At 62.5% G+C, this 114,609-nt stretch carries 101 protein-coding genes and 1 tRNA gene (2 of these 102 running past the window's edge); 56 read left to right on the forward strand and 46 right to left on the reverse strand.

Translation table 11 applies throughout. From position 1 onward, the window contains the following. A protein-coding gene (locus tag GTP23_RS01315; RefSeq protein WP_161033540.1) for a putative bifunctional diguanylate cyclase/phosphodiesterase crosses the window boundary here: on the forward strand, nt 1-1,055 show its 3' end. Its footprint begins 1,135 nt before the window's first position; 1,055 of the gene's 2,190 nt are visible here — the last part of the coding sequence; the start codon falls outside the window, past its left edge; it ends in the stop codon at nt 1,053-1,055. On the opposite strand, the gene thiL is transcribed toward GTP23_RS01315, so the two are convergent. Beyond that, nucleotides 1,045-2,013 carry a thiamine-phosphate kinase gene (gene thiL, locus GTP23_RS01320; protein WP_161033541.1) on the reverse strand — a complete coding sequence of 323 codons (969 nt, stop codon included), beginning with the start codon at nt 2,011-2,013 and terminating at the stop codon, nt 1,045-1,047. The two genes, GTP23_RS01315 and thiL, sit on opposite strands and share 11 nt — an antisense overlap. A gap of 307 nt (nt 2,014-2,320) precedes the next feature. On the opposite strand from thiL, the gene GTP23_RS01325 reads away from it, so the two are divergent. The 10 genes from GTP23_RS01325 (at nt 2,321) to GTP23_RS01370 (ending at nt 14,561) form a co-directional block, all read left to right on the forward strand. Beyond that, entirely contained in the window at nt 2,321-4,639 is a 2,319-nt protein-coding gene (locus tag GTP23_RS01325) for an NADP-dependent malic enzyme (protein WP_161033542.1), read from the forward strand. Between the two features lie 203 nt (nt 4,640-4,842). Beyond that, a complete protein-coding gene (gmd, locus tag GTP23_RS01330) occupies nt 4,843-5,886 on the forward strand; it encodes a GDP-mannose 4,6-dehydratase (RefSeq protein WP_161033543.1) in 1,044 nt (347 codons plus the stop codon). Between the two features lie 10 nt (nt 5,887-5,896). After that, nucleotides 5,897-6,799 (forward strand): GDP-mannose 4,6-dehydratase, encoded by a 903-nt coding sequence (locus tag GTP23_RS01335; RefSeq protein ID WP_161033544.1) that lies wholly within the window; start codon nt 5,897-5,899, stop codon nt 6,797-6,799. Then, entirely contained in the window at nt 6,796-7,971 is a 1,176-nt protein-coding gene (locus GTP23_RS01340) for a glycosyltransferase family 4 protein (RefSeq protein WP_161033545.1), read from the forward strand. The genes GTP23_RS01335 and GTP23_RS01340 overlap by 4 nt, the downstream gene beginning before the upstream one ends. Before the next feature lie 6 nt (nt 7,972-7,977). Next, nucleotides 7,978-9,099, forward strand: coding sequence for a glycosyltransferase family 4 protein (locus GTP23_RS01345; RefSeq protein ID WP_161033546.1), 1,122 nt, complete (start codon nt 7,978-7,980; stop codon nt 9,097-9,099). 66 nt (nt 9,100-9,165) lie between these two features. After that, entirely contained in the window at nt 9,166-9,867 is a 702-nt protein-coding gene (locus GTP23_RS01350; protein ID WP_161033547.1) for a winged helix-turn-helix domain-containing protein, read from the forward strand. Beyond that, entirely contained in the window at nt 9,860-11,233 is a 1,374-nt protein-coding gene (locus tag GTP23_RS01355; protein WP_161033548.1) for a sensor histidine kinase, read from the forward strand. Before GTP23_RS01350 ends, GTP23_RS01355 begins: the two co-directional genes overlap by 8 nt. A 96-nt stretch (nt 11,234-11,329) precedes the next feature. After that, nucleotides 11,330-12,595, forward strand: a complete 1,266-nt coding sequence (locus tag GTP23_RS01360) for an efflux RND transporter periplasmic adaptor subunit (RefSeq protein ID WP_161033549.1) — start codon at nt 11,330-11,332, stop codon at nt 12,593-12,595. Further along, nucleotides 12,592-13,332, forward strand: a complete 741-nt coding sequence (locus GTP23_RS01365; protein WP_161033550.1) for an ABC transporter ATP-binding protein — start codon at nt 12,592-12,594, stop codon at nt 13,330-13,332. Before GTP23_RS01360 ends, GTP23_RS01365 begins: the two co-directional genes overlap by 4 nt. Before the next feature lie 5 nt (nt 13,333-13,337). After that, nucleotides 13,338-14,561, forward strand: a complete 1,224-nt coding sequence (locus GTP23_RS01370; RefSeq protein ID WP_229255882.1) for an ABC transporter permease — start codon at nt 13,338-13,340, stop codon at nt 14,559-14,561. A 30-nt stretch (nt 14,562-14,591) separates the two neighbouring features. Here GTP23_RS01370 and GTP23_RS01375 read toward each other — a convergent pair whose 3' ends face one another. From GTP23_RS01375 to GTP23_RS01390, 4 genes are all read right to left on the reverse strand, one after another. After that, nucleotides 14,592-15,026: a hypothetical protein gene (locus GTP23_RS01375; RefSeq protein WP_161033551.1), complete on the reverse strand. Its 435-nt coding sequence runs from the start codon at nt 15,024-15,026 to the stop codon at nt 14,592-14,594. Nucleotides 15,027-15,163: 137 nt separating this feature from the next. Further along, the gene (locus GTP23_RS01380) at nt 15,164-15,592 is read right to left on the reverse strand and encodes a YeeE/YedE family protein (RefSeq protein WP_161033552.1); all 429 of its coding nucleotides are present in this window, start codon (nt 15,590-15,592) and stop codon (nt 15,164-15,166) included. Between the two features lies 1 nt (nt 15,593). After that, the gene (locus GTP23_RS01385; RefSeq protein ID WP_161033553.1) at nt 15,594-16,028 is read right to left on the reverse strand and encodes a YeeE/YedE family protein; all 435 of its coding nucleotides are present in this window, start codon (nt 16,026-16,028) and stop codon (nt 15,594-15,596) included. 3 nt (nt 16,029-16,031) lie between these two features. Then, a complete protein-coding gene (locus GTP23_RS01390) occupies nt 16,032-16,325 on the reverse strand; it encodes an ArsR/SmtB family transcription factor (protein ID WP_161034575.1) in 294 nt (97 codons plus the stop codon). 136 nt (nt 16,326-16,461) lie between these two features. Between GTP23_RS01390 and GTP23_RS01395 the strand changes: the two genes are divergently transcribed. After that, a complete protein-coding gene (locus tag GTP23_RS01395; protein WP_161033554.1) occupies nt 16,462-17,025 on the forward strand; it encodes a cytochrome b in 564 nt (187 codons plus the stop codon). Between the two features lie 60 nt (nt 17,026-17,085). Here the strand turns inward: GTP23_RS01395 and GTP23_RS01400 are convergent. After that, a tRNA-Leu gene (locus GTP23_RS01400) sits at nt 17,086-17,170 on the reverse strand. A 256-nt stretch (nt 17,171-17,426) separates the two neighbouring features. On the opposite strand from GTP23_RS01400, the gene GTP23_RS01405 reads away from it, so the two are divergent. Then, complete coding sequence (locus GTP23_RS01405; RefSeq protein WP_161033555.1) at nt 17,427-17,798, forward strand: gel scht; 372 nt, start codon at nt 17,427-17,429, stop codon at nt 17,796-17,798. 48 nt (nt 17,799-17,846) lie between these two features. On the opposite strand, the gene GTP23_RS01410 is transcribed toward GTP23_RS01405, so the two are convergent. The 6 genes from GTP23_RS01410 to hutC all read right to left on the reverse strand — a co-directional run bounded on the left by GTP23_RS01410 (nt 17,847) and on the right by hutC (nt 24,491). Next, entirely contained in the window at nt 17,847-19,571 is a 1,725-nt protein-coding gene (locus GTP23_RS01410; protein WP_161033556.1) for an ArnT family glycosyltransferase, read from the reverse strand. Between the two features lie 103 nt (nt 19,572-19,674). Then, nucleotides 19,675-19,944: a type B 50S ribosomal protein L31 gene (locus GTP23_RS01415; RefSeq protein WP_161033557.1), complete on the reverse strand. Its 270-nt coding sequence runs from the start codon at nt 19,942-19,944 to the stop codon at nt 19,675-19,677. Between the two features lie 185 nt (nt 19,945-20,129). Further along, the gene (gene rho, locus GTP23_RS01420; protein ID WP_155432799.1) at nt 20,130-21,392 is read right to left on the reverse strand and encodes a transcription termination factor Rho; all 1,263 of its coding nucleotides are present in this window, start codon (nt 21,390-21,392) and stop codon (nt 20,130-20,132) included. Between the two features lie 128 nt (nt 21,393-21,520). Further along, nucleotides 21,521-21,847 carry a thioredoxin TrxA gene (trxA, locus tag GTP23_RS01425; RefSeq protein WP_154375897.1) on the reverse strand — a complete coding sequence of 109 codons (327 nt, stop codon included), beginning with the start codon at nt 21,845-21,847 and terminating at the stop codon, nt 21,521-21,523. Between the two features lie 226 nt (nt 21,848-22,073). Continuing rightward, complete coding sequence (locus GTP23_RS01430) at nt 22,074-23,762, reverse strand: ABC transporter substrate-binding protein (protein ID WP_229255883.1); 1,689 nt, start codon at nt 23,760-23,762, stop codon at nt 22,074-22,076. 6 nt (nt 23,763-23,768) lie between these two features. Then, complete coding sequence (hutC, locus tag GTP23_RS01435; RefSeq protein WP_161033558.1) at nt 23,769-24,491, reverse strand: histidine utilization transcriptional repressor HutC; 723 nt, start codon at nt 24,489-24,491, stop codon at nt 23,769-23,771. Nucleotides 24,492-24,676: 185 nt separating this feature from the next. Between hutC and ada the strand changes: the two genes are divergently transcribed. Both ada and GTP23_RS01445 read left to right on the forward strand, forming a co-directional pair. Then, nucleotides 24,677-25,753 carry a bifunctional DNA-binding transcriptional regulator/O6-methylguanine-DNA methyltransferase Ada gene (ada, locus tag GTP23_RS01440; protein ID WP_161033559.1) on the forward strand — a complete coding sequence of 359 codons (1,077 nt, stop codon included), beginning with the start codon at nt 24,677-24,679 and terminating at the stop codon, nt 25,751-25,753. Nucleotides 25,754-25,923: 170 nt separating this feature from the next. Beyond that, complete coding sequence (locus tag GTP23_RS01445; RefSeq protein ID WP_371866852.1) at nt 25,924-26,643, forward strand: 2OG-Fe(II) oxygenase; 720 nt, start codon at nt 25,924-25,926, stop codon at nt 26,641-26,643. Here the strand turns inward: GTP23_RS01445 and msbA are convergent. Continuing rightward, the gene (gene msbA, locus GTP23_RS01450; protein ID WP_161033560.1) at nt 26,628-28,454 is read right to left on the reverse strand and encodes a lipid A export permease/ATP-binding protein MsbA; all 1,827 of its coding nucleotides are present in this window, start codon (nt 28,452-28,454) and stop codon (nt 26,628-26,630) included. The two genes, GTP23_RS01445 and msbA, sit on opposite strands and share 16 nt — an antisense overlap. A 107-nt stretch (nt 28,455-28,561) precedes the next feature. Here msbA and GTP23_RS01455 point away from each other — a divergent pair, with 107 nt between their 5' ends. The 8 genes from GTP23_RS01455 (at nt 28,562) to GTP23_RS01490 (ending at nt 40,503) form a co-directional block, all read left to right on the forward strand. Then, nucleotides 28,562-30,283 (forward strand): amidohydrolase, encoded by a 1,722-nt coding sequence (locus GTP23_RS01455; protein ID WP_161033561.1) that lies wholly within the window; start codon nt 28,562-28,564, stop codon nt 30,281-30,283. Nucleotides 30,284-30,459: 176 nt separating this feature from the next. Next, nucleotides 30,460-32,163 carry a urocanate hydratase gene (hutU, locus tag GTP23_RS01460; protein WP_161033562.1) on the forward strand — a complete coding sequence of 568 codons (1,704 nt, stop codon included), beginning with the start codon at nt 30,460-30,462 and terminating at the stop codon, nt 32,161-32,163. A 20-nt stretch (nt 32,164-32,183) separates the two neighbouring features. Beyond that, nucleotides 32,184-33,737, forward strand: coding sequence for a histidine ammonia-lyase (gene hutH / locus GTP23_RS01465; protein ID WP_161033563.1), 1,554 nt, complete (start codon nt 32,184-32,186; stop codon nt 33,735-33,737). 13 nt (nt 33,738-33,750) lie between these two features. Continuing rightward, complete coding sequence (gene hutG, locus GTP23_RS01470) at nt 33,751-34,539, forward strand: N-formylglutamate deformylase (RefSeq protein WP_161033564.1); 789 nt, start codon at nt 33,751-33,753, stop codon at nt 34,537-34,539. Then, complete coding sequence (locus GTP23_RS01475) at nt 34,536-35,942, forward strand: formimidoylglutamate deiminase (protein WP_229255884.1); 1,407 nt, start codon at nt 34,536-34,538, stop codon at nt 35,940-35,942. The genes hutG and GTP23_RS01475 overlap by 4 nt, the downstream gene beginning before the upstream one ends. Further along, a complete protein-coding gene (locus tag GTP23_RS01480) occupies nt 35,939-36,514 on the forward strand; it encodes a HutD/Ves family protein (protein ID WP_161033565.1) in 576 nt (191 codons plus the stop codon). Before GTP23_RS01475 ends, GTP23_RS01480 begins: the two co-directional genes overlap by 4 nt. Before the next feature lie 12 nt (nt 36,515-36,526). Continuing rightward, entirely contained in the window at nt 36,527-37,750 is a 1,224-nt protein-coding gene (gene hutI / locus GTP23_RS01485; protein ID WP_161033566.1) for an imidazolonepropionase, read from the forward strand. A gap of 83 nt (nt 37,751-37,833) precedes the next feature. Next, nucleotides 37,834-40,503: a zinc-dependent metalloprotease gene (locus GTP23_RS01490; protein ID WP_161033567.1), complete on the forward strand. Its 2,670-nt coding sequence runs from the start codon at nt 37,834-37,836 to the stop codon at nt 40,501-40,503. Between the two features lie 16 nt (nt 40,504-40,519). On the opposite strand, the gene GTP23_RS22530 is transcribed toward GTP23_RS01490, so the two are convergent. The 3 genes from GTP23_RS22530 to GTP23_RS01500 all read right to left on the reverse strand — a co-directional run bounded on the left by GTP23_RS22530 (nt 40,520) and on the right by GTP23_RS01500 (nt 42,172). Next, nucleotides 40,520-40,696: a hypothetical protein gene (locus GTP23_RS22530; protein WP_202411886.1), complete on the reverse strand. Its 177-nt coding sequence runs from the start codon at nt 40,694-40,696 to the stop codon at nt 40,520-40,522. 66 nt (nt 40,697-40,762) lie between these two features. Then, nucleotides 40,763-41,254 carry a GNAT family N-acetyltransferase gene (locus GTP23_RS01495; protein ID WP_161033568.1) on the reverse strand — a complete coding sequence of 164 codons (492 nt, stop codon included), beginning with the start codon at nt 41,252-41,254 and terminating at the stop codon, nt 40,763-40,765. A gap of 3 nt (nt 41,255-41,257) precedes the next feature. Beyond that, nucleotides 41,258-42,172 carry a DMT family transporter gene (locus tag GTP23_RS01500; RefSeq protein WP_161033569.1) on the reverse strand — a complete coding sequence of 305 codons (915 nt, stop codon included), beginning with the start codon at nt 42,170-42,172 and terminating at the stop codon, nt 41,258-41,260. A gap of 167 nt (nt 42,173-42,339) precedes the next feature. On the opposite strand from GTP23_RS01500, the gene GTP23_RS22535 reads away from it, so the two are divergent. Beyond that, nucleotides 42,340-42,477: a hypothetical protein gene (locus tag GTP23_RS22535; protein ID WP_196308676.1), complete on the forward strand. Its 138-nt coding sequence runs from the start codon at nt 42,340-42,342 to the stop codon at nt 42,475-42,477. On the opposite strand, the gene GTP23_RS01505 is transcribed toward GTP23_RS22535, so the two are convergent. After that, on the reverse strand, nt 42,474-42,911 hold the full coding sequence (locus GTP23_RS01505; RefSeq protein ID WP_161033570.1) for an Mpo1 family 2-hydroxy fatty acid dioxygenase: 438 nt from the start codon (nt 42,909-42,911) through the stop codon (nt 42,474-42,476). The genes GTP23_RS22535 and GTP23_RS01505 overlap by 4 nt on opposite strands. A gap of 144 nt (nt 42,912-43,055) precedes the next feature. Between GTP23_RS01505 and GTP23_RS01510 the strand changes: the two genes are divergently transcribed. Continuing rightward, a complete protein-coding gene (locus GTP23_RS01510; RefSeq protein ID WP_161033571.1) occupies nt 43,056-43,553 on the forward strand; it encodes a DNA-deoxyinosine glycosylase in 498 nt (165 codons plus the stop codon). Between the two features lie 119 nt (nt 43,554-43,672). Here GTP23_RS01510 and GTP23_RS01515 read toward each other — a convergent pair whose 3' ends face one another. From GTP23_RS01515 to GTP23_RS01545, 7 genes are all read right to left on the reverse strand, one after another. After that, nucleotides 43,673-44,404, reverse strand: coding sequence for a GNAT family N-acetyltransferase (locus GTP23_RS01515; protein WP_229255885.1), 732 nt, complete (start codon nt 44,402-44,404; stop codon nt 43,673-43,675). After that, nucleotides 44,370-46,967 (reverse strand): quinoprotein amine dehydrogenase, encoded by a 2,598-nt coding sequence (locus tag GTP23_RS01520; protein WP_229255886.1) that lies wholly within the window; start codon nt 46,965-46,967, stop codon nt 44,370-44,372. Before GTP23_RS01520 ends, GTP23_RS01515 begins: the two co-directional genes overlap by 35 nt. A gap of 125 nt (nt 46,968-47,092) precedes the next feature. Beyond that, nucleotides 47,093-48,280 carry a tetratricopeptide repeat protein gene (locus GTP23_RS01525; RefSeq protein WP_161033572.1) on the reverse strand — a complete coding sequence of 396 codons (1,188 nt, stop codon included), beginning with the start codon at nt 48,278-48,280 and terminating at the stop codon, nt 47,093-47,095. A gap of 110 nt (nt 48,281-48,390) precedes the next feature. Beyond that, nucleotides 48,391-49,617, reverse strand: coding sequence for a DUF2863 family protein (locus GTP23_RS01530; RefSeq protein WP_161033573.1), 1,227 nt, complete (start codon nt 49,615-49,617; stop codon nt 48,391-48,393). Between the two features lie 3 nt (nt 49,618-49,620). After that, complete coding sequence (locus GTP23_RS01535; protein ID WP_161033574.1) at nt 49,621-50,487, reverse strand: HDOD domain-containing protein; 867 nt, start codon at nt 50,485-50,487, stop codon at nt 49,621-49,623. A 187-nt stretch (nt 50,488-50,674) separates the two neighbouring features. After that, on the reverse strand, nt 50,675-52,336 hold the full coding sequence (locus tag GTP23_RS01540; RefSeq protein WP_161033575.1) for a methyl-accepting chemotaxis protein: 1,662 nt from the start codon (nt 52,334-52,336) through the stop codon (nt 50,675-50,677). Nucleotides 52,337-52,350: 14 nt separating this feature from the next. Next, entirely contained in the window at nt 52,351-52,806 is a 456-nt protein-coding gene (locus GTP23_RS01545; RefSeq protein WP_161033576.1) for a cache domain-containing protein, read from the reverse strand. Nucleotides 52,807-53,067: 261 nt separating this feature from the next. Here GTP23_RS01545 and GTP23_RS01550 point away from each other — a divergent pair, with 261 nt between their 5' ends. The 4 genes from GTP23_RS01550 to GTP23_RS01565 are packed head-to-tail and all read left to right on the forward strand — an operon-like array spanning nt 53,068 to nt 57,576. Continuing rightward, nucleotides 53,068-54,558, forward strand: a complete 1,491-nt coding sequence (locus GTP23_RS01550; protein WP_202411888.1) for a KamA family radical SAM protein — start codon at nt 53,068-53,070, stop codon at nt 54,556-54,558. A gap of 8 nt (nt 54,559-54,566) precedes the next feature. Beyond that, complete coding sequence (locus tag GTP23_RS01555; RefSeq protein ID WP_161033577.1) at nt 54,567-55,811, forward strand: MFS transporter; 1,245 nt, start codon at nt 54,567-54,569, stop codon at nt 55,809-55,811. Beyond that, nucleotides 55,808-56,686: a 2OG-Fe(II) oxygenase gene (locus GTP23_RS01560; RefSeq protein ID WP_229255887.1), complete on the forward strand. Its 879-nt coding sequence runs from the start codon at nt 55,808-55,810 to the stop codon at nt 56,684-56,686. The genes GTP23_RS01555 and GTP23_RS01560 overlap by 4 nt, the downstream gene beginning before the upstream one ends. 38 nt (nt 56,687-56,724) lie before the next feature. Then, on the forward strand, nt 56,725-57,576 hold the full coding sequence (locus GTP23_RS01565; RefSeq protein WP_161033578.1) for a fumarylacetoacetate hydrolase family protein: 852 nt from the start codon (nt 56,725-56,727) through the stop codon (nt 57,574-57,576). Here GTP23_RS01565 and GTP23_RS01570 read toward each other — a convergent pair. After that, nucleotides 57,573-58,916: an aspartate aminotransferase family protein gene (locus GTP23_RS01570; RefSeq protein WP_161033579.1), complete on the reverse strand. Its 1,344-nt coding sequence runs from the start codon at nt 58,914-58,916 to the stop codon at nt 57,573-57,575. The genes GTP23_RS01565 and GTP23_RS01570 overlap by 4 nt on opposite strands. A gap of 114 nt (nt 58,917-59,030) precedes the next feature. Between GTP23_RS01570 and GTP23_RS01575 the strand changes: the two genes are divergently transcribed. After that, nucleotides 59,031-59,582, forward strand: a complete 552-nt coding sequence (locus GTP23_RS01575; protein ID WP_161034582.1) for a carboxymuconolactone decarboxylase family protein — start codon at nt 59,031-59,033, stop codon at nt 59,580-59,582. 25 nt (nt 59,583-59,607) lie between these two features. On the opposite strand, the gene GTP23_RS01580 is transcribed toward GTP23_RS01575, so the two are convergent. Genes GTP23_RS01580 through yjgA form a run of 3 tightly spaced genes read right to left on the reverse strand, consistent with a single transcriptional unit; the run spans nt 59,608 to nt 61,504 of the window. Continuing rightward, nucleotides 59,608-60,279 carry an alpha/beta hydrolase gene (locus GTP23_RS01580; protein ID WP_155432828.1) on the reverse strand — a complete coding sequence of 224 codons (672 nt, stop codon included), beginning with the start codon at nt 60,277-60,279 and terminating at the stop codon, nt 59,608-59,610. A 9-nt stretch (nt 60,280-60,288) separates the two neighbouring features. Then, nucleotides 60,289-60,909: a molybdopterin adenylyltransferase gene (gene mog, locus GTP23_RS01585; RefSeq protein ID WP_161033580.1), complete on the reverse strand. Its 621-nt coding sequence runs from the start codon at nt 60,907-60,909 to the stop codon at nt 60,289-60,291. Then, nucleotides 60,899-61,504, reverse strand: coding sequence for a ribosome biogenesis factor YjgA (yjgA, locus tag GTP23_RS01590; RefSeq protein WP_155432830.1), 606 nt, complete (start codon nt 61,502-61,504; stop codon nt 60,899-60,901). The genes mog and yjgA overlap by 11 nt, the downstream gene beginning before the upstream one ends. A 94-nt stretch (nt 61,505-61,598) precedes the next feature. On the opposite strand from yjgA, the gene pmbA reads away from it, so the two are divergent. Continuing rightward, on the forward strand, nt 61,599-62,951 hold the full coding sequence (gene pmbA, locus GTP23_RS01595) for a metalloprotease PmbA (RefSeq protein ID WP_161033581.1): 1,353 nt from the start codon (nt 61,599-61,601) through the stop codon (nt 62,949-62,951). A 245-nt stretch (nt 62,952-63,196) separates the two neighbouring features. On the opposite strand, the gene GTP23_RS01600 is transcribed toward pmbA, so the two are convergent. Beyond that, on the reverse strand, nt 63,197-63,406 hold the full coding sequence (locus GTP23_RS01600) for a hypothetical protein (protein ID WP_161033582.1): 210 nt from the start codon (nt 63,404-63,406) through the stop codon (nt 63,197-63,199). A 145-nt stretch (nt 63,407-63,551) separates the two neighbouring features. After that, entirely contained in the window at nt 63,552-64,682 is a 1,131-nt protein-coding gene (locus tag GTP23_RS01605; RefSeq protein WP_155432832.1) for a M14 family metallopeptidase, read from the reverse strand. Nucleotides 64,683-64,836: 154 nt separating this feature from the next. On the opposite strand from GTP23_RS01605, the gene GTP23_RS01610 reads away from it, so the two are divergent. Further along, nucleotides 64,837-65,922 carry a TRAP transporter substrate-binding protein gene (locus GTP23_RS01610; RefSeq protein WP_161033583.1) on the forward strand — a complete coding sequence of 362 codons (1,086 nt, stop codon included), beginning with the start codon at nt 64,837-64,839 and terminating at the stop codon, nt 65,920-65,922. 81 nt (nt 65,923-66,003) lie between these two features. On the opposite strand, the gene paaX is transcribed toward GTP23_RS01610, so the two are convergent. Then, nucleotides 66,004-66,924 carry a phenylacetic acid degradation operon negative regulatory protein PaaX gene (gene paaX / locus GTP23_RS01615; RefSeq protein ID WP_161033584.1) on the reverse strand — a complete coding sequence of 307 codons (921 nt, stop codon included), beginning with the start codon at nt 66,922-66,924 and terminating at the stop codon, nt 66,004-66,006. Between the two features lie 192 nt (nt 66,925-67,116). On the opposite strand from paaX, the gene paaA reads away from it, so the two are divergent. The 11 genes from paaA to paaZ all read left to right on the forward strand — a co-directional run bounded on the left by paaA (nt 67,117) and on the right by paaZ (nt 77,758). Continuing rightward, the gene (gene paaA, locus GTP23_RS01620; RefSeq protein ID WP_155432835.1) at nt 67,117-68,091 is read left to right on the forward strand and encodes a 1,2-phenylacetyl-CoA epoxidase subunit PaaA; all 975 of its coding nucleotides are present in this window, start codon (nt 67,117-67,119) and stop codon (nt 68,089-68,091) included. A 71-nt stretch (nt 68,092-68,162) separates the two neighbouring features. Beyond that, nucleotides 68,163-68,447 (forward strand): 1,2-phenylacetyl-CoA epoxidase subunit PaaB, encoded by a 285-nt coding sequence (gene paaB / locus GTP23_RS01625; protein ID WP_155432836.1) that lies wholly within the window; start codon nt 68,163-68,165, stop codon nt 68,445-68,447. A 12-nt stretch (nt 68,448-68,459) separates the two neighbouring features. After that, entirely contained in the window at nt 68,460-69,218 is a 759-nt protein-coding gene (paaC, locus tag GTP23_RS01630) for a 1,2-phenylacetyl-CoA epoxidase subunit PaaC (RefSeq protein ID WP_161033585.1), read from the forward strand. Between the two features lie 10 nt (nt 69,219-69,228). Then, the gene (gene paaD, locus GTP23_RS01635) at nt 69,229-69,804 is read left to right on the forward strand and encodes a 1,2-phenylacetyl-CoA epoxidase subunit PaaD (RefSeq protein WP_308494781.1); all 576 of its coding nucleotides are present in this window, start codon (nt 69,229-69,231) and stop codon (nt 69,802-69,804) included. A 13-nt stretch (nt 69,805-69,817) separates the two neighbouring features. Further along, the gene (gene paaE / locus GTP23_RS01640) at nt 69,818-70,888 is read left to right on the forward strand and encodes a 1,2-phenylacetyl-CoA epoxidase subunit PaaE (protein WP_161033586.1); all 1,071 of its coding nucleotides are present in this window, start codon (nt 69,818-69,820) and stop codon (nt 70,886-70,888) included. 28 nt (nt 70,889-70,916) lie between these two features. After that, complete coding sequence (paaG, locus tag GTP23_RS01645; RefSeq protein WP_161033587.1) at nt 70,917-71,708, forward strand: 2-(1,2-epoxy-1,2-dihydrophenyl)acetyl-CoA isomerase PaaG; 792 nt, start codon at nt 70,917-70,919, stop codon at nt 71,706-71,708. A 2-nt stretch (nt 71,709-71,710) separates the two neighbouring features. Further along, nucleotides 71,711-73,294: a 3-hydroxyacyl-CoA dehydrogenase PaaH gene (gene paaH, locus GTP23_RS01650; protein WP_161033588.1), complete on the forward strand. Its 1,584-nt coding sequence runs from the start codon at nt 71,711-71,713 to the stop codon at nt 73,292-73,294. Beyond that, nucleotides 73,287-73,742 (forward strand): hydroxyphenylacetyl-CoA thioesterase PaaI, encoded by a 456-nt coding sequence (paaI, locus tag GTP23_RS01655; RefSeq protein WP_161033589.1) that lies wholly within the window; start codon nt 73,287-73,289, stop codon nt 73,740-73,742. The genes paaH and paaI overlap by 8 nt, the downstream gene beginning before the upstream one ends. Before the next feature lie 106 nt (nt 73,743-73,848). Beyond that, the gene (gene pcaF / locus GTP23_RS01660; protein ID WP_161033590.1) at nt 73,849-75,063 is read left to right on the forward strand and encodes a 3-oxoadipyl-CoA thiolase; all 1,215 of its coding nucleotides are present in this window, start codon (nt 73,849-73,851) and stop codon (nt 75,061-75,063) included. A gap of 16 nt (nt 75,064-75,079) precedes the next feature. Continuing rightward, complete coding sequence (gene paaY / locus GTP23_RS01665; RefSeq protein ID WP_161033591.1) at nt 75,080-75,691, forward strand: phenylacetic acid degradation protein PaaY; 612 nt, start codon at nt 75,080-75,082, stop codon at nt 75,689-75,691. Nucleotides 75,692-75,706: 15 nt separating this feature from the next. Then, nucleotides 75,707-77,758 (forward strand): phenylacetic acid degradation bifunctional protein PaaZ, encoded by a 2,052-nt coding sequence (paaZ, locus tag GTP23_RS01670; protein ID WP_161033592.1) that lies wholly within the window; start codon nt 75,707-75,709, stop codon nt 77,756-77,758. A 62-nt stretch (nt 77,759-77,820) separates the two neighbouring features. On the opposite strand, the gene GTP23_RS01675 is transcribed toward paaZ, so the two are convergent. The 7 genes from GTP23_RS01675 to GTP23_RS01705 form a co-directional block, all read right to left on the reverse strand. Beyond that, a complete protein-coding gene (locus GTP23_RS01675) occupies nt 77,821-79,050 on the reverse strand; it encodes a M24 family metallopeptidase (RefSeq protein ID WP_155432844.1) in 1,230 nt (409 codons plus the stop codon). Nucleotides 79,051-79,226: 176 nt separating this feature from the next. Beyond that, the gene (locus tag GTP23_RS01680) at nt 79,227-81,479 is read right to left on the reverse strand and encodes a M4 family metallopeptidase (RefSeq protein ID WP_161033593.1); all 2,253 of its coding nucleotides are present in this window, start codon (nt 81,477-81,479) and stop codon (nt 79,227-79,229) included. Between the two features lie 206 nt (nt 81,480-81,685). Next, nucleotides 81,686-83,332: a TRAP transporter large permease gene (locus GTP23_RS01685; RefSeq protein WP_161033594.1), complete on the reverse strand. Its 1,647-nt coding sequence runs from the start codon at nt 83,330-83,332 to the stop codon at nt 81,686-81,688. A 36-nt stretch (nt 83,333-83,368) separates the two neighbouring features. Then, complete coding sequence (locus tag GTP23_RS01690; RefSeq protein ID WP_161034584.1) at nt 83,369-83,941, reverse strand: TRAP transporter small permease subunit; 573 nt, start codon at nt 83,939-83,941, stop codon at nt 83,369-83,371. 129 nt (nt 83,942-84,070) lie between these two features. Continuing rightward, on the reverse strand, nt 84,071-85,468 hold the full coding sequence (gene argH, locus GTP23_RS01695; RefSeq protein ID WP_161033595.1) for an argininosuccinate lyase: 1,398 nt from the start codon (nt 85,466-85,468) through the stop codon (nt 84,071-84,073). A gap of 141 nt (nt 85,469-85,609) precedes the next feature. Next, nucleotides 85,610-87,034: a YfcC family protein gene (locus GTP23_RS01700; protein ID WP_161033596.1), complete on the reverse strand. Its 1,425-nt coding sequence runs from the start codon at nt 87,032-87,034 to the stop codon at nt 85,610-85,612. A 12-nt stretch (nt 87,035-87,046) separates the two neighbouring features. Then, the gene (locus GTP23_RS01705) at nt 87,047-88,186 is read right to left on the reverse strand and encodes a succinylglutamate desuccinylase/aspartoacylase family protein (protein ID WP_161033597.1); all 1,140 of its coding nucleotides are present in this window, start codon (nt 88,184-88,186) and stop codon (nt 87,047-87,049) included. A 171-nt stretch (nt 88,187-88,357) separates the two neighbouring features. Here GTP23_RS01705 and GTP23_RS01710 point away from each other — a divergent pair, with 171 nt between their 5' ends. The 4 genes from GTP23_RS01710 (at nt 88,358) to GTP23_RS01725 (ending at nt 95,423) form a co-directional block, all read left to right on the forward strand. Continuing rightward, nucleotides 88,358-91,111 carry a TonB-dependent receptor gene (locus tag GTP23_RS01710; RefSeq protein WP_161033598.1) on the forward strand — a complete coding sequence of 918 codons (2,754 nt, stop codon included), beginning with the start codon at nt 88,358-88,360 and terminating at the stop codon, nt 91,109-91,111. Nucleotides 91,112-91,217: 106 nt separating this feature from the next. Next, nucleotides 91,218-92,552 carry a cyanophycinase gene (locus GTP23_RS01715; RefSeq protein WP_161033599.1) on the forward strand — a complete coding sequence of 445 codons (1,335 nt, stop codon included), beginning with the start codon at nt 91,218-91,220 and terminating at the stop codon, nt 92,550-92,552. A gap of 74 nt (nt 92,553-92,626) precedes the next feature. Beyond that, nucleotides 92,627-93,859, forward strand: a complete 1,233-nt coding sequence (locus tag GTP23_RS01720) for a cyanophycinase (RefSeq protein ID WP_229255888.1) — start codon at nt 92,627-92,629, stop codon at nt 93,857-93,859. Nucleotides 93,860-93,932: 73 nt separating this feature from the next. Further along, nucleotides 93,933-95,423, forward strand: coding sequence for an IgA Peptidase M64 (locus tag GTP23_RS01725; RefSeq protein ID WP_161033600.1), 1,491 nt, complete (start codon nt 93,933-93,935; stop codon nt 95,421-95,423). Between the two features lie 49 nt (nt 95,424-95,472). On the opposite strand, the gene GTP23_RS01730 is transcribed toward GTP23_RS01725, so the two are convergent. The 5 genes from GTP23_RS01730 to GTP23_RS01750 form a co-directional block, all read right to left on the reverse strand. Next, entirely contained in the window at nt 95,473-95,745 is a 273-nt protein-coding gene (locus tag GTP23_RS01730) for a hypothetical protein (RefSeq protein ID WP_161033601.1), read from the reverse strand. A gap of 24 nt (nt 95,746-95,769) precedes the next feature. Beyond that, complete coding sequence (locus tag GTP23_RS01735; protein WP_161033602.1) at nt 95,770-95,970, reverse strand: hypothetical protein; 201 nt, start codon at nt 95,968-95,970, stop codon at nt 95,770-95,772. 97 nt (nt 95,971-96,067) lie between these two features. Continuing rightward, entirely contained in the window at nt 96,068-96,640 is a 573-nt protein-coding gene (locus GTP23_RS01740; RefSeq protein WP_161033603.1) for a hydrogenase expression/formation protein, read from the reverse strand. Between the two features lie 214 nt (nt 96,641-96,854). Beyond that, nucleotides 96,855-99,488 (reverse strand): DNA topoisomerase IV subunit A, encoded by a 2,634-nt coding sequence (gene parC / locus GTP23_RS01745; RefSeq protein WP_229255889.1) that lies wholly within the window; start codon nt 99,486-99,488, stop codon nt 96,855-96,857. Between the two features lie 12 nt (nt 99,489-99,500). Next, complete coding sequence (locus tag GTP23_RS01750; RefSeq protein ID WP_161033604.1) at nt 99,501-101,498, reverse strand: DNA topoisomerase IV subunit B; 1,998 nt, start codon at nt 101,496-101,498, stop codon at nt 99,501-99,503. Between the two features lie 214 nt (nt 101,499-101,712). Between GTP23_RS01750 and GTP23_RS01755 the strand changes: the two genes are divergently transcribed. Together GTP23_RS01755 and GTP23_RS01760 are read left to right on the forward strand one after the other, a co-directional pair. Continuing rightward, nucleotides 101,713-102,039 (forward strand): hypothetical protein, encoded by a 327-nt coding sequence (locus GTP23_RS01755; protein ID WP_161033605.1) that lies wholly within the window; start codon nt 101,713-101,715, stop codon nt 102,037-102,039. Then, complete coding sequence (locus GTP23_RS01760) at nt 102,036-102,692, forward strand: ParA family partition ATPase (protein WP_161033606.1); 657 nt, start codon at nt 102,036-102,038, stop codon at nt 102,690-102,692. The genes GTP23_RS01755 and GTP23_RS01760 overlap by 4 nt, the downstream gene beginning before the upstream one ends. A gap of 35 nt (nt 102,693-102,727) precedes the next feature. On the opposite strand, the gene GTP23_RS01765 is transcribed toward GTP23_RS01760, so the two are convergent. After that, complete coding sequence (locus tag GTP23_RS01765; RefSeq protein WP_161033607.1) at nt 102,728-103,288, reverse strand: hypothetical protein; 561 nt, start codon at nt 103,286-103,288, stop codon at nt 102,728-102,730. A gap of 366 nt (nt 103,289-103,654) precedes the next feature. Between GTP23_RS01765 and GTP23_RS01770 the strand changes: the two genes are divergently transcribed. The 7 genes from GTP23_RS01770 to kdpE all read left to right on the forward strand — a co-directional run bounded on the left by GTP23_RS01770 (nt 103,655) and on the right by kdpE (nt 112,895). After that, complete coding sequence (locus tag GTP23_RS01770) at nt 103,655-104,416, forward strand: TorF family putative porin (protein WP_161033608.1); 762 nt, start codon at nt 103,655-103,657, stop codon at nt 104,414-104,416. A 219-nt stretch (nt 104,417-104,635) separates the two neighbouring features. Further along, nucleotides 104,636-104,725: a potassium-transporting ATPase subunit F gene (locus GTP23_RS01775; protein WP_161033609.1), complete on the forward strand. Its 90-nt coding sequence runs from the start codon at nt 104,636-104,638 to the stop codon at nt 104,723-104,725. Nucleotide 104,726: 1 nt separating this feature from the next. After that, nucleotides 104,727-106,544: a potassium-transporting ATPase subunit KdpA gene (gene kdpA / locus GTP23_RS01780; protein WP_161033610.1), complete on the forward strand. Its 1,818-nt coding sequence runs from the start codon at nt 104,727-104,729 to the stop codon at nt 106,542-106,544. Nucleotides 106,545-106,586: 42 nt separating this feature from the next. Further along, complete coding sequence (gene kdpB, locus GTP23_RS01785) at nt 106,587-108,698, forward strand: potassium-transporting ATPase subunit KdpB (protein WP_161034587.1); 2,112 nt, start codon at nt 106,587-106,589, stop codon at nt 108,696-108,698. A gap of 12 nt (nt 108,699-108,710) precedes the next feature. Continuing rightward, nucleotides 108,711-109,361, forward strand: a complete 651-nt coding sequence (kdpC, locus tag GTP23_RS01790) for a potassium-transporting ATPase subunit KdpC (RefSeq protein WP_161033611.1) — start codon at nt 108,711-108,713, stop codon at nt 109,359-109,361. A gap of 23 nt (nt 109,362-109,384) precedes the next feature. Further along, nucleotides 109,385-112,189: a DUF4118 domain-containing protein gene (locus tag GTP23_RS01795; protein ID WP_161033612.1), complete on the forward strand. Its 2,805-nt coding sequence runs from the start codon at nt 109,385-109,387 to the stop codon at nt 112,187-112,189. A gap of 4 nt (nt 112,190-112,193) precedes the next feature. Then, nucleotides 112,194-112,895 carry a two-component system response regulator KdpE gene (kdpE, locus tag GTP23_RS01800; protein WP_161033613.1) on the forward strand — a complete coding sequence of 234 codons (702 nt, stop codon included), beginning with the start codon at nt 112,194-112,196 and terminating at the stop codon, nt 112,893-112,895. 13 nt (nt 112,896-112,908) lie between these two features. On the opposite strand, the gene GTP23_RS01805 is transcribed toward kdpE, so the two are convergent. Then, a complete protein-coding gene (locus GTP23_RS01805) occupies nt 112,909-113,754 on the reverse strand; it encodes a GNAT family N-acetyltransferase (protein ID WP_161033614.1) in 846 nt (281 codons plus the stop codon). A gap of 235 nt (nt 113,755-113,989) precedes the next feature. Further along, nucleotides 113,990-114,609 carry the 3' portion of a vWA domain-containing protein gene (locus GTP23_RS01810; protein WP_161033615.1) on the reverse strand. The gene runs 550 nt beyond the window's last position, so the window shows 620 of its 1,170 coding nt (coding positions 551-1,170); the start codon falls outside the window, past its right edge — the gene reads right to left on this strand; its stop codon occupies nt 113,990-113,992.

The raw sequence follows: 114,609 nt of genomic DNA on the forward strand, positions 1-114,609 counted from the left end.
TGCACGATGTACGCGCCGCCCTGCGCCGTCCGTTCGAACTGGAAGGGCACCGCGCCGAGCTCAGTGCCAGCATAGGCATCGCCATGTATCCCGACGATGCCACCGATGCGCAGGCGCTGGTGCAGTTTGCCGACATCGCCATGGAGCGGGCGCGCCAGTCAGGCCGCGATGGTTTCCGTTTTTATACGGCCGGCATGAATGCGCAGGTGGCGGCGCGGCTGGATCTGGAAGTGGCTTTGCGCCGGGCGCTGGAACAGGAACAGCTGCTGCTGTACTACCAGCCCAAGGTGCAGCTCGATACGGGCGCACTGGCGGGGGCGGAAGCGCTGCTGCGCTGGCAGCGCCCCGACTACGGACTGGTCTATCCGGCCGAATTTGTCTCGGTGCTGGAAGATACGGGGCTGATCGTGCGTGTGGGCGCATGGATCATCGATGCCGCCTGCCGCCAGATCGGCCTGTGGCTGCGCAATGGGGTGGGGCCAGTGCGGGTGGCCGTGAATGTGGCCAGCCGCCAGTTTGTCGAATGCGATCTGGCGCAGATCGTACAGACGGCCCTGCAGCGCCATGGCGTGCCGCCCGAACTGCTGGAACTGGAACTGACGGAAACGGCGCTGATGTCGAATTCCGAACGCACCATAGGCGTGCTGGCCCAGCTCAAGGCCATGGGCCTGAAAGTGGCGATCGACGATTTCGGTACCGGCTATTCCTCGCTGGCCTATCTGCAGCGCTTCCCCATCGACAAGCTGAAAATCGATATCGCTTTCGTGCGCGACATCACCACCAATCCCAACGATGCGGCCATCGCCCGCGCCATCATCAATATGGCGCACAGCCTCAAGCTGCGGGTGATCGCGGAAGGGGTAGAAACGGACGACCAGCTCGACTATCTGCGCCACAGCGATTGCGACGAGATACAGGGCTTCCTGTTCAGTCAGCCTTTAACGGCGGCCGATATGGCCACGCTGGTCAGCTCGGGGCGGGGGCTGGTGGCCGCCATCGCGGCAGACGAGCGGGCTGCCGAACCGGATAGCCCGCAGCAGCCGCTTACGACGTGAAGTGATCGAAGCCTTGCAGCTGCAGCGCTAGTGCCGCACCGCCGGCATCGGTCAGGCGCAGGCCACTGGCTGCATCGATGCTGCCCACGTGGGTGACCGGCGTGGCCACACTGGCCGCGGCCGCCAGTATCGCGCTGCGGGCGCTGACGGGAGCCGTAAAGCACAGCTCGTAATCATCGCCACCGGCGGCGGTGTAGGCACGGCGCAAGGCCGTGTCGCGCGTGGCCAGCACGGCACCGGCCGGCAGCGCATCGACATTCAGGGTGGCGCCCACGCCCGACTGTTTGAGAATGTGGCCCAGATCGCCCACCAGCCCATCCGAAATATCGATGGCGGCATGGGCGATGCCTTGCCGGGCCAGCAGCATGCCCAGCTCCACCCGTGGCACGGGCAGATGCATGCGCACGGCCGCCGCCTGCAGGCTGGCCGGGTCCAGTGCCACTTCGTGGCGGTAGCCGGCCAGTGCCAGTCGGGCGTCGCCCAGCGTGCCGGAGATCCAGATATCGTCGCCAGCCTGTGCCGCGCTACGGCGCAGTGCCTGCCCCGGCGCTACTTCGCCGAATACGGTGATGCAGATGTTGAGCGGGCCCTTGGTGGTGTCGCCGCCTATCAGTTCGATGTTGAAGGCATCGGCCAGCGCGAACAGGCCGCGCGAAAAGCCGTCCAGCCAGTCACGCTCGGCGGCGGGCAGGGCCAGCGCCAGTGTGAAGCCGACCGGGCGCGCACCCATGGCCGCCAGATCGGACAGATTCACGGCCAGACTCTTGTGGCCCAGCCGGTAGGGGTCTTCGCCAGCAAAGAAGTGGCGGCCTTCCACCAGCATGTCGGACGAGATCGCCATCTGCATGGCAGGGCTGGGGGTGAGCAGGGCGCAGTCATCGCCTATGCCTAGGGTGGCACGCTGGGGGTGGCGGGGACGCTGGAAGTATTGCTGGATGAGGTCGAATTCGGAGAGCATGGCATATTGTACGCCCGCGCTGCCGGGGCTTTACGCTAGGTAGCGCTAACCTGGCGGGCGTATTGCATATTTCTATTAAATTTCATCGCCTGATATGAAATTATGATCATTGCTGAAAAGTGCACATGTTGAAGCGAACTAAGGATTAATCCCGCTAAAAGCGTCAAAAATTCGGTCTTGCTGTGTTCCACATATCAATAATGCTGATAACCGTCATAGCTGTTGGTGAAAATACCTACTTAATTGAAAGAATTGGTCTGTTAGAATCAATGGCTTTCCGACAGTACAAACAGGAAGGCAGCACAGCATGGATTCGTCCTCCGAGAAAAAAGAAGAGCTCCGTCAGCAATTGCGTCTGGCCGCGCTCGAGTATCACGAGATTCCAACGCCAGGCAAGATCAGCGTTACGCCCACCAAGCAACTGACTAACCAGCGCGATCTGGCGCTGGCCTATTCGCCCGGCGTGGCGGCACCTTGCGAAGAAATCGTGGTCGATCCGGCCAATTCCTACAAATACACGGCACGCGGCAATCTGGTGGCCGTGATCACCAACGGTACTGCCGTGTTGGGTCTGGGCAATATCGGCCCGCTGGCCGCCAAGCCTGTGATGGAAGGCAAGGGCGTACTGTTCAAGAAGTTCGCCGGCATCGACGTGTTCGATATCGAAATCAGCGAATCTGATCCGGACAAGCTGGTGGACATCATCGCTTCGCTGGAACCGACCTTCGGCGGCGTGAATCTGGAAGACATCAAGGCACCCGAGTGCTTCTACATCGAACGCCAGCTGCGCGAGCGCATGAAGATTCCGGTCTTCCATGATGACCAGCACGGTACCGCCATCATCGTCGGTGCGGCCATTCTGAACGGCATCCAGTACGTCGGCAAAGATATCAAGAACTGTAAACTGGTGGTGTCCGGTGCCGGTGCGGCAGCGCTGGCCTGTCTGGACCTGATCGTCGATCTGGGCTTCCCGCTGGAAAACATCTTCGTTACCGATCTGGCCGGCGTGGTCTACAAAGGCCGTACCGAGCTGATGGATCCGGACAAGGAACGCTTCGCCCGCGAAACTTCGGCGCGCAGCCTCGGCGAAGTAATCCATGACGCCGACATCTTCCTCGGCCTGTCCGCCGGCGGCGTCCTGAAACAGGACATGGTTCGTGCCATGGCTGCCAAGCCGCTGATTCTGGCGCTGGCCAATCCGAATCCGGAAATCCTGCCGGAAGACGTGCGCGCCGTGCGCGACGACGCCGTGATCTGCACCGGCCGTTCGGACTACCCGAATCAGGTCAACAACGTGCTGTGCTTCCCTTACATCTTCCGTGGTGCGCTCGATTGCGGCGCCACCACCATCACGCGCGAAATGGAAATCGCCGTGGTGCACGCGATTGCCGAACTGGCGCACGCCGAGCAGTCGGACATTGTTGCCACCACCTATGGCGTGAGCAATCTGTCCTTCGGTCCGGAATACCTGATTCCTATGCCTTTCGATCCGCGTCTGCTGATCAAGATCGCTCCGGCCGTAGCCAAGGCGGCAGAAGATTCGGGCGTGGCCACCCGTCCTATCAAGGACCTGCAGGCCTATGCCGACAGCCTGCAGCAGTTCGTCTACCGCAGCGGTACTTTCATGAAGCCGCTGTTCCAGCTGGCCAAGAAGACGCCGAGCGATCTGAAACGCATCGTCTACGCCGAAGGCGAAGAAGAGCGCGTGCTGCGCGCGGTACAGGTGGTGGTCGATGAAAAGCTGGCCCGTCCGATTCTGGTCGGTCGTCCGGCCGTGCTGGAAACGCGCATTGCCAAGTTCGGCCTGCGCCTCAAGCAGGGCATCGATTACGATGTGATCAACCCCGACCACGACGAGCGCTATCGCGATTACTGGCAGTCGTATTACGAACTGACGGCACGCAAGGGCGTGACGCAGGAATACGCCAAGCTGGAAATGCGCCGCCGTCATACCCTGATCGGGTCCATGATGATCAAGAAGGGCGATGCCGACGGCCTGATCTGCGGTACCTTCGGCACTACCCAGCTGCATCTGCACTACATCGATCAGGTGCTGGGCAAGCGCGAAGGCGCTTGCGTGTATGCGGCCATGAATGTGCTGATCATGCCGGAGCGCCAGCTGGCCATGGTGGACACCCACGTCAACGAGAATCCGAACGCCAAGGAACTGGCCGCGATTACCGTGATGGCGGCCGACGAAATGCGCCGCTTCGGCCTGTCGCCACGGGCCGCCCTGCTGTCGCACTCCAACTTCGGTTCGTCCAATAGCGAATCGGCGCAGAAGATGCGCGCCGCCCTGCAACTGGTCAAGGAACTCGATCCGGCGCTGGAAGTGGATGGCGAAATGCACGGCGACACGGCACTCGATTCCAAGCTGCGCAATGCCATCATGCCGCACTCGGAACTCAAGGGTGACGCCAATCTGCTGGTGATGCCTAACATCGATGCGGCCAATATCGCCTACAACCTGGTGAAAACGGCGGCCGGCAACGGTATCGCCATCGGTCCTATCCTGCTCGGTTGCGCCAAACCGGTGCACATCCTGACCCCGTCGGCCACGGTGCGCCGTATCGTCAATATGACGGCGCTGTGCGTGGTGGATGCGGTAGCCCAGCGCAAGGCCTGAACGCTGGCGATAGTTGTGCCGAGGTAAACAATCAGGCCGGCTCGGTGACGAGCCGGCCTTTTTGCTTTTCTATTACTTATTTGATGTGCCGCAAGTAACAAGTTGTAAGTAATGTAATGACATATTTGGTGAGAAGTGCACCGGAAGTGGTCTGTTACAATAGTCGGCTATACAGCCTCAGATGATTTGGATTTCGATTCACCATGGATAAAAGAAAAACAGCCCTGATTACGGGCATTACCGGTCAGGACGGTGCTTATCTGGCCCAATTGCTGCTGGAAAAGGGTTATCAGGTCTACGGTACTTATCGCCGCACCAGTTCCGTCAATTTCTGGCGTATCGAAGAACTGGGCATTCAGTCGCATCCGCATCTGTCGCTGGTCGAATATGATCTGACTGACCTCGGCTCCTCCATCCGTCTGCTGCAGAACACGGCACCGGATGAGATCTACAATCTGGCCGCCCAGAGTTTTGTCGGCGTGTCGTTCGAGCAGCCCGTCACCACGGCGGAAATCACCGGCGTCGGCCCCGTCAATCTGCTGGAAGCCATCCGCATCGTCAATCCGAAAATCCGCTTCTATCAGGCCTCGACTTCGGAAATGTTCGGCAAGGTACAAGCCGTGCCGCAGAAAGAAGATACCCCGTTCTACCCGCGCAGCCCGTATGGTGTGGCCAAGCTGTATGCCCACTGGATGACGGTGAACTACCGCGAGTCCTACGGCATCTTCGGCAGCTCGGGCATATTGTTCAACCACGAATCGCCGCTGCGCGGGCGCGAATTCGTCACCCGCAAGATTACCGACTCGGTCGCCAAAATCCATCTGGGCCAGCTCGACGTGCTGGAACTGGGCAATCTCGACGCCAAGCGCGACTGGGGCTATGCCAAGGAATACGTGGAAGGTATGTGGCGCATCCTGCAGGCTGACCATGCGGATACCTATGTGCTGGCGACCAACCGCACGGAAACCGTACGCGACTTCGTCAGCATGGCATTCAAGGCCATCGACGTGGCACTGGAGTGGAGCGGTGCGGCCGATCACGAAATCGGCACCTGCAAGAAGACCGGCAAAGTGCTGGTACGCGTCAATCCGAAATTCTACCGTCCGGCCGAAGTGGAACTGCTGATCGGCGATCCGGCCAAGGCCCACAAGGAACTGGGCTGGAAACCGGAAACCACGCTGGAACAGCTGTGCCAGATGATGGTCGAGGCCGACCTGCGCCGCAACCGCGCCGGCTTCTCGTTCTAAGGATAGCACCATGACGATGGAAGGCGCCGGCAAGCGCGCCCTGATTACCGGGCTGTCCGGCTTTACCGGGCACTACGTCGCTGAAGAACTGCGCGCTGCCGGCTATCAGGTTTACGGCACGGTCACGCCGGGACGTGTTGCCGCCGAAAACGAGTTTTCTGTCGATCTGAATGACCGCGCTGCGCTGGCGCAGGTGGTGCAGCAGGTGCAGCCCGACGTGGTGGTGCATCTGGCAGCGATTGCTTTCGTGGCCCATGGCGATGTGGAGCAGATCTACCGCGTCAACGTCATGGGGACGCGCAATCTGCTGGAAGCACTGGCCGCCCAGCCGCAGCGGCCGTCGGCCGTGCTGCTGGCTTCCAGCGCGAATATCTACGGTAATACGGAAGTCGGCGTGATCGATGAATCCGTGCCCGCCGCACCGGCCAATGATTACGCCGTCAGCAAGCTGTCGATGGAATACATGGCGCGGCTGTGGCAGGACAAGCTGCCGCTGATCTTTGTGCGTCCGTTCAACTACACTGGGGTAGGCCAGCAGGAGAACTTCCTGCTGCCGAAAATCGTCGGCCACTTCCGCCGTCAGGCCAGCGAAATCGAACTGGGCAACCTGCACGTGTGGCGCGACTTTTCCGATGTGCGCATGGTGGCGCGCAGCTACCGCCGTCTGCTGGCGGCAGCGCCCGTGGGCCAGACTTTCAATGTCTGCTCGGGGCAGGGCTGGTCGCTGGGCGAGGTGCTGGACATGATGGGCGAGATCGCCGGCTACCAGATCAATGTGCGGGTCAACCCCGCTTTCGTGCGTGCCAATGAAGTGGTGCGGCTGGTGGGCGACAATGCCCGTCTGAGCGCGGCCATAGGCGCGCTGGAGCCGGTGCCGCTGGCCGATACCCTGCGCTGGATGTACACGGCGTGAATAATGAACTCACACCGGCTGGCCTGCGCGTCGGGCTGTCCATCACCACGGTAGAGCCGGCACTGACGGGCGGCCGTCAGGACGGGCTGGGCGTGTATAGCCGCGCCCTGCTGCAGCATCTGCCGGCGGCCGGGGTGGAAGTGCTGCCCTTTTCGTTTGCGCCACCGGGCGACAAGCCGCGCCTGAAGGTAGGCCGCGCCCTGCCGCTGTCCTTCCCGCTGGCCACGCTGGGCGATCTGCTGCTGCCGGCTTCCGTGCATCTGAGCACGCAGGCGGCGCTGGGCCGTGGCGCCGCACCGCTTGATATCTTCCACGCTACCGACTACCGCGTCGTGCGCATGGATTGCCCTGTGGTGGCGACCCTGCATGATGCGCTGCCGATTTCCCATCCCGAGTGGTGCAGTGCCAGGCAGCGCAAGCTGAAGAACTGGCTGCAGATCAAGGCGGCACGCAAGGCGCAGCATGTGATTACCGGCTCGCAGTTCTCTATCCGCGAACTGGTGGAATGCTTCGGCGTGGATGAACAGCGCATCAGCGTGGTGCCCCATGGGGTGCGTGCCGAGTGGTTTGACGCGCCTGCCGCCGAGGCTTGTGCCACCACGCTGCAGCAGTATGGTCTGCGTGCCGGCTACTTCCTGACGGTGGGTACGCTGCAGCCGCGCAAAAACGTGGACCGGCTGCTGGACGCCTATCTGGCCTTGCCGCCCGTGCTGCGTTCGGCGCGCCAGCTGGTAATCGTCGGTGCGCCGGGCTGGCGCAGCGAAGAACTGGTGGCGCAGATCAGGGCGGCGCAGCAGCGCGGCGAAAACGTGGTGTGGCTAGACCGGCTGACCGACGATGGCCAGCTGCAGCAGCTCTACGCCAGCGCCGGCGCATTTATTTTTCCGTCGCTGCACGAAGGCTTCGGCCTGCCCCTGCTGGAGGCGTTTGCCAGCGGCGTGCCGGTGGCCTGTTCCGGCACCACCTCGCTGCCGGAAGTGGCGCAGGGTGCCGCGCTCGAATTCGATCCGCTCTCCGTGGGCGAGATCGGCAATGCCATGACCACGCTGGTGCGCGATGAAGCGACCCGCAAGCGCTGCATCGCTGCCGGCCGCCGGCGTGCGCTGGAGCTGACCTGGGATGTGGCGGCACGCCGCACGGTCGCCGTGTATCAGCAAGTACTTAACCGATAATCTGCCATGCGCGTACTGCATTTTTACAAGACCTACTACCCTGACACCTGGGGTGGCATCGAGCAGGTGATCCGCCAGCTCTGCGTAGGCACGGGCCGCCTTGGCATCCACAACGAAGTGCTGACGCTGACCCGCGATAGCGGCCCGCGCCAGATGGAAATCGAAGGCCATACGGTGCACCGCATGCCGCTGGCGTTCGAGATTGCCTCGACCGGTTTCTCGTTTGCGGCGATCCGCCAGCTGGCGCGACTGGCGCGCGAAGCCGATGTGATCCATTACCACTTCCCGTGGCCCTTCATGGATCTGGCCCACTTCATGGCGCGCATCAAGAAGCCCAGTCTGGTGACCTACCATTCGGACATCGTCAGGCAGAAAAATCTGCTGCGCGTGTACGGTCCGCTGAAGCGCCAGTTCCTGCGCGACGTGGATGTCATCGTCGCCACCTCGCCCAATTACATGGCTTCTTCGCCGGTGCTGAAGCGCTTCCGGCACAAGACCCGCACCATTACCTACGGGCTGGATAAGAGCATCTATCCGCGTCCGTCGGAAAGCGTCAGGCAGCAATGGCGCGCCCGCTGCGGCGAGCGCTTCTTCCTGTTCGTCGGCGTGCTGCGCTACTACAAAGGCCTGCACATCCTGCTCGACGCGATGGCCAACCTCGATTATCCGGTGGTGATCGTGGGTGCCGGTCCGATCGAACAGGAGCTCAAGCAGCACGCCGAGCGGCTGGGTCTGACCCACGTGCTGTTCGTCGGCGCGCTGGAAGAGGAAGACAAGGTGGCGCTGCTGGAACTGAGCTACGCCATGGTCTTCCCGTCGCACCTGCGTTCGGAAGCATTCGGCATCTCGCTGCTGGAAGGTGCCATGTACGGCAAGCCCATGATCTCCAGCGAGATCGGCACGGGCACCACCTATATCAACATCGATAACGAGACGGGGCTGGTAGTGCCGCCCGACGATGCGCAGGCGCTGGGCGCCGCCATGCGCACCCTGTGGGAAAATCCGGAGCTGGCGGCCGAAATGGGCCGGCGTGCCGAAGCGCGCTACTGGGAACTGTTCACCGCCGAGACCATGGCGCGCAACTACGCCGCGCTGTACCGCGAACTGGCTGGCCAGCCGGCCGACTGAGCGCGGGTCGCCGGCGCGTTGCCGGCGGGGTAAAATAGCCTCACCCCAGAATAGCCGGAGAGTCGCGTGCGCTGCCTAGTCATCGAAGACGAGATCGACACCTCGAATTACATCTGCAAAGGCCTGCGCGATGCGGGCCATAGCGCCAGCGCCTGCGCCAGCGGTGCCGAAGCCAAGGCGCTGGCGCTGGGCAGCGAATGGGACATCGTCATCCTCGACCGCATGCTGCCCGGTGTGCGCGATGGCCTGTCCATCGTCGAGCAGATGCGCGCGCAGGGCAAGACCACCCCTGTCATCGTGGTCAGTGCGCTCAACTCCATCGAGGCGCGCGTGGGCGGCCTGCGCGGCGGTGCCGACGACTATCTCTCCAAACCGTTTGCCTTTTCCGAACTGCTGGCGCGGGTGGAAGCGCTGCAGCGGCGTAGCGCGCCCGGTGCCGATAGCGCGCAGTTGCAGGTGGCCGACCTCAAGCTCGATCTGCGTACCCTGCGCGTCACGCGCGGTAACAAGGTGATCGCCCTGCAGCCGCGCGAATACCGTCTGCTGGAATACCTGATGCGCAATGTGGGGCAGGTGGTGACCCGCACCATGCTGCTGGAGTCCGTGTGGGATTATCACTTCGATCCGCAGACCAATGTGATCGATGTGCAGATTAGCCGGCTGCGCGCCAAAGTCGACAAGGATTTTCCCGTGATGCTGATCCATACCCTGCGCGGGGTGGGTTACCGCATGGGCGACGGGCCGGACGCAGGTAGCCCCCTTGAGTAGGCTGCGCACCTCGATAGCCATCAAGCTGGTGCTCGGTTATGGCTTGCTGGGCACAGCGTCGATTGCGCTGGTGTCGGGGGTGTTCTATCGCGGCACGGTGGGCGTGCTGGAGCGCGAAAATGATAGCCGGCTGATCGCCCAGTCGGATCGCGTGATGGCACGCGCCACGGGAAGGCCGCACAAGGTGCTGCTGGCCGAAGTGCGGCGCCAGCTGGACGACGGCATCGATAGTGACCGCGAAATTTTCGAGCTGGTGGCGGCCGATGGCCATGGCGAAGTGGGTAATCTGACCAGCTGGCCGGCACTCTCGCCGGAGCGCGAAGACGACAACCAGCAGATCGTAACCTCGGTGGTGATACGCGCCGGCCTGCCGACCCGCGCGCGGCTGGTGATGCGCCCGCTCAAGCAGGGTGGCATGCTGATCGTGGGGCGCGATCTGGCCGAACAGGAAGCCGTGCGTACGGTGATCTGGCATGCCGTGCTGGCCGGTGCGGCCGTCTCGCTGCTGCTGACGGTGGGCGGTGCGCTGCTATTCCGCAGCATGACGGAACGGCGGCTGGGAGCGATTCGCCGCACGGCCGCACAGATCGAAGCGGGTGACCTGAGTTCGCGCATACCGGTAGCGGGCGACGATGAATTTGCCCTGCTGGGCAGCGATATCAACCGTATGCTGGACCGCATCGAACGGCTGATGGATGGTATCCGTCATGTGTCCAACGCGATTGCGCACGACCTGCGCACGCCACTGGGGCGCATCCGCAGCAAGCTCGATGAAGCGCTACGCCATGAACCCAGCGTGCCGCGCCTGACGGGTGCCGCGCACGATGCAATCGAACATATCGATGACCTGATCCGGCTGTTTGAACGTCTGCTGCAGATTGCAGAAGCGGAATCGGGTGTGCGTACCCGCTTGTTCGAGCGGCTGGCGCTGGCGCAGATCGCACGTGACATGGGCGAGATGTACGAAGCCAGTGCCGAGGACCGTGGCGTGATGCTGACGCTGGAACTGGACGATAGCGTGCAGGTCGATGGCGACCGCAATCTGCTGGCCAGTGCCGTGGCCAGCCTGCTCGATAACGCCATCAAGTATGCCGGTGCAGGGGCCGAGGTACGCCTCGGCGTGCAGCAGTATCAGGGCCGCGCTGCCATCGTGGTGGCCGATACGGGGCCCGGCATTCCGGCCGCGGAACTGGGCAAGGTGACGCAGCGTTTCTACCGCGTGGACGCCAGCCGCCACCTGCCCGGCAATGGTCTGGGGCTGGCCATCGTCTCGGCCACGGCGCTGTCGCATGGCGGTGAGCTGCAGCTGGAAGATGGTGCGCCGGGGCTGGTGGCGCGCATCCTGCTGCCGCTGGCGGCAGCATGACGGCCATTCTGGCTGATTGCATTTATGGCAAAATTCATGAATACTCTCCCTGTTGATCCGCATATCGACGGATCTCGCTCAGGGATAAATGCAACGATGGCTTTTCTGACCAAGAAAAAGATCGTGCTGGCCGTTGGCCTGCTGATCGTGGCCGGCGCAACGTCGGCCTGGTATGCCCGCTCCAAACCTGCTGTTGTCGAGGCGCCCCGCTTCCGCACTGCGCCTGTCGACCGTGGCACCATCACCCAGACCGTGACGGCCACCGGCACCATCAATCCGGTGGCGCTGATTAATATCGGCTCGCAGGTATCGGGCACGGTAAGTGAACTGAAGGCGGATTTCAACGACCACGTGAAAAAAGGCCAGGTGCTGCTGAAACTGGACCCGACCATTTTCAACGCCGTGATCGCCCAGAGCGAAGCGCAGCTGGCGTCGGCACGGGCCAATCTGCGGCTGGCACAGGCCACCTTCCAGCGCAACCAGACACTGGTAGCGCAGAGCTTCATGTCCTCGCTGACGCTGGACCAGTCGCGCCGCGAAGTCGATGTGGCGCAGGCCAATGTGCAGCTGGCGCAGGCCCAGCTGGCACGAGCGCAGGCTGACCTGAATAACTCGGTGATCCGTTCGCCCATCGATGGCGTGATCATCAAGCGTACCGTCGATCTGGGCCAGACGGTGGCCGCTTCGTTCACCACGCCGACCCTGTTCCAGATCGCACGCGACCTGACCAAGATGCAGATCGACACCAGCGTCTCCGAAGCCGATGTGGGCGCGCTGAAAGAGGGCCAGCAGGCCCGCTTCGTGGTGGACGCCTATCCGGACAAGGAATTCGATGCGCGCATGCGCCAGTTCCGTCTGGCCGCCAACGTAGTGCAGAACGTCGTGACCTACAACGTGGTGCTGGACGTGGACAACAATGAAGAGCTGCTCAAGCCCGGCATGACGGCGCAGGTACGGCTGCTGGTGGGCAACCGCCAGCAGGTGCTGCGCATACCGACGGCGGCGCTGCGCTTCCGCCTGAGCGACGAGGAAATCGAAAAGCAGAAGCAGAAGGCCAAGGCGCTGGCCAGTGCCTCGGCTAGTGCCAGTGCTTCGGCCAGCGCTACAGCTTCGGCTTCTGCGGCGGCCGGCAAGGCTGGCGAGAGCGTGGCAGCGCAGGAAGATGATGCGGCCTTCCGCAGCAAGGGCGAACTCTCGCGCACCTTCAAGATCTACACGCTGGACGACAAGAACCAGCCGGTGGCGAAAGATATCCGTATCGGCCTGTCCAATTTCCGCTATACCGAAGTAGTGGGCGGTGAACTCAAGCAGGGCGATAAGGTGGTTACCCGCGCCATCAACGAGAAATCGGGTGAGCTGTGACAGCGCCGCTGCTGATCGACATCCGTCAGGTCACCAAGAGCTACCACTCGGGCAACGTTGAAACGCAGGTGCTGTTCGGGATAGATCTGGCCGTGCCGCGCGGCGATTTCGTCGCCGTGATGGGGCAGTCCGGTTCCGGTAAATCGACGCTGATGAATATTTTCGGCTGCCTCGATCAGGCCAGCGGCGGCAGCTATTGCCTCGATGGCGTGGATACGCTGACGCTGTCGCGTGCCGAACTGGCCACCATCCGCAACCGTACCATCGGTTTCGTGTTCCAGAGTTTTAATCTGATCAAGCGCATGAGCGTGGCGGAGAATGTGGCGCTGCCGCTGATCTATGCCGGCGTATCGCGCTCCAAAGCCCACGCCAAGGCGCTGCTGGAACTGGAGCGGGTGGGGCTGAAGGATTACGCCAAACGTACGCCCAACCAGCTATCGGGCGGCCAGCAGCAGCGCGTGGCGATTGCCCGCGCGCTGGTGGGCGATCCGCCGCTGATACTGGCAGACGAGCCGACCGGCAACCTCGATACCCAGACCAGCATAGACATCATGCGCTCGTTCCAGCAGCTGAATGAACAGCGTGGCATCACCATCCTGCTGGTGACGCACGAACCGGACATCGCCGCCTACGCCAAGCGCCTGATGCGCCTCAAGGACGGCCGCGTGCTGTACGACGGGCCGGCCGCGGAAGGCCTGCGCCAGCTGGCAGCCAGCCACGAAGCCATAACGGTATAAATCATATGAATCCTTTACAGATCGTGGTGGAAGCTTTCCGCTCCATGATGGCCAACCGGCTGCGCACGCTGCTGACCATGCTGGGCATCATCATCGGGATTACCTCGGTGGTGCTGCTGCTGGCCGTGGGCGACAGCATGAAGCGTTTCATCGCCAAGGAGCTGGAGCAGCTGGGCACGAATATGCTGTTCATCTCGCCCGGTGGCGACCGCGCCCAGCAGCAGCGCATGCGCACCGGTGCCGCGCCGGCGCTGACCATGGCCGATGCGGCGGCGCTCAACGAGCTGCCATCGCTGGCCGGTGCGGCGCCCGTGCTGCAGGGCGGCTTTAATCTGGCGGTGGGCAACGAGAGTGCTTCCAAGACCGTGCACGGGGTCTCCACCGCCATGTTCAAGATCCGCGGCTGGAAAATCGATCAGGGCAATGTGTTCAGCGATGCCGATGTGCGTGCTGCGGCGCGCATGGTGGTGATAGGTCACAAGATCGCCGACCAGTTCTTCTACAAGACCGACCCGCTGGGCAAATACATTCGCATCGAGAATGTCTCGTTCCAGGTAGTGGGGGTGCTGTATGGCGAAGGCAAGCAGGTCGATGGCGGCGATCTGGCCGACTATGTGCTGGTGCCGATTACGGCGGCGGCAGCCAATCTGGTGCGCCTGCCTTTCCCCGGCAATGTGCACTACGTGGTGGCGCAGGGTAAATCGGGCGGCAACCTGCAGGATGCCATCCAGGATATCAACGAGACGCTGCGCGACCGCCACCACATCAAGTACGAGCAGCCGGATGACTTCCGCATCGATAATCTGGCGTCGTTTGCCGAGACGGCGCAGAAGATCAGTACCGGTCTGGCTGCGCTGCTGGGCCTGATCGGCGCCATTTCGCTGATCGTGGGCGGCATAGGCATCATGAACATCATGCTAGTCTCGGTGACGGAGCGCACGCGCGAGATCGGCATCCGCATGGCTATCGGCGCCAAGCCGCGCGACGTGCTGTGGCAGTTCCTGACCGAGGCCGTGGTGATCTGTCTGGTCGGTGGCCTGTTCGGCATCGTGCTGGCCAGCGGGGCGGCAGCAGCCATCACGGCGACCGGCAAGTTCGATGTCTTCATTACCCTGCAGGCAGTGGTGGTGGCCTGCGGCTTTTCCAGTCTGGTGGGGGTGTTCTTCGGCTTCTATCCGGCGCGCCGCGCTTCGCGTCTGCTGCCGGTGGATTGTCTGCGCTACGAATAGTGCCAGCGCCGCCTTGCGCGCCGGGCGGCGTCAGAAATCGAACTTGTTGCTGCGGCCTTCCTGCGGTTTCGGGGCGGCTTGCGCCTGCTTGTCGCGCAGCGCCTGCTCGCGCCGCTGCAGTGCTTCCAGTTTGCGCTGGGCCTGGCGGGCATTGAAATCGATCACGCGCTGCTGGGCGGAGCGGCCCACTTTGCTGTTATGCAGGATGGTGATTTTCTGCTGCATGGCGGCAGCCCACAGCACAAAGACCAGTACCAGTGCCAGCAGGTAGACGGTTTGCCACAGGCCGTAGTTCTGCTGGATGAAGGGGAACAGCGGGCGGGCATCTTCCAGCCAGCCCTGGCCCAGCATGCCGAAGAAACCGGCCAGTACGCCCCATGCGGCGGTCTTGGCAATGAGCCAGCGACTGGCTGTTACCCGTTCATCCCAGTAGGTTAAGGAATCAGTAGACGTGTCACGCGGCATGGCTGTAAATCAAACTTGTGCAAAACAAAAAGATAGTACGAATTATGACATATTTTCCTTCGAGGAAACTATTTTGCCACTAGTTTGCTGCACAAAAGCCTGATGCCGGGACGCTGCAGAGCGCTGGCGGGCAGCGCTTAGCGGGCCGCTGGCTGGCGCCAGCGTTCGACCAGTTCGAATACCGCCATGCCGGCCACCATGGCCGCCACAAAGCCGGCCGCCTTGGGATAGCCGGCGCCCATGGCCACCAGCGCCGGACCGGGGCAGAAGCCGGCCATGCCCCAGCCTATGCCGAAGGCGGCGCTGCCCAGCACCAGCCGGGCGGTGATGGTGCTGTTGGCGGGCAGCTGCATGGGCAGCCCGAGCAGGGAGAGCTGGCGCCGGCGCGCCAGCAGGAAGGTGAAGCCGCCTATGCCGATGGCGCCCGCCATCACCATGGCCAGCGAGGGATCCCAGTTGCCGGCCAGATCGAGGAAACCCTGTACCTTGACGGGATTGGCCATGCCCGAAATGATCAGGCCGAGGCCGAACAGCAGTCCGGCCAGCAAAGAAGTCAGTACCAGCATCTCAGGCTCCCAGTAGATGACGTTGGATGTACACGGTGATGAAACCGGCGGCCATAAAGGTCAGGGTGGCCACGATGGAGCGCACGGCGCCGCGCGACATGCCGCATACGCCGTGGCCGCTGGTGCAGCCACCGGCATAGCGGGTGCCGAGGCCGACGATGAAGCCGGCCAGCAGCACCACCTCCCAGCTGGCGTGGATTTCCGGTGCGGTGGCATAGCCGAGCAGGCTGGCCAGCAGGGGCGAACCGATCAGGCCGGCCAGAAAAGCCAGGCGCCAGTGGCGGTCATTGCGGGGCCAGCTGAGCAGGCCGCCCAGAATGCCGCTGATGCCGGCGATACGGCCATTGAACAGGATTAGCACACTGGCGGCGATGCCGATGATCAGGCCGCCCGCGAGCGAGAGAGCGGGGGTGAAATGGGTCAGGTCGATGGCCATCGCTTAATCCTTGAGCGGTTGGGGACAGAATTGCTGATACAGCACTTGCATCACGGCCAGTGCCTGCGTGCTGGCCACGGAGTAATAGATGTTCTTGCCATCGCGTCGCGTGTGGACCAGTCCATTGCTGCGCAACACGCCCAGCTGTTGCGACAGGGTGGGCTGGTGGATGGAGAGCAGGGTTTCCAGCTCGCCCACGGAATGTTCGCCCTGCGACAGCTGGCACATGAGCAGCAGCCGGTCGGGGTTGGATAGCACGCGCAGCAGGCCGCAAGCCTGTTCGGCGGCGGCATGCATGGCGTCTAGCGGCAGGGTAGGAGTATCGGGCACGGCTCATCCTTCATTTTGTGGTTTTATATTATATTGAAAAATATAGTGTTTGTGCGATAAAATTCAAGTACACAATGCTAGGCAATCAGCCGACGAGGATGCCATGAACCGTTTTCGCCCCCAGGCCGTGCCCACCGTGGGCTGGCACTATGACCGTATCGCGCTGGCGCTGCACTGGATCAGTGCCGTGCTACTGGTGTTCATGACAGGGCTGGGCTGGTACATGATGGAAATCGAACATAGCCCCGGGGCTAAGCCGTACTTTGTTTTGCACAAATCGCTGGGGCTGATCGTGCTGGCGCTGGTGCTGGTGCGGCTGGGATGGCGCCGCAGCCATCCGGTGCCACAACTGCCGTCGCGGATGCCGGCGTGGCAGTTGCGGGCAGCGCAGCTGGTACAGGTGGGCCTGTATCTGTGCATGCTGATATTGCCGCTGGCAGGGATAGCCGGGGCTATCCACAGTAAATCGGGACTGGTCTTTTTCGGCTACAGTCTGCCCCGGCTGGCGGCAGCCAACCACGACATGGCCGAGACTTATTACGATATCCACGGTGCACTGGTGTGGCTGCTGGTGGCGCTGGTATGTGTCCACATCGCCGGCGCGCTCAAGCACCGTTTCATCGACAAGGACGGGGTGTTCGAGCGCATGGTGCCGGGGCGGGATTAGGTCGCGCGGCCGCGCGGAAAATAAAAAAGCACTGAAGAATCAGTGCTTTTTTTGTATCTCTGGTGCCCGAGGCCGGACTTGAACCGGCACGCCTTGCGGCGGCGGATTTTGAGTCCGCTACGTCTACCAATTCCATCACTCGGGCGACGCGAGCGCCATTATCACTGATTTGCCCCAATGCTGCAAGCTCGGGGGCTAGTCTGTCATGCGGATAAAGCGTGCACAGTCTTTTGCGGTTTATCGCGCCAGGCTACCGTTGGTGCCAGATTATCTGCGGCTCGTCGCATGGTCCGGATGCGGCCAGTTTTTCTTGTTATTCTGCTTACGTCGACCGCTGAAAACCAAGAGCAGCGGTGACTCCAGCTAGTGAAAAACTTCCCTACCTATTTACGGAGCACACCATGAAAACCCTGATTGCCGCCTTAGCCGCTACACTTACTCTGGGCGCCGCCCACGCCGCCGATGTGATGGTGCAGGTTAAACCTACCCCTGGCTACCACCTGAACCAGCAGGAATTGAATGATCTGGAACAGTCGTTCGCCCTGAGTAACGGGCAGACCTTGAAGGTCACCACCGATATGACGCGTATCTTCGTGCAGGTGGGCCGGGGCTCGTGGGTAGAAATCTTCCCGGTGGCAAAAGACCGCTTTAAGAGCAATGCTGGTACCGAGTTCGAGTTCCGTGATGATAATGAAACTGTAGCGATAGCCAATTTTGGCCTGCTGCCGATGGCGAAAGCACCCGCCAGGGCCATGGTGCTGGCACGCCGCTAAGCTCTTGCCGAGGAGGCGCGCCTATCAGGCGCGCCCCGGCCTTATTGCCTAGTCGGCCCGACGGTACAGACGGAAGCGTTCTTCCCGGTCCGCCGCGCGCCGTCCTTCCCATAGCAACTGCCATTGCTTGCCCCGGTACTGGGGCAGAATCTCGTGTTCATCCTTGACCCGTATGCTGTCCTGTAACAGCAGCAGATCGCAGCGCTGGCCCTGCACGCCTTCAAACGGCAGCGCCGCGTAATAGGCAAACGAGGCGCGCTGGGCCGGCCCCACATTGGTGGCGATGCAGCCGGCACCAGCCGGGATTTTTTGCGCGATCTGGCGTGCTACCGTCGCGTAGCTCTTCGAGTAGTTCACATCCGGCAGGAACAGCGTCATCAGCAGAATCCAGATCAGAATCAGGCCGCCCGAAGACAGCACCACGGCGCGCCACAGCACGGCCGGCTGGCGCGAGATACGCCAGAGCACCAGCGCGAACCAGCCTGCGGTGGCTGCCAGCGCCACCAGCAGGGCCATCCAGCCCAGTTCCGGGGTAAAGCCGGGCACCAGTTTCAGGGCGTTTTTGGCCGCTTTCGCTGGCCAGCCCGTCAGCTTGGCAAACCAGAAGATCCAGATGACGGCGGCGCACAGCGTCAGCGCCATCACGGAGAACCAGTCGATGGCATTGATGGCGCCCCGTTTCATGGTCAGCAGGCCGAAGGCGGCCATGATGGCCAGCGGCGGCAGCAGCACCAGCAACTGGCTCTGTTCCGGCAGCGGATGGAACAGGGTCAGCAGCATACCCATGGTGACGAAGGCCAGCGGCACGACGATGTGCAGGGCGCGGCGCTGGCGGCGCCAGGCCCACACGGCCCAGCCGGCGAACGGCCAGGCTGGCCAGTAGAACCAGGTGCCCACGCGCAGGAAGAATTTGACCGATAACATACTCGGCAGATCTAGCTGGAGCAGATTCCAGCCCAGCCAGGCCAGCAGCGGCTGCTGGCCATACGGTTGCAGCAGTTGCGCCGGCAGCAGCCACACGGCCGTCACGGCAGCGCCTACGACCAGCGTCACGGCCAGATCGCGCACGGCGCGGATGGCAGGCTGATCGAGCCAGCGGGTGCAGGCAAACAGGGCCAGCATGAGGAACACGGGCGTGATCCAGCCGCGCGTCAGGGTCAGCAAGCCGACCGCCAGCCCGCTCAGGGCGGCATTGCGCAGCGATGGCGCTTCTGCATAGCGTACGGTGCGGTACAGCAGCAGGGCGACCAGTGAGACTTGCAGCGCTTCCGAGGTGGTTTCATGGCTGTGCAGCAGCAGGCCCAGACAGCCCAGATAGATCAGCACGGCAGCATCGGCCAGCGTGCGGCCGAAGTCATTCGGTTCGGGCTGGCCGCCGAAGGCCAGCCGTAGCGGCTGGGCATCCTGGCGGCGGCCCAGATTGAAGGTGGCATACCACAGCGACAGCACACCGAGCAGGAAGATGGCGATGGTGGCGACCCGTGCCGCCAGTACATCACCCAGCAGCGGACCGAAGATTTTGATGCCGAGTGCGCCCAGCCAGAAGGCCAGCGGGCCTTCTTCCGGCATGGACAGGCCGGCGATATTCGGCCACAGCCAGTCCTGCCAGCTGCCATGTGCCATGGTCCACATGATGCCGAAGCTGGCAGCGTCGTCGTTCTTCCACGGTTCGCGTCCGATCAGGCCGGGCAGGATGTAGAGCAGGCCGAGGGCGAACAGAGCCCAGCGTGGCAGGGCCAGCGTGGCGGCGGCAGGAAGACGGACTGGCTTCATTGATCAGTAGTCGAGTGAGATAGTATGCGAGTATGAAGGAAACGCCGGAGGCTAGAAACAAAAAAAGCAGCCAGAGGCTGCTTTTTCTGAAGCGGCGGCTGGATTAGCCTGCTGCAACGGCAGTTTTGGAACCAACGGAACCAAATTTCTGACGGAATTTTTCCACGCGACCAGCGGTGTCGACGATCTTGTGCTTACCGGTGTAGAACGGGTGCGATTCAGCCGAAACCTCGATCTTTACCAGTGGGTATTGTTGACCATTGTGCTCGATGGTTTCACGGGTCTGGATGGTCGAACGGGTAACGAATTTGAAATCGCACGACAGGTCGTGGAACACAACTTCGCGGTACTCTGGGTGGCCTTCTGGTTTCATAATTGCTCTCGGTTAGGTAGGTAGCCAAACAGCACTTCGTCGGTCGCTACTGCTTCTTGACCCGATTGCCGCTCACTTGCCTGATTTAAAAAATAATACGGTCGCGTATTATACAAGAAAATCGGGCCCTTGCCACGGTTTACGCGGCAAGGGCCCGACGGGCATGATGGGGGGGGCTAACTAAATTAGCCGCCGCGCCTCATCATGTCGAAGAACTCACCATTGTTCTTGGTGGCCTTCATCTTGTCGAGGATGAACTCCATCGCTTCGATCTCGTCCATCGAGTACAGCAGCTTGCGCAGAATCCAGATCTTCTGCAGCTGGTCAGGCTTGATTAGCAGTTCTTCGCGGCGGGTGCCCGATTTGTTCAGGTTGATGGCCGGATACACGCGTTTCTCGGCCAGACGGCGCTCCAGGTGTACCTCCATATTGCCGGTACCCTTGAATTCTTCGTAGATCACGTCATCCATACGCGAACCGGTTTCGATCAGCGCGGTCGCGATAATGGTCAGCGAACCACCTTCTTCGATGTTACGGGCGGCGCCGAAGAAGCGCTTAGGACGCTGCAGCGCGTTGGCATCCACACCACCGGTCAGTACCTTGCCCGAAGCCGGGATCACGGTGTTGTAGGCACGCGCCAGACGGGTGATCGAGTCGAGCAGAATCACCACGTCTTTTTTCATTTCGACCAGACGCTTGGCTTTTTCCAGCACCATCTCGGCAACCTGCACGTGGCGGGTGGCCGGTTCGTCGAAGGTGGAGGCGACTACTTCGCCGCGCACCGAGCGTTGCATTTCCGTCACTTCTTCCGGACGTTCGTCGATCAGCAGCACGATCAGGGTCACATCCGGATGGTTGGCCGTAATCGCGTGGGCGATATGCTGCAGCATCACGGACTTACCGGATTTCGGCGAGGCCACCAGCAGGCCGCGCTGGCCTTTGCCGATAGGCGAAATCAGATCGACGATACGGCCGGTGATATTTTCCGTACCGTTGATGTCACGTTCCAGACGCAGCGGCTCGTTCGGATGCAGCGGCGTCAGGTTCTCGAACAATATGCGGTGTTTCGAAGCTTCCGGCGATTCGCCATTGACCTTGTCCACCTTGACCAGCGCGAAATAGCGTTCGCCGTCTTTCGGGGTACGTACTTCACCTTCGATCGAATCACCGGTGTGCAGGTTGAAACGACGGATTTGCGAAGGCGAAATATAGATGTCGTCGGTCGAAGCCATGTAGCTGGCGTCGGGCGAGCGCAGGAAGCCGAAACCGTCGGGCAGCACTTCCAGAGCGCCGTCGCCGAAGATCTGTTCACCCGCTTTGGCGCGCTTCTTCAGGATGGCGAACATCAGCTCCTGTTTGCGCAGCCGGGCGGCGTTGTCGATATCAAGACCGATGGCCATCTCGAGCAGTGCCGAGACGTGTAAGGCCTTTAATTCAGATAAATGCATATGTGTTGAGTGTCCCGTGACGGGAAAGTAAAGGTAGGGGAGGGAACGACGTGGTGTTGTTTAGAAGGCGACGTTGCGAGCGCAACGTCGTCCGTGCGGCCGCCGCAGCGGCTCTGCAGATATTTTACTTAGATATTGCTGTCGATGAAAGAGGTCAGCTGACCTTTTGCCATTGCGCCAACTTTCTGGGCGGCGGCAACACCGTTTTTGAACAGGATCAGGGTAGGAATGCCACGGATGCCGAACTTGGCTGGCACGGCCTGGTTGGAATCCACGTCCAGCTTGGCGATGGTCAGTTTGCCGTCGTATTCCTTGGCCACTTCTTCCAGAATCGGGGCGATGCTCTTGCAAGGGCCGCACCATTCGGCCCAGAAGTCTACCAGCACAGGGCGGTCGGACTTCAGCACGTCGGCTTCGAAGGATGCATCGGTAATGTGTTTGATATTTTCGCTCATATATTCCTCAATCGAGGTTCTGTGGGATGAATAACGCCTGGGGATTATGCCACTTGTCTGCAAGGTCATCAGGGTTGCCTAGTGGGCAGCACATGGGGACCAAATGCGCGAATTCAATGTGCTAGAGGGGATGGCAACAAGATCGGCAGGCGGGGATGGCAGAAATAATAACCCATTTTTTAGAAATGTGCGGCAAATTGTCGCAGGGGCTGAAATTTTTGCCCGGCTAGTGGTCGACAGGGACTTGTGGCGCGCAGTGCGGGGGCGGCGGATACGCTGCAGTTTGCGGCTGGCTGGACGGCGCTGCTGCAGCGGTCGCGGGACCGGCAGCGTGCGCTGGGACGGGCGCCGGGCGCAGGCTGACGGCCAGTGCGCTGACAGCACGCCGCTCATCGGCCACCAGCTCGATATTTGCCAGCAGCCACAGCACGCTGCCTGCCGGCGTCGGCAGGCCGATGATGGCGTCGGTGACGGGAGCGGCAGTGAGCAGAGCCAGTTGCAGCGGGTGGTTGCTGGCGTCGTAGGGGCTGCCGTCGGCGCGCAGGGCGGGCCAGCATAGCTGCCCGGCCGGCGCTGCGGCCTGCGCCAGCAGCTGCCGGGCACGCGGATTGGCGGCGCGGATTTTACCGTCGGGATCAAGCAGCAGCAGGGCATCGGCGCCGGCATCCTGCAGGGTGCGCTGGCTGACGGCGACGGCATGTACGCCGCTGCTGGTTGGCGTGGCCGGGCTGGCTGCGCTGCTGCTACCGCTGCCCGGCGGCGTTGCAGTGCCGGCCAGCGGCAGCTCGCTGTGGGGTGGCCGGTGGGCAGGCAGCAGGCGGTGGCGCATACGCCATAGCAGCGCGGCGATCAGCAGCAGCACCAGTACCGGTAGCAGCACGGGCAAATGGCGGCGCCAGCCTTGCTGCTGTTCCGGCTGATACAGGAAACCCTCGAGCTTGAAATCTTCCGGCAGCATGCCCTGCGCCATATAGCTGTCGGCAATCGCCTGCCAGCGCAGAGGATCGCTGTAGCCCAGTTCTATGCTGTCCTGTGCCAGCAGCGGCACGATGTGCTGGGCTTCATACAGCAGGAGTTCGCGGCTGTGGCGCTGCGGATAGCGGGCGCGGATCAGGTCCACCAGTTCATCCGGGTGCTGCATGGCGTAGGCCCAGCCGCGCAGCGTGGCGGCACGCAGGGCGGCGGCGCGCCGCGGGTGGTCGCGCAGTTCGCTTTCGGTGGTGTACAGCACATCGCCATAGAAATCATCGCCCTGCGAGCGGGGCGTGAGGATCTGGTAGCCCAGGCTGCTGTGCTCGAGGATGTAGGGGGCTTCGGTGGTGTAGACGGACATGGCATCGATGTTGCCATCGAGCAGATCGCCGTAGCTGAAGTTATGCGCGACCGGCAGCAGCGACTCGGTCGGTATGCCGTATTTGCGCAGGAATAGCGCCAGCTCCTCGTTGTTCGGCGCCAGCATGATGCGGCTGTTCGGCCCCAGATGGGGTTTGCCGCCGGCGTCGCGCCGCACCAGCAGGGCGGCAGCGGAGTGCTGGTACAGCGAGGCCAGTACCACCACCGGCAGGCCGCGTGCACGGGCTGCCAGCAGGGCGGTATTGCCGATGCCGTACTGGGCTTCGCCCTGCATCACCGCTTGCAGGCTGTCGTGGCCGGGGCGGGCTTCCAGCAGTTTGACTTCCAGTCCCGCTTCGCGGTAATAGCCCTGATCCTGCGCCGCGTAATAGCCGGCAAACTGGAACTGATGCAGCCACTTGAGCTGGATGGTGACGGTTTCGCTGGCCTGTGCAGCATTGCTACTGGCAGCAGCGAGCAGGCCCGATGCCAGAAGCAGACTGAATTTCAGGCTCAGGCGCCAGTGCCTTATAAAAGCGGGAATGCGTCGCAGTGGCGGGGACAGATAGCGGCGCATATTCATACGCTGCTAGTAGCCTACGCTGCCGGCAAACTGGTAGCGATGACCGGGATGCCACATGGTAGCCAGCGAAGCCACCTGACCATTGGAACGGGTCTGGCGGCGCAGCACCAGACAGGGCTGGCGCGTATCGATGGCCAGCATGTCGGCCACATCGCGCGGCGCGGGCAGGGCTTCGATGCTGTAGGTGGCGTCCTGCAGCGGCGCGGCGCGCATCAGGTATTCGTTCGGTGTGATGCTGGCGTAATCCTGCTCCATATAATCGGGTGCCAGCTTGGGGTTGGCCCAGCGGTCTTCCACCTGGATAGGCACGCCGTTCTCGAAATGCACGATCACGGAATGGAACAGCGGGTGGCCAACCGGCAGGTCGAACTGGCGTGCCAGCAGTTCGCTGGCCTTGCTGCGTTCCAGTTGCTGCAGGCTGCTGCGGTGGGCGTGGCCACGGGCGCGGATTTCGTCGGCGATGGAGCGGATTTCCACCAGCGTGGCCTGCACCTTCTGCTGCGCCACGTAGGTGCCGGAGCCCTGGCGGCGCGTCAGCACCTGCTCGGCAGTGAGTTCGCGCACGGCGCGGTTGACGGTCATGCGCGATACCCCGAACTGCTTGACCAGCGCCTGCTCGGAAGGGATTACATCGCCTTCCTTCCAGGTGCCGTTGGCGATCTGGGAAAGCAGATAGTCCTTGATACGCTGGAATATCGGGGTATTTTCTGACTGTGCTACGGCTTCCAAACGGCTTCTCCGAGGGGCGCCGGACTGGCGCGCTGCATTTCATTCTAGCATTGGCTGATTGCTAGTTGAGCATCTTTGTGAATTTTTGTGGCAGCAGCGTACAATTCAAAAGCAAGCGCCGGAGTGCGACGCTGCGCGGCGCCGGATAAGCTGGTGACCTACCTTATCCGAAGCGGGAGTCCAACATGGGCAAGACAGCAAAGCACAGCAGCGCCGCCTATCAGAGCGAGGCGCAGCGCTGGGCCGCCGTACAGCAGCGCGATGGCGCGGCCGACGGCATATTCTGGTATTCCGTGCGCAGCACGGGCGTGTACTGCCGGCCCTCGTGCGGCGCCCGTCCCGCCTTGCGCCAGAACGTGGCCTTCCACTCTAGCCGTGAAGATGCGGAAGCGGCCGGGTTCCGTCCCTGCTTGCGTTGCAAGCCGGACCAGCCACCGCTGGCCGAACGGCAGGCGGCCCTGGTGGCACAGGCCTGCCGCCTGATCGAACAGGCTGAAACGCCACCGGAACTTGATGTACTTGCGGCGGCCGTGGGCCTGTCGCGCTTCCACTTCCACCGCATCTTTAAAGCTGTGACGGGGATTACACCGAAAGCCTATGCCAGCGCGGAGCGCGCACGGCGGGTGCAGCAGGAGCTGGGCGTCGCCGCCAGCGTGACGGATGCCATGTACGCGGCCGGCTACAACTCGAGCGGCCGTTTCTATGCCCAGTCACCGGCTGTGCTGGGCATGACGCCCGGTGCTTACCGCGCCGGTGGCCGTGGTAGCCAGATCCGCTTCGCCATTGCCCAGTGCTCGCTGGGGGCGATACTGGTGGCCAGTACGGAGCAGGGCATCTGCGCGATACTGATCGATGATGATCCGGACTTTTTGCTGCGTGATCTGCAGGACCGTTTCCCGGCCGCCGAACTGCTGGGCGCCGATGCCGATTATGAGCAGGTGGTGGCGCGCGTGGTCGGCATGGTGGAGCAGCCTTCGCTGGGGCTGGATTTGCCGCTCGATGTGCGCGGCACGGCGTTCCAGCAGCGCGTCTGGCAGGTGCTGCGCGAAATTCCGGCGGGGCGGACGGTCAGCTACGCCGAACTGGCGCAGCGGGTGGGCCTGCCGCGCGGTGCGCGTGCCGTGGCCAGTGCCTGTGCTGCCAATGCGCTGGCGGTGGCGATACCCTGCCACCGCGTGGTGCGTAATGATGGCAGCATCTCCGGCTATCGCTGGGGAGTGGAACGCAAAGCGCAGTTACTGGAACGGGAGGCACAGCAGTGAAAAATGGCGAACTGGATTTTGCCGCCGGTGCTGCGCCACGGGCGCCGCGCAAGGTGGTACCCCTGAGCGCGGCCGCAGATGTGGCGCAACCGGAGCCGGCGCACGCTCAAGCGCACGGGCAGGCGCAGAATCAGGCACATGCTCAGGCGCAGAATCAGGCGCGCCGTGGCGTGGGCGCTGCTGCCGGCATCGCCGTGCATGTGGCGGGGCTGGACTGGCAGGCTATCGAAGACGAACTGCTGGCGCATGGCTATGCCACGGTGCCCGGCATGCTGACGGCCGAGGAATGCCGCGCCATGGCAGCGCAGTACGCCCAGCCGGAACTGTTCCGCAGCCGCGTGGTGATGGCGCAGCACGGCTTCGGCAGCGGCGAATACCAGTATTTCCGCTATCCGCTGCCATCCATGGTGGTGGCATTGCGCCAGTCGCTGTATGGCCCGCTGGCGCAGATCGCCAACCGCTGGCATGAACTGCTGGGTGTGGAGAGCCGTTTCCCCGCCGAGCATACGGAATTTCTGGCGCGCTGCCATGCAGCGGGCCAGCAGCGGCCTACGCCTTTGCTGCTGCAGTATCAGGCCGGCGACTACAACTGCCTGCATCAGGATCTGTATGGTGAACAGGTGTTCCCGCTGCAGGCGGCCATCCTCCTAAGCGAACCGGGACGGGATTTCGCAGGGGGCGAGCTGGTGCTGACGGAGCAGCGTCCGCGCATGCAGTCGCGGGTGGAAGTGGTGCCGTGGCAGCGTGGCGATCTGGTGATCTTCCCGGTCGATCAGCGCCCCGCACAAGGTGGGCGCGGGGTGTACCGCGTGCACATGCGCCATGGCGTGAGCCGGCTGCGCAGCGGCTGCCGGCACACGCTAGGGATTATTTTTCACGACGCGACCTGAACGCTTTTCTGAGTCTGGTACAGGCGGGCGTAGATGCCGTTATGGCCCAGCAGTTCTGCATGGCTGCCCACTTCGGCGATGCGGCCGCCATTGAGCACCACGATGCGGTCGGCGTTTTCAATCGTGGACAGGCGGTGGGCAATCACCACTGTGGTACGGCCCTGCATCAGCACTTCCAGCGCGGCCTGCACCAGCCGTTCCGATTCCGTATCGAGCGCGCTGGTGGCTTCGTCCAGAATCAGGATAGGCGCATTCTTGTACAGCGCACGGGCAATCGCCAGCCGCTGGCGCTGGCCGCCGGACAGGCGTAAACCGTTTTCACCCACCGAAGTCTGGTAGCCCTCGGGCTGGCGGGCGATGAATTCGTGCGCATGGGCCGCGCGTGCCGCCGCTTCGATGCGCTGCTGCGAAGGGGCCGGATCGCCATAGGCGATGTTGGCTGCCAGCGTATCGTTGAACAGCACCACATCCTGACTGACCAGCGCGATCTGGCTGCGCAGCGAGGCCATGGTGTAGTCGCGCAGGTCGACGCCATCGAGGCGGATGCTGCCACCGCTGACATCGTAGAAGCGCGGCAGCAGGCCGGCCAGCGTGGTCTTGCCGCTGCCGGAGCTGCCCACCAGTGCCACTGTTTCACCGGCGGCGATATCGAGCGAAACGCGATCGAGCGCTGGCTTGGCATCGGCATCGCTGCTGTAGCAGAAACTGACCTGATCCAGTTGCAGATGGCCGGCCGCCCGTTCGATCTGGCGCGTGCCCTGATCGGCTTCCGCTTCGGTATCGATCAGGCCGAACACGGATTCGGCGGCAGCCATGCCGCGCTGCATAGGTTCGTTGATCTTGGTGAGGTTCTTGATGGGCGACTGCATTGCCATCAGCGAGGACATAAAGGCCACGAAGGCGCCGGGCGAGAGCGCGCCGGCCTGCGCGCGCAGCAGGGCAAAGTAGATCACCGAGGACAGGGTAATCCCGATCAGCAGCATGATGATGCCGGAATTGAGCGCCGAAGTGGCGGCGTGCTTGACGGCCAGCTGGCGGTTCAGTTTCACCACGCTGTCGAAGCGCTGCTGTTCATAGTGCTGGCCGCCGAAAATCTTGACCACGCGCTGGCCGCTGATGCTCTCGTCCAGCACATTGGTCAGCTCGCCCATGGCCGCTTGCGCGCTCTTGCTCAGGTGGCGCATGCGCCGGCCCGCAAAGGTCACGATGGCGGCTACCAGCGGCAGCAGGCCCAGACAGAACAGCGCCAGTTGCCAGTCGATGATGAACAGAGTGGTCAGATAGCCTATGGTGGCGACGCTGTCGCGCATGGCCACGTTGACCACGGTGATCACGGCCTGCGCCACCTGCGCCGCATCGAACGCGACGCGCGACAGCGTGGTGCCGGTGGAGGACTGGTCGAAATAGCCGTTAGGCAGGCGCATGATGCGGGCGAACATGACTTCGCGCAGATTGGCCTGCACCCGGCTGCTCAGCCATGCGGCGCCGTATTCGGCGGCAAAGCTGGACACCATGCGCATGATGGCCAGCGCCAGTATCACGGCGGGGATGGCCCACAGGGTGGCATGGGCGGGGTTGTGGGGCAGCAGACGGCCCAGCCATTCCTGCATTTCGGCCAGCAGGCCGGTAGCGGGACGGGCCGGCATCAGGCTATGGCTAGGGGCGAGCGCATCGACCACATTCTGTAACTGGCGGATCAGCAATACGTCGGCGGCGGCAGCCAGGGCGACGGCGATCAGGGTCACGCCAGCGATCCACAGATAGGGGCGGAACTGCTGGAGCAGACGTAAATAGAGTAATCGGCTGGACACGGGTTGTGGTGAGAGAGCGGCGAATCCGACATTGTAACCAGAGTTTGATTGACCCCGGCCTAAACTTCGCTACACTCTGGTACTAGGTTCCGGAATGGAGAGTATCGATGCGCACTACCGTTTTCTCGCCCGCCCCTCTGGCAGGCGCCGTTCGTCAGGCTGGTACCACTACCCTGCTGGCCGCAGGTCTGGCGGCTGGACTAGCCGCCGTGGCGCCACTGGCGCAGGCCGACACCATCATCGACCGCGCCAACGGTTACACGCTGACGGCCGATGGCTCGCTGCTGCGTTTCACGTCGCTGGCCTTCGATGATCTGGGCAAGATCGTGGCGGTCGGTAGCGAAAAGGATACAGCGGCGCGTCTGCCCAAGGCGGAGCACATCGATGCGCAGGGCAAAACCCTGCTGCCCGGCTTGATCGACGCCCATGGCCACGTGTTCGGGCTGGGCGAAATCGCCTCCGGCGTGGAGCTGTTTAATGCCACGTCGGTGGGAGGCGCCGTGCGCACGGTAGCCGAATTTGCCCGTGCCCATCCGCGCCGGGCATGGGTGATAGGGCGCGGCTGGAATCAGGAAAACTGGAAACTGGGGCGCTTCCCCACGGCGGCCGAACTCGATGCGCAGGTCAACGACCGCCCCGTGCTGCTGCACCGCGTGGACGGCCACGCTATCTGGGTGAATACCAAGGCGCTGGAAATGGCCGGCGTGAGCCGCGATACGCCGGACCCGAAAGGCGGCAAGATAGAGCGCGACGCCGCCGGTCGTCCGACCGGTGTGCTGGTCGATGCCGCCATGGAGCTGGTCGAGAAGGTGGTGCCGCTGGCAACGCCGGCCGAAGCGCGCAGCATGCTCGATAACGCGCTGGCGATACTGGCCAAAATGGGGCTGACCAGTGTGCACGATGCCGGCATCAAGGTAGCGCAGGATGACCTGTACCGCGACTATGCCGACCACGGCAAGCTGACCACCCGGGTCTACGCCATGATAGGCGACACGGGCGCCGATTTCGACGAGCTGGCCAAGGATGGCCCGCTGCCTTCCTACGGCAACGATGTGTATGCGCTGGCCTCCGTCAAGCTGTATTCCGATGGTGCGCTGGGTAGCCGCGGCGCGGCCCTGCTGGCGCCGTACTCGGATATGCCGTCGACCAAGGGGCTGCTGTTCTACCCTCCAGCGGAAATGCTGGCCAAGATGAACAAGGCCATGAAGGCCGGCTATCAGGTGAATGTGCATGCCATCGGCGATGCCGGTAACCGCCAGATACTCGATGCCTACGCCCAGCTGATCCCCAAATATAACGCGGTGGGCCTGCGCCACCGCATCGAGCACGCGCAGGTGGTGACGCCGGAGGATATCCCCCGCTTCAAGACGCTGGGCGTGATTCCGTCCATGCAGCCTACCCATGCCACTTCCGACCAGAACATGGCCGAGCAGCGCGTGGGCTCCGAACGCATCAAGGGCGCCTATGCGTGGCGTACCTTCCTCGATCAGGGTTCGCGCATTGCCTGCGGTTCCGATTTCCCGGTCGAGTCGCCCAATCCGTTCGAAGGCCTGCATGCGGCCGTGACGCGGCAGAACAATGCGGGCCAGCCGGCCGGTGGCTGGTATAAAAATCAGGCCATGACGCTGACCGAAGCGCTGCGCTGCTTCACGCTCGATGCGGCCTATGCGGCCCATCAGGAAAACGTGATCGGCTCGCTGGAAGCCGGTAAATGGGCCGATTTCATCCTGATCGACCGCGACCTGTTCAAGGTGCCGCCTGAGCAAATTGGCAAGACCCAGGTGCTGCAGACATGGATGGGCGGTAAGCGCGTGTACAAGCGCCAGTAAGACGGCAGGCCGCTTGCGCGGCCGTGCTGCAGGGCGGCCGGTGCCGCTTCGAAAAATCGGTTGACTTGGTTGTATATACAACTTATGCTGTGCGGCATCGTGCTGGATGCGCTCGTCCGTTCGCGCCGGAATTCGCCGGATGGCCTCCAGCCTTACTCACCCGATCAGGAGCCATCATGACCAGCCATTTAGACAGCGATCCCCGTTTTGACGCCAGCCGTGAAATCCGCGCTCCGCGCGGTGCCGAGCGCACCTGCAAGAACTGGGGCGCCGAGGCGGCCTACCGCATGATCCAGAATAATCTGGACGCGGAAGTGGCGGAAAATCCTAAACATCTGGTGGTGTATGGTGGCATTGGCCGCGCTGCCCGCAACTGGGCCTGTTATGACCAGATTCTGGCTTCGCTGCGCGAGCTGGAAGATAACCAGACCTTGCTGATCCAGTCCGGCAAACCGGTGGGCGTGTTCCAGACCCACGAAGATGCACCGCGCGTGCTGATCGCCAATTCCAATCTGGTGCCGAAGTGGGCCAACTGGGAACACTTCAACGAACTCGATCGCAAGGGCCTGTTCATGTACGGCCAGATGACGGCCGGTAGCTGGATCTATATCGGCACCCAGGGCATCGTGCAGGGCACGTTCGAAACCTTTGCCGAAGCAGGGCGCCAGCATTTCGGCGGCGATCTGAAAGGCCGCTGGGTACTCACGGCCGGTCTGGGCGGCATGGGCGGTGCACAGCCGCTGGCTGCCACCATGGCCGGTGCCGTATCGCTGAATATCGAGTGCCAGCAGAGCAGCATCGATTTCCGTCTGCGTACCCGTTATCTGGACAAGCAGGCCGCGAATATCGACGAGGCGCTGGAACTGGTACGCCTGCACAAGGCCAATGGCGATGCGATTTCCATCGGCCTGCTGGGCAATGCGGCCGACGTGCTGCCGGAACTGGTGCGCCGCGCGCGCGTGCAGGGGCTGGTGCCGGATGTGGTGACGGACCAGACGTCCGCGCACGATCTGATCAACGGCTATCTGCCGCAGGGCTGGACGGTGGAGCAGTGGAAGGCCGCGCAGCAGGACGCCAGCCGCCACGCCGAACTGAAAGCTGCCGCCGCCGCGTCCTGCGCCGTGCACGTGCAGGCCATGCTGGACTTCCAGACGCTGGGCGCCAAGGTGGTCGATTACGGTAACAACATCCGTCAGGTGGCCTTCGATCAGGGCGTGCGGAACGCGTTCGACTTCCCCGGTTTTGTTCCGGCCTATATCCGTCCGCAGTTCTGCGAAGGCCGTGGCCCGTTCCGCTGGGTGGCGCTGTCCGGCGATCCGGAAGATATCTACAAGACCGACGCCAAAATCAAGGAACTGTTCCCGCACCACGCACAGGTACACCGCTGGCTGGACATGGCGCGCGAACGCATCGCCTTCCAGGGCCTGCCTGCACGGATCTGCTGGCTGGGTCTGGGCGAGCGCCACATCGCCGGTCTGGCTTTCAATGAAATGGTGCGCAATGGCGAACTGAAAGCGCCCGTGGTGATCGGCCGCGACCACCTCGACACGGGTTCCGTCGCCAGCCCTAACCGCGAAACGGAAAGCATGAAGGACGGTACGGATGCCGTGTCCGACTGGCCGCTGCTGAACGCGCTGCTGAACACTGCCGGTGGCGCTACCTGGGTGTCGCTGCACCATGGCGGCGGCGTGGGCATGGGCTATTCGCAGCACTCCGGCGTGGTGATCGTGGCCGACGGCACGGATGCTGCCGCCAAGCGACTCGCCCGCGTGCTGGTCAACGATAGCGGCACGGGCGTGATGCGCCATGCCGATGCTGGCTACGAAACGGCGATCGCCTGCGCCAAGCGCAATGGCCTGAACCTGCCGATGATTCCTTAAGAACCGAACCGGATACTGAAATGACCCACTCTGCAACTGCTCTGACCCTGAAACCTGGCGCACTGACGCTCGACGAACTGCGCGCCGTCTGGCGTGCTGCCGGCCCGCTGTCGCTGGCGGCGGAAGCCTATCCTGTGATCGAAGCATCGGCCGCTGCCGTGCAGGCCATCGTCGCCAAAGGCGATGCGGCTTACGGCATCAATACCGGCTTCGGTCTGCTGGCCAAAACCCGCATTCCGGACGATAAGCTGGAACAACTGCAGCGCAACCTGATCCTGTCGCACTCGGTAGGTACGGGCGAGCTGATGTCGGATGCCGTCTGCCGCCTAATCATGCTGATGAAGATCGGCAGTCTGGCGCGCGGCTTCTCCGGCGTGCGCCCGCTGATCATCGATACCCTGATCGCGCTGTACAACGCCGGCATCATGCCGGCCATTCCGGCCAAGGGTTCGGTCGGCGCTTCGGGCGATCTGGCGCCGCTGTCGCATATGACGCTGGCCATGCTGGGCGTGGGCGAAGTGCGCGTCAACGGCCAGCTGATGCAGGCAGTCGATGCGCTCAAAGCGGCCAATATCGCACCAGTGGTGCTGGCCGCCAAAGAAGGTCTGGCGCTGATCAATGGCACGCAGGTTTCCACTGCGCTGGCGCTGCATGGCCTGTTCATGGCCGAGCGCCTGCTGGAAGCGGGCATGGTGACGGGCGCGCTGTCGCTGGACGCTGCCAAAGGTTCGGATTCGCCGTTCGACGCGCGCGTGCACGAAGTACGCGGCCAGCCGGGCCAGATCGCTGCTGCGGCCATCTACCGCGAACTGGTCAGCAACAGCGCCATCCGCGCCTCCCATCTGGTAGGCGACGAGCGCGTGCAGGACCCCTACTGCCTGCGCTGCCAGCCACAGGTGATGGGCGCCTGCCACGACATCATCGCCAATGCCTCGCGCACGCTGCTGATCGAAGCCAATGCCGTGACCGACAATCCGCTGCTGTTCAAGGATGGCGAGCTGTCGGTGGTGGTCTCGGGCGGTAACTTCCACGCCGAGCCGGTGGCTTTTGCGGCCGATACGCTGGCGCTGGCTATCGCCGAAATCGGCAGCATTTCCGAGCGCCGTATCGCGCTGCTGATCGATGCGACGCTGTCCGGCCTGCCGCCATTCCTGGTGCGCGAGCCGGGCGTGAATTCGGGCTTCATGATTGCCCACGTGACGGCGGCTGCGCTGGCGTCGGAAAACAAATCGATGGCGCATCCGGGCAGCGTGGATACCATCCCGACTTCGGCCAATCAGGAAGACCACGTCAGCATGGCCACCTACGCGGCGCGCCGTCTGGACGACATGGCGCATAATACCGCTGTGATCCTCGGTATCGAACTGCTGGCCGGCGCACAGGGTATCGATTTCCACCGTCCGCTCAAGACCTCGCCGCAACTGGAACACGTGCATGCGCAACTGCGTAGCCGCGTACCGTTCTTCGACGCCGACCGCTTCTTTGCGCCCGATATCGAAGCGGCCAAGGGCATGGTGCTGCGCGGTGATCTGAGCGCTTCGTGCAAAGCGCTGTTCGCAGCGCTGGGCCACTAACAGGGGAGGCGGCATGGACTTCCGTTTCAATGCAGGCAGCATACCCTTGCTGGTGTCCATGCCGCACGTGGGCACCGATATCCCCGACGAGATCGCGGCGCAGATGACGCCAGCCGGTGCCGACCGTCAGGATACCGACTGGCATCTGGTAAAGCTCTACGAGTTCCTCGGCGAGATGGGGGCGTCGACACTGTCGGCGCGCTGGTCGCGCTATGTGATCGATCTGAACCGGCCACCGGAAGACAGCAATCTGTATCCGGGGCAGGACACTACGGGGCTGTGCCCTGTCGATACCTTCCACCGCGAGCCGCTGTACCGCGAAGGCTGTCTGCCCGATCAGGCGGAAGTGCAGCGCCGTCTGGCCGCCTACTGGCAGCCGTATCACAGCCAGCTGCGCAGCGAACTCGATCGTCTGCTGTCGCTGCATGGCCGCGTGGTGCTGTGGGATGCCCATTCCATCGCTTCCATCGTGCCGCGCTTCTTCGAAGGCAAACTGCCGGATCTGAATTTCGGCACGGCCGATGGCAAGAGCTGCGGGCAGGGGCTGTCCGAGGCCGTGGTGGCACAGGCGCTGGCGCAGGAGCACTACAGCATCGCCGTGAACGGGCGCTTCAAAGGCGGCCATATCACGCGCCACTACGGCCGTCCCGCTTCGAATGTGCATGCCATCCAGCTGGAAATGTGCCAGTCCACCTATATGGACGAACAGGCGCCGTATGGCTACCGCGCCGATCTGGCGGTGCAGGTGCAGGGCGTGCTGCGCTCCATGCTGCAGGCTGCCGCTGACTGGAGCCGCGCATGAGCGAGGCGAGTATGCCACTGAATCAGCAAGGCAATCAGCTGTTTGCCCGTCACGCACTGCTGCCGCAAGGCTGGTGCGACGACGTGCTGATCACATGGGATGCGGCGGGCACCCTCACGGCAATCACACCCGATGCTGCCGCAGCGGTGGCGGATGGTTCCGTCCCCGTGGTGAGCTATGTCCTGCCCGGCATGATCAACCTGCATTCGCACAGCTTCCAGCGCGCGCTGGGCGGCCGCACGGAAAAGGCCGGACCGGGGCGCGACAGCTTCTGGACGTGGCGCGAACTGATGTACCGCTTTGCCCGCAATATCACGCCCGAGCAGATGGAGTCCATCGCGGCCCAGCTGTACGTCGAATGTCTGCGCCATGGTTATACCTCGCTGTGCGAATTCCATTACGTGCAGCGCGCACCGGATGGCAGCATGTATGCGCAACCGGCCGAAACGGCGCAGCGCGTGATCGCCGGTGCACGGCTGGCCGGCATAGGCATGACCATGCTGCCCGTGCTGTACAGCTATTCCGGCTTTGGCGAGAACCCGTTGAAACCCGAGCAGCAGCGCTTCCGCACCGATGCCGCCGATGTGCTGCGCATTATCGAAGCGCTGGAACCGCTGCGCGATGTCCAGACGGAAGTGGGCGTGGCGCCCCATTCGCTGCGTGCCGCTTCGACGCAGCAGATCAATACCGTGCTGGCGGCCTTGCCTGCCAGCCGTCCCATCCACATCCACATCGCCGAGCAGATGGCCGAAGTACAGCAGGCGCTGGACTGGTGTGGCCGTCGTCCCGTGCAGCATCTGTATGATCAGGTGGAGGTTGACCAGCGCTGGTGCCTGATTCACGCCACCCATCTGCAGCAGGACGAAGTACAGAGTATGGCGCGCAGTGGCACCGTGGCCGGCCTGTGCCCCACCACGGAAGCCAATCTTGGCGACGGCCTGTTCCCGCTGGAAGAATTTCTGGCGCTGGGCGGGCGCTTCGGCGTGGGCAGCGATTCGCATATTTCGCAAAGCGCCGTAGAAGAACTGCGCTGGCTGGAATATGGTCAGCGCTTGCAGCAGCAGCGGCGTAATATTGCGGTATCGGACAGCGAGCGCAATGTGGGCGACTTCCTCTGGCAGCGTGCCCTGCAGGGCGGTGCACAGGCCAGTGGCCGCCCGGTGGGGGAGCTGGAAGTAGGGCGTCGCGCCGATCTGCTGGTGCCGGATGACGACCATCCGAATCTGCACGCGCTGGCGCTCGATGAAGTGCTGGGCAGCTTTATCTTCAGCGGCAACGACAATCTGGTGCGCGATGTGATGGTCGGTGGCCGCTGGCTGGTGCAGCGTGGCCAGCACGTGGCGCAGCAGGAGATCGCGGCGCGCTTCAAACAGACTTTGACTGAACTGCGGGAGTTACGATGAGCCAGCTTATCCAGTACGCCAGCCTGCGTCCCACGCCATGGAAGAACGGCGGCGGCAGCACCACCGAAATGCTGGTATCGCCAGTCGGTGCCGGTTTCGATAGCTTCGACTGGCGCATCAGCCTCGCGACCATCTCGGAGAGCGGCCCGTTCTCCGTGTTTGCGGGCATAGACCGCACGCTGGCGCTGGTGGATGGCGATGGCGTACTGCTGGACTTTGGCGACGAGCGTTTTGTGCTGAGCCCCAGCGAGCCGGTGATCGAATTCGAAGGCGAAGCGGCCGTGCATGCCACGGTGGCGGGCGGCGTGACCACGGACTTCAATGTGATGACGCGGCGCGACAGCTGCCGCCACCGGCTGGAACTGCAGGTGGTGCGTGGCAGCCAGCCACTCAAACGCCGCGCTGCCACCACCTTGCTGTTCCTCGCCGATGGTGAAGGGCTGACGCTGAGCAGCGAGTGCGAGCGCATCGCCATGGTGCGCTACGATCTGCTGGTGCTGGAAGACGGGCAGGAATGGACCATGGATGCGGCACAGGCCACGGTGTTCGTGGTCGATATCATCAATCACTAGGAAGTTGTAACGATGTGGGATCTGCTGTTTACCAATGTGCATCTGGCCACCATGGTCGATGGCTATGGCGAGGTAAGGGATGGCGCGATCGCCGTCAAGGATGGCCAGATTGCCTGGCTGGGCCGGATGGACCAGCTGCCCGCCGGCGTACAGGCGGCCAGCGTGCAGGATGGTGCCGGCTGCTGGCTGACGCCGGGCCTGATCGACTGCCATACCCACATCGTCCATGCCGGTAATCGCAGCGACGAATTCGAAGCGCGTCTGAACGGCGCTACCTACGAGGATATTGCCCGTGCCGGCGGCGGCATCATGTCCACCGTGCGCGCCACCCGTGCCGCCAGCGAGGACGAACTGTTGCAGGCCAGCCTGCCGCGTCTACGCAGCCTGCTGGCCGAAGGCGTGACTACGCTGGAAATCAAATCCGGCTACGGCCTGACGCAGGCCTCCGAGGCGGCCATGCTGCGCGTGGCGCGCCGCATCGGGCGCGAACTGCCGGTCGATGTGGTCACCACCTTCCTCGGTGCCCACGCCGTGCCCCCCGAGTTTGCTGGCCGTGCCGACGATTATGTGGATGCCGTGTGCGCCATGATGGCGCCGCTGGCCGGGGAAGGGCTGATCGATGCGGTAGATGCTTTCTGCGAGCGCATAGGCTTTACGCCAGCCCAGACGGAGCGCGTGTTCGCGGCCGCCAAGGCACTGGGCCTGCCCGGCAAACTGCATGCCGAACAGCTGTCCGATCTGGCAGGGGCTGCGCTGGTGGCACGTTATCAGGGCCTGTCGGCCGACCATCTGGAACATCTGAGCGCCAGCGGCATTGCCGCCATGGCTGCTGCCGGCACGGTAGCCGTGCTGCTGCCCGGTGCCTATTACTTCCTGCGCGATACCAATCCGCCGCCAGTGGCCGGACTGCGTGCCGCCGGTGTGGCCATGGCGGTGGCAACCGACTGCAACCCCGGCACTTCGCCCATGACTTCGCTGCTGCTGGCCATGAATATGGTTTGCACCCTGTGGCGTCTGACGCCGCTGGAAGCGCTGGCCGGTTGCACGCGCCATGCGGCCCGTGCACTGGGACGGTCCGACCGCATAGGAACACTGGAAGTGGGCAAGCAGGCTGATTTTGCTCTGTGGCGCATCGCCCGTCCGGCCGACCTGTCGTATGCCATCGGTCATAACCCCTGCTGCGGCGTGGTGCAGCGCGGGGTGTTGCGTGTAGTGTTGTGTAGCGAGCAGATTTAGAGGATAGTCTCGGCAAATTTTACGGTGTGGAACGGGCGATCGGTTACAGTATGCGATGCTCGTTTTAACGTAACAGGAAGCCCATGTTTGTCGTGAATTCCCTCCGCGCGGCTGTTTTGCTGACGCTGGGCGCCAGTGCGCTGGCACAGGAGCCCGTCCATCCGCAGCCTGCGCCGGCGCCGCATGCGCCCGAGGCGCAGGTGGCTCCCGCCGCCGTGCCGGCGGCACCTGCCACGCCTGCCGCTATGCTAGCTGCCCTGCAAACTCCGCCCGGCGCACGTCCGTTTGCCGACATCGTGCGCGGTGCTGCCCATGTGCCGGGTTTTCTGGGCCTGTACCAGAAAGAGGAAAAGGTCTGGATAGAGCTGCGCCCCGACCAGTTCGACCGCCCCCTGTTCATGTCGGTGAATACCCCCAACGGCATCGGTGAACGCGGCATCTACGGCGGCCAGATGGGCATGAGCCAGGTGGTGGTGTTCCATCGCGTGGGGCCGCTGGTGCAGCTGATCGCCAAGAACACGGCGTATGGCGCCAAAGCCGGTACGCCGCAGGCGCTGGCCGTGGCGCAGGCTTATTCCGATAGTCTGCTGGCGATAGCGCCCGTGATCAGCGGCCCGCATCCGCAGAATGGCGCCATTCTGATCGAAGCCAGTACGCTGCTATTTGGTGACATGGCGGCTTACGGCACCAAGCTGGAAACGGCTTTCCGTCTGCCTTATTCGGCCGATGCGCGCAACAGCAGTTTCCAGAGTTTGCGTTCGGATGACAGCATGACCGGGCTGCAGGTGCAGGCCCATTATCTGGTGCCGCGTCTGCCGGCCGCACCGGCAACGGCTGCAGCGGCGGCAGCAGCACAGGCTTCCGGCTATGCGCCACCGACCACGCTGCCCGATGCACGCAGCCTGTTCCTCGGCTTCTATTACAACTTCATGCCGCTGCCGGCGCAGCCTATGGCGGGCCGGCCAGCCGATGAACGCATAGGCCATTTCGTGCGCACCTCGCATGATTTTTCCGACGACGTTACGCCAACAACAGCGGTGCATCTGGTGGAGCGCTGGCGGCTGGAGAAGCTCGATCCCGCGCTGCCGCTGTCGGCGCCCAGGCAGCCCATCGTCTACTGGATCGATGCGAATGTGCCGCATAAATACCGCGAGTCTGTCAGACAGGGCGTGCTGGCATGGAATGCTGCTTTCGAAAAGATAGGCTTCAAGGATGCCATCGTGGTCAAGCAGCAGAGCGAGACCGATCGTTTCGATACCATGGATGCGCGCCACGCTTCGGTGCGCTGGTTCTTCGGTAACGATGTGGGCTTCTCGCTGGGGCCCCGTCAGGTGGACCCGAGAAGCGGCGAAATTCTCGATGCCGATATCGCCGTGTCCGATGTGTTTGCCCGTGGCGCGCGCCGCCAGATCGCCAGCGCTGCGCTGGCCGCGCCTGAGGACCGCTGCCAGTATCAGGATGGCGTGACGACGGAGCTGGAATTCGCCATGGGCCTGCTGTCCGCACGCAGCGAAACGGATATGGCTGGCCCCGAAGCGGAAGCGCTGGCGCAGGCTTATGTGCGGGCCGTGGTGATGCACGAAATCGGCCACACGCTGGGCTTGCGCCATAACTTCCGTGCTTCCACCGTGTACAGCCTGCAGCAGCTGCAGGATCCCGAGTTCACCCGCCAGCATGGCATGGCCGGCTCGGTAATGGATTACACGCCGTTCAATCTGGCACTCAAGGGCGAAACGCAGGGCGAGTACGTGCCCTCCGCACTGGGCCCGTATGATTACTGGGCCATCGAATATGCCTACAAGCCGATTGCAGCGGCACAGGAAAAAGAGGAACTGGCGCGCATCGCTGCCCGTTCCGGCGAACCGGAGCTGAGCTTCGGTTCCGATCTGGAAGCGGGCGGTTTCAATGCCGACCCGGAAGTGAATTCCTACGATCTGGGCAGCGACCCGCTGGCCTATGTGCAGCGCCGGCTGGCCATGTCGCGCGAGCTGTGGGATCGCCTTGAACGCCGCACGCTGAAACCGGGCGAAAGCTTCGACAGCCTGCGTCGCAGTTTCGAGAACGGCTATCAGCAGTACGCGCGCACCCTGCCGCTGGCAGTGAAATATATCGGTGGCGTCAGCTATGTGCATGACCATGCCGGTACCGGCCGCGCGGCCTTCACACCGGTGCCGCTGGCACGCCAGCGCGCCGCGCTGCAAATGATTACGGGCAGTCTGTTCAAGGCCGATAGCCTGCATTTCTCGCCAGCGCTGGTGAGCCGCTTGACGCCGGAGCCGTTTGAAATGACGGCGCGGCCGGATGTGTCGGTCGCTGCGCGGGTGCTGGCTTTGCAGACGGCTGCGCTGGACCAGCTGATGGCCGATGCAGTGGCGACCCGTTTGACGGATTCGCTGGAAAAGCTGGAGGACAAGCGACAGGTGCTGAGTCTGGACGAGCTGTATGGCAGCCTGCAGAACGCCATCTGGAGTGAACTGAAAAGCGGCAAGGAGATCACGGCGGCACGGCGCAATCTGCAGCGCGAGCATCTGAAGCGTTTGTGTGCGGGACTGCTGCGCAGCCCCGCGCCGACGCTGGCCGATGCGCGCAGCCTGCAGCGCCAGTATGCGCTGCAGCTGCAGCGCGATCTGCGGGCAGCGCAGAGCCGCAATAACAGCAGCAAAACCAGCCGCGAAGTGCAGGCCCATCTGGCCGAAGCCTATGAGACTCTGAGCCAGACGCTGAAAGCACCGCTGCTGCGTACGGGTACCTGAGGGGAGCCGCCCGCGGCTAGAGCGAGCGCAGGCGTGAGCGCACCTGCACTACTTCACGGTGCAGCAGCCGCTCGGCGTGCAAGTCGTTTTCACGCTGCGCGGCAATCACGGCCAGAGCGCGGTTGCAACGCTGCAGGCGGGCGCGCAGATAGACTTTGTAAAGTGTGATGGCAAAGGGTGGCAAGGCTAGCATGACAGTCTCCGGCGCGGGCTACAACCGGTATTCTGCAAGCGTGCTGCCGCTGCGCTTTGCGGCGTATCAAGTACCGGATGACATATGGGTCAGAGCATTGCCCGTCACGCGGCAAATGCGCCAGTCCGGCAGTAGGTCGGCGCCCATGCCTTCGTAGAATTTGATGGCATTGGCATTCCAGTCCAGTACCGACCATTCGAAGCGGCCACAGTCGCGTTCCACCGCCAGTCTGGCCAGTGCCACCAGCATCTGCTTGCCGTAGCCATGGCCACGGCGGGCCTGCTTGACGTACAGGTCTTCCAGATACAGGCCTTTCTTGCACAGGAAGGTGGAGAAATTATGGAAGAACAGGGCAAAGGTCACTACTTCACCTTGCGTTTCGCCGACGATGGCTTCGCACACGGGCTTGGCGCAGAACAGGCTGTCGTGCAGCATGGCCGGCGTGGCCACCACCATGTGTTCGAGCTTTTCGAACACGGCCAGTTCGTAAATCATGCCGAAGATGGCTTCAACGTCGGCCGGCGTGGCCGGGCGGATGGTCAGATTGCTAGAGGTCATAGTTCAGTCCGTACTGGTGGAAGGAGAGGGGCTATCGGTTTTCAGGGCCCAGGCGACGCTGGAAATGCACAGGATCATGCCTAGCCATTCGAGCGGGCCGGGGCGGTAGTGTTCAAGCTGGATGGACAGCAGCACCGAAATCACGGGCGTGACCACGCCGATGTACACGGCCTTGTGCGAGCCGATGCGGTGGATCAGGGTGAAATAGGCGGCAAACGCGATTACCGAGCCGAACAGCGACAGATAGAGCAGGCCGCCCCAGTAGGGCAGGCCATGGGGCAGGCGGAACGACTGGCCGCTGGCCAGCACCCACAGCGCCACCAGCAGGCTGCCCCATAACATCGACCATGCCATGGTCAGCAGCACATTGGGTGACTGTTCGCGTACCTTGATCACCACCACATTGCCGACCGAGCTGGCGATGGTGGCCGTCAGCGCAAGTACCAGCCCCAGCAGGAAATGGCCATTGCCACCCGAGCGGATTTCCGCCCACGCCTCGCCGATGGACTGGTAGAACAGCAGGCTGACGCCGGCGATCGCCACGGCACCGGCGCTCCAGGTGCGCCAGCCTAGCGGCGCGCCGAGGAAGATGCGGTTGAGGATGGGGTTCCAGAATACCATCAGGGCGAACAGCACGGCCACCAGACCGGATACCAGATACTGCTCCGAGGTGTAGGTGCAGATATAGCTGATGCCGAAGGTGGCACAGCCTTGCAGCAGCATCCAGCGCTGCACGCGCCACGGCATGCGCAGGCGGTCGCCGCGTGCCAGACACCAGGCGAACAGTACGGCCGCCGACAGGGCAAAACGGTACACCACGGAAACTGCCGGCGGCACGTCGCCCAGCTGCAGAGTGATGGCAAAGAAAGTGGAGCCCCAGATCAGGCAGGCAATCAGAAACAGGATAGGAGAGGACATCAGACGAGTATAGCGGGCGGTGCTATTGCTTGCCTAGCGGATAAATTTTGTTGCGGCGCAACAGAAAATGTCTGCGCGCCGCTGAGATTTGTATCATTGCGTAAAAATTGAGCATTTTGTAGAAAATGCAAGTATGATGGAATGACACATCATCGAAGGAGGGCGCCATGAATACCGCGCTACAGATCAAAGTTGTCGGCCTACTGGGCTATGTTGCAGTCAGCACCGCGCTGGTGCTGATGCTGCCTGACGACGATGTGCACAATGCCGCGCAAACCCTGTTTGCGCTGGCCAGTCTGCGTTAATACGCCAGCCGTAGCCGGCGGTACAGGAAACCCAGCACGAATAGCGGGCCGATCAGCAAAAAGCGCAGGTCATCGAAGAAGGACGGTTTTTTGCCTTCGATCTTGTGGCCGATAAACTGGCCTATCCAGGCCAGTACGAACACACTCAGGCTGACGGTAAGAATCTGGCTTTGCGGCAAGATCGCGAGGATGGCCAGCATGCTGCCCGACATCAGCAACATCCCCAGCGCAAACGGACGCGACAGCTTGAAGTAATACGCCAGCGAGGCCAGCACCACGCCCACGGCCACCAGCGGGTGCAGCGACCATAACAGCCCCAGCAGCGTGAACACGATAGTGGGCACACAGACGATGTGTATCCATTCATTGGTGGGATGCAAGTGGCTGGCGCTGTATTGCTCCAGCAGCACGTCGATGGTGCGGGTCGAGGGCATGGCAGTCTCCGTTGTAAGTGTCATACTTTTTAGTACGATCGTGCGATGAATTCTACACGCACTCTGCGGCCATGGCGCAGCTTGCGTAGAATGCAGGCTATGGATACCACACTTGATGCTGCGAACCGGGATACTCGCGCCGATATGCCCGAGCTTACGCGCCAGCGCTGTTTCGCGCCTGTGGTCAATCAAACTACCCGTTTGCTGATACTGGGCAGCCTGCCCGGCGTGCAGTCGCTGGCCAAGGCGCAGTATTACGGCAACCGCCAGAATGCCTTCTGGCGCCTGATGTCGGAAGTGCTGGCCACGGATCTGGTGGGGCTGGCCTATGCGGCACGGTTGCAGGCTCTGCTCGAGCATGGCGTAGGCCTGTGGGATGTGGTGGCGCAAGCCCACCGTGCCGGCAGTCTCGATAGTGCCATCCGCAACCGTGACGATAATGATTTGCCGGCGCTACTGGCGCGCTATCCGGAAATCCGGACGATAGGCTTCAACGGCGGCACGGCCGCGCGGCTAGGTCTGAAAATACTGGGCGAGCGCGCAGCGCACTACCGCATCGTTGCTCTGCCATCCAGCAGCCCTGCCTATACTTTGCCTTACGACGAAAAGCTGGTGCAGTGGCAGAAACTGGGGCAGGCCTGATGAGTCGTGGGAGGTTGATGTGTCGCCTGACACTATCTCGGATGGTCTTGGTAAGTCTGCAAGCAGACGCTGCACATGACGGCGCATTGCGCTCGGAATTCGAGCGCGGGTGAGGTCGTCTAGAGGTCGGCTGTGCGAGCCAGCACGCGCACCACCGTCTGGCGGTAGTCGCGGAAGCCCATGCGCAGGTAGCGCTGGTGGACCGGATTGTCGTGCATCACGTGCAGGAAGGGCGTGTCGCCGCGCAGGATCTGGCGGCGTAGCAGCTTGCGGATCAGGGCCGGTGCCAGCCCCCGTCCCTGCGCTGTCGGGTGGGTACACACGCCGCTGATTTCGCACAGGCCCGCTGCACGCAGGCGCTCGCCGGCCATGGCGATCAGCTGGCCGTCTTCAAAAATGCCCCAGTATTCACCGAGCTCGATGGTGCGCAGGCCGAATGGCCCGGGTTTGCACAGCTGGGCCAGTGCCAGTGCCTGCGGCGCATGCTCGGCTGTGAGGGGGATGGCTTGCGGCGCCGTATCCGTATCGGGACATGCACCCGCCCACACCATGCGGAACATGGACGACTCCAGTTCGATCTGCCAGCCTTCTGGTGCTGGCCCCTGCCAGCTATCGCAGTAGAAATGCTCGCCCGCCTTGCAGACGTCGCGCAGGCCGTCAAAGTCGGGCCGGGCCGGATCGGCAAACGCGATGATGGGCGAGAAGCCGTCCACATAGCGGCGTGCACCACCGCTACCGCTGGCGTAGCAGGCGTGCGGCCCCGTCAGCGCCTGCCAGAAAATATGGTCGAGTACAGCCGTATCGTAGCCCATCGGTTTATGGCCCGACCGGAACGATGGTGGTGGTGCCATCCGTGGTGATGGCGATCAGGGTCAGACCATCGCCGGACACGGCCATCTGGCGCGGTGCCAGCTGCTTGCCGGTGCTGGTCAGCTTGAACTGGTTGAGCAGGGTGCCGCTGCTGCTGTACAGCCAGATATCGCTGACGGCGCCATTGGCCGCCGTGCCGCAGTACAGCCGGCCATCACTGCCCACTTCCACGTTGTTAGGCGCGCCATCGCCGGCTGCCAGATAGGCCAGCACACCGAGATCGGCCGGATTCAGGATGCTGCACGATTTGGTCGAGCCGCTGGCACTGTACAGCCGCGTGCCATCCGGACTGACGGCGATATCCTGCCCCTGGGTGCCGGCGCCGGCATGGCTGGCGGCGCTGATCTTGGCGGGATACAGGGTGCCGCCGTTGAGCGCGGCGTAGTCGACGCTGTAGGTGGCGATCTGCACGGTGCCGCTGTCTTCGCTTTGCTGTAGCAGGCGTTTGCCGTCACCGCTGACGGCCAGCGTGCCGCCGCTCAATGGCAGGCTGAGTTTGCTGTTATTGCTGGTCAGATAGGCCGCACCCGTGCTCAGGGCGAGGATTTCCACGCCATTCGGACGTAGTATTTTCAGCCGGGTATTGCGGTCAGCCGCGCTGAGCGGCAGGCTGCCCGTCACCGTCTGGGTGTTCAGGTTGATGCTGACGAGGGCGCGGTTGCTCAGGTCCAGCAGGTATAGCAGGTCGCCGTTGGCGCTGCTGGTCATATCGCCGAGGCTGCTGGCGAGGCCCGTGATGCTGGCCACTTTCTGGCCCGTGTAGAGGTGGTAGACGTCGATATAGGTGCCGCCGTTGTGCACATAGGCATAAGGCCGCAGCGGATCAGTGATGACATTGCTATACGGCAGCACGGTGGTGGTATTGCTGCTGGGCGTGCGTGTGCCTTTCCACATGGCCACGCGGATCACTTCCGGTGCCACGGCATCGGCATCGGTCGGGGTGATGGTCACGGTCGCCAGATTCAGCGAGTCGGCGGCCAGCGAACTGGGGTCCGCCACCAGCGCGATCTTGTTGCCGTTGACGTTGGCGGCCAGCCAGCCCGCGCTGGAGCTGGCGCTCATGCCGCCAAAGTTGCCGAAGTTGTCGGTGACGGTGATGGTACGGCTCAGGCGCGACCAGCCGGGCGAACCGCTCAGTGCTACCGCCGTTTCCGATGGAATCAGGGTGTGCTGGTCCTTGTTGATGGTCAGCAGAACGGCCGCCTTGACCTGATCGCCATTCACGCCGGCAGTGGCGTTGATCAGGCGCGAGCTGCTGCCCACGCTGGCGCTGTTCGGTACGGCAGTGAAGCTGAGCTTGCTACCAGTCTGGCTGACGCTGCCGCTGGTGCTGCTGGCGCTAGCCCATGCGGGCAGGGGATCGAGTGCCCATGGCCAGCTATTGCTCAGGGTATTCAGGCTGAGTGTGACGGAAGGCGTGCTGCTGAAGTCGCGGCCGTAGGTGCCGCCCAGCGTGATGGCGTTCACGGAGGCGCTCAGCGTGGCGGGGCTGAGATTGAGTGTGACGGGCAGGGTGCGCGTGCTCAGGCCGGGTGCCGCCAGACTGAGCGTATTGCTATAGCTGCCGCTGGCCAGCGTGCCCACGCGCGGATCGACCGACAGTGCCATGCTGGCCGGGGTGGTGCCGCTGCCAGGCGTGACGCTGAGCCAGCCCACGCTGGCGCTGGCAGTCCAGTTGGCGCTGGCCTTGTCGTCGGTATCGATGGTGATGTTCTGGGCCGGTATCGGTGCACCATTGATGGCATTGAAGGTCAGGCCGCTGGAGTTGCTGACCAGGCCGCTAGGCTGGACCGACAGCGTGGCCGTCAGCGTGACGCTCTGGCCATCGCTGGCGCTGACGATCAGGGTGGTGCTGTAATCGCCCACTGCCAGTCCGGTGGCGTCGAAGCTGACAGCCAGCGTGGCATTGCCGCTGCCGCTAGTGACGGCAGGTTTGAGCCAGCTGGCGCCGCTGGCCACGGTCCAGCTACGGCCGGCCGCCGCTATGGCGACGCTGACAGGGCTGGCAGCAGCGCCGCCCAGGTGGATGGTGCCGGCCAGCGCGGTGGCTGGCGTGGCGGTAAAGGTAGGCTGGCCGGCCGCCACGATCTGCAGGCTGTAAGGCAGGCTGACTGGCGAGCCGGGGAACTGGCTGGCGCAGGCGCTATCGCGGCACAGGCGCACGCTGAAGTTGCCGGAATACGTGCCCACGGCCAGACCGGGCGCCGTCTGCAGCACCGCGTGGTACTGGCTATCGCTATCGCGCACCAGCTGGGGATTGGGCTGCAGCACGCCATTGCTATCGACTACGGACGCGAACACAGTGCCTGTGACTTCGGCCGGGCGGGTCACGGCGGCGATCACGTTCAGCGTCAGCGAACTGCCGGCATTCACGCTGGCCCGCACGGTATCGGGACTGAAGCTGAGGGCGGGGCTGGCCACCGGCGTGCTGCCGCCCCCGCCCGTGCTGCCGCCGCCCCCGCCGCCGCAGGCTGCGAGCGTTGCCAGCAGCAAGGCACAACTGGAGTAGATGAAAGTCGACGCGACGGACCGGCGATGCAGCATGAGTATTCCTTGTAGGCAGCACGGATCGTGCCTCAGCCTACAATTGTTGTTCACCCACAACAGGGTGTCAAGCTGGCACAGAGGGCAAGTTCCACCTCATTTCTCCCCTTAGCAGCAGGCGCGGCCTATTTCTGCAGGATGGCCGCTTCGTAGGCGCGTAGTTTGTCCAGCTTGGCTGCGTACAGATCGTGGTCGCTGCGCGTGGTGCTGTTGGCCAGTGCCTTGACCATGTGGACATCCGCTTCCGACAGGTAGCCCAGGCGGTAGTCGGCCAGCGCTAGCCAGAAGTGGAATTCGTGGTAGTCGGGCACGCGCGCCAGTTCGCGTCTGAACAGTTCGCGAGCACGCTGAAAGTCGCCCAGCCGCATGGCCGTCTGGCCCAGACTGAAGTAATAGAACGGCGGCTCCGGTTCCAGCTGGGCCAGCGTCAGACGCAGCTGCGCAGCTTCGGCCCGTTTGTCCGGCTGTTCCTGGCTTTCCAGCGTCTGCGCCAGATTCGACAGCACGATGACGTTGTCCGGCCGCTGCTGCAGCGCATAGCGCAGGGTGCGCTCGGCTTCCGGCAGATTGCCATGGCGCCGGTAGATCACGGCCAGCGTATTGTAGGCGTGCAGAAAGGCGGGGGCCTGCTCGATGGCTTTGCGTACCATCCAGTAGGCTTGATCGTACTGGCCCTGCACCAGCAGTTCGGCACTGCGGTTGTTGAGGTACATGGCGACGACAGTGGCTTCGTCCAGCGGCGTGGCATGCTCGCGCGCCCTGGCCGAGATGGGGATGAAGTCCACCGTCAGCGGGCTGGACAGGTCGATCCCGAAGCCGTTGCGCAGATCCGTGCGCTGCTGGCCCAGCGTGAGGTTGACGTGGTTGCTGGCGAAGTACAAGTCGCCCGCACGGCTCCAGCTTTCATCCACCTGCACCTGCTGGAACTGGACGTTGAGGTTGAGTTCGTGCGCCAGTGCCGCCGTCATGATGGCCAGCGACAGGCAGTTGCCGGAACGGGCGGCAAAGGTTTCGGCCGCGTCGCGCGTCATGGCGGCATCGTACTCGAGCTGCAGCTTGTCCTTGCGGTACAGCGCTTCGAACAGCTGGCGCCGCACATCCTTGTGCAGCAGATTGTGGCTGACTTCGCGCTGCAGGTAGGCGCGCATCTCGGCGTTGACGGCGAAAATGTGCCCGGTGTCGACCGGCCGGGCCGGTGCATCAAATAGCTGGTCGTGGAATAGCTGCGGTGCAGCAGGCAGCTGAACCAGCGGTGTCGTGCTGGCGCAGCCACCCAGAAGCGCGGCGCAGAAAAGGATGGCGCAGGCTTTCATGACAGTCTCCCGTATCGGCGGGACTCCATGAGCTAGCGCAGTTCGATGAGGCTATCGGGTTCCGCTCACAGAAAGTATCCTCGCCTGCGCGGGCACTGTCAAACGCTGCTTCAGGCGAGCGGGCGCAGTTGCTGCGGCTGGCCGTCGGCGTCGAAGCGCAGCGCTACCGACAGCTGGCCCTGGCCCAGGCCCAGGCTGGCCAGCGCATCGCTGACGTCGTCCACTTCGACTTCCAGATCGGCCGTGAGGTCCAGCGCCTTGTCGCATTCGGCCAGCACACTGTCGCCAGCGCGCAGCTGTACCCGCAAAACCATTTCGTCATCGATGTCGGTCGGCGCGATGATGGCCTGCAGCTGCTCCGGCGCATGGCCGTCCATGGCCTGATTGAGCGTGGCCAGCATCTGCAGCATGGCGTATTCGGCCTGCGCGGTGGCGCGCGCGCCGAAGAACAGATCCTGATACAGGAAGTTCAGGCGCAGGGCGGGATCGCTGCCACGGCCGCGGCCCAGACAGCGTGCCACCATGGGCGCATATTGCTCGGTCCACTTCTGGTAGCGTTCGGCGCGCTGGGCGAAATAGGCATCGGCGGCTTTTTCCTTGGCCGGTACGGCGTAGAAGGGATCGTCGGCACGTTTCAGGGCAAAGCCCAGCAGGAAGCGCAGTTCCACCGCGCTATCGTCCGGGCCGAAGCTGCTAGGGGCCCAGCCGGCTGCCATGCTGCGCTCGAGTGCCGGCGCTGCCATGATTTTCTTGTTGTTCAGCGACTGCTCGGCTTCGCGCACCATGCTGTGCAGCTGGCCGTAGGTGATCTTTTCGATTTCGCTCAGGTCGTAGGCATGGCTGACCAGCACCACGCGCGCACGCGGGCTTTCCAGCCCGGCATCGGTGAAGCTATCGAGCACGGCGTCGTAGGCGTCGCTGTCGCGGAAATCAGCCGCGGCATCGAGCCCGCCCTGGCTGTGCACGAACACGGGAATGGCAAAGGCGTCGATTTCCATTTCCGGCGCATCGGCATGGCGCAGGCGCACGCTGGCCGCGCCTTCTTCGATGGCGTTGCGCAGGTAGCGGTAGCCGTCCACGGATTCGTCGCGCGCCAGTTCGATGGCGCCGTACAGCACTTCGTCCTTGCTCTGGTTGAGCAGCTTGCGCAGCAGGCGCTGGAACTCCAGCCCTTTCTGCGCCAGATCGGCGCGGGTGGCCTCGGCCACGATGTCGTTATTGAATTCACCATCCGACAGGTCGAGCGCGAGGGCGCACAGTTCGGTGGTCTGCTGTTCGTCTTTGAGTTCCGGCGCGGCGGCCGATTTGCGCGCGACGGGGCGCTTGTTGTTTGCCATAGTCTATCGTTCGGTATGCAGGGCTTCGTTCAGTTCTTCCAGCAGGTCGGCGGTTTCGTCTTCCGTCAGGCCCAGATGGCGGCAGGCGTAGTCGCGGCCTTTTTCCCATTCATACGACATGCGGCGGCCGTGGAAGCGCTGTATGCCCTGTTCGGCCAGCAGTGCCAGCGAGACCAGCGAGCGGATCGCGTCATCGGTGGCCGGATCTTCCAGCACGCGGTAGTCGTGGTGGTGCAGAATCGCCCAGCTGACGTCGGGCGACAGGCCCCAGTTACGCGCCAGCAGGCAGCCTATGGCCGCATGGTTGGTCTGGTAGCGCTGGTCTTCCAGCTGGGTGAAAGGGTTGATGTGATCGTCGCAGGCTTCGCTAAAGGTCTGCGCATAGTCGGCAAAGCGGTTCATCAGCAGCGGCACGCCGATATCGCAGAACAGCCCGAAGGTGTGGGCGATGTCGGGCGGGGCGATGCGCAGCTTGCGCGAGCAGAACACCACCGCCTGCGCACGGCGTGCAGAGATTTCCCAGAACGCGTCCAGATCCGATTGCCGGCCTTCGATGGCCTGGCGTGCCAGCAGGCCCGTGAGCAGGGCCGCGCACTGGCTGATGCCGAGGAAGTTGATCGCCTGTTCGACGGATTTGGCTTTGCGGCTGGCACCGAAGAACGGCGAATTGGCCAGCTTGAGCAGCGCGCCCGACATGCCGACATCATTGCCGATAATGCGTGCAATGCGGCGTGGCGACGGGTCGGGCTGGGCCAGCTCGTGCTGCAGATCGACCAGCAGGCTGGGACGCGGCGGAATCCGGATCGAACGGATCAGCGCATCTTCTACGGCGTGGTCGTCGGGCTGGGCGTGAGGTGCTACTGGTGTCATCGTATTCTTCAGGGTCGGGTACTAATGATGCCAAAGCGACACTATAAACCAGTGCGCTCTGTCGTGCTGGACGGCGAGCCCTGATTATCGCCGCAAGCTGCGGCGATGGATATCTAAATTTCCCCGATTTATGTGCCTAATGCTAACTTTTTGGTGCGGCCCTCTAGGGAAAAAGAACATTTTTATATCATTTTGCTCTGGCTCTGTGTACACCTGATCCAGATTGTGATTTCGACCATGCCGGCGGTGCCGCCGATGCCAGCGTCAGCGCGCTGGATGGCGCGGGCGCACGGTCGGGCATCTGGAACACGGCCACCGCGGCCGATAGCTGGACGGCCTGTTCCTGCAGGCTGGCCGCCGCCGCCGCGGCCTGTTCCACCAGCGCTGCGTTCTGCTGGGTCACATCGTCCATCTGCCCCACGGCCTGATTGACTTCGGCGATGCCGCGCGCCTGTTCGGCACTGGCCTGCGAGATGTGGGTGATGATGTCGTTGACCTGCTGGACCGAGGCCACCACATCGTTCATGTGGGCGCCGGCCTGTTGTACCGATGCGCTACCGCTATCGATGGTGGCCACCGAGGCGGCAATCAGCGTCTTGATCTCGCGCGCGGCCGCGGCCGAGCGCTGCGCCAGCGTGCGCACTTCGCTGGCCACCACGGCAAAGCCGCGTCCCTGCTCGCCGGCCCGTGCTGCTTCCACCGCCGCATTCAGGGCCAGAATATTGGTCTGGAAGGCGATACCGTCGATCACGCTGATGATGTCGACGATCTGGCGCGAGCTGCTGCGGATATCGCCCATGGTCTGCACCGCCTGCTGCACGGCGCTGCCGCCCGTCTGCGCCAGCTGGGCAGCGCTGGCGGCCAGCTGACAGGCCTGGCGGGCGCTGGCGGCGTTGTGCTGCACGGCCTCGGTCAGGCTGGCCATGGCGCTGGCAGTCTGCTCGAGCGAACTGGCCTGCAGCTCGGTGCGGCTGGACAGGTCCAGATTGCCGCTGGCGATTTCGTGCGCGGCCACGTCGATGGTCTGCACGGCCGTGCGTATGGTGCCCAGCGTCTGGGTCAGATTGTCCATGGTGCGGTCCAGCATGCGCGCCGTATCGGCGATTTCATCGCGCCCGTCGTTGCTGGCGCCCGTGATCAGGCGGCCGGCCGCCAGTGCCAGCACCACATCGGCAATCGCGCGGATGTCGCGCAGCATGGCGCTGCGCACGGCCATGGTCACGGCCAGCGACAGCAGCACGGACAGCAGCACCAGCACCGCCATGCCGCTGCTGAGCTGCTGGAACTCGGCGCGTGCCTGCTGGTGCGCCTGTGCGCTGAGCTGCTGCTCTAGCGTGGACATGCGGGCCAGCAGGGTATTGAGCTGCTGGAACTGCTGCTCGGCCTTGGCCATGGCATTGGTGGCGATGCTCTGGTCCATGGCCGCCATATCCATGGTGTCCTGCACCGCCTTGCGGTAAGCCTGCAAGGCGCGGCGCGACTGCTCGACGATCTGGCGCTCGGCCGCATCGTCGCTGGCCATCATGTCCGTGCCGAGCTGGCGCAGCTGCTGCTCTATGCTGTCATGGCCCTGATGGATCTGGCGGTTCAGCTCATCCAGCCGGTTCTGGGCAAAGCTGCCATTCACCCATGCCAGCAGCTGGTAGATGCGGGCATGGGCATAGCGCAGCTCGGCGCTGACATCGGCCGCGCTCTTGAGCCGCGCCGTACGTACCTGCAGCATGTTTTCCAGCGTGGCGTTCTGGCGCAGCATGCCGTAGTAGGCCGCGCCGGCCGTCAGCATCAGCAGGCACAGTACCAGCCCCGGGGCCAGCAGCAGTTTCGGTCCTATCCGCAGTTTCTTCAGCATGGCCAGCTCCCGCTTCATTTTTTATAGATGCCCGCTTCCAGCACGACGTCGCCGACGCGCAGGATGTAGGTGGTCTTGGGTTCTATCTTGCCGGTGGCGGGATTCTTGTACTGGTAGTCGACCCAGCCATGGCCTTTTTTGGCAGCCAGCTCGATGATCTCGCGGCGGTATTTCTTGCCGCTGGCATCGGGCATATCGGTCAGGTCCTTGCCGACGATGCTGGGGTTGACGGGATGGGCCAGCACGATGCCGCTGGCCAGATCGCGCACATCGATGTAGAGCGTGCCTTGCAGGTAGTCGGGATCTTTGGCGCTGACCTTGCGCAGCAGGTCTTCCTTGCCATGGGCCTTGAGGTAGGCCGCACCTTTTTCCACCATGGCGATGGCGTCTTTCTCGGTCGGTTCGGCCGCATGGCCAGACAGGGGCAGTAGCAGGGCCGTACTGGCGGCCAGCAGGGAGAGCAGTTTCATGGCAGGTCCTTGGCTAAGAGGTGACGGAACAGTTGGCTGCTGAACTGTACGCTGCTGCCGTCGCGAGGAATTGCGTTGCCGCAAGTTCTAGCCTGCTGGCAAGCTTGCCCGCCATCTGCATCAAGGCAAAGAAAATTTCCGGGCATCATTTTTTAGATGATTGACGCACGGCAATTGCCAGCTGGCGGCGCGGCCTAGCATGCAGCTTCAGCCCGACCACTGTTCCGGTCCCACCCAGCCCCACCCGTGAGAGGAAGTGCCATGAATATCGTGCCCCTGCGCGACGCTGCCGCGCCCAAGTTCCAGCCCTATATCCGCCAGACCATCAGCCGTGCGCGCCAGTGGGAATGGCTAGCGCCCGATCTGCAGGAAGCCGTGCGGGTGGTATCGCATGTGCTGCCGTTCCGCACCAATGCCTATGTGATGGACCAGCTGATCGACTGGAACAACGTGCCCAACGATCCCATCTTCCGCATGACCTTCCCCCATCGCGACATGCTGGCGCCGGACGATTATGCGCAGCTGCGCGAACTGGTGCTGGGGCAAGGTCAAGGACAGGCCCCGTCGGCGGCGCTGGCCGCGCTAGTGCAGCGCATCCGCCTGCGCATGAATCCCCACCCGGCCGGGCAGATGACGCACAACGTGCCGCGCGTGAACGATGCGCCGCTCAAGGGCATGCAGCACAAGTACAAGGAGACCGTGCTGTTTTTCCCCAGCGCCGGCCAGACCTGCCATGCTTATTGCACCTTCTGCTTCCGCTGGCCCCAGTTCGTCGGCATGGACGACATGAAATTCGATGCGGCCGAATCGCAGCAGTTGGTGAACTATCTGCACCTGCATCCGGAAGTGACGGATGTGCTGATCACGGGCGGCGATCCGCTGATCATGAATACCCGCGCACTGGCTGCCGTGATCGAGCCGCTGCTGGTGCCGGAGCTGGCGCACATCCAGAACATCCGCATCGGCACCAAGTCGGTAGCCTACTGGCCGCAGCGCTTCGTCACCGACCGCGATGCCGACGATCTGCTGCGCCTGTTCGAAAAAGTGGTGGCCAGCGGCCGCAATCTGGCCGTGATGGGCCACTACAGCCATGCAGTCGAGCTGCGCCCCGAGATCGCCCAGCAGGCTGTCAAGCGCATCGTCGGCACGGGCGCCACCTTGCGCATGCAGGGGCCGCTGATCCGCCACATCAACGAAGACCCGCGTAGCTGGGCCGAACTGTGGCAGACCGGCGTGCGACTGGGCGCGATCCCCTACTATATGTTCGTCGAACGCGACACGGGGCCGCGCGAATACTTCCAGCTGCCGCTGGCCAGAGCGCACGAGATTTTTCAGGCGGCCTACCAGATGGTATCCGGCCTGTCGCGCACGGTGCGGGGGCCATCCATGAGTGCCTTCCCCGGCAAGGTGGTGATAGACGGCGTGGCCCAAATCGGCGGTGAAAAAGTGTTTGCTTTGCAGTTCCTGCAGGCGCGAAATCCCGACTGGGTGCGCAAGCCGTTTTATGCCCGCTACGATGCCAAAGCGACCTGGATGGATGAGCTGCAACCGGCCTTCGGCAAGGAGAAATTTTTCTTTGAAGAGCAGGGCGGCAGCCGCAGCGAACCGGTGCCCGACTACACGCCGCGCAAAGTGATACCGCTGCGCCGCGCTGCTGGCGCCAGCTGCGGCAGCGCCGGCGCGGGCACCGGCTCCAGCTCCAGCTCCAGCTCCAGCTCCAGCTCCGACGCCGACTTGCCGCATTCGGCCTAGGTGCCATCATGTCCGACCGCCACCTGTACGGCATGGTGTTCCTGCCTTTCGCTTTCGGCCACTTCCTGCAATGCTTGCTGCGCAATGTGAATGCCACGCTGGCGCCGCAGCTGATGGCGGCACTGGCACTGACACCGGGCCAGCTAGGCCTGCTCACCAGCGTCTACTTTTTTAGCTTCGCGCTGGTGCAGCTGCCGGTCGGCATGGCGCTCGACCGCTGGGGGCCGGCGCGGGTGCAATGGCCCATGCTGCTGCTGGCAGTGCTGGCGGCGCTGGGCTTTGCCGGTGGCCAGCAATTCAGCCAGCTGCTGGCAGCGCGCGCATTGCTGGGCTTCGGGCTGGGTGGCTGTTTCATGGCGGCGCTGAAAGCCTTCTCGCTGTGGGTGGAACCGGCGCGGCTGCCTAGTCTGCAGGGCTATCTGGTGGCGGTGGGAGGGCTGGGCGCTGCCTCGGCTACGCTGCCGGTGCGCTGGCTGCTGCACTACGCTGGCTGGCGTGGCGTATTCATCGGGCTGGCCCTGCTGGTACTGGCGGGGGCGCTGCTGCTGCGCTGGCGCGCGCCGCGCGTGGCTGTCGATGAAGGCGCACCGGCCAGCAGTGCGGCGCTGCGGCTGGTGCTGCAGGACGCCAGCTTCCGGCAGGTGCTGCGCTTGCTGCTGGTGCCGCACATGGTGTATTTCGGCGTGCAGGGGCTGTGGCTGGGACGCTGGCTCAGCGATGCCGGACATTATCCGGAAGTGCAGGTCGGCTATCTGCTGTACCTGAGTATGGCGGCCATCATCCTCGGTGCAATCGTCATGGGCCGGCTGACGCAGTGGGCGGCGCGGCGCGGCGTCGCCATGCTGCACATAGCCGCCTGCGGCGTGGCGCTGTTCCTGCTGGTGCAGCTGGCCATGCTGTGCCGCTGGTCGCCCGCCTTTCCCGTGCTGGCGGTGCTGTTCACGCTGACAGGAACAGCCACCGGCATGGACTACACCATCCTCGCGCAGAATATGCCGGCCAGCCTGAGCGCCCGTGCCGTGACGCTACTGAATCTGCTGATCTTCATGGGGGCGTTTGCCGTGCAGGCGGGCTTCGGGCTGGTGGTGGCGCTCTGGCCGTCCGCTGGCCAGCAGCAGCCAGTACAAGCCTATCAGGCCGCCTACGGCCTGCTGATCGTGCTGCAACTGCCGGGTCTATTGCGTTACCTGTGGCCTCAGCTATCCGGTAGAATGGGGCCACGTCCGGCCACTAGCCTCAGTACACCACGATGACGACATCTACCAGCGTGTTCAATGCCTTACCCGCCGAATGGCGCAACTGGATCATGGAAAATCTGGCACGTGGCTGCCGGCCGCTGGAAATGGCCAACAGCATGGCGGGGTCGGGACAGCACAGCATGGCCGTCGCCATGGCCGCCATCGACGCTGCCATCGCCCTGCGCGCGGGCGGCCTTGAAGATGCGCCGGTGCAGAGCGCCTTCACGGCACCGCAGCAGATGCCGTATATCGATTTGAGCAGCAACCGTATCAGTACGCCGGACCGCGAGGTGGATGTGCTGTTCGTGCTGCAGCAGCCGCAGGTGATCCTGCTGGGGAATGTGCTCAGCAGCGAAGAGTGCGACGCCATCGTGGCCCATTGCGGCAATCGCTATACCCGTTCCACCGTCACGGCAGAAAACGATGGCGCCAGCGTAGTACATGAAGGCCGCACCAGTGAAATGGCGTTCATCCGGCGCGGCGAAGCGGAAGTGGCCGAGCGCATCGAGCGGCGGCTGGCCGCGCTGGCCCACTGGCCGGTGGAAAACGGCGAGCCTTTCCAGTTGCAGAAATATGGCGTGACCCAGGAGTACCGCCCCCATTACGACTGGCTGGATCCCGATAGTGGTGGCCATCGTAGCCATCTGGCCATGGGCGGCCAGCGGCTGGCCACTTTCGTACTGTATCTGAGCGATGTGGAGCAGGGCGGCGGCACGGCCTTCCCCGGGCTGGGGCTGGAAATCTATCCGCGCAAGGGTAATGCCGTGTGGTTCCTCAACACCGATGCCAACCACCAGCCGGACCGTCAGACCCTGCACGCCGGCGCGCCCGTGGTGCGCGGTACCAAGATCATCGCCAACAAATGGCTGAGGCAGGGGCGCTACGGTTAGAATGGCGGTCTACACCACCCTGCTAACCTAGGATAGATATGAGACTCGTGCGCTATGGCCGTCCCGGCAAAGAAAAACCCGGCCTGATTGATGATGAAGGCAAGCTGCGTGACCTGTCCGGCGTGATCAGCGATATCGACGCGGCACAGCTGGCACCGAAAGCCCTGCGCAAACTGGAAAAAATCCCGCAAGCTTCGCTGCCGCTGGTACGCGGCAATCCCCGTTTCGGCGTGCCGCTGGCGCGCGTGGGCAAGTTCATCGGCATAGGCCTGAACTACTCTGACCATGCAGCAGAAGCGGGCATGCCGATACCGCAAGAACCCATCGTGTTCATGAAGGCCATCAGCTGCCTGAATGGTCCCGATGATCCTGTCATGCTGCCGCAAGGCTCGAAGAAAACCGACTGGGAAGTGGAACTCGGTGTGGTGATCGGCAGCCGCGCCCAGTATGTGAGCGAAGAAGAGGCACTCAAATACGTGGCCGGCTACACCGTGGTCAACGATCTGTCGGAGCGCTCGTTCCAGCTCGAGCGCGGCCCGCAGTGGGACAAGGGCAAGGGCTGCGATACCTTCGGTCCGGTCGGCCCATGGCTGGTGACGCCGGAAGATATTTACGACCCGCAGCAGCTGGATCTGTATCTGGAGCTGAACGGCAAGCGCATGCAGACGGGCAGCACGGAAACCATGATCTTCACGGTGGCGCAGATCGTCAGCTACCTGTCCAGGTTCATGACGCTGGAACCGGGCGACATCATCGCTACCGGCACCCCGCCCGGCGTGGGCCAGGGCCGCAAGCCGCAGCGCTTCCTCAAGAAGGGCGACCAGCTGCGCCTCGGCATCGCCGGTCTGGGCGAACAGCAGCAGGAAGTCATCGCCTGGCAGCCACGCTAGGCGCGCAGTTTTTCCGCCCGCGTTAGCGCGGCTTTGAGGGCGTCGCCCAGCCTCTCGGTGATATCGGCCAGTTCGCTATCAGTGACGATGAAGGGCGGCGCCAGCAGGATGTGGTCGCCGTGCTGGCCATCGATGGTGCCACCCATGGGATAGACCAGCAGGCCGCATGCCATGGCTGCGTCCTTCACCAGTGCATGCAGCGCCAGCGCCGGATCGAACGGCGTTTTGCTGCTGCGCTCCTGCACCAGTTCCAGCGCCATCAGCAAACCGCGGCCACGGATATCGCCCACATGGGGATGGTCGCCAAACGCCTGGCGCAGCAAACGGCGCAAGGTGGCGCCACGGGTGGCCACGGCGCCCAGCAGATTATCGCGCTGTATCACCTTCTGCACGGCCAGCGCAGCGGCCGCCGCGACAGGGTGGCCCATATAGGTATGCCCATGCTGGAAGGCGCCGCTGCCATCGCGCAGGCGCTGGGCGATGTGGGCCCGTGCCAGCACAGCGCCTATGGGCTGGTAGCCGGCGCCCAGCCCTTTGCCCAGCACCACCAGATCGGGTAGCACGCCTTCCTGCTCGAACGCGTACAGCGTGCCCGTGCGGCCCATGCCGCACATCACTTCATCGAGTATCAGCAAAATGCCGTACTGGTCGCACAGCTTGCGCACGCCGCGGAAGTAGCCGAAGGTGGGCGGCACGGCGCCTGCCGTCGCGCCTACCATGGTCTCGGCCACAAAGCCGATGAGGTTTTGCGGGCCGTGGGCGAGGATGCACTGTTCCAGTTCGGCTAGCAGCGCGGCCGTGTAATCGGAACTGGTCTGGCCTTCCAGCCGCTCGCGGTATTCGAAGCAGGGCGCGACTCTGGGCACGTCCATCAGCAGCGGCTCGAACGGGCGGCGGCGCCACGCATTGCCGCCTATCGCCAGTGCACCCAGCGTATTGCCGTGGTAGCTCTGGCGCCGCGCAATCAGCAGGCTGCGTGTCTGCTGGCCCGCTTCCACATAGTACTGGCGCCCCAGCTTGAGCGCCGCTTCCATCGCTTCCGAACCGCCCGAAACCAGATAGACATGATCGAGGTCGCCCGGCGCATCGCCGGCCAGCCGCTGCGCCAGTTCTTCTGCCGCCTTGCAGGTGAAGAAGGAAGTATGGGCGTAGGCCAGCTGGTCGATCTGGGCGTGCATGGCGGCCAGCACGTCGGGGTGGCCGTGGCCCAGCGAGGAGACGGCCGCGCCGCCGCTGGCATCGAGATAGCTGCGGCCCTGCTGGTCGCGCAGCGTGATGCCGCTGGCACTGACTGCCACAGGCGGCGTACGGCGCAGATTCCGGTGTAGCAGATGGCTCATGGGATGCTCCCCGTGATGACGGAAGTCCGACAATAAACCAGCTGCACTTGTGTTCTGTTGATCTATGCCGCACCATGGGCAAATAATTGATCCAGCCGCAAGGAAAGGATGATGATGGAAGATCGCTTGGGAGCGCTGCCGTTTGCGGCGATGAGCGCGGCGCAGCAGGTGGCTGCGCAGGCGGTAATCGATGGGCCGCGCGGTGCGCTGTATGGGCCCTTCGTGCCGCTGATCCGTAGTCCCGAACTGATGACGGCTGCGCAGCGCATGGGCGAATACCTGCGCTACCGCAGCGCCATCGGTACCCGCCTGACGGAACTGGCCATACTGGTGACGGCGCGCCACTGGAGCCAGTCGGTGGAGTGGGCCATCCATGAACCCATCGCGCGCGAGTACGGCATTAGCGACGCCATGATAGCGGCGATAGCAGCGCGCGAGCGGCCGCCCGCCATGGCGCCGGATGAAGCGCTGGTGTATGAGTTCTGCATCCAGCTACACCAGCAGCAGCGCGTCGACGACGCGACCTATGCGGCCGCGCTGGCGGCGTTCGGCGAACACGGGGTGGTGGATCTGATGGGGATTAACGGATACTACACATTTCTGGCGATGGTGATGAATGCGGCGCAGACGGCCGTGCCGCCATCGCCGGCGACACCCCTGCCGTGAGCAGGGGTAGCGGGAGCTGACTGGCTTAGCCGAGCAGCACGCGCTTGAGCCACGCGCTGATGTGCACCACTTCTTCCTGACACAGCGAGTGCTGCATGTAGTAGTCGTGCCATTCGACGTTGTAGCCGAGCTGCTTGAGCAGATCGCGCGACTGGGTGGCGCGGGCAATCGGAATTACGGGGTCCATCTGGCCGTGCACCATGAAGATAGGCGTGGCCAGACTTTGCGGCGTATGCTCGGCCGCTGCCTTGGCAGCGATAGGCACATAGCCGGACAAGCACATCATGCCGGCCAGTTTTTCCGGCTGGCGCATGCCCGTCTGCAGCGTCATGGCGCAACCTTGCGAGAAGCCGGCCAGAATGATGCGGTCAGCCGGAATGCCGCGCGCTTTCTCGCGCGCGATCAGTGCTTCCACCTTGGCTTGCGAAGCGCGCAGACCGGCTTCGTCTTCCTGCCGGCCCAAATCCGTGTTCACGATGTCATACCATGCGCGCATGACGTAGCCACCGTTGATAGTAACCGGCATGGTGTCGGCATTGGGGAAAATGAAACGGATGGCGGGCAGGCCGCTCAGATCGAGTTCGTGCAGCATGGGCACGAAGTCGTTGGCGTCGGCACCCAGACCGTGCATCCAGATGATGGACACAGTCGGGTTGGCGCCGGTTTCTTTTTCTATGGTTTGCAGCAGTTGGCTCATGTATATCCCTTAATTAGCTGGCGCACGCAGGGCCGACTTGGGGCGGAAGGCTTTGCACTGGGCCGGATCGGTTTCCATATACGGGCCGCCGATCAGATCGATGCAATACGGGATGGCGGCGAAGATGCCGCCCACCAGCGTGGCGCCTTCGGCGTCCTTCAGGCCGCCCAGCGTTTCGGCGATGGCCTTGGGCTGGCCCGGCAGGTTCAGTATCAGGGCCGCGTGGTCGGCCGTTTCGCGGATCACGGCGGTCTGGCGCGACAGGATGGCGGTCGGCACGAAGTGCAAACTGATCTGGCGCATCTGTTCGCCGAAGCCCGGCATTTCCTTGGTACCTACGGCCAGCGTGGCTTCCGGCGTTACATCGCGCCGCGCGGGACCGGTGCCGCCCGTGGTCAGCACCAGATGGCAGCGCTGCTGGTCCACCAGCTCTTTCAGGGTCGCTTCGATCTGCGCACCTTCGTCGGCGATCAGGCGGGTCTCGACGCGGAACGGTGTAGTCAGCGTGCGTGCCAGCCAGTCCTGCAGAGCAGGGATGCCCTGATCCTGATACACGCCACCACTGGCACGGTCGGAAACCGACACCAGCCCGATCAGCAGGGTGGCGTCGTTGTTCAGATTACTCGTCATCTTCTTCGGTATCAGTATCGGTGTCGTCTGCATCGCTGCTGGCGGCTTTTTTCTTGTCCGCTTCGATCTGCTTCAGAATCTGGAAGATTTCGCGGTAGGCTTTAGGCGGCTTGTTCTCGGCCTGTTCCTTGCGGGCGTTACGGATCAGGGTGCGCAGGTGCTGCACATCGAGTTCCGGATTTTCGGCCAGCAGAGTGGTCAGGGCGTTGTCGTCGGCCAGCAGCTTGTCGCGGCGGCGTTCCAGCGCGTGCATGGCGGCTGTATCGGCCTTGGAAGCACCTTTCCAGCTATCGATGGCGCGCTGGATAGCCGCCACTTCCTCTTCGTCCAGCGTGCGCATCTTCTTGCCCACGAACTGCATCTGGCGGCGGCGGCCTTCGTGGTTGGTGATGGTCTGGCATTCGAGGATGGCGTCGCGCACGTCCTCGGGCATAGGCACCCGTTTTACGCGGTCGCGCGGTTCGTTGACAAGGGCTTCACCCAGTTCCTGCAGGGCGTTGACCTGACGTTTGAGCTCGGACTTGGAAGGGCGTTCGTACTCCTGCTCGAATTCTTTCGAGCTAAAGCCGACGGCTCCGCGATTAGGATTTACCATATTATTAACTTTCTCTTCGGTGCGTGGCCGCACCTGTAAACTGTAAACGACTGCTATGATACCTGTTTTAGCAGTCACCCGAAGATTACAGCCCATGAGCGATACCCATTTTAGCCATACTCAGGACCAGTTGAAACAGCTTGCACAGGACGTGCTGGCCTATGCCCGCGAGCAGGGCGGCACCGATTGTGCCGTCGAAATCAGCGAAGGCAGCGGCCTGTCGGTGTCGGTGCGCAAGAGCAAAATCGAGACCATCGAGCAGAACCGGGACAAGGGCATGGGCGTCACTGTCTTCGTGGGCAAGCGCCGCGGCAATGCCAGCACTTCCGATTTCTCCGCCGCCTCGCTGAAGGCCACGGTGGAAGCGGCCTACAACATCGCCCGTTTCACGGCCGATGACGATTGCGCCGGTCTGGCCGATGCCGACCAGCTGGAAATGGCGCCGCGTGACCTGCAGCTGTACTACCCGTGGGATATCAGCACGGCTGACGCGGTAGCGCTGGCCCAGCGTGCCGAAGCGGCCGCGTTTGCCGTTGATGCGCGCGTAACCAATAGCGAAGGCGCCGGCGTGCACGTGCAGCAGTCGCACTTCGTCTCGGCCAATTCGCGCGGCTTCATCGGCGGTTATCCGTATTCGCGCCACACCCTGTCGGTAGCGCCGATTGCCGGCAAGGGCGCGAATATGCAGCGCGACGACTGGTACTCGTCGGTGCGCGATGCGCGCCTGATGTCTTCGCCGGAAGCCATAGGCCGCTACGCTGCCGAGCGCGCGCTGGCACGCCTGAATGCACGCAGCATCGATACCCGTACCTGCCCTGTACTGTTCGAAGCACCGCTGGCCGCTGGTCTGCTGGGTGCCTTCGTGCAGGCTACGTCGGGTGGTGCGCTGTACCGCAAATCCAGCTTCCTGCTCGATTCGCTGGGCAAGCAGGTACTGCCCAAGCATATCCAGATCACGGAAGACCCGCACATTATCGGCGGCGTCGGCTCGGCGCCGTTCGACGAAGAAGGCGTGCGTACCCACAAGCGCGATGTGGTCAAGGATGGTGTGGTGCAGGGCTACTTCCTGTCCACCTACTCGGCCCGCAAGCTGGGCATGCAGACCACCGGCAATGCCGGCGGCTCGCACAATCTGGCGCTGACCTCCTCGCTGACGCAGGATGGCGACGACTTCGCCGGCATGCTGCGCAAGATGGGCACGGGCCTGCTGGTGACGGAACTGATGGGGCAGGGCACCAACTACGTGACGGGCGACTATTCGCGCGGCGCTTCCGGCTTCTGGGTCGAGAATGGCGTGATCCAGTATCCCGTCGAAGAAATCACCATCGCCGGCAATATGAAAGACATGCTGGCGCAGATCGTCGCCGTCGGTAACGACGTGCTGGTACGCGGCACCAAGCAGACCGGCTCCATCCTGATCGAGAACATGGTGGTGGCCGGCAGCTAGGCTGCCGTTCAGCGAGTATAAGTCCCTGCGCTGCCGGAGCTTGTCAGGCCGGTGGTGCGAGTACGTTGATCACATTACCAGTGCCATCAATCTGATACGGTATCCGTACCTTGTTTGCGCCAAAGTCGCGGGGATTGCGAGTGACCACAGTCAGGCCCTGAACGTCGGCAGTCGCGCCTATTCTATGACTGCTTCCGGTATGCCGTTCAGCACATCGATCAGTATGTTGGAATCGATCGCGGCTTTCAATCCTGACGCCGCAATTCTTCTTGATACGCCAGCCCATCACTAGGAATGTCGGTTCGTCCTTTCCATAGCCCGAACATCAACATTAGCGCATCAATGCGTCTCTGACGAGCCGGGTCCTGATGCGCAGCAAACTTCAGTAAATCGCGGACGCTGCTTTCTCGGGGAGCATATTCCCGTTCGACTAGGGTTTTTGCTAGTGTTGCCATCACTGCCTCGTGTAGTCAGAAATAGAAATCTACGGAGTTCAGCTTAGCACTTTAGCGGGGAATCGGTGCTTGGACTTGATGCGTATCAGGGCAGCGCAGACACGCTGCCCTGATAGTGCGGTCAGTGAATTGACCGGCGCGGAGATTACTGCTGGGCCAGCAGCGATTGCAGCACTGGCTGCAGCACGGCTTTACCCAGTTCGGCGCTGCGGGCGCCATTCCAGCCCGTTTCCGGATCCGGATCGTTGGCGTTGTCCTTGAACGGCATTTCCAGCGTCAGCGACAGGCAGCCGAAGGCATGGGTGATGTGCGGCGAACCCATGGTCAGCGTCTCTGGCGTGTAGGGCGTTTCGCCGTAGCCGTATTCGTCCTGGAAGTCCGGGCTGGCGATCAGGAAGTTATCGATGAAGTACTGCTGCGCTTCGGCCTGATCCGGCGTGAAGTCAGGCAGCGATTCGCTACCGGCCACGAACACGTAAGGCAGACCTTCGTCGCCGTGCACGTCGAGGCACAGGTCGCAGCCGATTTCCAGCATCTTGTTCTTGACCAGGAAGACTTCAGGGCTGCGCTCCATGGTCGGGTTAAGCCATTCGCGGTTCAGATTGGCGCCCGCTGCATTGGTGCGCAGGTTGCCGCGCACCGAGCCATCCGGATTCATATTCGGCACCACGTAGAACACGGCTTCCTTCAGACACTGGCGGCCGAACGGGTTGGCCGGATCGAGCAGCGCTTCGACCATGCCTTCCACGAACCACTCAGCCATGGTTTCACCGGGGTGCTGACGGGCGATAACCCATACCTTCTGCTGCGCTTCCGGATCGCCGATTACCAGCATGTTCAGGTCGTGACCGTCGATGGTGCTGCCCAGATCGACCAGCTGCACCAGCGGCGACAGCTGGGCATTATCCAGCAGGGCCAGATGGCGTTCCCACGAATACGGCTCGAAGTAGGCGTAGTAGACGCTGTCGTATTCCGGCGTATGCTCGACCGTCATCACCTTGCCGTCGTAGCGGGTCGGTACGCGGAACCAGTTCTCGCGGTCGTAGCTGGCCACGGCCTGATAGTCCTTCCAGCCGTCCGGATAGGCGGCGCTACCGGCGTTGAGGAAGTTCATGGTCAGTGGCGTGGCTTTGCCACCCTGCACGCGGAAGTAGAACCACTGGGTGATGTCGGCGTGCGAGTCCTTGCGGATGTTCAGGTCGATATGGGCCGGATCGTCGGCGCGGATCACTTCGATGGCACCAGCGTCGAACTGGTGGCTGATTTTGATAGGCATGGCGGAATCCCGTAAATTCTGTGTTTGTCGTGTGCACTTGTGGCGCAGTGCCGACATGATACAGGGTTGCGCCGCACTGGTGCCGTTTCTGCGATTGCCAGCCCAGACAACTGGTTCTACACTGGGCAGCCAAACTACCCCACAGGAGAACTGCATGCAACGTCGTTCCTTCCTCAAGCATGGCACGCTGGCTGCCGGCGCCGCCACTGTCGCTGCCCCCGTACTGGCGCAGGGCGGTCCCGCCATCAGCTGGCGTCTCGCTTCCAGCTTCCCGAAAACCCTGGACACCATTTACGGCTCGGCCGAGCGCTTCACCAGGCGCGTGGCGGAATTGACGGGCGGCAAGTTCGTCATCCGCCAGTTCGCTGCCGGCGAGATCGTGCCCGGGCTGCAGGTGATGGATGCCGTACAGGCAGGAACGGTGGAAATCGGCCATACGGCCTCCTACTACTATTTCGGCAAAGACCCCACGTTTGCTTTCGATTGCGCCGTACCGTTCGGCCTGACCTCGCGCCAGCAGACGGCATGGGTCGATCAGGGCGGCGGGCGCGAACTGCTGCGTGATTTCTTCAAAGGCCATGGCCTGATCAATCTGATGGCCGGTAACACGGGCACCCAGATGGGTGGCTGGTTCCGCAAGGAGATCAAAACGGTGGCCGACCTGAAAGGGCTGAAGTTCCGCATCGCCGGTTTTGCCGGCCGTACCATGGAGCGCATGGGTGTGGTGCCGCAGCAGATCCCCGGTGGCGATGTGTATGCGGCGCTGGAAAAAGGCACCATCGATGCAGCCGAGTGGGTAGGGCCGTACGACGATGAAAAACTGGGGCTGGTGAAAGTGGCGCCGCACTACTACGCGCCGGGCTGGTGGGAGGCGGGGCCGCAGCTGTCGCTGTACGTGAACATCAAGGAGTGGGAAAAGCTGCCCAAGGAGTACAAGGCGGCCATCGAAGCGGCCAGCTTCGAGTGCCACGTGGCGATGCAGGCCGAATACGATGCGCGCAATCCGGCAGCGCTGGCACGGCTGATCAAGAACGGTGCCAAGCTGCACACCTTCTCCAAAGAGATCATGGATGCGTCGTTCAAGCACGCCACCGACATCATGGAAGAAGAAGCAGGGCGTAATGCCGCCTTCCGCAAGATCTACGAGCCGTGGAAGAGGTTCCGCAATGACCAGAACCAGTGGGCTTCGGTGGCGGAAGCGCCGATGCAGAACTTCCTGATCAGCGCCGGCCGCAAGTAGGCGGCTTCGCTGCTGCCGCCCGCAGTTCGTGACCACCTGCCCACCGCGCGCGGCACGGCAGGCTGTCGGTCGCTGGGCTAGCTAGTTCAGACCGCCGAAGCGCTCGAAATAGGCTGCGGCGGCCGCAGGGGCTGCCGCATCTTCCTTCTGCAGGGCGGCATCGATATGCTGCTCGGCCGCGCCCTGCACGGCCAGATAGATTTCCCGCGCCAGTTCGTAAGCCTGGCTGCCCGGCCATGGCGCCGGCAGCAGTTCCAGCGGCAGTTGCGGATCATGCAGCTGCACGCGCCGGTAGGCGTGGATCACCAGCGTACGCATGACGAAAGCCTGCTCCGGGGTGAACTCGATGGCCGGGTGCTGCAGCATGGCCGCCAGCGGCGCAAAGCGGCTGATGAAGTGGCGATAGGCGCCCGCCACTTCGCTCAGATCCCAGCCGCTGGCCAGCAAATCCGTCAGCGGGCGGGCGCACACCTGCCGCAGCGCCTTGCCCTGCACCACAAACACCTTGCCGGCGATGCCCAGCCGCTGCAGCAGCTCGTCCAGCACCACGGCTTCTGCCGCCGGATGGCCCATGATGCCGGGCGCAATCGCGCCATAGCCTTCCCACAGCAGTTCCTTGCGCAGCGCGCTGCGTTCGGCCGCGTTGAGCGCACCATCGCCATTGATCACCAGCGTCCAGCTGCCATCCCAGCGGTGCGTCAGCGGGGCGTAGATGCGGCGGTAAGCGTGGATGAAGCGCTGCATGGCCGGCGCCGTGATGGCATAGGAACTGCGGCGGCCATCGCGCTGGGCACCCAGCCAGCCTTCCTGCGCCAGCCGGAACACGGAAGTACGCAGCAGACGGTCGTTGACGCCGAACGGGGCCAGCAACTCGATCAGGCTGCCAAGCCAGACCATGCCGCCATGGGGCACGATGCTGTCGCCGAAGATGGTCACCACCAGCGATTTCGAGCGCGGCGGTTCGGTGGCGAGGAAGTCGTCTATCCAGTCTTGGCAATCCATGGCAGTTTGGTTCTAGCGGGTGGGTGCGGAAAAAAGCAGCAGTTTACTGGTCCTGCGGCGGGCTGCTGAAATTATTTCATAAGCTTGCCGATAGGATACATGAAAATGATTTGAGTCAAAAAAATCGTAGTCATGCAAATATTTGTATCGTATTATGGCGCCATAAATTATTAGAATTATCTGGAGACAGCCATGTACGCACAAATGGTGGAGACTGGCTTGAACGCCGTCCGCTCGGCCGAGGATATGGCCGACGACGAACGTGCGTTTCAGGCGCGTATCGATGCCGGCATCAAGATCGAGGCCAAGGACTGGATGCCCGAGGCCTACCGCAAAACCCTGATCCGGCAGATTTCGCAGCACGCCCACTCGGAAATCGTCGGTCAGCTACCGGAGGGGAACTGGGTGACGCGCGCGCCTACGCTCAAGCGCAAATCCATCCTGCTGGCCAAGATACAGGACGAGGCAGGCCACGGCCTGTACCTGTACAGCGCCGCCGAAACGCTGGGTGTCTCGCGCGACGAGCTGCTGGAGGCCCTGCACAGCGGCAAAGCCAAGTATTCCAGCATCTTCAACTACCCCACGCTGTCGTGGGCCGACATGGGCGCCATCGGCTGGCTTGTCGATGGCTCGGCCATCATCAACCAGATTCCCTTGTGCCGCTGCTCGTATGGCCCGTATTCGCGCGCCATGATCCGCGTCTGCAAGGAAGAATCCTTCCACGCCCGTCAGGGCTACGACATCATGCTGGCGCTGGCACGCGGCACGCCCGAGCAGAAAGCCATGGCGCAGGATGCGCTGAACCGCTGGTGGTGGCCGTCGCTGATGATGTTCGGTCCGTCCGATGCTGATTCCGTCAACAGCGCGCAGTCGAGCAAATGGCGCATCAAGCTGTTCTCCAATGACGAACTGCGCCAGCGCATGGTGGACCAGACCGTGCCGCAGGCCGAATATCTGGGCCTGACCATACCCGACCCCAAGCTGAAATTCAACGCCGAAACAGGCCACTACGAATTCGGCGAGATCGACTGGGCCGAATTCCACAGCGTCCTGAAGGGCAACGGCCCGTGCAACCGCGAGCGCCTGCGCACCCGTGTCACGGCATGGGAAGAGGGCGAGTGGTTCCGCGATGCGCTGCAAGCCTACGCCGACAAGCACGCAAAATAAGCCAGCCATAGTGCGGCATGCCGCAGACCGCAGCGCGAGCGCGGCACACACAAAGATAATTGGAGACCAAGATGAGCAAACAATGGCCACTGTGGGAAGTATTCATCCGCAGCCAGCACGGGCTGGCACACAAGCACGTAGGCAGCCTGCACGCACCGGATGCGGAAATGGCCGTCAACAATGCACGCGATGTGTACACGCGGCGCAATGAAGGCGTGAGTATCTGGGTAGTGCGTGCGGCCGATATCGTGGCCAGCAGCCCGGCCGATAAAGGCGCCCTGTTCGACCCTGCCAACAGCAAGGTGTATCGCCACCCGACCTTCTTCCCTATGCCGGAAGAAGTGAAGAATCTGTAAGCGGAGCCCAGCGTGGATAAGCACAACACCTTCGAATACCTGCTGCGCCTCGGTGACAATGCGCTGATCCTGAGCCAGCGCCTGTCGCAACTGTGTGGCAAAGGCCCGGCCATGGAAGAGGATATGGCGCTCACCAACGTGGCGCTGGACCTGCTGGGCCAGACCCGTTTGTGGTACAGCTATGCTGGCGAACTGGAAGGCGCAGGGCGCGATGAAGATGCGCTGGCCTTCCGTCGCGATGCTCACGAATTCCGCAACTGCCTGCTGCTGGAACAGCCCAACGGCAATTACGCCGACACCATGGTGCGCCAGTTCTACTTCGATACCTGGCACTACTTCCTGATTGAAGGCCTGACCCGCAGCAGCGATGCCCGCATTGCCGCGATTGCGGAGAAGTCGCTGAAGGAAGTCAGCTACCACCTGCGCCGCAGCGGTGATCTGATCGTGCGTCTTGGCGACGGCACGGAGTTCAGCCATGCGCGCACGCAGACGGCCGTCGAAGCGCTGTGGATGTATAGCGGCGAGATGTTCGCCTACGATGGACTGGATCAGGCCATGGTGGCCGCCGGCATCGCGCCGGATGGTGCCGAATTGCGCAGCCACTGGCTGGCGCATGTCGGGTCGATTTTCAAAGAGGCGACGCTGACCATGCCACCGGCCGATGCATGGATGCAGAGCGGCGGCAAACAAGGCCGCCATAGCGAGCATCTGGGTTATGTGCTGGCAGAGATGCAGTTCCTGCAGCGCGCCTATCCGGGCGCAACGTGGTAAGGGTGGCACCATGAACGCCGGCCCAAGCAATATGGACAGCATAGACAGCTTGGCCAGCTTCACGCCAGCACAGGTGTGGCAATGGCTGGGCGAAGTGGCCGATCCGGAAATCCCTGTGATTTCCATCGTCGATCTGGGCATCGTGCGCGATGTGCAGGTCAGCGCCGATGCCGTCTGCACGGTGGTGATTACGCCCACCTATTCGGGCTGCCCGGCCATGCAGGTGATCGCCGATGCCGTCACCGAAGCCCTGCGCGCGCATGGCGTGCAGCAGATCGAACTGCGCAACCAGCTCTCGCCAGCATGGACTACGGACTGGATGAGCGCCAGCGGCAAGGCTGCGCTGCGCGGCTACGGCATCGCGCCGCCGGCACAGCAGGTGATCGACATCAGCGGTCTGCAACGTCATGCGCACGGTTCTGCGCACGCGGCCATTTCGCGCAGCGTGCCGGCGCCGCAGGTCGAGTGCCCGCACTGCGGGTCAGTGCACACCACGCTGACCAGCCAGTTCGGCTCCACGCCCTGCAAAGCGCTCTACAAATGTCTGGACTGCCACGAGCCGTTTGACTACTTCAAGTGCCATTAACAATTACAACATCATGAGCCAATTCCATACCCTGAACGTTGCCAAGGTTAGCCACGAAACGCGCGATACCATCGCCGTCACCTTTGCCGTGCCGCCGGCCTTGAAGCAGGAATTCCAGTACCAGCAGGGCCAGCACCTGACCCTGCGCACCCATATCAACGGCGAGGAAGTACGCCGTTCCTATTCCATCTGCGCCAGCGTGCAGGAAGATACGCTGCGCGTGGCCATCAAGCGCATACAGGGCGGGCTGTTTTCCGGCTGGGCGCATGATGCCCTGCAGCCGGGTGTGGCGTTGGACGTCATGCCGCCCATGGGCCACTTCAACCTGCCGCTCGATCCGGCCAGCCGCAAGCACTATCTGGCCGTAGCCGCGGGTAGCGGCATCACGCCCATCCTCTCCATCATCAAGACCACGCTGGAGACGGAGCCGCATAGCAGTTTCACGCTGTTTTACGGCAACCGCGCTTCCTCTTCCGTGATCTTCAAGGAAGAACTGGCGGAACTGAAAGACAGCTATCTGGAGCGACTGACGCTGGCCTATGTCATGAGCCGCGAGCAGCAGGACATAGAACTGTTCAATGGCCGCATCACCGGCGAGAAGTGCAAGCAGCTGCTGCAGCACTGGGTCAAAGTAGAAGATCTGGACGCCGCCTTCATCTGCGGGCCGGAAGACATGATGCTGGGAGTTTCGGCAGCATTGCAGGACGCCGGCATGAGCAAGGCGCAGATCAAGTTCGAACTGTTCGCCACCAGTACCGCCCGCCATAGTCATCGCAGCGAGCATGCGGCTGAGCGCCACGCCACGCAGGTCACCGTCATCATGGATGGCAATGCCAGCACTTTCTCCATGAATCAGGATCAGGAGTCCTTGCTCGATGCCGGCCTGCGCGCAGGGCTCGATATGCGCTACTCCTGCAAAGGTGGCGTATGCTCTACCTGCCGCTGCAAGCTGGTCGAAGGCAAGGTGGATATGGATGTGAACTACGCGCTGGAAGACTATGAAATCGCCCGTGGCTTTGTGCTGAGCTGCCAGAGCTTCCCCGTGAGCGACAAAGTAGTGATCGATTTCGATCAGGCCGAATAAATCACGCTGAAACATTCAGGGAGACAGCATGCAATACCAGAATATCCTGTTCAGTATCGAAGCCGGCATCGCCACGCTGACGCTGAACCGTCCCGACAAACTCAATAGCTTCACGCAAGCCATGCATGAAGAAGTGCGTGACGCGCTGGCCCGCGTCCGGGCAGACCGCAGCGTACGGGTATTCGTACTGGCAGCTTCGGGCCGCGGCTTCTGCGCCGGTCAGGATCTGTCCGACCGCTCGGTGGCTCCCGGTGCCCCGGCCGTCGATCTGGGCGACTCGGTAGAAAAGAATTACGCTCCGCTGGTGCTGGCTCTGCGCGCCCTGCCCATGCCCGTGATCTGTGCCGTCAACGGTGTGGCCGCCGGTGCCGGTGCCAATCTGGCGCTGGCCTGCGACATTGTCATCGCAGCCGCTTCAGCTTCGTTCGTGGAAGTGTTCTGCAAACTGGGGCTGGTACCGGATACGGGCGGCACCTATTTCCTGCCACGGCTGGTAGGCAATGCACGCGCCATGGGCATGGCACTGCTGGGCGAGAAAATTCCCGCTGCGCAGGCCGAAGAATGGGGCCTGATCTGGAAATGCGTACCGGATGCCGAACTGGCCAGCACCGTGCAGGCCATGGCTCAGCACTTTACGACGGCGCCGACCAAGGGGCTGGCTTACACCAAGCAGGCGTTGTACGCCAGCGCGCACAACACGCTGGCCGACCAGCTGGCACTGGAAGCGGGCATGATCCGTGAACTGGGCCGCAGCGCCGATTATCGCGAAGGCGTGGCAGCGTTCATGGAAAAGCGCGCGCCGCAATTCAAGGGAGAATAAGCATGGCTGCACTGGATACGGGCCGCACCGTCGCCGTCATCGGCACAGGCGCCATGGGCGCAGGCATAGCGCAGGTGGCGGCCTTAGCCGGCCACACCGTGCGCCTGTACGACAACCGCCCCGAGGCCGTTGCCAAGGCCATGTCCGATATTGCTGCCGCGCTGAATAAGCTGGTGCAGAAAGAGCGTCTGGGTGCGGTCGAATGTGCCGCCGCCATCGCCCGCATTCGCGCGGCCCTGAGCCTGAATGATGTGGCGGATGCAGGGCTGGTGGTAGAAGCCATCGTGGAAAATCTGGACGTCAAGCGCGCACTGTTCGCCGAACTGGAATCCGTGGTTGGTGACGCCTGCATCCTCGCCACCAATACCTCGTCGATTTCCGTCACGGCCATTGCAGCGGGACTGAAACTGCCACAACGGCTGGTAGGCATGCACTTCTTTAATCCCGTGCCGCTGATGGCGCTGGTGGAAGTGATCAGCGGCCTGGCGACGGATGCAGCCGTGGCGCAGACGGTATTCGACACGGCCGCAGCATGGGGCAAGAACCCTGTACATGCGCGCTCCACGCCCGGTTTCATCGTCAACCGCGTGGCCCGTCCATTCTATGCGGAAGGCTGGCGTTTGCTGGGCGAACAGGCGGCCGATGCTGCCACCATCGATGCCGTCATGCGCGAGGCCGGTGGCTTCCGCATGGGCCCCTTCGAGCTGATGGACCTGATAGGCCACGACGTGAATTTCTCCGTCACCCAGTCGGTCTTTCAGGCCTACTTTAATGATCCCCGTTTCACGCCTTCGATCTTGCAGCAGGAACTGGTCAACGCCGGTTTCCTCGGCCGCAAATCCGGCCGTGGCCTGTATGACTACAGCGCTGGCGTGGCGGCAGCTACCAGTGCACAGGCAGAAGCACCGCAGCCCAGGCCGGAATATGTGAGCTACACGGTGGCGCAAGGTGCCGAAGCTTCGCACCTGCTGGGTGCCGCCATCAGCGATGCGCTGGCAGCACGCCTGCGTGCGGCAGGCATACATGTCAACCATCGCAAGGCACCGGAAGCACGTGCCCATGGCATGCAGGACGAGGCACCGGCATTCCACTGCAATGGCGCCGCTCTGTACCTGACGGATGGCCGCACCGCCACCCAGCGCGCCAGCGACAATCACCATCCCGACACGGTGCTCTACGATCTGGCGCTGGACTATGGCAAAGCCCCGCGCATCGCGCTGAGCTGCGCCGACCAGTGCTCGCCTGCCGCCTATCAGGCTGTAGTGGGTCTGCTGCAAGCGGCAGGCTTCATCGTCACGCGGCTCGATGATGTGGCAGGCATGGCCGTCATGCGTACCGTCGCCATGCTGGCGAACGAAGCGGCCGACACGGTCAATCAGGGCGTCTGCAATGCGCAGGCAGTGGATACGGCCATGCAGAAAGGCGTCAACTATCCGCGCGGCCCGCTGGCCTGGGCCGATGCCATCGGCCTTGATCTGGTAGTGCGCGTGCTGTCCCATCTGGCCGCTGGCTATGGTGAAGACCGCTACCGCGTCTCGGCACTGCTACGCCGCAAACTGGCCGCAGGAGCGCGCTTCCATGTATAAAGTGGCGATAGATGCGCAGGCACTGGCCGAAGCCGTGGGCGAGGCACTGTTCGCACGCGATCCCGCTTCCAAAGCACTGGGCATGCAGATCGCTGAAATGCGCCCCGGCTATGCGCGCATGACGATGACGATACGGCCCGATATGCTGAACGGTCACCAGAGCTGCCACGGCGGTTTCATTTTCACGCTGGCCGATAGCGCCTTCGCCTTTGCCTGCAATAGCCACAACCTCAATACCGTGGGCGCTGCCTGCACCATCGACTATCTGGCACCGGGCCGGCTGGGCGATGTGCTGACGGCGGAAGCAGTGGAGCAGGTGCAGGCTGGCCGCAGCGGCGTGTATGACGTGACGATCCGTAATCAGGAAGACCGCATCATCGCCCTGTTCCGTGGCAAATCGCATCGGGTAGGCGGGGAGGTCCTGTCCTCTTCCGGCAATTTAGTCTAGAACGGTCTAAAACGGTCTAGAACGATCTAGAACAGTCTAGAAAAATCTAAAACCTGCCTGTCTGCACAAGGCGCACGAGAGCATCAAGAGAATTTCAGGAGACACTGTGAACGACGCATTTATCTGTGACGCTATCCGCACCCCGTTTGGCCGCTATGGCGGTGCACTGGCCAGCGTACGCCCCGACGATCTGGGCGCGCTGCCTATCGCTGCGCTCATGCGCCGCAACCCCGGCGTGGACTGGAGCCAGGTGGACGATGTCTACTATGGCTGCGCCAATCAGGCCGGTGAAGACAACCGCAACGTCGCCCGTATGGCCGCGCTGCTGGCCGGCCTGCCGGTGGAAGTACCTGCCTCCACCATCAACCGCCTGTGCGGCTCCAGTCTGGATGCCGTGGGCATGGCAGCACGCGCCATCAAATCGGGCGAAGCACGGCTGATTATCGCCGGTGGTGTCGAGAGCATGACGCGCGCTCCCTTCGTCATGGGCAAAGCCGATAGCGCCTTTTCGCGCGCAGCCAAGATCGAAGACACCACCATAGGCTGGCGCTTCGTCAACCCGCTGATGAAGGCGCAGTACGGCATAGACTCCATGCCGGAGACGGCGGAAAACGTGGCGCAGGAATTTGCCATCAGCCGCGCCGATCAGGATGCCTTTGCACTGCGCAGCCAGCAGCGCTGGGCCGCGGCCCATGCTGCGGGGGTATTCCGCGACGAAATCGAACCAGTCACGCTGGCGCAGAAAAAAGGCGATCCGAAAATCATCGATACGGACGAACACCCGCGTCCTGATACCACGCCGGAAATGCTGGCCAGGCTGAAAGGCGTGGTGCGGCCGGACGGCAGCGTCACCGCAGGTAATGCCTCCGGCGTGAATGACGGCGCCTGTGCCATCCTGCTGGCTTCCGCTAGCGCGGCCGAACAATATGGCCTGAAGAAGCGCGCCCGCGTGCTGGGCATGGCCACTGCCGGTCTGGCGCCGCGCATCATGGGCTTCGGCCCATCGCCCGCCTCGAAAAAGGTGCTGGCACAACTGGGCCTGAGCATCGCCCAGATGGATGTGATCGAACTTAACGAAGCTTTTGCTGCGCAAGGTCTGGCTGTCACGCGTGATCTGGGGCTGGCCGACGATGCGGCCCACGTGAACCCGAATGGCGGCGCCATCGCCATCGGCCACCCGCTTGGTGCCTCCGGTGCGCGGCTGGTGCTGGCGGCTGTCAATCAGCTGGAACGCACGGGCGGCCGCTACGCGCTGTGCACCATGTGCATAGGCGTGGGGCAGGGCATCGCCGTCGTGATCGAGCGCGTTGAGCACGTTTAACGGGCGAGGAGGCCGCATGGTCAAAGTCTATGAAATCAATGGCGTCACGCCCGTGGTACATCCGACGGCCTACGTCCACCCTAGTGCAGTGCTGATCGGCGATGTCATCGTCGGCCCGCGCTGCTACATCGGCCCGCTGGCTTCGCTGCGCGGTGACTTCGGCCGCCTGATAATGGAAGAAGGCGCCAACCTGCAGGATACCTGCGTGATGCACGGCTTTCCGGGCGCGGATACGGTGGTGGAGCAGGATGGCCACATCGGCCACGGCGCCGTGCTGCACGGCTGCCGCATAGGCCGCAATGCGCTGGTGGGCATGAACAGCGTGGTGATGGATAACGCCGTGATCGGTGCGGAAAGCATCGTCGCCGCCATGAGCTTTGTGAAAGCCGGTATGGAAGTGCCGCAGCGCAGTCTGGTGGTCGGTTCGCCTGCCAAAGTAGCGCGTGCTCTGCGCGATGATGAAATTCAATGGAAGAGCGCCGGTACGGCGCAGTATCAGGAACTGGCGGTGCGCTCGATGCGCACCATGCGCGAAACGGAAGCGCTGACGGAGCTGCCGGCAGAGCGGCCACGCATGGCGTGGGACAGCGCGCTGCCATTGCATCTGCACAAAAACGCCTCGGCATAAAATCGGAGACATGAGATGACACAAGTAGCAACCCTGCAAAGCTTTATCGGCGGGCGCTGGATCGGCAATGAAGCAGCCCTGCCTTTGCGCGGCGCCTTGAACAATGCGCTGATCTATCACACCCACGCCGAGCAGATCGATTTCGACGAAGCCGTTAGCTACGCCCGCAAGACCGGCGTACCGGCCCTGATGAAGATGGATTTCCAGCAGCGTGCGGCGCGCCTGAAGGCGCTGGCGCTGTATCTGCTGGGCCGCAAGGAAGAGCTGTACGCCATCTCGCACCTGACCGGCGCCACCCGTGCCGATAGCTGGGTGGATATCGAAGGCGGCACCGGCACCCTGTTTGCCTACGCCAGCATGGGCAGCCGCGAGCTGCCATCCTCGAATGTGCTGCACGAAGGCCCGGCTATGTCGCTGGGTAAGAGCGGTGGCTTTGCCGGTACTCACATACTGGTGCCGCGCGGCGGCCTCGCTGTGCACATCAACGCTTTCAACTTCCCCATCTGGGGCCTGCTGGAAAAATTTGCGCCGAGTTTTCTCGCTGCCATGCCGTGCATAGGCAAGCCTGCCACGGCCACCAGCTACCTGACGGAAGCACTGGTGCGCATGATGCATGAATCCGGCCTGCTGCCGGAAGGCGCGCTGCAACTGGTGATAGGCTCCACCGGCGATCTGCTCGACCGCGTCAATGGCGCCGATGTGGTGACCTTCACGGGTTCGGCCGATACGGCCGCCAAGCTGCGCGCCCACCGTAATCTGATCGTCAATTCCGTACCCTTCACGGCAGAAGCGGATTCGCTCAACTGCGCCATACTGGCGCCCGATGTCACGCCGGACGATGCCGAGTTCGATCTGTTCGTCAAAGAAGTAGCGCGCGAAATGACGGGCAAGGCAGGGCAGAAATGTACCGCCATCCGCCGTATCCTCGTACCGGAAAATCTGGTCGATGCCGTGGGTACACGCCTGCGCGAGCGTCTGGCCAAGGTCAGCGTGGGCGATCCGTCGGTGGAAGGCGTGCGTATGGGTGCGCTGGCATCCAAGGATCAGCAGCGCGATGTGGCCGAACGTGTGGCCTTGCTGGCGCAGGGTAACGAAGTGCTGTTCGGCGAGCGCGATGGCTTCAGCCCCATCGGCGTCGGCGTCGGCGAAGGCGCTTTCCATGCGCCGACTCTGCTGCTGTGCCGCGACGGCATGCGCAACGATGCCGTGCACGATGTGGAAGCCTTCGGCCCTGTCAGCACCATCATCAGCTACGACGGTATCGAGCAGGCCATGGTGCTGGCCGCCCGTGGCCGTGGTTCGCTGGTCTCCACGCTGGTCACGCGCGATCCCGCCACGGCAGCTTATGCCGTGCCCATGGCGGCAGCCTCGCACGGCCGCGTACTGATACTGGACTGTGAGGCGTCGGTGGATTCCACCGGTCACGGTTCGCCGCTGCCACAGCTCAAACATGGTGGCCCCGGCCGCGCCGGTGGCGGCGAAGAGCTGGGCGGCATCCGCGCCGTGCGCCACTTCCTGCAGCGCGCTGCGGTACAGGGCTCGCCCACCATGCTGGCTGCCGTGACGGGCGAATACGTGCGCGGCGCCAAAGTGCAGGAAAGCGAGCAGCACCCGTTCCGCAAATACTTCGAAGACCTGAAGATGGGCGATTCCCTGCTGACCCATCGCCGCACCGTCAGCGAGGCCGATATCGTCAACTTCGGTGGCGTTTCGGGCGACTACTTCTACATGCACTTCGACGAAATCGCCGCAAAAGATACCCAGTTCGGCAAACGCATCGCGCACGGCTACTTCGTGCTGTCGGCCGCTGCGGGTCTGTTCGTCTCACCGGCACCGGGGCCGGTGCTGGCGAACTACGGTCTGGACAACCTGCGCTTCATTACGCCGGTGGCGATAGGCGATACCATCCGCGCCCGTCTGACCTGCAAGCGCAAGGTGGACCGTAACCGCACCGATGACAAAGGCATAGGGCAGGGCGTGGTGGCGTGGGATGTACAGGTCACCAATCAGAACGACGAACTGGTTGCCAGTTACGACATTCTGACGCTGGTGATGAAGCGGCACTAGGCCGCCTGAGGAAACGCGCAGAGGCCGCCCGGATGGGCGCCGCTGCGGGCAAGGTGAAGGGCTTACTTACGCAGGCCGAACGGATCGTCGATGCTGTGCGCCGGTTCGGTGAACCATTTCGGGCCATGTTCCGTCATGTAGAAATGGTCTTCATGGCGCACGCCGAATTCGCCCGGGATGCAGATCATCGGTTCGTTCGAGAAGCACATGCCCACATCCAGAGGCGTCTTGTCGCCACCCACCAGATACGGCCACTCGTGGATATCGAGGCCTATGCCATGGCCGGTACGGTGCGGCAGGCCCGGTAGCTTGTAGCCGGGGCCAAAGCCGTCAGCTTCCAGCGAGCGGCGCGCAGCCGCATCCACTTCTTCGCAAGGCACGCCCAGTTGCGCAGCATTGAAGGCGGCCTGCTGGGCGGCCTTTTCGCTGTTCCACACGGAGCGCTGGCGCTCGCTCGGCGTACCGTACACATAGGTGCGGGTGATGTCGGAAATGTAGTTGTGCAGTTTGCAGCCTGTATCGATCAGCACGGTGTCGCCTTCGCGCAACGTTTGCACATAGCTCACGCCATGCGGGTAGGCCGTGGCTTCACCGAACAGCACGATCACGAAGTAGGAGCCGGAAGCGCCCACCTTGCGGTGCGCGAGGTTGATGAACTCTTCCACTTCGGTGGTGGTAATGCCAGCCTTGAGGATGCTGGCTGTCGCCACATGCACGGCCAGCGTCATGTCTTTGGCCCGCTGCATCAGGGCGATTTCGTTGACGGATTTTCGGGTGCGGCAGTGCGCCGTCACGCTGCGTGCATTTTCCAGTGCATAGCCGTTCGCCAGCGGGCGGATACCATCGTAGATGAAGAAGGCGGCGCTTTCGCAGATACCGATGCGCGGCGCGCTGGCACCGGCAGCAGCTGGCGCTATGCCCATGCGCTGCAGCGTATCGACGAACAGCTGGTAAGGGCTCTCGTGCTCGTGCCAGGTGTTGACGCGGCCTTCCACCAGCATGAAGTCCTTCAGCGTGCTCTCTTCGAAAGCCGGGGCGATGTATTCTACTGGACCACTGGCGGGCAGGATGGCGCCCACCATACGTTCGCTCGGATACCAGCGCGTGCCGGTGAAGTACATCAGATTGGCACCCGCATTGATGTAGATGGCGGCAATGCCCTGCGCCTGCATATAAGCCTGCGCTTTGGCGATGCGTTGCAGATGTTCGTCTTTGCCGATAGGGACCGCGCCCGCAGTCATGTCCGACAGGGAGGCCAGCGCCTCTTCGATGGTTTTTCCACCTATGGTCATTTTTATATCCCTGAGTTATATCTCTGAGTGGTACGCCGGTAAGCGTCAGGCGGGGATCATAGCAGCTTTATGGCGGCAGGCCAGTAACAGCCGGCCTTGCCGGCATTTAGGGTATGCCGATTTCGGCATCGGCTCGCAATCCGGCTGAGTGCCCGGCATACCCCAGGTCCGCAGGGCTAGTTGGTCAGCAGACTGACTTTGTCGATGACGAAGAACGTCGGCTTGGAATTATCCTCGTGCATGGCAAAACTCAGGGTCAGCGTCTTGCCCTTCTGCGCCAGCACATCGAAGCTGTGCAACTGGTAGCCCGCCACCGCATCCTTGTTGCTGTAGCGCGCCAGCGTGCGCACCACCTTGCCGACGCTATCCTTGAGTGTCACCGTGAGCTGGTCATACGCCACGGGATGCACTTCGCCCGTCTCGATATGTGTGGCAAAGCTCAGCGTGGCCTGCGTGGCGCTGGCCGGTATGCTCACACTCTGCGTCAGCACCTGATTGGTGGTGTGGCCTTTGCCGCCCATGCGGGCGTAACGGGTGCCCTCGTAGGCCACCTGCGCAGGGTCGCTGCCGATGACGGCCGTCGCGCCTTTCCAGCCGTTTATGCCGTCCTCGAAACCGCCGTTGATGATGCGCTCCGCGCCCTGCGGTTCGCCTCCGCCGCCATCGGCTTCGTCGATGTCGGCCCCCACATTAATGGCGGCGTAGGCGCGCTGCACGGCGATGGCCTCCTTGGAACTGGCGCCATACAGCTCCTGCGCCGCTTCCAGCACTTTGGCACGGGCATCGGCGTAGCCGGTGGTCGAAGTGAATTTGGTGGTGAGTGCCTTGAACCAGATGCGGTAAGCCTTGTCGCTGCCTATGCCGTGCATGGCAGCCGGTGTGCGGGTCAGGTATTTGCTGTAGTAGTCCGAGGCGGGATCGGCCCTGGAGCCTTGCGCGAGGAAGTAGAACATGCGGTTATTCGGGCCGCTGGAATAATGCACGTCGAGGTATTTGAGCGAACTGCTCCACGCATCGGGGCTGCTGCCGTCCTTGCTGGGGCGGTACATCCAGCGCAGCGGCTGGCCGTTCTTGCTGATCTCCGTGCCCATCATCCAGTCGTTGCCGCTGGCAGGGATCACGCTGCCCGTGCCGCCAGCGCGCGCATAGGCCTCCACCATTTCGCCACCGACGTCCGAGTTCGATTCATTCAGTCCGCCCGATTCGCCCGCATACACCAGATCGGCCGTGGCAGCAGTCACACCATGCGACATTTCGTGGCCGATCACGTCGATGGCGCCCAGGCTGTTGAAATGGTTGCCGTCGCCGATGTACATGCATTTGCAGCCGTCGTCGTAGAAGGCATTGTCGTAGCTGGTGTCGACGTGGGCGGCGATATAGGTGGCCGTGTTGTTACCGTCCAGCGAATGCCAGCCCAGCGCATTACGGTTGGCGTCGTAGGTATTCATCAGCCCCCACAACGCATTCACCGCAGCGGTCTGGCCGTTGGCGCTGGTGGTGCTGCCGCCGTTCACATACTGCTTGCCATCGCCCCAGCTATTGCTGCTGTTGGTGTAGATATTGCCGGGGTCGGGATTATCGGCCGAACTGTGGTTGGCATTGGTGATGGCCATGCCGCCGTACTTTCCGCCGCTGCCGCGCGTGGTGTCCAGCATCTGGAAGCCGCTGGTCGCCACGCTGGTATTGATGGGCACAACGCCGTTGTACTGGCTGTTGCCGCTACCGACCACAGTTTTCAGTGCGGGCCATTGGGCCAGGATGGCGCCCGTATTGGCATCGATGATGGTGTCGTAGTACACCGGCTTGTTATCCTGCGCCATGCGCGTCTTGACGTAATAGGCCAGCGCGTAACGTTCTATCACTTCCTGCACATCGGCAGCATTCAGTTCGGTTTCCTGTTTGCTTTGCGCCGCGGGCACGCGCACGCTACGGGCGACGGGGAATATCAGCAGCTCGGCGCTGGGCGGCCAGCGGTCCACCCCGCGTGGCGCGACCGAACTGGCAGCAATGCGGATTGCTTCGGCGGGGCTGATCGCGGGCGGCACATCGGCTGCAGCGAGGGGCGCCAGTCCGCCGGTCGCCACACCGCGCCGGTCGGTACTGGCCACGCTGACGATGGTACCGGCAGTATCGGTGACCACCACGGATTCGGAACCGAAAATACGCAAACCCTTGTAGGTGTGCTGGGTGCGGACGATTTTCTGGCCCGTGGTGCCCGGATGCTGGCTGCTCAGGCGCACGCTTAGTTCGGGTGCCAGTCCGCGTGCTGCATCCATGGCGGTGAGCTGGGTCAGCAGATTGCTGCTCTGCTGCGGGCTGAGCGTGGTGACAGGCGGCGCCATGAGCTGGGGTGCGGCGTAGGCAGCAGTGCAGTAGCCAGCCATGGTGGCTAGTAAAGGCCAGAGCGCGCTTAGAGGTGCAGGTTTCATCATCGTCTCCCTTGATATCGATCGCGCCATTGCGGCCCATTCCGCGCGGCGGATAGAGCACGCTAGTGCCGCGCAGGGACTACGGTACTGTCACAAATCAAGGGTGATGCGAGTGTGAATTTCAAGTGCGGTTGTTGCGCCACACTTTCGTTGATGAGCGGTCAAGTTTGGGCTGGTGCCTGCATTGCCAGCCCCAGGCCGGAAGGCTATTTTTTCTCGTCGTCGACGGAAAAATTCAGCGGCGGCGGTTCGCCGTCCTTGTGCTCTTCGGCTGCCGGTGCAGGACTGTCCAGCCGCAGTTCCAGCTGCTCCTTCATATCGACCTTTTTGCCCACGGTGACCAGCTGGGGGAAGCCTATGATCAGCGCCACCATCAGGATCTGGATCAGCACGAACGGGATGGCGCCCCAGTAGATATCGCTGGTTTTGACTTCCTTGGGCGCCACCGAGCGCAGATAGAACAGCGCAAAGCCGAATGGCGGGTGCATGAAGGAAGTCTGCATATTCACGCCCAGCAGCACGCCGAACCAGATCAGATCGATGCCCAGCTTGTCGGCCACGGGGCCTACCAGCGGCACCAGTATGAAGGCCAGCTCGAAGAAATCGAGGAAGAAGGCCAGTGCGAAGAACAGCAAATTCACCACGATCAGGAAGCCGGTGGCGCCGCCGGGCAGGGCGGACAGCAGGTGCTCCACCCACAGGTCGCCATTCACGCCACGGAATACCAGCGAGAACACGGTAGAGCCGATCAGGATGAATACCACGAAGCTGGATAAGCGGGTGGTGCTGTGCATGGCCTGCTTGGTCAGGTCCAGCGTCAGGCGCCGGTTGAACAGTGCCAGCAGCAGTGCGCCCATGGCGCCCATGCCGCCGCCTTCGGTCGGCGTGGCCAGACCGATGAAGATGGTGCCCAGCACGAGGAAGATCAGCGCCAGTGGCGGCACCATCACGAACACGACTTTTTCCGCCATGCGCGACAGCAGGCCCAGTTTGAACTGGCGGTTCAGCAGGGCGAACAGAAAGGCACCGACGATGCCGAGCGAAGCGGCGGCGATACCCAGTTCATCGCTGGCCATGGCCGGATGGCGCTCGCCCCAGTAGTGCGCGAACAGCCATGCGGCAGCAATCGCGCCCAGCACCAGTACCAGCAGCGAACGCACGCCGCTGTCGCCGTTGGGCTGGCGCAGGTTGCGCGCTTCCAGCGGCAGGGCCGGCACGGTGGCCGGCTTGAAGATGGACAGGGCCAGCACATAACTCGCATACAGGGCCGTCAGCAGCAGGCCGGGCGCGAAGGCGGCGCGGTACATATCGCCCACCGAGCGGCCCAGCTGGTCGGCCATCACGATCAGCACCAGCGAGGGCGGTATGATCTGCGCCAGCGTGCCGGATGCAGCGATTACACCGGCTGCCAGTTTGCGGTCATAGCCATAGCGCAGCATCACGGGTAGCGAAATCAGGCCCATCGAGATTACCGATGCGGCGACCACGCCGGTGGTGGCGGCCAGCAGGGCACCGACAAAAATCACCGCATAGGCCACGCCGCCACGGATAGGGCCGAATAGCTGACCTATGGTGTCGAGCAGGTCTTCCGCCATGCCTGAGCGTTCCAGTATCAGCCCCATGAAAGTAAAGAAGGGGATGGCCAGCAAGGTGTCGTTGGCCATGATGCCGAAGATGCGATTGGGCAGGGCCTGCAGCAGTTCCGGTTTCAGCAGCCCCAGTTCTATGCCCAGCAGGCCGAAACACAGGCCGTTGGCCGCCAGTGCAAACGCTACGGGAAAGCCCGACAGCAGGAACAGCACCAGTACCGCGAACATGATGGGGGCGAGATTCGCCGTCAGGAATGCTTCCATGAACTTCCTTTATGACGTGCTGGTTGGGCTAGGGATTCAATCGATGTGGTTGGCGGCCTTGATGGCAGCGATTTCTTCCTGCGGGTTGTGGGCCGTGCGGGTGAAGCTGCTATCGTCTATGCGTCCGGCCAGAAAGGCGATGCGCTTGATGATTTCGGCCAGCGTCTGCAGCACCAGCAGCAGAAAGCCCAGTGGCACCAGCAGCTTGGCGGGCCAGACGATCAGGCCACCGGCATTGGGCGACATTTCGCCGCTCTGCAGCGACAGCAGTGCATACGGTGTGCCGTAGTAAAGGATGAGCAGCGCAATCGGCAGCAGGAACAGGATGAAGCCCAGCAGGTCTATCCACACCTGCGTGCGGCGCGAAAAGCGGCTGGTGATGACGTCGATGCGCACATGCTCGTCGCGCTTGAGGGTGTAGGCGGCAGCCAGCATGAACATGGTGGCAAACAGATACCACTGGATCTCGAGCCAGGCGTTGGAACTGAGGCTGAAGGTGTAGCGCATCAGCGCATTGCCGCTGCAGATCATTACAGCAGCCAGCAAGGCCCAGCCCACGGCATGGGCGATGGCTTCGTTGAGTCGGTCGATGGCGCGGGCAAGCTTCATGAACATGAGAACTCCTCTACGTCCGGCAACGTCTCCGGCAGATACACCACGGTGGCGGCAGGGTAGCCAGCCAGTTTGATGGTTTCAGCCGCGCCGGACTATCCTGGTCCGGCGCGGCTGGGGCAGGGTTTAGCCAGCCAGCTGGGCGCGTACGCGCGCGATGGCTTTGCGTACCTGCGCCGGGGCAGTGCCGCCCACGTGGTCACGCGCTGCGACCGAGCCTTCCAGCGTCAGCACGGCGAACACGTCGTCGCCGATCAGCGGCGAGAAGGCACGCAGCTGTTCCAGTGTCATTTCGGCCAGATCGATCTTCAGGCCGTCGCAGGCGCGCACGGCGTGGGCCACGGCTTCGTGGGCGTCACGGAAAGGCAGACCTTTTTTCACCAGATAATCGGCCAGATCGGTGGCGGTGGCGTAGCCCTGCAGGGCAGCGGCACGCATGGCGTCCGGCTTGACGCTGATGCCGCCTGCCATGTCGGCAAAGATGCGCAGCGTATCGACTACCGTATCGACGGTGTCGAACAGCGGTTCCTTGTCTTCCTGATTGTCCTTGTTGTAGGCCAGCGGCTGGCCTTTCATCAGGGTCAGGAGGCCCATCAGGTGGCCGTACACACGGCCGGTCTTGCCACGGGCCAGTTCCGGCACGTCCGGATTTTTCTTCTGCGGCATGATGGACGAACCGGTGCAGAAGCGGTCGGCGATATCGATGAAGCCCACGCGTGGGCTCATCCAGATGATCAGCTCTTCCGACATGCGCGACACGTGGGTCATGATCAGCGAAGCGGCAGCAGTGAATTCGATGGCGAAGTCGCGGTCCGACACGGCATCCAGCGAGTTGTGGCAGACGTCGTCAAAGCCCAGCGTCTTGGCGACGCGCTCGCGGTCGATCGGGAAGGTGGTGCCGGCCAGTGCGGCGGCGCCCAGCGGCAGGCGGTTGACGCGTTTGCGGCAGTCCAGCATACGCTCGGCATCGCGGCCGAACATTTCGACATAGGCCAGCATGTGGTGGCCGAAGGTGATCGGCTGGGCTACCTGCATGTGGGTGAAGCCGGGCAGGATGGTGTCGGCGTTTTTCTCGGCCAGATCCACCAGCGCGCTGCGCAGCGAGTGCAGCAGGGCCAGCACATCGTCGATGGCGGAGCGCACGTACAGACGGATGTCGGTGGCTACCTGGTCGTTACGCGAACGGCCCGTGTGCAGGCGCTTGCCGGCATCGCCTACCAGTTCGGTCAGGCGTTTTTCGATATTCAGGTGCACATCTTCCAGATCGAGCAGCCACTCGAAGGTGCCGGCTTCGATTTCGGCGCTGATCTGTGCCATGCCGCGTTCGATTTCGGCGCGGTCTGCGGCGCTGATGATGCTCTGAGCGGCCAGCATTTCGGCGTGAGCCAGCGAACCCTGAATGTCGGCCTTGGCCATGCGGTTATCGAAGAAAACCGAGGCAGTGTAGCGTTTGACCAGATCGGAAACCGGTTCGTTGAAGCGGGCCGACCAGGCTTCGCTTTTCTTGGAAAGTTGTGCAGTCATAGTGGAAGCGTAAGGAGATGCAGGATTAATGTCAGCGGTGATTATAAACCGGGGCTGCTCAAAAATATGTCAACCTTGCGTTTTTGCCTACTAAAATCAGGCATCAACTGCGGTTTTTTGCAGTTTTTGCCTGATCGTGCCTCACTGCCAGTTCATCAGGCAGGGCGGTACCAGCATGGCCAGCGCCAGTGCAGCGTAGATCAGCTGCAGCGGTATCATCCACTTGGCCCAGGTAATCCAGGGGATGCGGGCCAGTGCCAGCACGCCGACCGTGATGCCCGAGGTGGGGATCATAGGCGTGGTCAGTTCGCCCAGCTGGAAAGCCAGAATCGCCGTCTGGCGCGTCACGCCCACCAGATCGGACAGCGGCGCCATGATGGGCATAGTCAGCGCAGCCTGACCGCTACCGGAGTGGATGAAGAAATTGATCACGGTCTGGATGCCGAACATTTTCCACGCCGCGAACACGGGCAGCGAGGACTGCACCAGCGGCATCAGGCCATGCAGCATGGTGTCGATGATGTGGGCATCGCGCGCGAGGATCATGGTGCCGCGCGCCAGCGCAATCACCAGCGCCGTGCCGACCAGATCGCGCGCGCCCTGTATGAAGCTCTCGACGATCTGGGTGGAATCGAGTTTGCCGACCAGACCGATGACGATGCCCATCACGAGGAACAGCGCGGCGATTTCATCGATATACCAGTCATAGCCCACCACGCCGCCTACCATGATGGCCAGCGCAGCGACGAAGATGGCCAGCACCAGCTTGTGGCGGCCCGTAATGCCGTGGAAATCACCCAGACCATGCGGCTGCTCCTTGCGTTTCTCCAAGTCCAGCGCATAGGTAGGGCTCAGTTGCGGATTCTTTTTGATGCGCGCCGCATACCACATCAGGAAAGCGATGGTGACGCCGGTGGCGATCACCCACACGATCAGACGGTAGCCCCAGCCCGAAAACACCGGCACCCCGGCGATGCCTTGCGCAATGCCGACGTTGAAAGGGTTGAGGAAGGCCGCGCCGAAGCCGACCTGCGAGCCGAGGAAGGGAATCGAAACGCCGGTGACCGTGTCATAGCCCAGCGCCAGTGCCAGCGGCACAAAGATCATCACGAAGGGGATGGCTTCTTCGTTCATGCCGAAGGTGGCGCCGCCTATCGAGAACATGGTGACGAACACGGGGATCAGCGCCTTCTGGATGAAGGGCGAGCTGTCATGCGCGCGCGCCAGCGCCTTGATCATGGCATCGACGGCTTCGGTCTTCTGCAGCACGGCGAAGGCGCCACCCACCACCAGCACGAAGCCGATGATCAGCGCCGCTTCCACAAAGCCCTTGATGGGCGCCTTGATCAGCGCCGTAAAGCCTTGCGGCACGCTGGGGATGTAGTGGAAGCTGGCCGGATCGATCAGCTGCTTGCCGTTGACCAGATGGGTATCGTATTTGCCGCCCGGGACCAGCCAGGTTGCCGCGGCAATCAGCGCGAGGATGATGAACAGCAGGACGAAAGTATGCGGCAGCTTGAGTTTCTTTTTGCTGCCCGAGGCGGCATGGTTGCTAGGAGTGCTCATGGGCGGGCTTTCTTATTGGCTCAGCAGATCGCCGGCGCGGTAAGCGGTGGCACCGGCGATTTTGCCGATGTTCATGCCACGGATCACATGGCGGTGCGCGCTGCGGGCAAAGAACACCCCGGCCACGCCGGCATGGATCACGGTGGTTTCGCCGCTGACGGGATCGATGATGTCGGCAATCGCATCGCCTGCTGCCACACGCTCGCCCAGTTCGCGCGTGTAGACCAGAATGCCGGGGTGCGGTGCATACAGCGGTTCCACGCCTTCCAGCGGCGTGGCTTCACACAGCGGCGCAGGCAGCACGCGGGCGGCCGCTTCGGCGGCGGCATCGGCTGCCAGCACCACACCATTCAGCATGAGGAACTGCAGCAGGCCGGCTGCATCCTTCTGCGCCAGCGCGTAGCTCACTTCCTGTTCGCCGCGCAGCTCCACCGTGGTGGACACGCAGGCCGGCGGTATCGGGTAGCGTCCTTCGAAGTGGCGCTCCAGATCCCACCATAGGCGGCTGCAGGCTTCGTCGAACGGTTCGCCACCAGCCTGATAGGCCAGCAGCACGGCCTGCGCGCCCATGATGGCCGACAGCGGCGCGATGGCTGTGGCCAGCGGCGTTCCCGCATAGATGTGCAGCGCCGCCTCGTTATCGCAATGCAGATCGAGCACGATGTCGGCATCGACGGCCATGGTCATCAGGATTTTCTTCAGCGCTTCCGCATCCGTGGCCGGATGCCAGGTGGCGATGGAGGTGCGCGCGTGGGCACGGATCAGCGCCACGTTGGCGTCGGCATCCTGCCCCAGCAGGCCGGCCAGCGAGGCTTTCAGGTCGTCTGCCACGTGCTTGTAGGCGCGGTTGAAGTTGATACCGGTGGTCAGATCAAATCGGCCGAAGGCGGCGCCGTGGATGGCCTGCGCCAGCCCGATGGGATTCGCGGCCGGCACCAGGATCACTTCGCCCTGCAGGCGGCCCGCCGCTTCCAGCGCGATCAGCTCCTTGCGCAGGAACTGCGCCACCAGCATGCCCGGCACTTCGTCGGCGTGCAGCGAGGCTTGTATATACACTTTTTTGCCGCTGCCCGGCGTGCCGAAATGCAGACTGGTCAGCTGGTAATGGGCGTTGCTGTGAGCGCCAGAGATGGGGTGTTGGTGAACTTGCATGATGGCCTGGTCTACGCCTATGAATAATTCGACAAAGATTGAGTATGTAGCACTATTTTCACAAAGTAAATGTACATATGCGGAATCTGCACGGGCTTTCTTGAGTTTTAGTCATGATGTGCGTACAGTTAGTTTAATGTAATTATTTCTTCAACTGAGAGAGCAAATAACATGGGTGCAGCACGCAAATTGCAGGTTTCGAATATGGCGCTGGCGGTCAAACTGGCGCTGGGAGTGGGGGCCGTGGCCGGCCTGATACAGCAGGTACAGGCGCAGGAGGCGGCGGTCAGCGCCGTGCCGGTGCCCAAGGTGGAGATCACCGGTTCGGCCATCCGCCGCATCGAATCCGAAACCGCACTGCCGGTGCAGGTCATCACCCGTGAAGAAATCGACAAGGCTGGCGTGACCACTGCGTCCGAACTGATGGCGCGGGTATCGGCCAACGTGGGCGGCCTGACCGATGGCGCCAGCATCAACGTCGGCGGCGACCAGCGCGGCTTCAATAGCGCCAATCTGCGCGGCATCGGTACCTCGTCCACGCTGGTGCTGCTGAACGGCCGCCGCATGGCCAACTTTGCTTCGCCCGGCGACGATACGGGCGTGGACCTGAACAACATCCCGGCCGCTGCCATCCAGCGCGTGGAAGTGCTGCTGGACGGTGCTTCGGCGCTGTACGGCACGGACGCTATCGGCGGTGTGATCAACTTCATCACCCGCAAGGACTTCCAGGGGCTGGAACTGAATGCCTACGGTAACAAGACGCAGGAAGGTGGCGCCGGCAAGCGTACGGCCAGCCTGAGTGCCGGTACCGGTGATCTGGGCCGCGATGGTTACAACGTCTTCGCCGTGGTGGACGTGCAGCGCACGGGCGCACTGAATACCTCGCAGCGTAAATTCATCGATGATCTGCATATCGCCGAACGCCTGCCGCACCTGCTGTCCGGCTATACTAGCCCGGCCAATATCCGCCTGACCGGCGCCCAGTTTGACTACCTGCAGGACCATGGTTTCACCATTAACGGTAAGCCTATCACCGGCCGCACCATCAACCTGTCGCAGCCGAACTGCGCACCGCCGGCCAATCTGTACCTGCCTAAAGGTACCGGCGGGGCGGATGCCTGCACCTACAACTACATGGGCGACACCGAGCTGTATCCGAAGTCGGACAAGGTCAACCTGCTGTCGCGCGGCGTGCTGCAACTCAATCCGGACAACCAGCTGTTTGCCGAAGTGGCGCTGAGCCGCTCCAAGACTTATTACGTCGGTTCCTCGGCGCGGGTGACGGGCGCGATCAATTACAAACGCATTCCGGAACTGGCCAAATATGTGCTGGATTCGGATGTCGCCAGTGCGGACGACGATACGGTGGGCGATGTTACGCTGCGTATGCGCCTGAATGAAGCGGGCCGCCGTACCAGCGAACTGACCAGCGAAAGCCAGCGCATCGTGCTGGGCCTGACGGGAAGTGCCGGCGGCTGGGACTACGACGTGGGCCTGAACCACAGCGTCAACACCATCAAGGACAAGGACACCCACGGCTACGTGCTGTACGACAAACTGTTGAAGGGCATCTACGATGGCCTGATCAATCCGTTCGGCCCGTCCAGCGCGGCCGGCGTCGCCCTGCTCGATTCCATCCAGGTGAACGACGATGTGCGCCATGCCCGCGGGGTGATGGATTCGATCGACTTCAAGGTTTCGCATGCGCTGGGCGCACTGGGTGGCGGTGATGCTGCCATGGCGGTCGGTGGCGAAGTGCGCCACGAACGCACGGATTTCACCCCGTCGGCGCTGCTGATGAGCGATAACATCAACAATGACTTCGCACCGGAAGGCGGCCGCCCGACCAGCGACAAGCGCAGCGTGCAGGCTATCTATGGCGAACTGCTGCTGCCGTTCACCAAGCAGCTGCAGGCACAGGTATCGGCCCGTTACGACCACTATCAGGTAGTGGGCGGTGCCGCCAGCCCGAAAGTGGGCCTGAGCTACACCCCGACCAAGACCATGCTGTTCCGCGCTTCGGCCGGCCGCGGCTTCCGCGCACCGTCGATGTCGGATCTGTACCGTCCTACGGTGTTCAGCAGCACGGCAACCCTGCCTGACCCTGTGTACTGCGCCACCGTGGATAACAATTACGCCGATTGTGCCGACGCCTGGAATACTCGTCGCTATTCGAACGACAAGCTGAAACCGGAACATAGCCGCCAGTACTCGCTGGGCATGGTGCTGGAGCCGGTGAAAAATGCTTCGCTCTCGCTTGACTACTGGAACATCAAGCGCACCGACCTGATAGGCGAAATCGGTGATGACGTCATCCTTGGCAATCTGGCCAAATACGGTAATCTGGTGCATCGCGATGAAGACGGTATGATCGACTACATCGAAATGCGCAAGGAAAACCGTGGTGCGCAGCTTGCCTCCGGTCTGGATCTGACCATCGATTACCGCGGCGTGCAGACGGCAATGGGCCGCTTCGGCGGCCACCTGTCCGGCACCTATGTGCTGCAATCGAAGGTTCAGAACAATGTAGGTGACGCCTACCTGAGCAATCTGGGCCGCTTTGTCACCGATAGCGTGGTACAGCGCTGGCGCCATACCATCACCTTCGACTGGGATAAAGGCCCGTTCTCGGCCAGCCTGTCGAATACCTATTCGAGCGGCTATGATGACCAGAATACCGCGATCAACACGGGCGATGGTTCGGTGGTGGCAAAAAACCGCGTAAAAGCCTACTCGCTGTGGGATCTGTCGGGCGCATGGCAGGTGAACAAGGCACTGAAACTGCGTGCCGGCGTGCAGAATCTGCTGGATACGGCGCCGCCGTACTCGAATCAGGCCTTCTACTTCATCTCCGGCTATGATCCGACCTACACTGATCCACGTGGTCGTCGCTTCTTCGCCACTGCTAATTACGCGTTCAAATAATGTAACGTAATGATGCATTAAGCCAGACAGGCCAATTGATTGGTATGATCTGCGCTACGACGGCGCCGCGCGTGAGTGCGGCGCCGGTTTTACTAGGAAGGGCTACATGAATTTCTCAGGTTTTACGCTACTGCGAGTGCTTTTGCTATGGCTGCTGCTATGCGGTGCCAGTGTGCAGGCGGCACAGGTAGCGGTCAGCACGCCGGCCGCCAAAGCGCCGGCAGGCAAGCCGCAGCAGGCTGCAAAAAGCTCGAGCAAGCCGGCTAAAGCGGTGCCACCGCCCAAACCGGTGCTGGCACCACCGGCCGGCAATCTGGTTATCATTGGCGGCGGCCTGCGGGCCGACAACGCCGAAGTCTGGCAGCGCATTGTTCAACTGGCAGGCGGCAAGGGCGCCCGTATCGGCGTGTTCGGCTCGGCCTCGATCAATCCCGAGCAGTCGGCCCAGAACACCATCAACAAACTCAATCAGTACGGCGCGCAGGCCTTCTTCATTCCACTCGGTGTGACGCTGCCGAATAGCGACTACCGCAAGGCGGCGGAAGATCCTGAAGTGGTGGCGGCCATCCATTCGGCCACCGGTATCTATTTCACCGGCGGCGATCAGGCGCGCATCACCCGGGCGCTGGTGCGACCCGACGGCAAGCATACGGCAGCACTTGATGCGGTGTGGGATGTGTACCGCGATGGTGGCGTGGTGGCCGGTTCCAGTGCGGGTGCCGCCATCATGAGTACCACCATGTTCTATGACGCCAAGAGCACACTGGAAATGCTCAAGCAGGGTGTCACGGAAGGGAACGAGATTTCGGCCGGACTGGGTTTCATCGGTGACGACGTGTTCGTCGACCAGCACCTGCTGGTGCGCGGCCGCTTTGCCCGCATGATCCCTGTGATGCTGAAGAAGGGTTATCAGATCGGTCTGGGCATCGATGAGAACACCGCCATGGTGGTCAACGCCAGGCGCGATGTGGAAATCATCGGCTATAGCGGCGCGCTGCTGCTGGACCTGTCGGCGGCGATTACCGACCGTGGCATCAAGGGCTTCAACATCAGCAATGCCACCATCAGCTATCTGGACCGGGGCGACAAGTTCAATCTGGTGACGCGCGAATTTACTCCGTCGCCGGACAAGGCCGACAACAAGCTCGATCCCAACCAGCCGGAAACCCGCGAACCCGTGTTCACCAACGATATTCTGGGCAATAACGCGGTGCTTGATCTGATGGTCAACCTGATCGACAACGCCCAGCAGGAAGCCATAGGCATCGCCTTCGGCAATCCGCGCGACGCTTACCCAGATATCGGTTTCGAGTTCAGGTTTAGTAAAACTATCAACAGCGTCGGTTATAGCTCGACCGAAGTGGAGGCTTACTCCGTGCTGAAACTGCGTATGGATGTGCGGCCGATACAGTTACAGGCGCCGCTCTACCGCTACCGCTAGCAGCGGGCAGAAAATCAGGTATATTGAAGGGATGGCGTGTCATGCGCCATCCCTTTTTCTTTGCGGAGGCGGCAATGCGCGGGGCGGACAAATGGTGGCACAGAGTAGCGCAGGCAGCACTGATGCTGGCCGTGCCGTTCGGCGCAGCGCAGGCTGCAGCGGATGCGCCCAAGGGCTCGCTGGTCATCATAGGCGGTAATCTGCAGGCCGATAACGCCGAAGTCTGGCAGCGCATCGTCCAGCTGGCCGGTGGCCCCGGTGCCCGGCTGGCGGTGCTGCCCTCTGCAGCGGCTGATCCGGCGCCCGCGGGCGCTGCCATCGTCGAGCGCTTCCGCGCCTATGGCGCCGATGCGTTTCTGGTGCCGCTGGCCGTCAAGCTGGCCGATAGCGATTACCGTCAGGTGGCCGACGATCCGCAGCTGGCCGAAGCCGTGCGCAGCGCGGGCGGCGTGTTCTTTGCCGGTGGCGATCAGGCCCGCATCACGCAGGCGCTGGTGCGGCCGGATGGCAGCCGCAGCGCCGTGCTGGAAGCCGTGTGGGAGCTATACCGCAATGGCGGTGTGGTGGCCGGTAATAGCGCCGGTGCCGCCATCATGAGCAGCACCATGTTCTATGCCCCCGGCCCCGTGTTTTCCGCGCTGCGCGCCGGCGTGACGGACGGCCGCGAAATCGCGCCGGGACTGGGCTTTATCGGCGACGATGTGTTCGTCGACCAGCACTTCCTCGTGCGCGGACGATTTGCCCGCATGATCCCCGCCATGCTCAAGAAGGGTTATAAATTCGGTCTGGGCATCGATGAGAACACGGCCATGGTGGTGGACAGCCGCCGTCAGGTGGAGATTGTCGGCCACCGTGGTGCGCTGCTGGTCGATCTGCGCCGCGCCACCACGGATGCCAGCCATGGCGGCTTCAATGTGGCCAATGCCATGATCAGCTATCTGGACAAGGGCGACCGCTACGATCTGGCCAGTCACACCTTCATTCCTTCGCAGGCCAAGGCCGGCGGCAAGCTCGATGCCCGTGCCGTGCAGATGGCGCAGCCCGTGTTTTCGGCCGATATACTGGCGCGCAATGCGCTGGTGGAGCTGATGGAAAACCTGATCAACAACCGCCGCAGCGAAGCCATAGGCATCGCCACCAGCGGCCGCAATTCGCCGCTGCCGGAGCTGGGCTTCCAGTTCACTTTCAGTAAAACGCGCGATAGCGTGGGCTATGCCTCGGCCGCGCTGCAAAGCTATTCCATCCTGAATATGCGGCTCGATATCCGTCCGCTCGATATCGGCCAGTCGCTGCTGCAAAAGAACTAGCATGCGGGCATGCTGCTGCGCAGCGGGCCGGATTAGAATGATGGCCTGCCACATTTACTCCGATAGGAAGATCATGCCCCTGTTTGCTTCCCGCACGCCGCTGCGTGCTCTGGTCAGTGCGCTGGCGCTGGCTTGCGGCCTGACCGCACTGGTTCCCTTGACTGCCCAAGCTGCGGCCAGTGCCGCCGCCGTTGCTGCCGCTTCCGTCAAAGCTGTGCAGCCGGCCACCGTGCGGGTCGACTATATGCATAGCGGGAATGCACTGAACGAGAACTACGCGCTCGAACGGGTCGTGATCGAACCGCTGCCATGGCCGGGCGATGTGCGGCGCGCCATCGACGATACCAACCGTGGCAACAACATGCTCGAAGTGGTGGACAGCAAGACGGGCGAACTGCTGTACTCGCGCGGCTTCTCCACCGTGTTTGCCGAGTGGCGCACCACCGAAGAAGCGCAGCATGCCAATCGCGGTTTTCAGGAATCGGTGCGCTTTCCCAAACCGGACCGTCCGGTGCGGGTGCGCATCCTCAAGCGCGATGACCGTAATGCCTTCTCGGTGGTGTGGACTGCCGAAATCGATAGCGATGCTATGGATGTCGTGCGCAAGCTGCCAGCTGCGCCGGTGAAGCCGATCGCGATCCGCGTCAACGGCCCGTCGCCGCAGAAGGTCGATCTGCTGATAGTCGGCGATGGCTACACCGCTGCCGAGATGCCGAAGTTCGAAGCCAGTGCGCGCAAGCTGGCTGATCACCTGTTCGCCACCTCGCCTTTCAAGGAGCGCGCCAGCGACTTCAATGTGTGGGCACTGGCCTTGCCGACGGCGGAATCGGGCGTGTCGCGCCCATCGACGGGCGTGCACCATGCTTCGCCACTGGGCACGCGCTACGATATTTTCGGCAGCGAGCGCTATGTGCTGACCACCGATAACCGCGCCCTGCGCGAGCTGGCACAGTATGCGCCTTACGAATTCATCGAAATTCTGGTGAATAACGAGACCTATGGCGGTGGCGGCATTTTCGGCCAGTTCAGCACGGCGGCAGCGAATAATGACTGGGCCAACTATCTGTTCGTGCACGAATTCGGCCACCACTTCGCCGGGCTGGCCGACGAGTACTACACCTCGCCGGTGGCTTATCAGTCGGGTACTGCCCGTCCCGAACCATGGGAGCCGAATGCCACGGCGCTGCGTGATCCGGACCATATCAAGTGGAAGCGCTTCGTCGCGGCCGGCACGCCGCTGCCGACGCCATGGCCTAAGCAGACTTATGAAACGGCCTCGCGCGCCTACCAGAAGGAGCGTGCTGCCCTGCGTGCTGCGCAGCGTCCGGAAGCGGAAATGAGTGCGCTGTTCAAAAAAGATCTGGCCGAAAGCACGGCGCTGTTCACGCCCGATCCGCACTACCACTCGGTAGGCGCGTTCGAAGGTGCCAACTATGAAGCGAGCGGTTACTACCGCCCGCAGATGCAGTGCATCATGTTCGACCGCAGCGAGAAGTTCTGCGCCGTGTGTGCCGATGCGATCAGCACCATCATCGATCTGTATTCGCGTCCGCCAGCGCAGTAATTCAGCGGACCCGTGGTGCAACTGGAGTGGCCTGAATTCTCAGGCTGCTCTATGCAGTGATTTCGGCGACAGGGCACTGCGCCAGTAGCCGCGCCACTTCGGCGGAAAGGCCGGCAATATCGAACCCGAGCACAAAAGTCTCGATCGACGAGCCGAAGGACCGCTTACGCAGCCCTGTGCCAAGGTAGTCTTCGAGCTTGTTTATACTCAGCTTCCATTCCCCGGTTTCCGGCGGCGGGCCGCCATAGAAGACCGGACCGTTCTGTTTGCAGCCTGTCCATTTGACTTCTATACCGCTGCGGACAGCTATTTTTAATTGCACTGTATTCCTGACAGGTTTCTGGGATCAGGAGCGCTTGCTGCTGACGATTTCGGCTAGCAGCTCCGGCGGAATCGGCTGGCCGGTGGAACTGATGTGGCGTATGGTTTCGTGCAGCAGGTTGAGGCGGGTAACCTTGATCACTGCCCACGCAATAATGCTGGCGATGGGTATCAGGAGGGCAATCACGGGTATCAGTACTGGCGACATATCGGTAAGTGAGCTCATAGTTATCCTTCGATGATGGGGGGCGGCCGGGAGTTGATTATTTCAATATCCTACATGGCAACTTCAGCCGGTACCAGTGCTCGCTGGCGGGCGCGATTCAGCCACAGGCATCGGCGTTGGCAAATTTATCGGAGCGCGTCCAGCCACTCTTACCGGCACTGTTACGGATCTGCTTCCACCAGACCATCCTGGCCTGTTCGGCGTTGATGGTGGGCAGGCTGCCCAGTTCCAGACTGCTGCGATAGACTTTGCCCTGATACCAGAACAGAAAAGCGCCTTCGCCCAGTGGCGCCAGCAGGTACACGATGTCGCCCGGTTTCAGCGACAGCTGCGGCCCGTCTTTGCCATCGAGATAGCCATCCTGCATGGCGCTGGCGATGCGTATTCTGGCAGCTTTTTGCGTGACCACGACACCCGTCAGGGCAGTGGCTTTTTCGTCGCGTCGCAGGCTGAATGCCAGCGCCGAACCGGCTTTGCGGTCCTGATAGACGGGGATATTGTCGGTGGCCGTCCAGTCGCGATAGGTGCAGCATTCGAAAGGACAGACGCCCCAGTTTTCATACTGCGCCGGTGGCGCTCTGCGTGCCGGTGCGGCCGGTGCTGCCGGCGCGCTGGTGCTGAATACACTGGCCGCAGCCAGAAGTAGGGCAGCGCAATCAAGTCGTTTCATTTTCCTGCTCCTGAATAATCAGCTTTTGGCAGAGCCGCTAAGCACAATCTTCTCCCTTGGGCGCATCAGTTCAGTCGTCAGCGGACCGGCCGGTTTTCCTGAGAAACCGGCCATACCTGTTAGGATAGCATTATTGCCTAATTTGAAATGCGTAAATTCTCACCTGCAGCCCTTAGCGCTGCTGGCTAAGGGCTGCAATTGCGGGGCGGGGCGCCTAGACGATAGGCGTCAGTGTGGAGGGCTTGAGTTTGGTGGCCAGTGCCTTGCCTTTACGGGCGCGCTTGCCGAAGTGGACGGCCAGCGCCGATGCCGACAGGCGTTCTTCCTGCGGCTTGGCGCCACGGCCTATGCCGGACACGATCACACCTTTCTGGCTGATAGGCTGGGCCGCGATCAGGGTTTCCTTGTCTTCCAGCTCCATCAGGATTACGCCACGGCCACCGTTGGTCAGCACCTTCATTTCGTCCAGACCGAATACCAGTACGCGCGCATTGGCCGACAGTACCGCCACGGCGCTGGCCGTATCGGGAATCACGGCCGGTGGCAACGGCGTCGCGCCTTCGTCGAGTGTGATGTAGTTCTTGCCGCCCTTGATGCGGCTGACCATATCGCCAGCCTTGGCCACGAAGCCGAAGCCGGCGCTGGTGGTCAGCATCATCTGGGTGCTGCCGCTACCGGCGAAGTAATGCAGGATGCGGGTGCCGCTGGCCAGATCGATCAGGGTAGTAATCGGCACGCCGTCGCCACGCGCGTTCGGCAGTGCTGCCACCGGCACGGAGTAGATCTTGCCGTTGCTGCCGAAGGCCAGCAGGTGGTCTACCGTGCGGCATTCGAAAGCGCCATACAGGCTGTCGCCTGCCTTGAAGGTGAACTGGGCCGAGTCATGGCCGATGCCGCTGCGCGCGCGTATCCAGCCTTTTTCCGAAATGATGACGGTGACCGGCTCGTCCACCACCTTCTGTTCCACCACGGCTTTCTGGGCTTCTTCGATCAGGGTACGGCGCGCATCGCCATACTGCTTGGTGTCCGTTTCGATTTCCTTGATGATGGCGCGCTTCATCGAGTTCGGGTTGTCCAGCAGGTCCTGCAGGATGCCTTTTTCCTTGCGCAGTTCGGCCAGCTCCTGCTGGATCTTGATGGCTTCCAGACGGGCCAGCTGGCGCAAGCGGATTTCCAGAATATCCTCGGCCTGAATTTCCGACAGACGGAAACGTTCCATCAGCGCCGCTTTCGGTTCGTCCGAATTACGGATGATGTGGATGACTTCATCGATATTCAGCAGAATCGTCTCGCGGCCTTCCAGAATATGGATGCGCGCATCGACCTTGCCCAGCTTGTACTGGCTGCGGCGGGTCACGGTGGCGAAGCGGAAGGTAATCCACTCCTGCAGGATTTCGGTCAGACCCTTCTGGCGCGGACGGCCATCGCCGCCTATCATCACCAGATTGATGGAGGCCGACGATTCCAGCGAGGTATGCGCCAGCAACAGCAGCATGAATTCGGTCTGGTCCTGATTCTTCGACTTCGGTTCGAACACCAGACGCACAGGCGCAGCGCGGCCCGATTCGTCGCGGATGGTATCGAGCGAATTGAGGATCAGCGACTTCAGCGCCAGCTGTTCCGGCGACAGCGTCTTCTTACCCAGTTTGATTTTCGGGTTGGTCAGTTCTTCGATTTCTTCCAGTACCTTCTGGGCCGACGTACCGGGCGGCAGTTCCGTCACCACGGCCTGCCACTGGCCGCGTGCCAGCTCTTCGATCTTCCAGCGTGCCCGCACCTTCATGCTGCCACGGCCGGTGGCGTACATATCGCTGATCTGCGAGGCAGGCGTGATGATCTGGCCACCGCCGGGGAAGTCCGGACCGGGGATCAGTTCCATCAGTTCGCTGTGGCTGATCTTCGGGTTCTTGATCATGGCCACCGTGGCCTGCGCCACTTCGGTCAGATTGTGCGACGGGATTTCCGTCGCCAGACCGACAGCAATACCGGAGGCGCCGTTCAGCAGCACCATAGGCAGGCGCGCTGGCAGCAGCGACGGTTCTTCCGTCGAGCCGTCGTAGTTGGCCTGGAATTCCACCGTGCCCAGATTGATTTCGTCCAGCAGCACCTTGGCAATCGGCGTCAGACGGGCTTCGGTGTATCGCATGGCTGCGGCACCGTCGCCGTCGCGCGAGCCGAAGTTACCCTGACCGTCGATCAGCGGATAGCGCAGCGAGAAGTCCTGCGCCATACGCACCATGGCGTCGTACACGGACTGGTCGCCGTGCGGGTGCAGCTTACCGAGCACGTCACCCACCACGGTTGCCGACTTGCGCGGCTTGGCGGTGGAGTTCAGGCCCATTTCGTTCATCGCGTACAGAATGCGGCGCTGTACCGGCTTCTGGCCGTCGCATACGTCGGGCAGGGCGCGGCCCTTGACCACCGAGATGGCGTAATCGAGATAGGCGCGTTCTGCGAAGGTGGACAGGGTCAGGGAGTCGCCGCCATCGCCACCGTCGCCGTTGCCGAACACGCCGTTGTCTTCGCCGCCATTGCCACCATCACCGCCACCATTACCGCTGCTGTCGTCGTCACCGCCGCCATTTCCGCCAGCGCCAGCGTCGCCGCTTTGGTCATCACCATTACCGTGGCCACCATTGCTGGCGTCGGCCACGCCGCTTTCCAGTGCGCTGTCGCTGCTGTCGTCCTCGGCCAGCGCTACTGCGCTGCTGCCTTCGAACAGATCGCCTTCTGCGGCAGCAGGTGCTGCCGCGGCTTTGTGGGCAGGCGCGCCGGCCGTGCTGGCGGACGTGCTGCTGTTTGCGGCCGGCTCGTTGGCCGGTTCGTCAAAGAGATTTGCTTGAGTCATGATCAGTAATAGTTAGATATCGGCGTCGGCTTCGTTACCATGTTCTTCGATCCATGCGCGACGGGCAGCGGCTTCGCCTTTACCCATCAGCATATTGAAGCGGGACGAAGCTTCCGTCAGGCCGAAGCCCCCCAGCGCGACCGGCAGCAGACGGCGCGTATCGGGATTCATGGTGGTTTCCCACAGCTGTTCGGCGTTCATTTCACCCAGACCTTTGAAGCGCGAGATCGACCATGCGCCTTCTTTCAGGCCATCCTTGCGCAGCTTGTCTTCGATGGCGGTCAGTTCGCCGTCATCGAGTGCATACAGCTTCTGGATAGGCTTCTTGCCGCGTGCCGGTGCATCCACACGGTATAGCGGCGGACGGGCGATGCAGATATTCCCGTTGGCGATCAGTGCAGGGAAGTGGCGGAAGAACAGTGTCAGCAGCAGCACCTGTATGTGCGAGCCGTCCACGTCCGCATCGGAGAGGATGCAGATTTTGCCATAGCGCAGACCGCTCAGGTCCGGCGTGCTGGTGGCCGTGTGCGGATCGACGCCGATCGCCACGGCGATGTCGTGAATCTCGTTGTTGGCAAACAGACGGTCGCGGTCGGTCTCCCACGAGTTCAGCACCTTGCCGCGCAGCGGCAGAATGGCCTGGAATTCCTTGTCGCGGCCCATCTTGGCCGAGCCGCCTGCCGAATCACCCTCGACGAGGAATAGTTCGGTGCGGGTCACGTCGGACGATTCGCAATCCGTCAGCTTGCCCGGCAAAACTGCCACGCCCGAGGATTTTTTCTTTTCGACTTTCTGCAGCGAGCGCAGACGCGATTGCGCCTGTTTGATCACCAGTTCGGCCAGCTTCTTGCCGTGGTCAACGTGCTGGTTGAGCCACAGTTCCAGTGCCGGCTTGGAGAAGGTCGAGACCAGACGCACGGCATCGCGCGAGTTCAGACGTTCCTTGGTCTGGCCCTGGAATTGCGGGTCCAGCACTTTGGCCGACAGCACGAAAGAGACGCGGGCAAACACGTCTTCCGGCAGCAGCTTGACGCCTTTCGGCAGCAGCGAGTGCAGTTCGACGAAGCTCTTCACGGCGCCATACAGACCGTCGCGCAGGCCCGATTCGTGGGTGCCGCCGCTGACAGTAGGGATCAGGTTGACGTAGGATTCGCGCACGATGGCGCCTTCTTCGGTCCACGCCACCACCCATGCCGCGCCTTCGCCTTCGGCAAAGCCTTCCGCGTCGGGACCGGCGAACTGCGCGCCCTCGAACAGGGGAATCAGGGTTTCGCCGTTGCCCGTCTGGGCCAGCGTTTCGGTCAGATAGCCGCGCAGGCCGTCGTCGTATTTCCACGTCTGCGATTCGCCCGTCTTGCCGTTGTTCAGCGTGACGGAAACGCCGGGCAGCAGCACGGCCTTGGAGCGCAGCAGGCGTTGCAGCTCGACTTGCGAGATATTCGGCGAATCGAAGTATTTACCATCGGGCCATGCCGTGACGCGGGTACCGGATTTCTTGCCGTCGCGCGGCGCTACCACGGAAGCCAGCGGTTCCACCACGTCGCCATGTTCGAAAGCCAGCTTGTGCAGGCCGGTGCCGTCCGGCTCCTTGCGCCATACGGTGATCTCCAGCCGCTTGGACAGCGCATTGGTGACCGATACGCCAACGCCGTGCAGACCGCCGGAGAAGGCATAGGCGCCGCCCGAACCTTTGTCGAACTTGCCGCCCGCGTGCAAACGGGTGAAGACGATTTCCACCGTCGGCACACCTTCATCGGGATGCAGGCCGACGGGAATACCACGGCCATCATCCTCTACCGTGATGCTGCCGTCGGCATTCTGCGTGACGATAATATTCTTGCAATGGCCACCGAGCGCTTCGTCGGAGGCATTGTCTATGACTTCCTGAATGATGTGCAGCGGGTTCTCGGTGCGGGTGTACATGCCCGGACGTTGCTTGACTGGTTCCAGTCCCTTGAGGACGCGGATAGAGGATTCGCTATAGTCGGAAACGGGTTTTTTAGTGGCCATACGTGATCAAGCTGATAATTTAATTACTGTGTTTATATACAGTTTTGTGCGAACGTTTGCGTATTCTATCCTCAACTGACGTCAATCGCGGCAAAAAATCGGTGCGCGCTAATTTATACACGATGTTTACGGGGCGGCGATACCTTTTTAGGCCGTTTTTACGACGCTCCCGCTAAGCTGTTTGCATGCCTAGCCACAGTTTAGAGGGGGAACGATGCACGCTTTTTTCCACACCAGACCGGCCCAGCGTCCTTCGATATGGCGCAAACCGGCGCCAGCGGCGCTGCGCTTGATGCACATGACGGTCGATACGGCCGCGCTGTCCACCCTGCGCCAGACGGTGATACAGGTCTGTGGCGATGCCCTGCAATTCATGCGCATCGAAGCCTGTGAGCATGGCGCGCGCATGAAAGTCTGGTTATGCGTCACCGAAACGCTAGTCCGGCATATTATGGAAACCGTCATGCAGCGCCTGCCGGCGGCGGAATTTGGCCGCTGCACCGTGCTGCCAGCGCATGCTGCATCGGGGGAGTCCGTATGATCGTCGCGATTGCCGGGCAGGGGGACGCGCCCGCCCGCACCTTGCTTGCCTTGAATCTGGCTTTGCTGCGCGCCCGCGCCGGACGCCGTGTGCTGTTGCTGGAAGCAGACCCGCAGCAAGCCGTCAGCCGCTGGGCGCAGCAGCGCCAGGGCGATGGCCTCAAGCCCAGGCTGCTGCAGCAGACCATACTCGGCGGTGAGCTAGGCGTGCGCATAGCGCCGTTGCAGCGCAGCTGCCACGATATTGTGCTGCACACGGAAGGCTGTGACAGTCCTGCCAGCCGGGCGGCTCTGATAGCGGCTGCTACGGTGGTAGTCCCCATACGTGCCGATCAGGTGGATCTGGGCCGCCACTACCCTTTGATTGCCCGTCTCAATGCGGCGCGCATGTTCAACCCCCGTTTGCGGGTGCTGTTTGTAATCATAGGCGATGGCGGTGCTCCCGCCAGGGCCGAGCTGGCCGCCATCCGCAATTACGTCAGCCACGTGATGGCGGCCAGTCTGGCCCATACCGTATTGCATGCCGATGCGCTGGGCGGGCCGGATGCCCAGTGTGTTTGCGAGGTGCCCGAGCGTGCCCCCCATGCGGCCGCAGAAATGAAAGAGCTGTACCGCGAAGTCTTCGTGGTTCATCGCCTTGCCGTTGCTGCCTGAAGCGCCATCCCGCGCCCGCGGGATGGTGTGCAGCACTATTCCACTGATACGCCGTGGAACACCTGACGGTAGAGATAGCGTACTTCCGGCGCACACAATACCTGCTCACTCTCTTGATCTGCGCGTACCCGGGTACTGTGGCGGGTATGGTAGCCGCCTTGTTCATCAAGCACCCATTGTTCGGCCAATCGGGCCGGCGCCAGTTGCGCAACAAACACCAGAATACTGCCCACTTCCCGCGCACTCAGGTTGCGCGTGCCATGTGCCACCGAGACCAGTACGCGGGCTGTGGGATTGAGGCGGATGGCCGCGTGCACTCTGGCGAGCAGTGTGCCTGGCTGGCGCTGTTGTAGTTCATCCGGCGTTATCAGAACGATGATCACGCTGGCCATGGAAAGCGCCAGTGCTTCGGCATCGCCGCTGATGGTGCCGCTAGCGATCACGATGTCGTCATAGGGCACACGGGGGCGCATGCCATGCGGGCGGCGCGAGGTAAGCAGTAGTACGTGGCGCCCTTCGTATAGACGTAGCAGGGCCAGTTGCTGGGCGAGATCGGTGGCTGCGCCGGCATCAGCGCTGATGAGAGCAATAATCACGATGCCTCCTTAGTGCTGTGAACCCGCACCGGCAGCAAGACAGGGCAAGGCTGGCGCAAGCGGGTAGGCGTGCATTCCGTAACACCATGAGGCGGTAATTTCGGCATACGATTTTCCGGTAGTGGTAATACCGCCCAGCTTAGGACGCCGCCTGTAAAGATGTTCTAAATATTTGCCTGCGCACTGTAAATTCCGCATAAACGGGGCATGCCAGGGCAGCGCGCTGAACCGAGCAGAAACGTGCTGTTTACGCTTTGTTTACAGTACGGCGCCAAGTCTTTACACCAACTTTAGACCCTCCCCGATAACCTGCTGCCTACACCCGATACCGGGTATTGAACGCATCGTTACTACAGAGGGGAAATCATGAAACACGTATTACTCGCTACCGCGATTCTGGCCGCTTGCGCCAGCACCACTGCCCGTGCCGACGAGGCCGCGCCTGCCGTCAAGCCTGACCATGAAACCAGCTTCAATGCCGCTGTCGTCAGCGATTACCGCTATCGCGGCATTTCGCAAACCCGCCTCAAGCCTGCGCTGCAGGGCGGCTTCGACTACACCAACAATCCCACCGGCGTGTATGCCGGCACCTGGCTGTCGACCATCAAATGGACCAAGGATGCCGGCGGCGACGGCAGCATCGAATGGGATCTGTATGCAGGCAAGCGTGGCAGCTTGAGCGACGATCTGGCCTATGACGTGGGTGTGCTGGGCTATTTGTATGCGAATAATGGCCTGGGTCACGTGGCCGGCATGGCCAATGCGAATACCACGGAAATCTATGGCCAGCTGGGCTATGGTCCCGTCTATCTCAAATACTCGCACGCTGTGACGAATCTGTTCGGTTACGCTGACAGCAAGAACAGTGGCTATCTGGATCTGGGCGCCAACTTTGATCTGGGCGACGGTCTGAGCGCCAATCTGCATGCGGGCCGGCAGAAGGTGCGCGGCAACGACGCGGCCAGTTATACCGACTGGAAACTGGGCGTCACCAAGGACTTCGGCGTCGCCACGGTGGCACTGGCATGGGTTGCGACCAACGCCAGCAGCACCGCCTACGCTTCGCCAGCGAATGGCAAGTTCCTCGGTAAGAACGCCTTGCTGCTGAGTGTCAGCAAGACCTTCTAAGCCTCGCAGCGGGGCGGATTCCGGCGTTTTTTACACTTTGTTTACACCCGCCCCGCCAGTCTTTACAAAATCTTTAGATCAGGCTCGCTAATCTTGCAGCTATCGCAAAACGAGCTTTGAAGGGGAAACCATGGACGTTCTGTATATAGGTTTATTGCTGGCATTTTTGGCCAGCATTATCGGCTTTGCCGGCGCGTGCGCGCGGCTGGAGGACAAACAATGAACAGCTTTTATGTGATCGGTGCGCTGACGGCCGCCGGCCTGCTGGTGTATCTGGTGCTGGCATTGCTGAAAGCGGAGGATCTCTGATATGAGCACGCAATCGGTTGTACTGCTAGTCGTATTCCTGCTGGTGCTACTGGCACTGGCTTATCCGCTGGGCATAGTGCTGACCCGCGTGGGACAGGGCGCTGCGGTGCCGGGCCTGAGCTGGCTGGGCAAGGTCGAACATCTGCTATACCGCATGGCCGGTGTGCAGACCAAGGATGGCATGGCCGTGGGCCAGAGCTGGAAGGCGTTTGCCATTTCGCTGATGCTGTTTAATAGCCTGGGGGCGCTGTTCGTCTATGCACTGCAGCGCTTGCAGCAATGGCTGCCGCTCAATCCGCAGGCACTGCCTAACGTCTCGCCGGATTCGGCCTTCAATACCGCCATCAGCTTTGTTGCCAATACCAACTGGCAGGGCTATAGCGGTGAGCAGACCATGAGCTACCTGACCCAGATGCTGGCGCTGACTTGTCAGAACTTCTTCTCGGCGGCCACCGGCATCGCCGTGGCGTTTGCCCTGATCCGCGGTTTCGCGGCCCGCTCGGCCAGCTCTATCGGTAATTTCTGGGCCGATGTGACACGCGCTACCCTGTATGTGCTGCTGCCGCTGTCGCTAGTGTTTGCCGTATTCCTTGGCAGCCAGGGCGTGATCCAGAACTTTTCTGCCTATCAGGAAGTGAGCTTGCTTGATCCCGTCACTTACACCCAGCCTAAAACGGGGCCTGATGGCCAGCCGCTGCTGGACGCCCAGGGCCAGCCTGTCACGGAAACTCTTACCACGGACAAGCAGATCATCGCCATGGGGCCGGTCGCTTCTCAGGAAGCCATCAAGATGCTGGGCACCAATGGCGGTGGCTTCTTTAACGCTAACTCGGCACATCCCTACGAAAATCCTACGGCGCTGAGCAACTTCTTTCAGATGATCGCTATCTTCATCATTCCGGCCGCGCTGTGCTTCAGCTTTGGCCGCATGGTAGGCGACCGGCGTCAGGGCTGGGCAGTGCTAGCGGCCATGACTACCTTGTTCACAGTAATGACGCTGGTGGTGATGAGTTCTGAACAGCAGGCCCACCCTGTGCTACAGGCGCTCAATGTGGACCAGAACATAAGTATGCTGCAGTCGGGCGGCTATATGGAAGGCAAGGAGACCCGTTTCGGCATCAGTGCTTCCACGCTGTTCGCGGCGGTAACTACGGCAGCATCCTGCGGCGCCGTGAATGCCATGCACGACTCCTTCCTGCCGCTGGGCGGCATGGTGCCCATGCTGCTGATCCAGTTCGGCGAAGTGATTTTCGGCGGCGTCGGCTCCGGCCTGTACGGCATGCTGATCTTCGCCATCATGGCAGTGTTCATCGCCGGCCTGATGATAGGCCGTACGCCTGAATATCTGGGCAAGAAGATCCAGTCGTATGAAATGAAGATGACTTCGATCGCGATACTGGTAACGCCCACGCTGGTGCTGGCAGGTACTGCCATCGCTGTGCTGTGCGACGCGGGCAAGGCCGGTATCGCCAACCCCGGTGCACATGGCTTCTCGGAGATTCTGTATGCCTTCAGTTCGGCGGCCAATAACAACGGCAGCGCCTTCGCCGGTCTGTCGGCTAATACGCCGTTCTACAACCTTATGCTGGGCATCGCCATGTGGTTCGGTCGCTTCGCCATGATTATTCCGATACTGGCCATCGCCGGTTCGCTGGCGCGCAAGCAGCGGCTGGAAGTCAATGCCGGCACCATGCCTACCCACGGCCCGATTTTTATCGGCCTGCTGATTGCAGTGGTAACACTGGTCGGCGTGCTCAATTACGTGCCGGCGCTGGCGCTCGGCCCCGTGGTCGAACACTTGCAGCTGTTCGTGCATTAAGAGGAGTTCAAGATGTCTAATATTCCCGCATCCCCTAAAGAGATGACCATATTTACCAATCCGCCGGCCCGCAAGCTGAGCATGTTCGAATCGACACTGGTGATGCCTGCCATCGTCGATGCGTTCCGCAAGCTCCATCCCCGCGTGCAGCTGCGCAGTCCCGTGATGTTCGTGGTGTTCGTCAGCAGCATCATCACATCGGCGCTGGCCGTCCAGGCTTATTCCGGTCAGGGCGAAGCCCCGTTCGGCTTCATACTGGCGACTTCGATCTGGCTCTGGTTCACTGTGCTGTTCGCTAACTTTGCCGAAGCGCTGGCAGAAGGGCGCAGCAAGGCGCAGGCAGCTTCGCTGCGCAGCCTGAAACAGACCGTGATGGCCAAGAAGCTGTCCATGCCGAGGCATGGCGCGAGCTGGCTGCCGCAGTCGGCCACCGATCTGCGCAAAGGGAATGTCATACTGGTGGAAGCCGGTGACGTGATACCTATCGACGGCGAAGTCATCGAAGGCGTGGCATCGGTCGATGAATCGGCCATTACGGGCGAATCGGCGCCGGTGATCCGCGAATCGGGCGGTGACTTTTCGTCCGTTACGGGCGGCACCCGCGTGCTGTCGGACTGGCTGATCGTGAAAGTCACGGCCAATCCCGGTGAAACCTTCCTGGACCGCATGATCGCCATGGTGGAAGGCGCCAAGCGCCAGAAAACACCCAATGAAATCGCCCTGACCATACTGCTGGTGGCGCTGACCATTGTGTTTCTGGTGGTGACGGTCACCCTGCTGCCATTCTCGCTGTTCTCGGTGGAGGCTGCCAGAGCGGCCGGTCTGGCCAGTTCGCCGATTTCCATCACCGTGCTGATCGCCCTGCTGGTGTGTTTGATTCCGACCACCATAGGCGGCCTGCTGTCCGCTATCGGTGTGGCGGGCATGAGCCGCATGATGCAGGCCAACGTGATTGCCACCTCCGGCCGTGCCGTGGAAGCAGCTGGTGACGTGGACGTGCTGCTGCTCGATAAAACCGGCACCATCACGCTGGGTAACCGTCAGGCCGCCAGCTTTGTGCCGGCGCTGGGCGTGAGCGAACAGCAACTGGCCGACGTGGCCCAGCTGGCTTCGCTGGCCGATGAAACACCCGAGGGCCGTTCCATCGTGGTGCTGGCCAAGAACAGGTTCAATCTCCGCGAGCGGGCGCTGGAAAGCCTGCATGCCCACTTTGTGCCGTTTGCCGCCGCCACCCGTATGAGCGGCGTGGATATTCCGCTGGAAGGCGGTGCCGTGCGCGAAGTGCGCAAGGGCGCGGCAGACGCCGTGCGCAAATATGTCGAAGCGCAGGGCCAGCCGTTCCCGTCCGAAGTGGCACATAGCGTGGAAGACATTTCGCGGCGCGGTTCGACCCCGCTGGTAGTGGCCGATGCTGGCCGCGTGCTGGGTGTGATCGAACTGAAGGACATCGTCAAAGGCGGTATCAAGGAGCGGTTTGCCGAACTGCGCCGCATGGGCATCAAAACCGTGATGATCACCGGCGATAACAAGCTGACGGCTGCCACCATTGCTGCCGAAGCGGGCGTGGACGACTTCCTGGCCGAAGCCACGCCGGAAGACAAGCTGAAACTGATACGCCAGTATCAGGCCGAAGGCCGGCTGGTGGCGATGACGGGCGACGGCACCAATGACGCGCCGGCGCTGGCACAGGCCGATGTGGCAGTAGCGATGAATTCCGGCACGCAGGCAGCCAAGGAAGCCGGCAATATGGTGGATCTGGATTCCAATCCGACCAAGCTGCTGGAAATCGTCGAGATCGGCAAGCAGATGCTGATGACACGCGGCTCGCTGACCACCTTCTCGATTGCGAACGATGTGGCCAAGTATTTCGCCATTATTCCGGCCGCTTTCGTGGGCACTTATCCGGCCCTGAAGTCGCTCGACATCATGCATCTGGCCAGCCCGGCCTCGGCCATCATGTCGGCCGTGATCTTCAACGCGCTGATCATCGTGGTCCTGATCCCGCTGGCGCTCAGAGGTGTGCAGTACCGCGCCATCGGAGCTGCGGCCCTGCTGCGCCGGAATATTCTGCTGTATGGCGTGGGCGGCATTGTTCTGCCTTTCATCGGCATCAAGCTGATCGACATGCTGCTCGCCATGTTCAACTTTGTCTAATCAGGAGCCTCTATGACTACCTCTCAACAATCGCAACTGCGCCCCGCCGTGCTGCTGTTTGCGCTACTGTCCGTGCTGTGCGGTGTGCTGTATCCGCTGGTGGTATGTGGTTTCGTCGGGCTGCTGTTCCCTGTCAAGGCGGCTGGTAGCCTGGTCGAGGCGAACGGCAGGACGGTTGGCTCCAGCCTGATAGGTCAGGCATTTTCGGCGCCGCAGTACTTCTGGAGCCGTCCATCGGCGACCGCGCCGATGCCCAACAACGCTGCCGGTTCTTCCGGCGCCAATCAGGGACCGACCAATCCGGCCCTGGCCGATGCAGTCAAAGGCCGGATCGCGGCGCTGCATGCCGGCGCGGCGGTAGTCGGCATCGCGCCATCGTCCGATCCCGTCCCGGTCGATCTGGTGACGGCGTCGGCTTCCGGTCTGGATCCCGAGATCAGCGTGGCGGCCGCCCTGTATCAGGTGCCGCGCGTAGCGGCGGCACGCCGGCTGGATCCGGCCCGGGTGCGCGATCTGGTCGAGCAGCACCGTCAGGACCAGTTGCTGGGCTTCTTCGGCGAGCCACGGGTCAATGTACTGGCGCTGAACCTGGCACTTGATGCCGGGCGTAGCAGGCTGGTGGCGCAGACGCAGGTAGCTGCGGCGCTGCCTGTGCAGCACTGAAAGCTAGCGTAAAATGCTGTTCCATGTTCTCTAGCGATAAGCAGCGGTCCGACCGCCCCGACCCGGATGCGCTACTGGCGCAGATGCAGGCGCAGGAGCGCAAGGCGGCGCGCGGTAAATTACGCATCTATTTCGGCGCTTCGGCCGGCGTGGGCAAAACCTATGCGATGCTGGCTGCGGCGCGCAAGCTGCTGGCTGCCGGCCAGGCTCCCGCACTGCTGGTGGGGGTGGTGGAAACCCACGGCCGTAGCGAAACGGCGGCCATGCTGGAAGGCCTGCCGCTGCTGCCCTTGCGGCAGCTGGCCTATCGCGGCAAAAGCATCGCCGAATTCGATATCGATGGGGCACTGGAACAGCATCCCGACCTGATACTGATAGACGAGCTGGCGCACTCCAATGCGCCCGGTTCGCGCCATCCCAAACGCTGGCAGGATATCGAAGAATTGCTCGATGCGGGCATCGACGTGTTCACCACCGTCAACGTGCAGCATCTGGAAAGCCTGAATGACGTGGTGGGCGGCATCACCAATATCCGCGTCAGCGAAACCGTGCCCGATACCGTCTTCGATCTGGCGGACGAAGTGGTGCTGGTCGATATCCCGGCCGACGAACTGCTGGCACGGCTGAAAAGCGGGCGGGTGTATCAGCCGGCGCAGGCAGAACGGGCCGCGCGCAATTTCTTCCGCAAGGGGAACCTGATTGCGCTGCGCGAGCTGGCGCTGCGCCGCACGGCCGACCGCATCGAGGATGATGTGCGTGCCTATCGGGTCGAGCAGTCCATCAACGCCATCTGGAAAACCGGCGCGGCCCTGCTGGCCTGTGTGGGACATCGTCCCGGTGGCGAGCACACGGTGCGCAGCACGGCGCGGCTGGCTGGTCAGCTGGGCACGGCGTGGCATGCCATCTATGTCGAGACACCGGCATTGCAGCGGCTGCCCGCAGGCCAGCGGGAGCAGATACTCAGAACGCTGAAGCTGGCCGAGGAACTGGGCGCCGTGACAGCCGTGCTATCCGCCCACGATATTGCTGCCGCTGCCGTCGAATATGCGCGCAGCCATAATCTGTCCAAGATCGTGCTGGGGCGGGCGCACCGTAGCTGGCCCTGGCGCAGCAGCCATAACAAGCGCATCGCTGCGCTGGCGGGGGATCTGGACCTGATCGAGATCGGCGCCGTCAGTCCGCACAGTGCGCCAGCAGGTCGCGACGGCGCTGATGACAAGACCCGCCAGCGCGGCGTGCCGGATCTGGATGAAGCCCAGGAAGCTGGCGATGGTGCAGGGCAGTGGCGCCGTATGCAGGGCTATGTGTGGGCGGCTGTGGCCAGTCTGTGCACCGCCCTGGCCACCACGCCGTTGCTGGCCTGGCTGGATCTGGCCAATATCGCCATGCTGTTCCTGCTGGTGGTGGTGCTGGTGGCGTGGCGCTTCGGGCGCGGGCCATCGGTGCTGGCGACCTGTGTCAGCGTGGCCTGCTTCGATTTCTTTTTCGTGCCGCCACGCTTCGACTTTGCCGTATCGGACTTCCAGTATCTGATTACCTTTGTGGTGATGCTGGTGGTCGGGCTGTTCACCGGCCACCTGACTTCGGACTTGCGCTTTCAGGCGCGCGTGGCTTCCAACCGCGAAGCGCGTTCACGCGCGCTGTACGAATTTTCCCGCGAGCTGTCCGGTGCTTTGCAGACCGAACAGATATTCGAGATCACCCATCGGGCTATACAGCAAGCCTTCCGCGCCCGCGCAACCCTGATCGTGCCGGATGAGCAGGGCCGCTTGCAGACGCCACGATTCAGCACTGCCGATGCCGCGACCTACCGCCATGGAGCGCTGCTGGATATGGCGATCGCCCAGTGGGCCTTTGACCGCGCTGAAAATGCCGGTCTGGGCACCGATACCCTGCCGGCCAGCCGTATCTTCTATCTGCCGCTGGTGGCGCCCATGCGCACGCGCGGTGTACTGGCTATCGAGCCGCAGCACCGGCGCTGGATACTGATACCCGAGCAGCGCCAGCAGCTCGATACCTTTGCCGCACTGGCCGCAATTGCGCTGGAACGCGTGCATTACATCGAGGTGGCGCAGAATGCGCTGGTGAACATGGAGTCTGAACGTCTGCGCAACTCTTTGCTGGCGGCGCTATCGCATGACCTGCGTACGCCGCTGACATCCCTGGTCGGCCTATCCGAGTCGCTAACAGTGGCGCGTCCCGCTCTGGCCGAGGCGCAGCAGCGCACCGCTGTTGCGCTGCATGAGGAGGCGCTGCGCATGAGCACTCTGGTGGCCAATTTGCTGGACATGGCGCGCATCCAGAGCGGCGAAGTGAAATTCAACCTGCAGTGGCAGGCACTGGAAGAGGTGGCGGGCAGCGCGCTGCGCGCCAGTGCTTCGCAGTTACGCGAGCATACGGTGGTGACGCGCCTGCCGGCCGATCTACCACTGGTACAGTTCGACGCCGTGCTGATCGAGCGCGTGCTGTGCAATCTACTGGAAAATGCGGCCAAATATACGCCGGCCGGCTCGCACATCGTGCTGTCGGCGCTGGCGCGTGGCAGCGAGCTACGCGTCAGCGTATGCGATGATGGCCCCGGTCTGCCGGCCGGCCGCGAGGAAATGCTGTTTGAAAAATTTACCCGTGGCGAGCGCGAATCGGCCAAGCCGGGCGTGGGGCTGGGGCTGGCGATCTGCCGTGCCATCATCGAAGCCCACGGCGGCCGGATAGCGGCCGTGGCGTCACCACTGGGCGGTGCCGGTTTCGAATTTACCCTGCCACTGGGCACGCCACCGTTGCCGCCAGAGCCGGACCTCGATGCCCCCGCAGTAACACAGGAATCCTGAAATCATGAGTGAACCATCCCCGACTGCCTTGCTCGTCGAAGACGAGCCACAGATACGCCGCTTCGTGCGCGCCGCGCTGGAAGAAGAGGGCTGGCAGGTGCATGAAGCCGCGTCGTTGCAGCGCGGGCTGATCGATGCCGGCACCCGCAAGCCCGATCTGATCGTGCTGGATCTGGGCCTGCCCGATGGCGATGGCAACAGCTTTATCAGCGATGTGCGCAAATGGTCGCAAGTGCCGATCATCGTGCTGTCGGCACGCGTTAGCGAGGGTGACAAGATTGCTGCCCTTGATGCCGGTGCCGATGACTATCTGACCAAGCCGTTCGGAGTGGGCGAGCTGCTGGCACGGGTGCGCGCCACCTTGCGCCGCCAGCGCCAGCCGCTGGCCGATGCTGCGGGACTGGTGCGCTTCGGCGATGTATCGGTCGATATCAAGGATCGCCGCGTGCTGCGCGCTGGCCAGCCCGTGCATCTGACGCCGACCGAATTCCGCTTGCTGTCCGTGCTGGTCTCCAATGCCGGGCGGGTGATGACGAATGTCCAGCTATTGCGTGCCGTGTGGGGGCCGTCGCAGTCGGAGAATGGCCACTATCTGCGCATCTACATGGGCCATCTGCGCCACAAGCTGGAAGCCGATCCGGCCCAGCCGCGCTACCTGCTGACAGAAACGGCAGTGGGCTACCGTCTGCAACTGCCTGCCGAATAAGGCCGGTTGCCGGCTAGCTCGCGCGCCGTAACAGCAGATAGCCCTGGTCGGAAACGGCAGTCTGGGCAAAGCCCCGTTTCAGCAGCATGGACAGCATGGTGGAGTCGGGCCGGCATGCGGCGATGAGAGCACGCTGCTTGTAGTGCGCGCAGAAAAAATCGACCATCAGATTGCCCAGGCCTTGGCTGCGGTAGCGTGGATCGACCACCATGGCATGCAGTTCACGTGCGAGGACATCCTGCTGGTCCATGCCGAGCAACATCATATAACTGTGTACTTCTCCTTCGAACTCGGCGACCCAGAATTCGATGGGCACAGTGCATTGGCCTCCGCCCCAGACATCGCGCAAGGCGCTACCCTGCAATATGCCGGCGCGGAAGCTGGAATCCAGCGCAGCCTGGCGCACACTGTCGGTGACTACCTGATCAAAGTTGCCACTGGCGCCAGCGAGCGAAGTGAGGCGGATAATCGCCGGTACATCGTCGGGTACTGCCCGTCGTATCGAGGAATCGAGATGGCGCAGGTGGCGCTCGTGTTTGACGCTGCTGCGGATATGGCGCGCATGCTCGAGCAGATGGTCGCGCTGGCGCCGCAGTGCCAGGGCGAGCAGGGCTACGCAGCCATAAAACGCCGCGCTTTGCAGGACGTCGTAGGTCAGCATCAGCGGCGACTGGTGCGGAACCCGCATGATGCTGTAGTCGATCACGCGCGCTGCAGTTGATAAGACTACAAACAGCAGGGCGGGCCAGCGTCCTAGCCACCATGCTGCCATGGCAGTGGGAATGCTCAGGAAAGGGGCATAGGAGATGCTTGCCCCCGTGTCCATATCGAGCAGGAAGATTATGGCTTCCAGCAGCAACAGGCTCAGTAGGAGCTGGCGTGGGCGGAGCCGGCGTAGCCGTTCCGAAAATGATCGTTGGTATAACATTGGTGCTTATATCCCGGGACAACTTGGCTTGGGGTGTCAACAGGGGCTACAGGCTAAAGGACGCACGCCTCAAGAGCAACTTGAGGTTTGTATGCAATTGTATCCTCGGGTTAGTCCATGCGCCACACTGCAGGGTCTGTAGTGTGGCGCGCAGGCGATAGCGTAACTATTTGCTAAGGGTACGCATGGCCCGTTCCAGCCCGTCCATGGTGAGGGGGAACATGCGACGGTTCATCAGCTGGTCGATGATGGAGATGGACTGGCGGTACTGCCAGACGCCGGCCGGCTCGGGATTGAGCCAGACGAATTTGGGGAAGGTAGCGGTAAAGCGCTGCAGCCAGACCGCGCCCGCTTCCTGATTGTTATACTCCACCGAGCCGCCCGGCTGCAGGATTTCGTAGGGGCTCATGGTGGCGTCGCCGACGAAAATCAGTTTGGTATCGGGCGGATATTTGCGCAGGATGTCCCAGGCCGGGAAGCGTTCGGCGTGGCGGCGGCGGTTGTTCTTCCACAGGTAGTCGTACACGCAGTTGTGGAAGTAGAAGAATTCCATGTTCTTGAATTCGCTGCGGGCGGCCGAGAACAGTTCTTCCGTGCGCTCGATATGGTCGTCCATGGTGCCGCCCACGTCGAACAGCATCAGCACCTTGATGTTGTTCTTGCGCTCGGGCTGCATCTTGATGTCGAGGTAGCCGGCGTTGCTGGCGGTGGCGCGGATGGTGGCATCCAGCGCCAGTTCTTCCGCTGCGCCCAGACGGGCGAACTTGCGCAGGCGGCGCAGCGCTA

The sequence above is a fragment of the Duganella fentianensis genome, assembly GCF_009857835.1.
GTDB classification, from domain to species: Bacteria; Pseudomonadota; Gammaproteobacteria; order Burkholderiales; family Burkholderiaceae_D; genus Rugamonas; species Rugamonas fentianensis.

What these genes read in the sequence shown, in the direction of transcription:
- GTP23_RS01430 (WP_229255883.1), bottom strand. Translation starts at nt 23,762, where the DNA reads ATGAATATGCGCCGCTATCTGTCCCCGCCACTGCGACGCATTCCCGCT.
- kdpB (WP_161034587.1), top strand. Translation starts at nt 106,587, where the DNA reads ATGACCATATTTACCAATCCGCCGGCCCGCAAGCTGAGCATGTTCGAA.
- GTP23_RS01705 (WP_161033597.1), bottom strand. Translation starts at nt 88,186, where the DNA reads ATGCAAGTTCACCAACACCCCATCTCTGGCGCTCACAGCAACGCCCAT.
- paaB (WP_155432836.1), top strand. Translation starts at nt 68,163, where the DNA reads ATGAGCAAACAATGGCCACTGTGGGAAGTATTCATCCGCAGCCAGCAC.
- GTP23_RS01405 (WP_161033555.1), top strand. Translation starts at nt 17,427, where the DNA reads ATGAAAACCCTGATTGCCGCCTTAGCCGCTACACTTACTCTGGGCGCC.
- GTP23_RS01710 (WP_161033598.1), top strand. Translation starts at nt 88,358, where the DNA reads ATGGGTGCAGCACGCAAATTGCAGGTTTCGAATATGGCGCTGGCGGTC.
- GTP23_RS01750 (WP_161033604.1), bottom strand. Translation starts at nt 101,498, where the DNA reads ATGGCCACTAAAAAACCCGTTTCCGACTATAGCGAATCCTCTATCCGC.
- GTP23_RS01680 (WP_161033593.1), bottom strand. Translation starts at nt 81,479, where the DNA reads ATGAAACCTGCACCTCTAAGCGCGCTCTGGCCTTTACTAGCCACCATG.
- GTP23_RS01490 (WP_161033567.1), top strand. Translation starts at nt 37,834, where the DNA reads ATGTTTGTCGTGAATTCCCTCCGCGCGGCTGTTTTGCTGACGCTGGGC.
- GTP23_RS01700 (WP_161033596.1), bottom strand. Translation starts at nt 87,034, where the DNA reads ATGAGCACTCCTAGCAACCATGCCGCCTCGGGCAGCAAAAAGAAACTC.
- paaA (WP_155432835.1), top strand. Translation starts at nt 67,117, where the DNA reads ATGTACGCACAAATGGTGGAGACTGGCTTGAACGCCGTCCGCTCGGCC.
- GTP23_RS01415 (WP_161033557.1), bottom strand. Translation starts at nt 19,944, where the DNA reads ATGAAACCAGAAGGCCACCCAGAGTACCGCGAAGTTGTGTTCCACGAC.
- paaZ (WP_161033592.1), top strand. Translation starts at nt 75,707, where the DNA reads ATGACACAAGTAGCAACCCTGCAAAGCTTTATCGGCGGGCGCTGGATC.
- paaG (WP_161033587.1), top strand. Translation starts at nt 70,917, where the DNA reads ATGCAATACCAGAATATCCTGTTCAGTATCGAAGCCGGCATCGCCACG.
- GTP23_RS01690 (WP_161034584.1), bottom strand. Translation starts at nt 83,941, where the DNA reads ATGAAGCTTGCCCGCGCCATCGACCGACTCAACGAAGCCATCGCCCAT.
- GTP23_RS01610 (WP_161033583.1), top strand. Translation starts at nt 64,837, where the DNA reads ATGCAACGTCGTTCCTTCCTCAAGCATGGCACGCTGGCTGCCGGCGCC.
- GTP23_RS01795 (WP_161033612.1), top strand. Translation starts at nt 109,385, where the DNA reads ATGTTCTCTAGCGATAAGCAGCGGTCCGACCGCCCCGACCCGGATGCG.
- GTP23_RS01455 (WP_161033561.1), top strand. Translation starts at nt 28,562, where the DNA reads ATGCGCACTACCGTTTTCTCGCCCGCCCCTCTGGCAGGCGCCGTTCGT.
- hutH (WP_161033563.1), top strand. Translation starts at nt 32,184, where the DNA reads ATGACCCACTCTGCAACTGCTCTGACCCTGAAACCTGGCGCACTGACG.
- GTP23_RS01375 (WP_161033551.1), bottom strand. Translation starts at nt 15,026, where the DNA reads ATGCCGCGTGACACGTCTACTGATTCCTTAACCTACTGGGATGAACGG.
- GTP23_RS01555 (WP_161033577.1), top strand. Translation starts at nt 54,567, where the DNA reads ATGTCCGACCGCCACCTGTACGGCATGGTGTTCCTGCCTTTCGCTTTC.
- GTP23_RS01500 (WP_161033569.1), bottom strand. Translation starts at nt 42,172, where the DNA reads ATGTCCTCTCCTATCCTGTTTCTGATTGCCTGCCTGATCTGGGGCTCC.
- thiL (WP_161033541.1), bottom strand. Translation starts at nt 2,013, where the DNA reads ATGCTCTCCGAATTCGACCTCATCCAGCAATACTTCCAGCGTCCCCGC.
- GTP23_RS01755 (WP_161033605.1), top strand. Translation starts at nt 101,713, where the DNA reads ATGCACGCTTTTTTCCACACCAGACCGGCCCAGCGTCCTTCGATATGG.
- GTP23_RS01345 (WP_161033546.1), top strand. Translation starts at nt 7,978, where the DNA reads ATGCGCGTACTGCATTTTTACAAGACCTACTACCCTGACACCTGGGGT.
- GTP23_RS01600 (WP_161033582.1), bottom strand. Translation starts at nt 63,406, where the DNA reads ATGGCAACACTAGCAAAAACCCTAGTCGAACGGGAATATGCTCCCCGA.
- GTP23_RS01560 (WP_229255887.1), top strand. Translation starts at nt 55,808, where the DNA reads ATGACGACATCTACCAGCGTGTTCAATGCCTTACCCGCCGAATGGCGC.
- GTP23_RS01570 (WP_161033579.1), bottom strand. Translation starts at nt 58,916, where the DNA reads ATGAGCCATCTGCTACACCGGAATCTGCGCCGTACGCCGCCTGTGGCA.
- GTP23_RS01390 (WP_161034575.1), bottom strand. Translation starts at nt 16,325, where the DNA reads ATGCATGCCGCCGCCGAACAGGCTTGCGGCCTGCTGCGCGTGCTATCC.
- GTP23_RS01540 (WP_161033575.1), bottom strand. Translation starts at nt 52,336, where the DNA reads ATGCTGAAGAAACTGCGGATAGGACCGAAACTGCTGCTGGCCCCGGGG.
- paaD (WP_308494781.1), top strand. Translation starts at nt 69,229, where the DNA reads ATGAACGCCGGCCCAAGCAATATGGACAGCATAGACAGCTTGGCCAGC.
- GTP23_RS01520 (WP_229255886.1), bottom strand. Translation starts at nt 46,967, where the DNA reads ATGCTGCATCGCCGGTCCGTCGCGTCGACTTTCATCTACTCCAGTTGT.
- GTP23_RS01725 (WP_161033600.1), top strand. Translation starts at nt 93,933, where the DNA reads ATGCCCCTGTTTGCTTCCCGCACGCCGCTGCGTGCTCTGGTCAGTGCG.
- GTP23_RS01380 (WP_161033552.1), bottom strand. Translation starts at nt 15,592, where the DNA reads ATGCTGGTACTGACTTCTTTGCTGGCCGGACTGCTGTTCGGCCTCGGC.
- yjgA (WP_155432830.1), bottom strand. Translation starts at nt 61,504, where the DNA reads ATGGTAAATCCTAATCGCGGAGCCGTCGGCTTTAGCTCGAAAGAATTC.
- GTP23_RS01325 (WP_161033542.1), top strand. Translation starts at nt 2,321, where the DNA reads ATGGATTCGTCCTCCGAGAAAAAAGAAGAGCTCCGTCAGCAATTGCGT.
- GTP23_RS01385 (WP_161033553.1), bottom strand. Translation starts at nt 16,028, where the DNA reads ATGGCCATCGACCTGACCCATTTCACCCCCGCTCTCTCGCTCGCGGGC.
- GTP23_RS01410 (WP_161033556.1), bottom strand. Translation starts at nt 19,571, where the DNA reads ATGAAGCCAGTCCGTCTTCCTGCCGCCGCCACGCTGGCCCTGCCACGC.
- GTP23_RS01550 (WP_202411888.1), top strand. Translation starts at nt 53,068, where the DNA reads ATGAATATCGTGCCCCTGCGCGACGCTGCCGCGCCCAAGTTCCAGCCC.
- GTP23_RS01775 (WP_161033609.1), top strand. Translation starts at nt 104,636, where the DNA reads ATGAACAGCTTTTATGTGATCGGTGCGCTGACGGCCGCCGGCCTGCTG.
- GTP23_RS01605 (WP_155432832.1), bottom strand. Translation starts at nt 64,682, where the DNA reads ATGCCTATCAAAATCAGCCACCAGTTCGACGCTGGTGCCATCGAAGTG.
- paaE (WP_161033586.1), top strand. Translation starts at nt 69,818, where the DNA reads ATGAGCCAATTCCATACCCTGAACGTTGCCAAGGTTAGCCACGAAACG.
- GTP23_RS01475 (WP_229255884.1), top strand. Translation starts at nt 34,536, where the DNA reads ATGAGCGAGGCGAGTATGCCACTGAATCAGCAAGGCAATCAGCTGTTT.
- hutG (WP_161033564.1), top strand. Translation starts at nt 33,751, where the DNA reads ATGGACTTCCGTTTCAATGCAGGCAGCATACCCTTGCTGGTGTCCATG.
- GTP23_RS01370 (WP_229255882.1), top strand. Translation starts at nt 13,338, where the DNA reads ATGAATCCTTTACAGATCGTGGTGGAAGCTTTCCGCTCCATGATGGCC.
- GTP23_RS01360 (WP_161033549.1), top strand. Translation starts at nt 11,330, where the DNA reads ATGGCTTTTCTGACCAAGAAAAAGATCGTGCTGGCCGTTGGCCTGCTG.
- GTP23_RS01735 (WP_161033602.1), bottom strand. Translation starts at nt 95,970, where the DNA reads ATGAGCTCACTTACCGATATGTCGCCAGTACTGATACCCGTGATTGCC.
- kdpE (WP_161033613.1), top strand. Translation starts at nt 112,194, where the DNA reads ATGAGTGAACCATCCCCGACTGCCTTGCTCGTCGAAGACGAGCCACAG.
- rho (WP_155432799.1), bottom strand. Translation starts at nt 21,392, where the DNA reads ATGCATTTATCTGAATTAAAGGCCTTACACGTCTCGGCACTGCTCGAG.
- GTP23_RS01530 (WP_161033573.1), bottom strand. Translation starts at nt 49,617, where the DNA reads ATGGCAAACAACAAGCGCCCCGTCGCGCGCAAATCGGCCGCCGCGCCG.
- GTP23_RS01480 (WP_161033565.1), top strand. Translation starts at nt 35,939, where the DNA reads ATGAGCCAGCTTATCCAGTACGCCAGCCTGCGTCCCACGCCATGGAAG.
- GTP23_RS01545 (WP_161033576.1), bottom strand. Translation starts at nt 52,806, where the DNA reads ATGAAACTGCTCTCCCTGCTGGCCGCCAGTACGGCCCTGCTACTGCCC.
- GTP23_RS01675 (WP_155432844.1), bottom strand. Translation starts at nt 79,050, where the DNA reads ATGACCATAGGTGGAAAAACCATCGAAGAGGCGCTGGCCTCCCTGTCG.
- GTP23_RS01740 (WP_161033603.1), bottom strand. Translation starts at nt 96,640, where the DNA reads ATGAAACGACTTGATTGCGCTGCCCTACTTCTGGCTGCGGCCAGTGTA.
- paaX (WP_161033584.1), bottom strand. Translation starts at nt 66,924, where the DNA reads ATGGATTGCCAAGACTGGATAGACGACTTCCTCGCCACCGAACCGCCG.
- GTP23_RS22535 (WP_196308676.1), top strand. Translation starts at nt 42,340, where the DNA reads ATGAATACCGCGCTACAGATCAAAGTTGTCGGCCTACTGGGCTATGTT.
- ada (WP_161033559.1), top strand. Translation starts at nt 24,677, where the DNA reads ATGGGCAAGACAGCAAAGCACAGCAGCGCCGCCTATCAGAGCGAGGCG.
- kdpC (WP_161033611.1), top strand. Translation starts at nt 108,711, where the DNA reads ATGACTACCTCTCAACAATCGCAACTGCGCCCCGCCGTGCTGCTGTTT.
- trxA (WP_154375897.1), bottom strand. Translation starts at nt 21,847, where the DNA reads ATGAGCGAAAATATCAAACACATTACCGATGCATCCTTCGAAGCCGAC.
- GTP23_RS01760 (WP_161033606.1), top strand. Translation starts at nt 102,036, where the DNA reads ATGATCGTCGCGATTGCCGGGCAGGGGGACGCGCCCGCCCGCACCTTG.
- hutU (WP_161033562.1), top strand. Translation starts at nt 30,460, where the DNA reads ATGACCAGCCATTTAGACAGCGATCCCCGTTTTGACGCCAGCCGTGAA.
- GTP23_RS01505 (WP_161033570.1), bottom strand. Translation starts at nt 42,911, where the DNA reads ATGCCCTCGACCCGCACCATCGACGTGCTGCTGGAGCAATACAGCGCC.
- GTP23_RS01565 (WP_161033578.1), top strand. Translation starts at nt 56,725, where the DNA reads ATGAGACTCGTGCGCTATGGCCGTCCCGGCAAAGAAAAACCCGGCCTG.
- GTP23_RS01510 (WP_161033571.1), top strand. Translation starts at nt 43,056, where the DNA reads ATGCCCGAGCTTACGCGCCAGCGCTGTTTCGCGCCTGTGGTCAATCAA.
- GTP23_RS01685 (WP_161033594.1), bottom strand. Translation starts at nt 83,332, where the DNA reads ATGGAAGCATTCCTGACGGCGAATCTCGCCCCCATCATGTTCGCGGTA.
- argH (WP_161033595.1), bottom strand. Translation starts at nt 85,468, where the DNA reads ATGACTGCACAACTTTCCAAGAAAAGCGAAGCCTGGTCGGCCCGCTTC.
- GTP23_RS01715 (WP_161033599.1), top strand. Translation starts at nt 91,218, where the DNA reads ATGAATTTCTCAGGTTTTACGCTACTGCGAGTGCTTTTGCTATGGCTG.
- GTP23_RS01575 (WP_161034582.1), top strand. Translation starts at nt 59,031, where the DNA reads ATGGAAGATCGCTTGGGAGCGCTGCCGTTTGCGGCGATGAGCGCGGCG.
- GTP23_RS01720 (WP_229255888.1), top strand. Translation starts at nt 92,627, where the DNA reads ATGCGCGGGGCGGACAAATGGTGGCACAGAGTAGCGCAGGCAGCACTG.
- GTP23_RS01580 (WP_155432828.1), bottom strand. Translation starts at nt 60,279, where the DNA reads ATGAGCCAACTGCTGCAAACCATAGAAAAAGAAACCGGCGCCAACCCG.
- GTP23_RS01395 (WP_161033554.1), top strand. Translation starts at nt 16,462, where the DNA reads ATGAACCGTTTTCGCCCCCAGGCCGTGCCCACCGTGGGCTGGCACTAT.
- pmbA (WP_161033581.1), top strand. Translation starts at nt 61,599, where the DNA reads ATGAGCGATACCCATTTTAGCCATACTCAGGACCAGTTGAAACAGCTT.
- GTP23_RS01515 (WP_229255885.1), bottom strand. Translation starts at nt 44,404, where the DNA reads ATGGCACCACCACCATCGTTCCGGTCGGGCCATAAACCGATGGGCTAC.
- paaI (WP_161033589.1), top strand. Translation starts at nt 73,287, where the DNA reads ATGTATAAAGTGGCGATAGATGCGCAGGCACTGGCCGAAGCCGTGGGC.
- kdpA (WP_161033610.1), top strand. Translation starts at nt 104,727, where the DNA reads ATGAGCACGCAATCGGTTGTACTGCTAGTCGTATTCCTGCTGGTGCTA.
- GTP23_RS01535 (WP_161033574.1), bottom strand. Translation starts at nt 50,487, where the DNA reads ATGACACCAGTAGCACCTCACGCCCAGCCCGACGACCACGCCGTAGAA.
- GTP23_RS22530 (WP_202411886.1), bottom strand. Translation starts at nt 40,696, where the DNA reads ATGCTAGCCTTGCCACCCTTTGCCATCACACTTTACAAAGTCTATCTG.
- hutI (WP_161033566.1), top strand. Translation starts at nt 36,527, where the DNA reads ATGTGGGATCTGCTGTTTACCAATGTGCATCTGGCCACCATGGTCGAT.
- parC (WP_229255889.1), bottom strand. Translation starts at nt 99,488, where the DNA reads ATGACTCAAGCAAATCTCTTTGACGAACCGGCCAACGAGCCGGCCGCA.
- GTP23_RS01335 (WP_161033544.1), top strand. Translation starts at nt 5,897, where the DNA reads ATGACGATGGAAGGCGCCGGCAAGCGCGCCCTGATTACCGGGCTGTCC.
- gmd (WP_161033543.1), top strand. Translation starts at nt 4,843, where the DNA reads ATGGATAAAAGAAAAACAGCCCTGATTACGGGCATTACCGGTCAGGAC.
- GTP23_RS01770 (WP_161033608.1), top strand. Translation starts at nt 103,655, where the DNA reads ATGAAACACGTATTACTCGCTACCGCGATTCTGGCCGCTTGCGCCAGC.
- GTP23_RS01525 (WP_161033572.1), bottom strand. Translation starts at nt 48,280, where the DNA reads ATGAAAGCCTGCGCCATCCTTTTCTGCGCCGCGCTTCTGGGTGGCTGC.
- paaH (WP_161033588.1), top strand. Translation starts at nt 71,711, where the DNA reads ATGGCTGCACTGGATACGGGCCGCACCGTCGCCGTCATCGGCACAGGC.
- paaY (WP_161033591.1), top strand. Translation starts at nt 75,080, where the DNA reads ATGGTCAAAGTCTATGAAATCAATGGCGTCACGCCCGTGGTACATCCG.
- mog (WP_161033580.1), bottom strand. Translation starts at nt 60,909, where the DNA reads ATGACGAGTAATCTGAACAACGACGCCACCCTGCTGATCGGGCTGGTG.
- GTP23_RS01495 (WP_161033568.1), bottom strand. Translation starts at nt 41,254, where the DNA reads ATGACCTCTAGCAATCTGACCATCCGCCCGGCCACGCCGGCCGACGTT.